Source organism: Leifsonia sp. Y878, from assembly GCF_057669685.1.
In genome coordinates this window covers 171,087-283,576 of sequence record NZ_JBYHFS010000002.1, presented here as the reverse complement: position 1 = coordinate 283,576, position 112,490 = coordinate 171,087, and the positions used below count along the sequence as shown (strand labels likewise).

Here is a 112,490-nt window from a genome sequence, read left to right as displayed (position 1 = left end):
CTTGCGATCGGCCGACGCCACGGGATCTCCCGCGTCACCTTCAGCCACTTCGCGTGCTGGTTGAACATCGAGTCGATGATGTGGATGAAGGCTTCGTAGCAGTTGAACATGCCGTGGCGCCCCGTCAGCAGGTAGCCCTCCAGCCACCCCTGGCACTGGTGCTCCGACAGCATCTCCATGACCTGGCCGACGCGAGCAAGATGCTCGTCGATGGGCCAGATCGCGCCATCGAACTGCTTGTCTGTCGTCTGGTACACGGCAGGAGCCAGACGATTGGATGCCGTTTCATCCGGCCCGAAGATGCGGAAATTATCCGGGTTCAAGCGGATGACGTCGGCCAGCCACCCGCCGAGCACCCGCGTCGCCTCGTCGGTGGTCGCGCCCGGTTTCGGCACGTCAACGGCGTAGTCGCGGAAGTCGGGCAGCCGCAGGTCACGTCGGAGCAGGCCGCCGTTGGCGATGGGATTGGCGCTCATCCGGAGGTCGCCGACCGGCGCGAGCTGCGTGATGAGATCGACCGGCGCACCATCGTCGTCGAAGAGTTCGTCTGGCCGGTAGCTCTGCAGCCAGCCCTCCAGGATGCGCGTGTGCGCTTCGGTGTCGCGCGCATTCGCGAGCGGAACCTGGTGGGCGCGCCACGTGTTCTCAACGGGCAGCCCGTCGATGACGGCAGGGCAGGTCCAGCCTTTCGGCGTGCGCAGGATGATCATGGGCCAGCGCGGATGGGTGGCGATTGGCTCACCGGCCCTGGCCTGTCGCTTGATCTCGGCGATCTCGTTGAGCACGGTGTCGAGCACGGCGGCCATCCGCTCGTGGACCAGCATCGGATCTTCGCCGTCGAACCCCCCTGAAACCAGGTGCGGCTTGTGTCCATAGCCGCGCATGAGGTCGAGAAGTTCTTCCTCTGGGATGCGCGCCAGCACGGTGGGGTTGGCGATCTTGTACCCGTTCAGGTGCAGGATCGGCAGCACGACGCCGTCCTGGAGCGGGTCGACGAACTTGTTGGAGTGCCAGCTGGTGGCCAGCGGACCGGTCTCTGCCTCGCCGTCGCCCACGACGGCCGCCACCAGGAGGTCTGGATTGTCGAAGGCTGCGCCATAGGCGTGGCTGAGCGCGTAGCCGAGCTCACCGCCCTCGTGGATGGACCCCGGTGTCTCTGGCGATGCGTGGCTCGGGATGCCGCCGGGGAAGGAGAACTGCCGGAAGAGGCGGGTGAGACCGTGCACGCTCTGGTCGATGTCGGAGTAGACCTCGCTGTACGTGCCGTCGAGGTACCCGTTGGCCACCATGCCGGGTCCACCATGGCCGGGGCCTGCGATGTAGATGGTGTTGAGGTCGCGCTCCTGGATGGCACGGTTCAGGTGCGCATAGACGAAGTTGAGGCCGGGCGTCGTTCCCCAGTGCCCGAGCAGGCGCGGCTTGATGTGGTCGCGGCTGAGCGGCTCGCGCAGCAGGGGGTTCGCGAGCAGGTAAATCTGGCCGATGGAGAGATAGTTCGCTGCGCGCCACCAGGCATCAACGCTGGCGAGCGCCTCGGGGGAAAGCCCTACGGCTTCTCGGCTCGGCCACTCGTTGCGCGGGTGACCTTCGGTGCGGGCTAGACCGCCTTTATGCGGTGCCTTCGATGTGCTGCTCGAGTTGATGCCGGACGATTCGACCATCGGTGCCTCCACGCTCAGTAGTTTGGGGCGTCAGCTTGCACCCTCACTCTACGCGGGGGCCCTCTGCGACCGGCAGGGGTGTGTGTGAACAGTATTCGGCTAGCGGGCAAGCGCCGCTTCCGCGTCGAGCCGTGCCAGCTTCTGTGGATTGACCATCGAGTAGAGCCGGGTGATCCGGCCGTTCTCGACGGTCAGGCTGACCGCGGCGACGAGTTCGCCGCCGAGCTCGAATCGGGCGCCGTGCGCGCCGTTGAGCCACACCGGCGAGCCAACGAGCGGCGTGGGCAGTTTGGCCATTCCTCCGAAGAGGAAGGTGACAAGTCGTTCTGCGCCGATGATCGGGCGCCGCGCGGCACCCACACGTCCCCCGCCGTCGGCGACCAGCACGACATCTGGCGCGAGCACCTCCATGAAGCCCTGCACATCGCCGGTGTTGATGGCAGTGATGAACCGTTCGACCACCCGTTTCTGTTCTGCCTGCTCCACCGAAACGCGCGGACGACGTGCCGCCACGTGATCTTTCGCCCTGTGGGCGATCTGGCGCACGGCCGCCGGCGTCTTGCCGACGGCCTCAGCGATCTCGTCGTATGGCACATCGAAGACCTCGCGCAACACGAACACGGCACGCTCCACTGGGCCGAGTGTTTCAAGCACGGTGAGCATGGCGATCGACACGCTCTCGGCGAGCTCCACGTCGTCGGCGACATCCGGGCTCGTGAGCAGCGGCTCAGGCAGCCACTCGCCCACATATGCCTCGCGTCGCCGTGACACGGTGCGCACATGGTTGAGCGCTTGACGCGTCACAATCCGTACCAGGTAGGGGCGCGCATCCTGCACATGTTCGTGGTCGACCGCTGCCCAGCGCAGCCAGGACTCCTGCAGTACGTCTTCGGCGTCGGCCGCTGAGCCGAGCATCTCGTAGGCGACAGTGAAGAGCAGGCTGCGGTGAGCGACAAACGGATCCTCTGTCATGCCGTGGAGCCTACGTCTGTCGAGCGGCGGGCGAGCGGCTCCAGACCGCAGGAATCCGAGAATTCCGCCGAGTGGATGCCGAGGGCGATGTTCATGCGCGCTGACAAGTTCATGGACCCGACCCTGGCGGCAAGCTCGACCATGGCCGGAGCTCCCAACTCGGCGAGCAGTGCGTCTGACAGTGCGTCGGTGACGGCCGGCGGGGTCTGGCTCATCGCCTCTGCGTACTCCATGACCCGGCGCTCAAGCGGGGTGAACAGTTCAGACTCGCGCCATGCTGGTACCTCGCGCGCCTTGGCCTCATCGAGCCCATGGCTGTGGGCCATGAAGTAGTGGAGGTCGAGGCAGAAGCTGCACCCGACGGTGGCGGCTGCTGCCATGTTGGCGAGCGACGCGAGGTTCGGGTTGAGTCGATCCCACTTCTCGGTCTTGCGACCGAAGCCCATCATGTCCTTCAACACCGCGGGGTGATGCCACAGCACCCCGAGCGAGTCTGGGACCTTGCCGAGCATCTTCTTACTCAGGATCTTCACGAGCCCTCCGTACAGGCCCGTGATCTCGGTTGCCGGAATTCTCGAGTTGTCAGTCATGATGTCTCCTCCATCGGTGTCGTATGCCTTTCACATGAAGACACCGACCGGGAGACGGATGTGACATCAGCCGCTACTGCACACCATTCACACGAGGAAGACCAGGGATGATCGCATGGTTCATCCGACGGACGGCACCCGGTGTCGCGCCGTGATGGCGCTTGAATGCACGGTTGAATGACGCCTCAGAGGTGTAGCCGACTCGACGTGAGATTGAACCGATCGAGTCGGTGGTGCGCGTCAGCTCCGAATGCGCCTGCTGTAGCCGCCACCCGGCGAGGTAGCGCATCGGAGGCTCTCCGACGAGGGTCGTGAACCGCTCTGCGAAGGCGGAGCGCGACATGTTGACCTGCCGCGCGAGTTCCACGAGGGTCCAGTCGTGGCCCGGCTTGTCGTGCATGCGACCGAGCGCGTGACCCACCTGTGGATCGCGAAGGGCAGTGAGCCATCCGCTCGCCGCCGTGTCAGTCGTGCGCAACCACCAGCGCAGCACCTGGATGACCAGTACATCTGCCAGCCTCGTCATCACGGCCTCACCGCCGGGCTGGTTGCTCTCCGCCTCTCGGGCGAGCATCCGCAACACAGCCTGGAACGTGCCAGCCTCTGTGTCATCCCAGGCGTCGACGCGAATGAGGCCAGGCAGTTCCTCGATCAGGCGAGCGGTGAGGGGAGCATCGACCTGCATCGCGGCATAGGCGATCTGGGTGCGTTCACCGCCACCGCCGAAGCGCATGTGCTCGTATTTCTCGCTGACCTGCTCGACGGGGATATCGAAGAGCGGCGTGCTCGCGGCATCCGCTGCGCTCAGGAGCCTATGAGGCACTGCCCGGGGAATGAGTGCTGCGCTCCCGGCTTCGAGCGCATGGCGCTCACCGTCGATTTCGAGGATGCAGCGGCCGGCGAGCACGACCGGAAGCATCATGTACCCATCGAGCGCGGGGAACTCAACGCCCCAGGGTGCGGAGAGTTCGGCGCGGCAGTAAAGCGCCCCCGTGAACCGCAGGAGGTGGAGTCCGTCGCCGAGCTGATCACCGGCGCCCTGGCTGCCGGGGTTGCGGGGATTGACCATGCGTCCACTGTGACATGCCGAACGGCCAGGCGTCCCAACTGCCGGACGATCAGCACAGAGATACGAACTTCCAGCGATTGTACGTCCGACAGGTCACCGCGAAGGTGGACGCATGAAGAACGAAAGGGAGTCCACCATGACCTCAACAATTGCCGTGATCGGCGCCACCGGAAAGACCGGGCGCCGCATCGCAGATCTGCTCGACGAACGAGGACACGCAGTGCGCCGTCTGTCCCGCGACACCACCCCTGCTTTCGATTGGGAGCGGCCGGAGGAGTGGGAGCAGGCGCTCAGCGCCGTCGATCGGCTCTACGTCGCGTACGTCCCAGACCTCGCAGCTCCTGGATCAGACCTCGCCATCACTCGCCTGACCCAGGTCGCTCGCGACGCCGGCGTGCAGCGCATCGTCATGCTCTCCGGCAGGGGCGAAGACGGAGCGCGTCGGTGCGAAGACATCCTGTTCGCCTCCGGTATCCCGGCGACCGTTGTGCGTGCGAGCTGGTTCATCCAGAACTTCACCGAGGGTGCACTGAGCGACGCCGCCCAGACCGGAGTGCTCGCGCTTCCTGCTGGAAACGTGCGGGAGCCGTTCATCGACGTCGACGACATCGCCGACGTGGCGGTGGAAGCGCTCACCGGAGACGGCCACGACGGCCGCCTCTATGAGGTGACAGGTCCGCAGCTGTTGACGTTCGCCGATGTGGCGGCGCTGTTGTCAGAGATCAGTGGGCGCAACGTCGACTACGTGCCCATGGGATTCGATGATTTCTATGCCGCCGTCGCCGCCGAACAGGGGCCGGAGGTCGCGACGCTGCTCACAGAGCTCTGCCGTGAGGTGTTCGACGGTCGCAACGAGAGCACCACCGATGGCGTCGCCCACGCGCTCGGCCGCGGTCCGCGCGACGCGCGCGCCGTGCTCACCGAAGCAGCCTTGACGGGGGCCTGGGCATGAGTACCGGCAGGCTTCGCCGAATCGTGCTGCTCCTCGCTGGCCTCACGCTGGTTGCCATCGGAGCTGGTGCGGCGTTCGCACCCGACGCGTTCTACAGCAGCTACGGCATCGCGCTTGCCGGCGACACCGATCTGACGAGCGAGCTGCGCGCCGCAGGGCTGGCGTTGCTTGTGCTGGGCGCGATCGTCGTAACGGGGGCGTTCGTGGCGCGGTTGTCGACAGTCGCGGCGCTCATCGGCGCTGTCGTACTGCTCGCCTATGCCGGTGGCCGGCTGCTCTCCTGGACGGTTGACGGCACTCCGTCGACGGCGCTTGCCCTGGCCGGTGCCGTCGAACTTGCGCTGGGCGCTGCATGCCTCTGGGTGCTGATGCGGAAGACCGCGCGAGGGTCAAGCCAATCGCCCAAACGCGCCGCCGAACGTGGCCTTACGGAGGCATGAGAAGTCGTGGACGAGCAATCGTTCGTCAGGCCGCTGAGAGCGGACCCCACGGGATTACACACAACGCTGGGCGCCACAGGAATGGCGCCCAGCGTTATGGGGGCGATATCAGCCCTTGACGGCACCAGCCGTTAGACCTTGCACGATGTAGCGGCTCGCGAAGGCGAACAGAAGCATGGTCGGCAGGATGGTGAGCACTGCAGCGGCAGACATCGATCCCCAGTCGATGGTGAAGCTGGAGATGAAGCCGTTCAGCGCTGTCGGGATCGTCTTGTTCTCGTCCTTGTTCATCAGCGTGACCGACAGGAACAACTCATTCCAGCAGTTGACGAAGTTGAAAATGAACGCCGCGATGATACCGGGCTTCATGACAGGCACAATGACCCGAAACAGTGCGCCGAACCGGGAGCATCCGTCGATCATCGCCGCTTCTTCGAGAGCATCGGGGATGTTCGCAAAGAACCCGCGCAGCATGATCGTGCAGAACGGAATGCTCACTGCCACATAGATGAGCATCAGGCCGAATCGGTTGTCGACAAGCTTCAGCTGCACCATCAGCATGTAGAGCGGGCCAAGTGCGATGAACGCCGGGATCATCTGAGTGACCAGGAACGCCATCAGCACCGCAGTCTTGCTGCGGAATTCGAACCGGGCCAGTACGTACGCAGAGAGCATCGATATAAATGTCGCAACCGTTGCAGCGACAGTGGCGACGATGAGGCTGTTCATCACGTAGGTGCCGAATTTCGACTTCTCGAACAACGAGAAGTAGTTGGTCAGCGAGAATTCCTCCGGCCAATACGTCAGCGGATAACTGAAGATGGCGCCGGGCGTCTTGAACGAGGTGATCAGGATCCAGTACAGCGGGAAGATCGTGATGACGAGCCACAGCCCGAGAAAGACGATTCTCACGATTCTGGCAGTGAGTGATTCTCTGGTGATCATGATTTCGCCCCCTTCTTTTCACGAATTGCCATCAGGTAGAACGCGGAGAAAAGCAGCAGAATCGCCATGACGATGAGCCCCAGAGCTGATGCCTGGCCGTAATCGCCCCTCTGGGTGATCGAGATCATCCAGGTGGTGATGATGTGGGTCTGGTTGGCCGGGCCTCCCCCTGTCATCGCCCAGATGATGTCGGGGAAGTTGAAGATCCAAATCACGCGCAACAGCACAGTGAGTGCGAGCGTCGTACTGATGTACGGGATGGTGATGCTGAACAGGGTACGAACCTTGCCCGCACCGTCGAGCGCCGCTGCCTCGTAGACGTCGTCAGGCACCGATTGCAGTGCAGCGAGGATCATGATCGCGAAGAAAGTGACGCCGTACCAGGTGTTGGCGATGATCACCGCGACCATGGCAGTCGACGGGTCGGCCAGCCAGGGGATCGGCGTGTCAATCAGACCCGCCTTGGTGAGCAGGTCATTGATCACCCCGAACTCGCTGTTGAACATCCAGCGGAACAGGATGCCGATGAGGAAGCCGGAGATCGCCCACGGGAAGAAGATGAGCGCTTGGTACAGGCCGCGGAACACGAACTGACGGCGCAGCCAGAGGGCGATGGCAAAGCCGATCACGAACTGCGGAATGATCGACGCGACAACCCACACGACCGAATTGCCGAGGACAACCCAGAATGTCGGGTCAGCGAAGATCTTCTGGAAGTTACCGAATCCGACCCAGTCGGTGTTCGTCAGATTGTTGAGGTTCCAGTTGCGGAATGCCATCTGAGAACCCGCGATCATCGGGTAGTAGGTGAACACTCCGACGAACAGTGCCGCAGGCAGCAAGAAGGCAAGGATGGCCAGCCCCCGCCGCACGCTGAACAGGCGGCGGCGAGAGCGGGGACGTGGATGCGCGCTGGGGGCGCCCGTCAGCATGGACGGGCGCCCTTTCACGTTCGTCGAACGACGAGACATTGACCTGATTCCTACTCCGTTGCCCACTTCTCGGTCCAGTAGGTGTCCCAACTGGCGAGAAGTTCCTTGCTGGTCAGCTGCCCGATGAGCACCTGCTGCAGCTCAGAATCGGCCTTGTCAGCCCATTCGGTGAACCAGGCAACGCCGCGCGGCTGCTCGGCCGTGATGTAGACATCCGGGTTCTCGTTCATGTAGAGGTAGCTCTCCCACGCACCGGTCTTGTAGAACTCGTCGTCTGCAGCACCGGTCAGGATGGGCACGAGGCTGTTCTGCTGCGTGAACTGGATGGAGGCATCGCCCGAGTTCAGGAACTGAATCAGTTGTGCCGCCTCTGCTTTGTGCTCACTGGCCTCTGCCGTTCCCCAGCCGGCCGTGGCCAGCGGCTGAATCGCCTGGCCGCCAGGCCCGACGAGCATCGGAGCGGTGCTCCACTGGTCGGCGGTGATCGCCTGCGACTGCTGCACAGCCGCGATGACCTCGGGGTCCTGCAGCAGGAAACCGGTCGAACCGTTGGTGAATCCCTCAACCATTTCCGGGTAACCCCATGCGACGGATGAGGGTGGCGAGGCCTGCTCAAACAGGGTCAGGTAGGTGTCGAGCGCGTCCTGCGCCTCCGGAGCGGAGAAGATCGAGTCGCCGCTCTTGAGCTTGTATGCGTTTGACACATCGATGTCACCGGCAACATAGGCCGAGATGGCCAGCACCGCGTTGGTGTAGCCGTTCTTGCCGCCACGGAATGCATAGCCGAACGTATTGGTCGACGGGTCCTGGATGGCCGTGGCCTGCTCGACGATATCGTCCCAGCTCACCGGCGCTCCATCGAAGCCGGCGTCCTTGACCATGTCCGTGCGGTAGAACAGGCTGATGCCGTAGAAACCGTATGGGACGAAGTACATCTTCCCTCCGGCTGTTGCAACGTTCTGGGCGTTGTCGGTCAGGTCGTCCCAGCCGTCCCAGCCCTCGAACTCGGTCGTCATGTCGCTGAGCCACCCGTTGGCCGAGAACGGCCCGACGGTGAGGTCGCGCACCTCGAGCACGTCAACGCCGGAGCCGGACTGCAGCATCTGCTGGATCTTCTGGTCCGCCTGGTCAGTGGGAGGTGAGATCAGTTCGACGCTGATGTCGGGGTTCTGCGCCTCGAACTCGTCAATGAGTCCGGCCAAGAGCTCGGTGCGTGCGGGGCTCGTCAGGCTTTCGACAACCTGCAGCGTCACCTTTCCGTCGCCAGCGGCAGGAGAGCATCCGCTCAGCGCAAGGGTCGCTACCAGGCCGAGGCCGATACCCGCAAGAAGCTTTCGTTTCGTCATTCTTCTTCCTCGATTCTTTGTGCGTGCAGTGGTCCATGGAATGTGCAGGGAATTACCGGTCAGGGGCTCAACTAGCTGCGTCGCGCCCAGTCGCAGAGCGTCGGAACCATACGCTCTACGAATTCTTCGAAATCTGCCGCCGTGTTGTACACGTGCGTTGAGAGACGGAAATATCCGACTCCCCCGAAACTGGTGAATGCGGCCTCGACGTTGAACTCGGTGACGACGCGGTTGCGCAGGGCGTCGGCTTCCGGATGCGTGCGGGCCAGGCCGTCGGGCAAGCGCACCAGGCGCAGCGCGTTGGTGGAGGCTCCGACATCGACGCGGTGGTCTTGGCCGGTTTGCTCGGCGAAAGCCGTTGCGATGATGCTCTCGGCGTAGTCGGCGAGCGCAGTCATGTAGCGACGGGCGCCATCCCAGCCCCAGGTATCCGCGATGAATCCCGTCGCGGTCGGGGCAGCGAGGTAGTTGGTCAGATCGAGGGTGCCCTGGGAATCGAAGCGTTCAGGGAATGCCAACGGGGCGCCCCAGGAATCGATCAACGGGAACAGCTCATCGCGAAGATCGGAGCCGGCGACGAGTACCGCCGTGCCGCGTGGTGCGCAGCCGAACTTGTGCAGGTTTCCGACCCAGAAGTCACAGTCGATTCCGTCCAGCGGATCGGCGTAGAGGCCCGGCACATGCGCCCCGTCAACAAGCGTGACGATCCCGCGTTCGCGAGCGGATGCCGAGATCGCGGCGACCGGCATGAACCGCGCTGTCGCCGAGGTGATGTGGTCGATCACAATGAGCCGGGTCTTGTCGGTGCAGGCATCCATGACCGCGTCGTGCGCCTGCTCCGGCGTGGCCCCCAACGGAACATGCGCGGTGCGCACGCTGCCACCCCTGCGTCGGGCCATGCGTTCGGCCCCCATCGTCACGGCTCCATAGCCGTGGTCAGTGACTACGATCTCGGCGCCCAGCGGCATCGGCAAACTCGAGTACACGACGCTGGCACCCGCACTTGCGTTTGGAACGATCGCCGCGTGCTCCGGTGCCGCGCCGAGGAAAGCTGCGAGCTCGCGGCGCACCTCACCGATCCGAGTCGGCAAGAAGGAGAACCAGGCGACCGGATCGGCATCCATCTCGGCACGGAGGGCATTCTGGTGTACTTGGGCGACGCGGGGCACCGCACCGAATGAGCCGTGGTTGATGTGCAACGCTCTCGCCGAGAGCGTCCACGCTGCAGCCGCCGGGGCGCCGTCAGGCAGGGTGAGCGCGCGCGGGCCGACGGCCAGAGCGGCAGTAGTGGGCGCGTTGGTCGAGGTCATCTCGTTATCACTTCCTTGTGTGTGCACAATCTGCGCCGGCACCCCGCCCGCGGTTCGCCAAGTTATTGGATGACTTGGCTATAACCGCGACAAATATGTCGACAAGTGGGAGCATATAGACGAATTCATCAGATAACTAGCCATATGTTGTTACGTCTGAGTTACGTCATCAGACATCTTTTGCGCCGTATGCTGATCACTGCGTGCACATCACGCCCTCGGCAGGAGGCACATAATCAGCGCTATCGACGACGCATTCCACGGGCTGCGCCACATCATTGCTTCTGGCGAACTCACTCCTGGCCAGCAGTTCCCGTCCGAGGCGCAGCTCTGCGATCGCCTGCAAGTATCGCGTGGCTCGCTGCGTGAGGCGGTCCGCATGCTTGGCGCACTTGGCGTGATCGAATCTCGCCACGGCTCAGGCACGTACGTGTCAGCGCTTGGCCCGGACAACATCATTGGGGCGCTGGCCCTGACCGTCGACCTCATGCCACTCGAGGGTCTGATCGACATGTTCGAATCACGTCGCGTGCTCGAATCTCACGCAGCTTCACAGGCCGCAGCGCAGATGACGGATGCGGTGGCGCTGGAGCTCAGCGCGATCCTCGATGAACTCGAACAGGCCACAGATCTTGAGACCGCCTCAGACCTCGACGCGCAGTTTCACGATGGCATCAGCCTGCTCGCGCAGAATGCCACGATTGCTGTGCTCTTGCGGGTGTTCCGGTCTCGGTCCCGGTCGTATCAGCTGTTCGATCTGCCCGCGGGGCCGGAAATCAAGGCACAGAGCGATGTTTCGCACCGCGAAATCTTGAACGCCCTGATCGCTCGGGACCCGGCGACCGCTGCAACGGCAGCCTCTGCTCACGTTCTTCAAACCGAGCGTTGGGCGAGGGAGCACCGACCTGCGGCTCGCCCACGGCCTCCCGCCTCGACCTGAGCGTTGGCTGCCCGCCTTTATATGGCTGGTAGCTCAAGGCTCCGCTGCCATCACGGGAGTTAACGATAAAGACTCCCCGCGCACCCGCCAGAGCCCGGTTACCCTTGCTACGTTTCCGTCCTGGGGGAGTTGGCCTGGATGGCGCCACGCGGGGAGCCATGAACCATACTAATCGAACTCTGCGCATCGCGCGATCCACGAGGTCAGCTTGCACCTTTGCTGGTGCGGGCGTTCACTGGAGTCGGAGGTATCACCCATGAGAATCGCCATTGCAGGTGGGCACGGCAAGATCGCGTTGCTCCTCGAAAAACAGTTGTCAGACGCCGGCCACCAGGCCGTTGCCCTGATTCGCAACCCTGAGCATGCCACCGACGTGTTGGTCGCTGGAGGGATACCGGTACAGATCGACCTTGAGGCGATCGATGCAGCAACTCTTGCGACCGATTTGCAGGGCGTTGAAGCGGTTGTCTTTGCAGCGGGCGCAGGTCCGGGCAGTACGGCAGAGCGAAAACTGACCGTCGACCGTGACGCCGCGATACTGCTGGCCGATGCGGCAGAGGCGGCGGGCATCCGTCGCTACGTGCTGGTCTCAGCGATGTCGGCCGATGACTTCGACCCGGACTCTGACGACGTGTTCCAGGTCTACTTGAAGGCTAAGAGCGAAGCGGATGCCAACGTGCGGGGCCGCAGCCTCGACTGGACGATCGTGCGCCCGGGGAGCCTCACCGACGATCCGGCAACCGGCACCGTGAATCTCGCCGCGTCGACCGGTCGCGGCAGCATCCCTCGAGCGGATGTCGCCGCCCTCCTCGCCGACCTCCTCGTGACCGGGGAAGCCGTGCGTACGCAGTTCGAGGCGATCAGTGGCGACGTTCCGGTGCGGGACGCCGTTGCGGCTCTCACCAGTTGACCCGCGTTCGCGATCGACGCGCATACCGGTTGAGTTGCCCGTATTTTCGGCCGCTCGCCTCGAGGTGGCACGAGCACCCTCTCCGACCGGGTAAGATTCTTTGAGGTCGTTGTCCTTCGGGGTACGACTCAGTTGGAGAATTCGCCTAGTGGCCTATGGCGCACGCTTGGAAAGCGTGTTGGGTGAAAGCCCTCGGGGGTTCGAATCCCCCATTCTCCGCCAAAGAAAGAAGAGCCAGGCCGAAGGTCGGGCTCTTCTTTCTTTTAACAGGAATTGTGATTCGAGGAGGAGTGAGGGCGGAGCCCGAACGACGGGGTCCCCCATTCTCCGCCAACAACGTAACGCCCGGCCTCAGGTCGGGCGTTACGTCGTTAACAGGATTGTGATTCGAGGCGACTCGAGGGCGCCGCCGCAGTTTTGCGTGATTTGTTGCTTAACGACTAAACGTTGTCCAAAATAGGCCACATCAGCGCTGTGACAGGCTTCCAGCGGACGGGCTAGCTCGATGAGTGCGACCCAAGAACCGCCGCAATGACACACCCCCCAAAGTGTGGCTATGACGCATGCGCAAAGTGGGGCAGACTCGGGGGGTACACCATCGTTCTGCCCCCGATTGTTGGGGCAGACTCGGGGGTGTTTGATACCGCAGCGCAGCGCTCAACGCGGTAGCTTTCACTAAATACATAAAATCCTGGCGCTGGGGAGCGTCAGGCGCCTGCAGTTGCAGGTGATTTCATCGTCAGATTTTCTAGGTCAATTGCGTTGGGGGAACATCCCCGCCTTGCCCTGAATGAATTGAGCTAAGGGGTCAGGGTGTTGTTCGAGGGGGCGCAGCGTGCGACGGAGTTACGTCCGCTTGGGCACCTCTTCAAGCAGGGCCTGACTGCCGTTCTGGCGTTCTTCGTTCCCCTGTTCGCCGTGCTCTATTGGCTCACCATTCCTCGCGGTCTCTGGCTCCCCGTCGCTATCGTGCAGGTCATTGCGGCGTCGTGCATCTTCTACGCCATCTACTCGCACCAACATCTCAAGATCGTCGTCTCGCCCATCGGGTTCACCGAGCGTGGGTTCTTCGGACGCACGACGCGATACTCGGCTGCCGCCGTCGACAGCATCATGATGGTTGAGTTGTACCAGAGCGACACCCTCGACACCCATACCAATCTCTTCGTCAGGAAGTCAGACGGCACCGTGGCCCTCCGCATGCGCGGACAGTTCTGGGCACTGGCCGACATGGAAACGGTCATCGACGTGCTGGCCGCGCCCATCATCCGTGTCGAAGAACCCGTCACCCTGCGCGACCTCAACCGCACGAGTCCTGAGCTGTTGTACTGGTTTGAGCGCCGCCCCGTCGGAACCCGCGCGGCCCGCTGAGGCCAGCCGAACGACAGTCCCCGAGAGCTGACGCTAGCGCCGGCGCCTCGTTCCGAAGATTCCTGCGACGACACCCGTGAGAATGGTCTTCGTCACCGACGATCCGAGCACCTGTTCGACAACGGATTTCTGCGGCTGCGACCGGGTACGTGCGCGCGAGGTACCTGTGGTCTCCTTCATCAGTCGGTCGTATTCGGCCTGCGCCTTCTTCTCCGCCGCGGTCTGTTGGGTTGCGCCTGAGGCACGTGCTGATTCCCTGGCCGACTCAGCTTCGTTGGCCGCCTCTAGCTTCTCGGCGAGCATCTCCCTGGCCGATTCGCGGTCGATGGGCGTGCCGTACTTCGCGAACAGGGGCGAGGCATGGGCAGTCTGCTCGATCTGCTCCGCCGCCGTCGGCACCATCGACCCCTGCGGTGCCCGCAACCGGGTCCAGGCGACCGGGCTCGGCGCGCCCTTCTCGTTCATCACCGTCACAATCGCCTCGCCGGTGCCGAGCGTTGTCAGCACCTCAGCGAGGTCATAGCCGGAGTTGGGGTACGTCGATACCGTCTGGCGCAACGCCTGCGCGTCGTCGGGGGTGAACGCCCGCAGTTGGTGCTGAACCCGCGACCCGAGCTGCGACAGCACGTCGGCCGGCACATCCTTCGGCGTCTGCGTCACGAAGAAGATGCCCACTCCCTTTGAACGGATGAGACGCACGGTCTGCGTGATCGACGCCAGGAAATCCTTCGACGCGTCCTTGAACAGCAGGTGGGCCTCATCGAAGAAGAACACCAGCTTGGGCTTGTCGAGGTCACCGACCTCCGGCAGGTCGTTGTAGAGGTCGGCGAGCAGCCACATGAGGAAGGACGAGTACAGTGCTGGCTTGTCCTGCACGCCTGGCACCTCGAGCAGGCTGACCACTCCCCTGCCGTCGGGCGTCTGGGCGAGGAATTCAGCGGTGTCGATCTCGGGTTCGCCGAAGAAGACATCCGCTCCCTGGTCGGCGAACGTGATGAGCTCGCGCAGGATCACCCCCACCGTCGCGCTGGAGAGGCCGCCGAGTTCGGTGAGCTCACCCTTGCCCTCCGGGCTGATCAGGAAGCTCAGCACAGCGCGCAGGTCGGTGAGGTCGAGCAGCGGAAGCCCAGCTTTGTCTGCGTAGTGGAAGACCAGGCCAAGGCTCGACTCCTGGGTGTCGTTCAGGCCGAGCACCTTGGAGAGGAGCAGCGGCCCGAAGCCGGCGACCGTCGCCCTGATGGGTATCCCGGTGCCGATGCCGCCGAGGGAGAAGTACTCGGTGGGCGTCGCGACGGGCTGCCAGTTCTGCCCGATCTCCTGCGTACGCGCCAGAAGCTTGTCATTCGGGGTGCCGGCTGTTGCGATGCCGGAGAGGTCGCCCTTGATGTCGGCCGCAAACACCGCGACGCCGTTGGCCGAGAGCTGCTCTGCCAGCACCTGCAGCGTCTTGGTCTTGCCCGTTCCAGTGGCTCCGGCCACCAGGCCGTGCCGGTTGGTCATGGCCAGCGGGATACGAATGGGCACGTCAGGTCTGGCCTCGCCGTTGACCAGGGCACCCATTTCAAGGGCGGGCGAATCGAAGGCGTAGCCGGCGCGGATGGCGTCGACATGGCTGTCGTCGAGCGGGCCGCCACTGGCTGAAGCGGATGCCGCACTCGGCTCAGCGGCGGTCGGCTGCGCCGCCTGCGTGGCCCGCGCCAGCGCTTCGGCATGCGTGGCAGCGGCAACGGCTGCCTCCTGCGCCCGCTTGACCGCCGCCTCCGCATCGGCCTGCGCCTGTTTGGCTGCGGCGAGGGCGGCATCCGCCTCTGCCTGTGCTGCTGCTACCGGATCCACGTCGCTGGGGCTCATGGCCAGAAGTGTAGGCCGCGTGCTCACCCGGTACTAGGCACAGGCCGATTTCGCTCGTTCGTCCTTGAGCGCACGAGCCGTCAGGAGCACGCTGGAGGTATAGACAACGTCTCCACGATTGGCCAGCGCCTACGAGGTGAAGCGAGGATACGCATGACCAGCGATACACGTGAAGAACACGCTGCCAGTACGGAAGCTCGGCGGCTCTACCGAGGCCGAAACCTCGTCTCCGGCCTGCTGCTTGGCGTGGGAGTCGCAGCGTTCATCGACGAAACTGTGTTCCACCAATTGCTTCACTGGCATCACTTCTACGACAGGTCAACGCCGGATGTCGGACTCGTCTCTGACGGGATCTTCCACGCCTTCGGGTGGTTCGCCATGGTCGGCGCCCTGTTTCTGCTCGCGGACCTGTTTCGTCGGCATGCCGTGTGGTGGACACGATGGTGGGGAGGCGTTCTTCTTGGCGCAGGGATCTTCCAGCTCTATGACGGGACGATCCAGCACAAAGTGATGGGATTGCACCAGATCAGGTACGACGTTGATCTCCTCCCCTACGACCTGACCTGGAACATCCTCGCCGGCATCATGATCGTCATCGGCCTCATCCTGGTGATTCGGACACGTCACTCGGCTGCGACGACCGTGCCAGCACCTCCCCCACCTGCACCCGCACCCGCACCCGCACCTGAGAACCTTGCCTAACCACGCTCCGGGCAATCCCGCAATCCTGGGTGTCGTACTGAGCCTGGGGATGGTGCTCGTCGCGCTCGCCTATGTCGTGCCCGCAATTCGAAATCGCAGGCGTCGACCATGGCCTTTGTACCGGTCGGCGCTGTGGATAGGCGGCGTGCTCGCTGTGTGGGTTGCCGCCGTCGGACCCATCGCCGATGCGAGCCATGAGAATTTCAGCGCCCATATGGTCGGGCATCTCCTTCTGGGAATGCTGGCGCCGCTTCTGCTGGTGCTCGCTGCCCCCATAACGCTCGCACTTCGCACCCTCGACGTTGTACCCGCACGACGACTCTCTGCGGTCCTCAGGTCACCGCTGGTTCGCTTCTTCACGCATCCGATCGTCGCAACGGTGCTGAACATGGGCGGGCTGTGGGCCCTCTATACGACGGCGCTCTACCCGGCCATGCACGACAACGCACTGCTCCTGTTCGTCGTGCACATCCACGTTTTCGTCGCCGGCTACCTGTTCACTGTGTCCATGATCAGTGTGGATCCCGCTCCGCACCGTTCTGGCTACCTCTATCGGGCCATCGTCCTGGTCATTGCCTTGGCCGGGCACGACATCCTGGCCAAGTACCTGTATGTGCATCCGCCTGCCGGGGTTCCTGCGCCCCAGGCGGAGATCGGAAGCATGATCATGTACTACGGGGGCGACGTTATCGATCTCGTCGTGATTGTCGTGTTCTGCAGCCAATGGTTCGCAGCAACCCGACCGAAGCCGCCCAGGGTTGCTCTGCCGAGCGCGAGTTCAGCCTGAAGGCGCGAGCCGGAAACCTATCGGCCGCGCAGCAGTTCGATGGGCGTTGCCAGCGCCCAGTCGCGCACGAGGCCCTGCCGCACGGTCACCCCTGTGCCCGGCCCTGTCGGCACGCGCAACTGACCCGTGTGCTCACCGTCGCCGAGCACGAAGGGCTCCTCGATGAGGTCCTCGGCGAAGTACCGGTCAGATGCAGAGGTATCGCCGGGCAGCGTGAAGCCAGGCAGCGCGGCGAGCGCCACATTCGCAGCCCTGCCGATACCGGTCTCCAGCATTCCGCCGCACCACACAGGTACCTCAAGCGCCTGGCATACGTCGTGAATGCGCACCGCTTCCTGATACCCGCCGACGCGGCCCGGCTTGATGTTGATCACCGATGTCGCCCCGCGCTCGATCGCGTCAATGGCCACGTCGACGTTCACGATCGACTCGTCGAGACAGACCGGCGTCGCGATGGCCCGCGCCAACACCGCGTGCGCTGCAATGTCTTCTTCGACGAACGGCTGCTCGATCAGGAGCAACCCGTAGGCGTCGAGCTCGCGCAGGTGGTCGATGTCTTCGACGGTGTACGCGGTGTTCGCGTCGACCTGGAGTGGGACATCCGCCCCAATGAGAACGCGCACGGCGGCGACCGGCTCGAGGTCCCAGCCCGGCTTGATCTTCAGCTTGATGCGCCGGTAGCCGGCCTCGACGTAACCAGACACCTCGTCGAGCAACGTGTCGAGGTCTGGGCTGATGCCCACAGACACTCCGCAGTCGACCCAGTCGGCTGTGGCGCCCAGATACGTGCCCATGGAGATTCCGGATGCCCGCAGCTCTGCGTCGAGGATCGCCGCCTCCAGCGACGCCTTGGCCATGCGGTGCCCCACTACGAACGTCAGCAGGCCAGCGATGCTCTCCGCTGTGATGTCATCGGCGGCCAGCAACGCTGGGGCCAGGTAGTGGCGAATGACGTGTTCGCATCCGTCGACGTACTCAGAGCTGTACAGCGGTCCCTCCCCCGCAACGCACTCTCCCCAGCCTTCGGTCTCAGCGCCGGCCGTGCGTCCGCGCACGTGAACGAGGAGCACCACCCTGGCGACCTGCCGGCCGAACGAGGTCTCGAAGGGGCGCACGAGTGGCATCGCTACGCGGTGCAGGGTGATCGATTCAAGCTTCACGCGGGGTTCCGTCCGGAGGGTCGGTGGTGAGCACAGGGTCGCTGGTGAGCACGTAGTCGTTGATGGCATTCAATTCGGGGCGCAGGCCGACTAGGAAGGCGTCGGTGAAGACGGTACGCGACTGCTGGCGCATGGCGGCGGCGGTCTCTGGCTCTGCGACGCGCAGCTGCTCGAAGTCGGGAGCAAGCTCGAAGCCTGCTGTCGGCGTCCAATTCGGCGGGGCAACACCGGTCAGGGCGTTGTTCACCCGGGGAGAGGCCAGATTCCAGCGCACTTCGAAGCGGTCGCTATGGTCGTTGCCCGTAATGGCATCGTCGAGCTGCCCATAGAAATCGGGCAGGAATCGCACAACCTCGGCGCCCAGCTTCACCAGGTTGAAATGGGCGTTGCGACGGATGAGCGGGTCGAACGTCCACCGCATGTCGGTGACACCGTGCTCGAGGCAGAGTGCCCGCTGAAACAGTTTGATGGCGTAGCCGACGCCACCGCTTCGCCGCCACGGCACCACCGCAGCCATATGGGAGTGCAGATGGACGCCGTCGTTCCAGCCGAGGAACCCAAGCGCCGCCCCGACGGGCCGGCCCTCTGCGACAGCAATGAGCACGGTGTTGCCTGCGTAGTCGAGCGCGAGAAGCAACGAGCGGTCTGGGCTGCGTCCGAGCCCCCACGTTCGTTCGAATAGTCCAACGACGGCGTTCATGTCACCCGGTTCGGCCATCCGCACGCTCACCCCTGCCGCCTCAGCAGCAGCATCTGCCTGGCGGTATGCGGCGCGCACGAGTTCGGGGTCAACGCTCATGCATTGAGTAGACCACATCGGTCGGCCACCACGCAGCACCAGAATTGTCATCGGCAGAGGTGCCGCTGTCGTTGTCGCGGTCATTGTCGTTGTCGCTCGCCATCACAGCTGAGACCTGTTCACTCGGCTGCGATGGCGAGACACCGATCAACGGACAAGTCTTCTGCCCCCCACGTATAGCTAATGCCCTCAGGCATCCATCGTCCACCCCTGAAAGGGGTGCCACCAGGCCCGAGGGCAGGGCGAGAACGCAGCCCTGGCCAACGCGCAGCCCTGGCCGAATTCAGCGAGCCGCCGGCGTTCGCTCCTCCAGGCCCCAGGCCTGGCCATATCCACCGGATGCCTCCGGCGCTTTCATCAGGTCAAGGTACGGTGTGGCATCGAAAGACTCAGGACCCCGCACGCCGGTTCCCGTCCAGATCCCCTTCGCCAGCAGTTCGAGGGCGATGACCGGGTTCAGCGCCGTCTGCCAGACCACGCACTGCGCGTCGTACTCCGCCATCGTCCACTCGTTGTCGCTCACGTGATACAGGTAGACCTCGCGGGGCTGCCCATCGATACCGGTGCCGGTCACCCACACTCCGGCGCACGTCTTGCCCGTCATCCGCGGCCCGATCTGTGCCGGGTCAGGCAGGCTGGCGGCCACCACATCGCGTGGCGCGACCTCGACGGGCCCTGCAGCGCTTCGCACGCGCACCGGCGCCACGCTGTCGAGTCCGAGCAGGTGCAGTGTCTTCAGCACGCCGATGAATTCTTCGCCCAGTCCGTACTTGAAGGTCACGCGCTTCGCGTCAAGCCAGCGCGGCATCAGCAGCACCTCTTCGTGCTCGACGTTCACGCATTCAACGGCGCCGATGCCCTCAGGAAAGACGAAGGTCTCCGGCTCACTGAACGGCGGGGTGGTGTACCAGCCGCGGTCCTTCTCGAAGATCACCGGCGGGTTCAAGCATTCCTCGATCGTGGTCCAGATGCTGAACGACGGCGCGAAGACCTCGTTTCCGGATTCGTCGCGCACCACGAGGTTGGCGCCATCGCGGGTGCCGAGTTCGTCGATCTCGCTGAACAGATGGTCGGACGCGTAGCGCGCGAACACATCGGAGAGTCCGGGTTCGACGCCCATGCCAACGAGTGCGAGCCGACCTGCGCTCTCCCAATCGCCGGCCTGGGCGAACTGGTCGTCACCGAGCTTCACGCCGGTGAGTGAGTGTGGCTCTGTGGGGTGCGGCTCTGACAGGCTCATAGCCATGTCGATGTAGTCGGCCCCTGCGGCGAGCGCCCCGGCAAAGATCGTCGGCACGAACTTCGGCTCAACGGCGTTCATGACGTGCGTGATGGCGTGCTCCCTGGCCACCCGTGTCACCGCGTCTGGGTCACTCGCATCGATCTGGGCGGCGCTGAAGCGACTGGCCGTCTCTGCGCCGAGGCGACTCTCGATCGCCGCAATCGTGCGGATCGCCCTCGCCAGATCGAAGTCGCTCACCACGATGTGTTCGTAGAACGAACGCCTCGCCGCGATCTTCGCAATCGCGTCCCCAACGCCCCCAGCCCCGACAATCAGAATTCTCATGCCATGACGCTACAGTGCGGGGTCGGCTGCTGTCGCGCTTCCGCCGCGAAACGACCAACGCCACCCCAGGCCTACTCTGATGTGCGCGGCAGCGAACGATGTCGCATCCGCAACTGCCGCTCGCCATCGAGCCGTGCCGCCAGCGGCACCCACACCAGGAGGGCGACGCCGACGCCGATGAGCAGGCCGCCGATGGTGTCCGTCAGCCAGTGCGCGCCGAGATAGGTGCGGCTCAGCATCATGACGACGGTGTAGATCGCGCCGACAACCCAGACCCACACCTTCGCGAAGATGATGCCGAGCGCCACCGCCATGGTGGCGGCATTGGCGACGTGCCCAGAGGGGAATGAGCCGAAATCGGAGTGCACAAGGATGTCTTCTGGGCGCGCCCTGCCGAAGGTGTGTTTGAGGATCTGCACCAGCCCTGAGCTGACCAGCGTCGCCGCCAGGTAGTAGACGGCTGCGGTCGGGCGTTTGAAGACAAGAAGCAACACGATGATCGCAATCGGCACCACAAAGACGCCCACGATGCCGCCGCCAATGTAGTTCATGGCCAACGACGGAATCTCCCAGATCGGCGAGCGGTGCTCGACGATCTCATCCATCCATTCCACGTCGATGCCGGTCGGATTGCCGTTCGCCCTGATCACGAGCAGGGCTCCAAGCAGGGCGGCGAGAACGAGTGCTCCGATTCCGCTGATCAGCGGCCAACGTCGACTGAACCGCCTGGTCTTCGGACCGGCAGCGGTCTCAGCTGCTCCCTCATGCTCCATCTGCCCATGGTAAGTGACACTGCTACGAGGTCGCCCAGTGCCGCCGGACGACCCCGCCGCTACTATTCGGCGGCCAGCGTGTCGATGCCAGCGGCCAGCGTGTCGATGCCGGCGATGACAATCGTGACGAGGAGCTCAAAACTGCGATCAAGGTCGTCCGGCAGCTTGAACCCCCCGCCGAGTTCCAGCACGATGAAACCGTGCAGCGCTGAGCGCATGATCCGAATCGCCTCAACGGTGAGATCGGCGGGAAGGTCGAACCCGCGCAGAACTCTCGCCAGGGCGGTGAGTGTGGCTGCGCTGGCTGCGGCAAGTTCGGCATCCGCCGGGTCGGCAGGATCCGCTGCGACCTGCGTCGCGGCGTAGCGGCCAGGGTGGGCGGTCGCGAATGCCCGCATGACGTGTGCCACCGCCCTGAGCGCTTCCGGCCCGGCGCGGCCGATCGCCGCGCTTTCGATCGTGGCGGTGAACTCGGTCACACAGAGGATGGCAACCGATCGGCGCAGGTCTGTCAGCGACGCGACATGCTTGTAGAGACTGGGCACCGCCACCCCCACCTGCGCTGCGACAGCCGCGAGTGTCAGGGTGCCAAAGCCTGCGGTTCCCCCGGCATCGATGACGTCGAGTGCGGCGTTGGTGACCGCCTGGCGACTGAGCCCTGCCCTAGGCACGCGACGCCCAGGCATCCGTCACAGCGTCATTGCGCAGGGTGCTGCTTCGAAGAGCGCCGCTTCGAAGAGTACTGAGGAACTCGACCGTCGCCGGCACGACCAGGTCGGGGCGCTGAGCATGTGGATAGTGACCGGTCTGCGGCACCAGTGTCGAGTGCGCGTGCGCTCCGAGGGAGGCGATCCAATCGCTCTCGGCGGCTGGATCACGGTAATCGGGGTCCAGGTCGCCCACGAATGCCAGGATCGGGGCCGTCACCTCACCCAGCCTGGCCTCCACGACGGTGTGGTCGAGTTGCAGGGCCAGCTCTCTGAATGACCGCAACCGACCAGGCTCGCGCAGGGTCGAGCGGATGGCAGCGACATGCTCGTCCAGCCAGGGTGCGCGCGTTCCCTTGTTGAGCGACCGATAGAACGCCGACCAGAAGGCTGCGCCCCACGGCCGGGCGAGAGCGACGTGATAGAACAGCTGCATAGCGGCGCGCACGACGGCGTTTGTTGGCGCATCCCTCAGGATCGGCCCGTACATGACGAGTCCAGCGATCGCCTCAGGTCGCTCGGCTGCGGCCCACGCTGCGGCTGCCGCACCCATGGAGTTTCCGAGCACGACGGCCGAGCCGCCGAGTTCATCGATCAGGGCGAGCAGGTCTTCGCCCGTGGCCACATCTCCATGGACCCGAAAGGTGGTGTCGCTCTGTCCGTGTCCGCGGAGGTCGGTGACGGCCACGCGGAAGCCGGCGGCGACAAGCGCGGGGACGACCTCGCGGTAGCTGGAGCGCAGATCGCCCATGCCGGGAACGGCGACGACGAGCGGACCCGAACCGTCGACTGTGTAGGAGATGCGACCGTCTGGTCGTGCGAGGTAGCGCACATTCTGGCTTTCGGAAATGTTCATAGCCCTAAAGCTAATGGCATTAGCTTTAGCTGTCAACCCCTGCTTTCCGTGCCCTTCTAGTGCGCAAGGGCAGGGACGGAGCGCGGGCGCACGACGGTCCACAGCACGACGATCGAGATAAGGGAGGTCACGATCATCACCCCACCCATTGGCGTGGCCGTTGCGACACCGAGCAGGCCGACAATGGGCGACACCAGCCCGGCGATTCCGAAGTTTGCCGCCCCGAGCAGCGAGGCCGCCGTACCGGCCTCATGGCCGTGGGCGTTCAGGGCGATGACCTGGGTGCAGGGGAAGCTGAAGCCACAGGCAGCGATGAAGAACCAGAGCGGGATGAGTGTGCCCCACAGGCCGACGCCCGCCTGGTCGAGGACGACGATGACCACAGCCATGGCCGCCATCACAGCAGTCGTGACCACCAGGATCCACTGCGGCGGAACATCAGACGAGTGCATCAGCCGAGAACTGGCCTGCACGCCGATGATGACGCCGATGGAGTTCACCGCGAACAGCAACCCGTACTGTTGCGGGTTGAACGCGTAGACCTGCTGGAACAGGAATGGCGACGCCGACAGGTAGGCGAACAGGCCGGTGAAGGTCATCGCCCCGACAATCGCGACGCCGACGAAGACCCGGTCGGTGAGCACGGACTTGTAGCGCTGGCCCAGGGTGTTGTGCCCGGCAACGTGTCGTTCCTCCTTCGGAAGGGTTTCGACGATGAACAGCATCACGGCAGCGATGACCAGTGTTCCGTAAGCGGCGAGCACCCAGAAGATCCCGCGCCAGTCCATCACGAGCAGCAGCTGGGAACCGAGCACGGGGGCCAGCACCGGCGCGAGCCCGTTGACCAGGGCCAGTCGGGACAGCATCTTCACGAGGGGCTTGCCACCGAACAGGTCGCGCACCATGGCCATGGCCACCACGCCACCCGCTGCGGCGCCGAATCCCTGCAGAACGCGGAACACGCCGAGCCACAGGATGTCGTCGGACAGGGCGGCGCCAACGCAGGCCAATACGTGGAACGCCGTCGCGAGAATGAGCGGCAACCGGCGGCCGACCTTGTCGCTCCATGGACCGACAATCAGCTGCCCGACGCCAAAACCAATCATGGTGCCGGTCAGCGTGAGTTGGATCGCCGCCGTTGAGACACCGAGGTCGCTCTCGAGCATGGGGAATGCCGGCAGGTACAGGTCAATGGTGAACGGGCCAAGCGCGGTCAACGCGCCAAGAACCAGGATGTAGACCAGTCGCTGGCGGGCGGAAAGTCGATCTCCTGGGTGAAAAACAGAACTCACGTACTGGTGTCCTCGTCGTTATAAGGGGAAAAGGGAGTGCCTGCGCGCCGCGAACGGACTCAGGAAGCGATGGGGTGGAATCCGCTCGGGTCATCGAGCACGCGCTCGAAAGCGAGCTCAGCCGCCCCGATCATGAGCAGGCTGGAGCCCAACTCGGCCGCGGCCACCCGGACACTGCCGAACGGCGCCGGAAGCGCGCGCTCAGCCACGGCATCGTTCAGCCGCTCTGGGTCGACGGCGAGCAAGGAGGCCAGGAAGCCACCGAGCACGATCAGCTGGGGATTCAGAATATTGACGGCGCCGGCCAGTGCAACGGCCAGGTAGTCGAGCTGACGGTTGACGGTGTTGCGCACCTCCGCCGAATCAGAGTCGAGGAGCGCGGTTTCCAGCTCATCGGCATCCGCCCCACTCAGGCCAAGCACGGCGAGCAGGTCGCGGCGGGTGACTTCGGCTTCGAGGGTTCCGCTAACGCCGGTGGAGTCCGTGTGGTCGCTGCTGCTCACCCTGGTGTGCCCGAACTCCCCCGCATAGCCGGCGACTCCCCCGACGGCCACGCCGCCGACGATGAGGCCGCCGCCGATTCCGCTGGCTCCGCCGTTCAGGTAAATCAAGTCAGAGATGCCCTTGCCTGCACCGAAGTAGCGCTCAGCCATTGCCCCGAGGCTTGCGTCGTTGGCCGCGACGACCGGATAGCCCGTTGCTGCTTCCAGCATGTCGGCGAGTGGCTCGTCGACCCACCCAAGATGCGGGGCATGCCGCACGAGCCCGTCGTGCGCACGGACGAGTCCAGGCACGGCAACGCCAATGCCGACAACCCTGAAGTTCGCTGCAAGGTCGTCGCGCAGGTCGTCGATGATGCCGGCGGCGATGCTGACGGCCTCGACCGCCGTCGGCGACGTCTCGACCGGAAAGCGGATGCGCTGGTGCACGACACCATCGAGGCCCACGATACCGACAGTCACCGCATCGATTTCCGGGTTGATGGCCAGCGCCACGACACGCGCGCTCACCGCAACGATCGGGCTCGGGCGACCGACCTGATTGGTGGGGTCAGGGTCGCGTTCGACGGCGAGGCCGCGTTCGACGAGTTCGGCGACGAGCGCCGCAACCGTCGACCGGTTCAGGCCGGTGAGACGGGTGAGCTGTGACCGCGACGACGCGCCGTTCCGGTGCACCAGGCGAAGGATCGTCGACAGGTTGTGTCGACGAACGTCGTCGTGGTTGTTTCCCTGCACGGCTGCCCCCTCGTTACCAGCACAGCCGGCGCGTTGAATCCTCCAAGGCTACCGGCGATCCTGGCCATCACAGCGACAGCCCCGCTATTTGTGGTGATATTGTACAAATTCGCATCTGGGCGCCAGGCACTCGTGATGCGCAGGCAATACACCCGTGGTCGTCGGGTCCACGCGTGATGTAATCACCAGTGAAAGCGACGATGCATGAACACCGATCTGTCCGTAGCCGAGCTCCTGCAATACCGGAGCGATCAGACCGATCCAACCGACTTCGACGAGTTCTGGGCCGACACGATCGCTGCGGCGCGTGAGCTGGCCGCCGACCCCGTCATCGTGCGTGTCGAAACGCCCCTGACCTCGATTGAGGTCTACGACGTGACGTTCTCCGGCAGCGATGGGCACCCCATCCGCGGCTGGCTGCGCATTCCGGCAGGTGCACGCACACCGCTGCCCGCCGTTGTCGAGTTCATCGGGTACGGCGGCGGCCGTGGCCATGCTCTCGAGAACCTGCTGTGGGCATCCGCTGGCTATGTCAGTTTTCACATGGATACGCGTGGTCAGGGCTCCGGCTGGAGCCAGGGCGATACCCCAGACCCGGTGGGCAGTGGCCCCCAGCACCCCGGCATGATGACCCGCGGAATCGAGTCGAGAGAGACCTATTACTACCGCAGGGTGTTCACCGATGCGGTGCGAGCGATCGACACCGTGCGGGCACTTGACCAGGTGGATGCCGGCCGGGTCGCCGTCTACGGCGGAAGCCAGGGCGGTGGCATCGCGCTCGCTGTGAGCGGGTTGGTCGACGGCCTTGCCGCTGTCGCTCCTCGCGTGCCGTTCCTCTGCGACTTCCCGCGCGCCACCCGCATCACCGACGAGCACCCATACCGGGAGATCGCGTCGTACCTCGCCGTGCACCGCGACAAGGTGTCGCAGGCACACGGGGTGCTGGCCTATTTTGACGGCGTCAACTTCGCCAAGCGCGCCCAGGCACCCGCGCTGTTCTCGGCGAGCCTGATGGACGCGATTTGTCCGCCGTCGACGGTGTTCGGCGCGTTCAACGCCTATGCCAGCGACAAGGACATCTCGGTCTGGGAGTACAACGGGCACGAGGGTGGCGGCATCGTCGACTACGAGCTCGCGCTCACGTTCTTCGCGAATGCGTTCGCGACGAGTGGCATGGCTGCGGCAGTCTGACCAACCGGTGGTCGAGGAGGCCGCCAGGCCGTCTCGAGACCCACAGCCCTGAGATCGGGTTGCGTGGGTTTCGAGACGCGGCCTCGTTCCGCGGGCGCTCCTCAACCACCGGGAGCGTTCAGCTCACAGGCTAGAGAGCGACGGTACCGTCAGCGGATGCGACAGGGTCGCCCCCGGCGCGGCGCGCGCGGAATGCGACGGCAGGCTGCGAACCCGCAGCCGACGCGGTCACGGTGATGGCGTCATCCGCTGCCGTCACGGTGAAACTGATTGACGAACCGTCGAGTGGATTGGCCACCTCGACCGTGCGGCTGCCGGTGAAGCCGGGGTAGACCGTGATGAGTGCGTCCTCGGTGAAGTCGTAGTCGGGGCGGTCGCTTCGCGAGCCCGTGACAATGACCGCGCCCTCGCGCACCCACAGCGGGATGCTGTCGAACGCATGCGTCTCCCTGCGCCAGCTGCCGCCGCTGACCACTTCGCCCGTGAGGTAGTTGGTCCAGGTGCCGGCCGGCAGGTAGTACCGCACGTCGCCCGATGCGCTGAAGACCGGCGCCACGAGCAGGTCTGAGCCGAGCAGGTACTGCCGATCGAGGTAGTCGGTGGCAGGATCGTCGCCGAATTCCAGCTGCATCGGACGCATGAACGGGATGCCGTGGCGATGCGCCTCGAGGCCCACCTGGTAGAGGTATGGCATCAACTCAAGCTTCAGCGTCGTGAAGCGACGGGTCACATCAACAGCGCTCTGGCCCGGTGCCTCGCTGCCGTCATCGAACAACCACGGCACCCGGTAGCTCGTCGACCCGTGCAGGCGAGAGTGGCTGGACAGCAACCCGAAGGCCAGCCAGCGCTTGAACACCGCGGCATCCGGCATGCCTTCGAACCCGCCGATGTCGTGGCTCCAGTAGCCGAAGCCGCTGAAGGCCAGCGACAGTCCGCCGCGCAGCGTCTCGGCCATCGACTCGAAGCTGGAGGAGTTGTCCCCGCCCCAGTGCACCGGCTGCATCTGTCCGCCGACCGTGGCTGAGCGAGCGAACAGCACCGCGTCGCCCTCGCCCCTGTGCTCTTCGAGCACCTCGAAGACCGCCTTGTTGTAGAGCTGGGTATAGAGGTTGTGCATGACGAGAGGTGAGCTGCCGTCGTGCCAGACGACATCCGTTGGAATGCGCTCGCCGAAGTCGGTCTTGATGGCGTCGACGCCCTGGTCGAAGAGGTGGCGCAGCTTGCCCTGGAACCAGGTGACGGCCTCGGGGTTGGTGAAGTCGACCAGGCCCATGCCGGCCTGCCAGAAGTCCCACTGCCAGACCTCGCCGTTCGGCTTCTTCACGAGGTAGCCGCCCTGCTTGGCCTCCTCGAAGATCGGGGCGCGCTGCGCGATGTATGGGTTGATCCAGGCGCTGACGTGCAGATTCTTGTCATGCAGTCGCGCCAGCATGCCCTCAGGGTCGGGGAAGACGCGCGGGTCCCATTCGAAGTCTGTCCAGTTGAACTCACGCATCCAGAAGCAGTCGAAATGGAAGACACTGAGCGGCAGGTCGCGCTCCGCCATGCCGTCGATGAAGCTCGACACCGTGGCCTCGTCGTACTGCGTGGTGAACGAGGTCGACAGCCAGAGCCCGTATGACCAGGCAGGCACCCGCGCAGGGCGACCGGTAAGGCGGGTGTAGCGCTCCAGGATCTCCTTCTGGGTCGGCCCGTAGATCACCAGGTACTCGAGCGCCTCCCCCGCGACGGAGAACTGCACCTCTTCGACCGACTCTGTGCCGACCTCGAACGAGACGTGCTCAGGGTGGTTGACGAGCACGCCATAACCGCGGTTAGTGAGGTAGAACGGGATGTTCTTGTACGACTGCTCACTCGACGTGCCGCCATCGGCATTCCAGATGTCGATGGTCTGGCCGTTCTTCACGAGCGGGCCGAACCTCTCCCCCAGCCCGTAGACAAGTTCGCCGACGCCGAGCGACAGGCGGCCGTGCACATAAGCGGATGCCGGCGCCAGGCCCGTCGTCGTCACGCCAGACACTCCGGCGGGCTCGGTGGTGATGGGGGCGTCCGGCTGCAGCTTCATGTACCCGATCGACTTGTGGCCGCTCGAGGTGAGCACCTCGCCCGCGGCCTCGAAGGTCAGGTTCCACGGGGCGCCTGGCGCAATGCGCGCGGTGAGCTCGCCGGACGTCACAGCGCCACCGGCATCGGTCACCTCAATCTCGCCGTGGCCGTTCTCTGCCCCGACGAGGTCGAAGCCCGGCCCGACCTGGCTGCCGGTGTCCTTCTCAATGCGCACCCGGATGACACCATCGAGCGGTGATGTGAGCGTCACCCCGAGCAGTGCCCGGTTGAGCACATCGCCGCGACGCTCGATGACCTTGGTGGGGGCGGAGATGCGGAGCGCATCGCCACGCTGCTCCGTGCGTTGTACCTCGATGTCGTACGCCTCCTGGGCGTAGAGCGCGTCGACGCCGGGCCTGGCGTGCCAGAATCCATCGGTGAACTTCATGGTTACTTGACTGCTCCTGCGGTGATGCCCCTGGTGAGGGTGCGTTGGAAGATGAGGAAGAAGATCAGCGTCGGCAACAGGCCGAGCAGTGCGGACGCGCTCGTGGTGGTGACGTCCATCATGCGGTCACCCTGCAGCACGCTGATCGCGACGGGCACGGTCTGCGAGGCGTTGCTCACCAGGAAGGTGAGCGGAATCAGGAACTCGTTCCACGTCCAGATGAAGAAGAAGATGAGCAGCACGCTGAGCGTCGGCCGGGTGATGGGATAGACGACCCGCCACAGGATGGTGAACCGGCTCGCGCCGTCGATCGAGGCGGCCTCGAGGATCTCGCGCGGGAAGGTGCCGAGCACCGATGCCAGCAGGTAGGTGCCGAATGCACTCTGGATCACCACGAAGATGATGATGACGGCCCACTGGTTGTCGTACAGCCCGACCAGCTTGAACATGAAGTAGAGCGGGTAGAGCAGTACTTCCTGCGGCAGCATGTTGGCCAGCAGGATGAGGAGCACGATCCAGGTGCGGCCCTTGACCCGCCCGATGCCGAGCGCGAAGGCGTTGAGAAGCGAGATGCCGACGGCGAGCACCGCGACGGTGCCGGAGATGAAGAAGCTGTTCCAGAGCTTCTCCGGGAAGTTGACGCGCTGCCAGAACGACGTCAAGCCGTCGAGATAGAGCTCCTTTGGAACGGAGAGGGGGCCAGACGTGTTGTATTCGCTCGGCGATTTGAACGAGTTGAGCAAGATCAAGAGGAACGGCACGGCGATGAGCAGGCCGATCAGGATGGCGACGACGAGGATGAGCCAGTCGCCTGGCGTCTTCCGGGTCATGCCGCCCTTGCCCTTTTTCGGCACGGGGCGTGAAACGGTGGGCTGCGGACGTGCGGCGTCTGCCGGCTTCTCCAGTGTGGTGCTGCTGGACGACATTAGCGTTCCTCTTCCTTGCGCTCGAGCCGGGTCTGGGCGATGACGAATACCACTGCGACAGCGGCGACCACAATCGTGAGTGCCGTCGCGATGGTGGCTCCGTATCCCACCTGCTGTGACTGGAAGAACTCGCTGTATGCGTAGTAGGCAGGGACGATGGTCGACGTGCCTGGGCCACCGCCGGTCAGCGTGTAGATGGGGCCGAACACCTTGAGCGCCGCGATCGTGCAGGTGAGGGTGACGACGAAGATCTCTGGGCGGATGATGCTGACTGTGATCGCACGGAAGCGCTGGAACCAGTTCGCTCCGTCGAGCTCTGCAGCCTCGTAGAGTTCGGGGTCGACGCGTTGCAGTGCGGCCATGAAGATGACGATCGGGTAGCCGAGCTGCACCCAGATCATGATGACCATGATGCTGGGAAGCGCGGTGTCAGGGCTGCCGAGCCAGTTGTGCTGCAGCGAGCCGAGGCCGATTGCGTCGAGCACCTGGTTGAGCGCGCCGTTCTGCGGCCGGAGGATCCAGCCGATCACGATCGCGGCGATCACGCCTGGGAGGATCTGCGGCAGGTAATAGGTAGCACGGAGGAAGCTGGCGAGCTTGCCGCCGAACTTCTTGCCGATGAGGTCGAAGAGCATGGCGGCGAGCACGAGGCCGAGCAGTGTTGGCACGACGACCATGGCAACCACCATGGCGATCGAGTTGCTGAACGATGCCCAGAACGTGCTGTCGCCGAGGAGCTTCTCCCAGTTGTCGAGCCCGATCCACTCCGGGGGCTTGATGCCCCTGTACTTCGTGAAGGTGAGGTAGATGTTCCAGACCAGCGGAATCAGGATGATCAGTGTGATCAGCGTGAGGCCGGGCACGAGGTACACCCAAAAGCCCTTACTGCTGCTGCCTGGGATGAGGCTGCGGTACTGCGGCTTACGACGTACCGGTTCGTCGAGTGCGAGAGAAGTCGCCATGCGAATTCCTATCCTTGCGAGGTAACCGGGGGCCGCGTGCGGCCCCCGGCTAGTGATGCGAATTTGTGCGAGTGGAGCGAATGTCGCGAGACGTTAGCCGACGATGTCGTCGACGCCCGACTGGTACTGCTCACCAAGCTGCTTCTGGACGTCCTTGACCGACTTGGTGCCGTTCAACAGTTCCTGCAGGCCGGCGTTCAGCTCGTCGTAGAACGTTGCGGTGGGCCAGTCGGGGTAGAAGGCGATGCCATCCTTCTCGGTCAGCGCGTTGAAGTTCGCGATGAGCTCCTGGCTCTTCGGGTCGGTGATGTCAGCAGTGTCCGCCGCGACAGGGATTCCACCGTTGTTACCGATGAGCGCCTGGATCTCCGGGCGCATGGTGATGTCGATGAACTGGTACGCGAGTTCCTTGTTCGAGGCGTTCTCCGGCACGGCCCACATGTTGCCGGCGGAGCCTGGGGACAACTCGGTCTCTGGGAAGAGGAAGGTGCCCCAGTCGAAGCCGGTCGCCTCAGTCGTGAAGCGGTTGTACCACCAGCTGCCGGAGAAGAAGATCGGGTACTGGCCGCTGATGAAGCTGGTTCCGGCATCCTCAGCCTTCAGCCCGGTGGCGTCGGTGCTGATGTAGCCGGCATCCGTCCAGTCCTTGATGGTCTGGGTGGCGTAGCTGATCTCCGGGCCCTGCCAGTCGACGGGGTTGGAGTACAGCTGGTAGTCGTTCACCCAGTCGCGGTCGGCCTTCGTCAGTGCCAGCTGGTACCAGAGCTGACCGAGGGGGTACTCGGTTGCGGCCTGCGCGAGCGGGGTGATTCCCTTCGCCTCGAATGCGGCGAGCACGCTTTCGAATTCGGCAAGCGTGGTCGGCACCTCGAGGCCGTTCGCGGCGAACATGTCCTTGTTGTAGTACACCTCGACGTACTCGCCGTAGTTCGGGACGCCGTACCAGGAGCCATTGCCCATGACGCCGTTCTCGTCGTACTTGGCGGTGGTCTGCAGCGACGGGGCGAGCTTGTCTGCCCAGCCGAACTCGTCGACCGCGTCATCGAGGTTGGAGAGCAGGCCCTGGCTGGCCAGCAGGCCGGCTGTGGCGTTGCCCTTGTTGTACTCGAGCACGTCAGGCGCCTCGTTCGAGTTCAACACCTGGCTTGCGGTGGAGCGGATCTGCTCGAAGCTCTTCTCTTCGAATTCGACGGTGGCGCCGGTCTCTTCTTCGAAGACCTTGATTGCCTCGTTCCAGGCGATGCCCATCGCGCTGTCTGCGCTCTCGAAGTGCCAGAGCTTCAGGGTCTTGCCGTCTTCGGCCGAGTCGCCTGACGTTGCTGAGCAACCAGAGAGAACCAGGGCACTGGCTCCCAGGAGCGCGATGCCGGCCAGAATTTTTCTGCTTTTCATGAGTAACTACTTCCTCGTAGGTGGTGCAGGGGCGAGCGGATGCTGCTGTGTTGCTGTGGTGCTGGTGGTGCTGGTGGTGCTGGTGGTGCTGGCTTTCGAAACGTTTCGATACTTGCGGTGAAAAGAATCCTTTCGATGTGCGGGGAAGGTCAGGGACGGTAGTGGGCCGTTGAACCGAGCGCGACATACGTCGGCTCGATCAGTTCAACGTGCGGGACGGTGTCGCCGTGCAGCTGCGCCATGATGAGCTGGATCGCCCTGCTGCACGACGCATCCGACGGAAGGGGAATGACGTCGAGCGGCGGATCCAGGTGGTCGGTCTCAAAGCTCGAGCACGCGGAGACGATCGACAAGTCCTGCGGCACGCGGATGCCGCGCTGGCTCAGCAGTTCGAGCACCATCGACTGCACTGGCTCGTTGCTGTTCAGCACGAGGGCCGTCATTCCCGGCAGCGCGTCCATGAGGGCGTCGACGGATGCCCGCACCCCGGCAGAGTCCTCAGCAGACGGCGTGAACGCCGCCTCGATCCCCCGACGTTTGGCGTCGGCCAGAAACGAGTCCCTGAACCGCGGCGGGAAGTTCGATCCACGCTCGTAAACGATCGGCGCCTGGCCGAGCAGCCCGATCCGGGTGTGGCCGAGGGCGGTCAGTCGCTCCAGGCTCATTTCGGCTGCGCGTTCAAAGTCGAGGTCGACGCAGGTGAGCCCCGTCGTGTCGCTGGGGATGCCGACAACCGTCGCCGGCAGGCCGAGTTCACGAATGAGGTCGGTGCGCACGTCTTCGGTGGAGACGTCGAGCAACAGGATCCCGTCAACGAGCGACGAGCGCGCCACGCGGCGCAGGCCGCTCGTCGCCTCATCCTGGGTGAGAAGCAGCACGTCGTAGTTGAATTCGCGCGCGGCCTTGACGATCGAGAGCACGAACGTCATGTGGGCGGGGGCGTAGGTGCCGGAGTGCAGCGGCGCGCTCAGCGCGAAGATGTTGGTGCGGCTGCCCTTGAGCATTTGCGCGCCGGCGTTCGGTCGGTAGTCCAGCTGCAGGACGGCAGCTTCGACTCGTCTGCGGGTGGATTCCGCAATGGATCGCTTCCCGCTCAGCGCGTAGGAAACGGTGGAGATGGACACACCAGCGACGCGAGCGACGTCGTGAATGTTGGCCATCTGAACTCCATTGTTTAAACGTTTCGAATGCGGTGTCCAGAGCCTAAGCCAGCCAGAAGTCAGAGCGCAAGACATTTGTGGTAATTCACTACAAATGTCTTTTAGCCCGATGAGCGGCATTCTTTGCTGAGAGGTAGCGCAGACGCATCGCTCGTGCTCTAATATGTTTTGAAGTCCAACAAATCATCATTGATGCTGAATCGGAGCTCGACAATGTCACTCACCCCCACCCCGGCCGATAAGTTCTCCTTCGGTCTGTGGACCGTCGGCTACAACGGAGCCGACCCCTTCGGCGGCCCCACCCGCCCCGACCTCGACGTTGTCGAAGCTGTCACCCGCCTGCACGAACTGGGCGCATACGGTCTCACCTTCCACGACGACGACCTCTTCGCCTTCGGCTCAACGGATGCCGCGCGCCAGAACCAGATCGACCGCCTCAAGCAGGCACTCGCCGACACCGGCCTCATCATTCCGATGGTGACCACCAACCTGTTCAGCGCACCGGTCTTCAAGGACGGCGGCTTCACGTCGAACGACCGCGCCGTTCGCCGCTTCGCGCTCCGCAAGGTGATGCGCAACCTCGACCTTGCCGCAGAGCTCGGTGCCAAGACGTTCGTCATGTGGGGCGGCCGCGAGGGCGCAGAGTATGACTCCGCCAAGGACATCCGCGCTGCACTCGACCGCTACCGCGAAGCCGTGAACCTGCTGGGTGACTATGTGACCGACAAGGGTTACGACATCCGCTTCGCCATTGAGCCGAAGCCGAACGAGCCCCGTGGCGACATCCTGCTGCCGACGCTCGGCCACGCCATCGCGTTCATCAATACGCTGGAGCGCCCTGAGCTCGTCGGTGTGAACCCTGAGGTCGGCCACGAGCAGATGGCCGGACTGAACTTCACCGCCGGCATCGCGCAGGCGCTTGACGCCGGCAAGCTGTACCACATCGACCTCAATGGCCAGCGTGGCATCAAGTACGACCAGGACCTCGTGTTCGGTCACGGCGACCTGCAGAATGCGTTCTCGCTCGTCGACCTGCTCGAAAACGGTGGCCCGAACGGTGGCCAGGCGTACGACGGCCCGCGTCACTTCGATTACAAGCCGTCGCGCACCGAGGACATCACCGGCGTCTGGACGTCGGCTGCGGCCAACATGCGCACCTACCTGCTGCTCAAGGAGCGCGCCGCGGCATTCCGCGCCGACCCTGAGGTGCAGGAAGCACTGGCCGCGTCACGCGTGCCTGAGCTGTCCGTCACCACGCTGAGCGAGGGCGAAAGCTACGACGACTTCCTCGCCGACCGCGCCTCGTACGAGGACTTCGACGCCAAGGCATACTTCGGTGGCAAGGGCTTCGGCTTCGTGCACCTGCAGCAGCTGGCGCTCGAGCACCTGATGGGCGCGCGCAACTAGCACGCTCCCGTCCGCGCCAGCCGACCACGCGGCGCAGCAGGGTCCATGAGTCGCCCATTTTTGCTAGTGCACGAGCACTCTGAACTAGCAGAAGTGGGCGACTCATCCGTCGTCACCCCCTTCACGTATCGCCCACACACCACCCGCACCACCACTCGCTGAGGAGCACCGCATGACCCTGGTCGCCGGAGTCGATTCATCCACCCAGAGCTGCAAGATCGTCATCACGGATGCCGACACCGGCGCCCTCGTCCGCAGCGGCAGGGCCACGCACCCCGTCGGCACAGAGGTTGATCCCGCCGCCTGGTGGGACGCCCTGCAACTCGCCATCAGCGATGCCGGCGGACTCGACGACGTCTCAGCGATCTCGATCGCCGCCCAGCAACACGGCATGGTCGTACTGGATGCCGATGGCCGCGTCATCCGCCCCGCCCTGCTCTGGAACGACACCCGCAGCGCGCCCGCCGCCGCAGACCTCATCGCAGAGGTCGGGGCCGCGGAGCTCGCGCGCCGCACCGGGGTCGTTCCCGTTGCATCATTCACCATCACGAAACTGCGCTGGCTGCAGGGCGCTGAGCCGGAGAACGCCGCCAGCGTCGCCGCCGTCGCCCTCCCCCACGACTGGCTCACCTGGCGCCTTCGCGGCTTCGGCCCTGTCGACGAGAGCAGCCTTGGACCGGTCCTCACCGAGCTGACGACCGACCGCTCCGACGCGAGTGGCACCGGATACTGGTCACCACTCACCGGCGAATACGACCGCGAACTCCTCGCGCTGGCCCTCGGCCACGACGCGATCTTGCCGCGCGTACTCAGCCCAGGCGAATCCGCCGGCACGACGGGGCCTGACGTGGCGGCATCCGCTCTCGTCATCGGCGTCGGCGCAGGCGACAACGCCGGAGCGGCCCTCGGTCTGGGGGCAGGCGCGGGCGATGTCGTGGTGTCCATCGGCACGAGCGGCACCGTGTTCGCCGTCACCGACGCACCCATAGCGGATGTCACGGGCACCGTCGCCGGGTTCGCCGACGCGACGGGGCGCTCGCTTCCCCTCGTCGCCACCCTGAATGCCGCGCGCGTGCTCGATGCCATCTCGGGCCTCCTCGCCGTCGACTTCGATGAGCTCGGGCGCCTCGCGCTTGAGGCGGAGCCCGGCGCGGCCGGACTCGTGCTGCAGCCGTACTTCGAGGGCGAGCGCACGCCCAACCTGCCGGATGCCTCGGCCTCCCTCTTCGGGATGACCCTGGCTTCGACGTCCAGGCCCAATCTGGCGCGTGCCGCGATCGAAGGATTGCTCTGTGGCTTGGCCGACGGCCTCGACGCCGTGCTCGGGCTCGGTGTGCAGGCCGACCGCATCCTGCTGATCGGCGGCGCGGCGCAGAACCCGGCCGTGCAGGCCATCGCCGCGCAGGTCTTCGCCGTGCCGGTGCAGGTGCCGACGCCCGGCGAATACGTCGCCAACGGCGCGGCAGCCCAGGCCGCCTGGGCACTGACGGGAACCCGTCCGACCTGGACACTGTCGACGACAGCAGAGCCCGCACCCGACTTCCGCCCGGTGATCCGCGAGCAGTACGCCGCGCACCGCGTGCAGTAGCGGCACCAGGGCAGCACCCCTGAACCGGGGTGCTGCCCGAATAGAACTACGCTCGCGCTGCGTGCGCCACGAGTGCCCGACCGAGCGCTCTGGCCAGGGGGGACGCATCCGCTTGTGCACGGACGCGGAACGTGGTGAGCGTGACTTCGCCATCGCTCCACGCGATGGTTGCCGTGGTCGTTGCCGCGTGCCGCAGCCATCCGGAGAAGAGCGCTGAGTGCACCTGTGCGGGGCGCATGGCCGCCGGGATTCCGTTGATGACCAACTCACCGAGAAGATCCTCGTAGGCGATGCCGAGGAGCGGTCCACCGGGAAGCGTTGCGAACGCGCCGTCTCGCCGCAACCATTCCTGGCGCGGAACCCAGTCGCCGTCGCCGTCTCGCGGCCCCAGCTTGGCGATCGGCAGGTAGTCGAACGCGTCGCAGAAGGCATCCGCTTCTTCAACGAGCACCAGTACCCTGCCCCCGCGACGGGCATGCTCCTGCGCCGCGGCATCGAAGCTGCGGACGACGAGCAGGTCGGTCGCATCAGGCGCAACTGCGTCATCCGCTGCGGCGAAGCCGAGACCCGCGAGCCAGGCACGCACCGCCGGGTCGGTCGAGCACACGGATCGGTCGAGCGCCGGCACCTCGTCCATGACCACGGCGATGATCGCGGCGTCGCGAGCCTGCAGGATGCCGTCGACCCAGAGTTCTGTCGCGATCTCCAGCTCGCCAGGGTAGTTCGGCATGGTGAGCTCGGTAGTCACCGTCGCACGCTCGTCGATCCGAACCGATCGAGACTCGACAGTCGTGCCGTCGACGCTCCACCGCAGTTCACCGATCGCACCAGCGCGAGAGCCCAGTGGCCTCGGCGGCACGACAGCGGTCGACACCGCGATGGTCCCGCCCACGCGGTCGGAGTACGATTCCGGGCGAAGTACAACGGCGATGTCACCGTTGATCAACCGGAAGTCTTCGTTGAACTGCTTGGGGTTGCGCATCATGTCGAAGAGGCCGTTGGCCTCCCACTGCACATCGCTCAACTGCGTCAAAACATATCCAGAGATGGAGCCATGGCTGCGGATCGACCCGGTCTGGTAGCGATTGGCCACCATCTGCGAGTGGTGCAGCGCAGTGACGAGGGCGTCCCACGATCCGAAGACGTCCGTCAACCCGAGGTCAGCGAATCGCGCTGCGAGCCCGGTGCCTTCGGCGGCGCCGTATGCCCAATGGGCGCCGTTCGCGAACCACCATGGCTCAGACCCGTCATCCTCGAACTGGTCGAACGCGGTGGGCAGGGCCCAGTTTCCGTATTCGGAGAGGATGAGCGGCTCATCACCACTCCGGACGGCGTCGCCATAGGGGCTGTATGTCCAGGCTGGCCTGCTCGCGAAATCGGCGATCTTCTCGTCCCACGGCACCCGGCTCTCCGGGATTCCCCGATAGACGTGAAAATCATCGAGGTCGCTCTTGATGTGGAAGTTGGGCTCGCACGCCGAGTTGTCGACGACGAGCGCGTCTGGCGCCAACGCCTTGACCCTGTCGAACGTCTCCTGCAGCCAGGCACGCTGCCCGGCATCCCGCAGGTCGATGCCCCATGACTCGTTCATGACGGTCCAGATCACAATCGACGGATGATGGCCGTCCAGCTGGATGAGATCGGCCAGCAACTGCGCGCCCTCTGCAGCCCCGCGGCTCGTCATGGTGAGCCAGCTCGGCAGTTCGGCCCACACCAGCAGGCCCATCCGGTCGGCCAGGTCGTAGTAGCGCTCGTCTGGACGCTTGATGTGGCAGCGCAGCATATTGAAGCCAAGGCGCTTCGTCTCGGTGAAGAGCGCTTCGAGCGCCTCATCGGATTCGGGAATCGTGGAGCTGCCCAGGTGGTAGTCCTGGTCGAGCACCGCACGAATCTCCAGCGGCTCACCGTTCAGCAGCACCTCACCGTTGCGAGTCGAGATCGTGCGGAATCCGGTCGTGCGCTGTTGCGTGTCGACACCGCTCGCTGTGTTCACGCTCACCGCCACCGTGTACAGCTGCGGGTCGGTGGTCGTCCAGGACTGCGGCGCCGGAATGCGCACATCGAGCGACATCCGTTCAGCGCCATCGTGCAGCTCTATAAGAGAGGAGTAGGTGTCGGCGTCGTTGCCGACGCGGGTGACGACGATGCTCGCCGTGTCACCGGCAGTTGCCGCGACAGCCAGGCTCGCTGTCGCCGTGATCACACCGGTCGTGGCATCGGCCCGAACGAACACATCGTTCAGGTGCTGGGGTGTTCGTGATTCGATCCGCACCGACTGCCAGATACCGGCGCTCGTGCCGTACCAGCTCTGCTTGCCGTGGGGAACCTCGGTGAAACTGGCCTCGTCGCCCGCCCGCATCCTCGGCGGGTAGGACACAGCGACCTCAATGTGGTTGGTGCCCACCGTCAGGGCATCGCCCAGGTCGAACTCGAACGGCGTCCATCCACCGACGTGCTCGCCGATCGGCTGGCCGTTCAGTGTGACGGATGCCGCATAGTTGACTCCCCCGAAGTGCAGGTGCGCGCTTCTGTCGCGAGCCCACCCCTCAGGCACATCGAAGCTCCGGTGGTAGCGAACCGTCTGGTGCGACATGCCATGCCCCTGAACCTGTGTGGTCCATGGCCCAGGAACGACGACGGAAACGTCGGCCTGTCCGCTGCCGAGCGACAGTGCCCATTCACCGTTCAGGTCAAGGTGTGGACGACTGGATTCGATCATGTGCCTGTGCTCCTTGAGAGGGGCCCGCGACGGCGTGCCGCGGGCCCCTGGTCTAATGCGGGGTGTGGACTACTTCGCCAATGCCTGTTCGACGCGCGACTGCGCCTCTGTCAGGGCTGCGCTGATGTCCTTGTCGTTCAGCCATGTCGACTCGATCTGCTCAAGGATCGCGTCTTCGGCGCTCTGCCAGTTCTCGATGTGCGGCACGAGCTTGGCGTTGTGCAGGGCCGTCTCCACGTAGTTCTCGCGCTGCACGGCATCCGTGTATGCCTCTGACTCCAGCACCGAAACGCGCGGCGACATGTGACCAGTGGCGATCGCCCAGGTGTCGGTGTTGTTGTAGAGGTACTTCGCGAACTCAATGGCCGCGCGGTACTGCACAACATCGCCATCCTTCTGGCGCGGAATGGCCCAGGTGTGCGAGGCAGCCCACGTTGCGGGCTCTTCGTACAGGGTGGGGAAGTCAGCGACCTGGTAGGTGAACGGTGCCGTTGTCGCGTATTCGTTGACGACCCAGGTTCCGTTCATCATCATGGCCGCGTCACCGGCGAGGAACTGGGCGTTCGACCCTGCGTAGTCGACTGTCGCATCTGCGTATCCCTCGTCAACGAGAGTGTTGATGAACTCGAGGGCGTCCTTCGCCTCAGGGGTGTCGATGCTCACCGTCTTGCCGTCTTCAGAGATCAGCGCGCCGCCCTGCTGGTTGACCAGGCTGGAGAACAGGCGGAAGCCCATCGGGTCGTTCGCGAGGGCGATCGAGATGAAGTACTTTCCGGTCTTCTCCTTGACGGTCTTGGCCGCGGCGAGGAACTCGTCGGTGCTCGTGGGGAGCTGAGGCGTGCCGTCGGCGTTGATGAGTCCGGCCTGCGTGAACAGGTCGACATTCACGTGAGCGAGGATGGCGTGCAGGTCGAACGGGACCGCGTAGGTCTCGCCTTCCCACTCGACACCGCTCCGTGCTGAGTCGCTGGCATCAGCAAGCTCGATACCGAGCTCTTCAGCGTCGAAGGCGATGATGCTGTTGCGTGCTGCGTAGTCCGGCAGCGCGTGAGCGTGCAGGTTGGCGATGTCGGCGGGCGCTCCGCCGGCCAGGCTGGCGTTGAGCGCGTCATAGTACGACGCCCATTCGCTGCCACCCAGGCGCTCGACGGTGATGCCGAACTCGTTCTCAGCGTTGAACTTGTTGGTGAGGATCTGGATGGCCTCACACTCGTTTGCTGCCTTGCTCGTGTCGGTGACGCCCGTGGTCGTCTCCTCGCAGTCGCCGAACATCCTGGCCATCTGAATCGTCGTGCCGTCGAGCTGCTCTGCTGTAACGGCTTTGATGTCGGCGGTCAGGTCTTCCGAACTGGCGGAACTCGCTCCGGTGGAACAACCCGCGAGCAATAGTGACGCCACCGCAAACGACGACGTCGTCATTGCGATCCTCTTGGTGCGCATGTGTGTATCTCCTCTTGTGTGGAAAGGTGGCCGGGTGGCCGGTAGTACAGCGGTGGAGTGGCTATTTATCGCCACTGGTCAAGGCAATGCCTCGGATGAGGTGCCGTTGGAACAGCACGAAGATGATGAGTAGTGGCAGGCTGCCCATGACGCCGCGGGCCATGAGCGACCCGAGTTCGGTGGCCTGCGCGAAGTTGCCCTGCAGCGAGGCCAACCCGGTGGTGATGGTGAACATCTCACGCTGGGTCGCCGAGACGAGCGGCCAGAGGTAGTCGTTCCAGGTCTGCACGAAGGTGAAGATTCCGAGCGCGACCATCGATGGCCTGGCCAGCGGCAGCATGATCGAGATGAACGTGCGCCACGGCCCTGCACCGTCGATGCGCGCCGCCTCTTCCACCTCGTCTGGAACCTTCGAGAAGAACTGCGTCATGAGGAACACGCCAAGCGGGGCAGCGAGTCTCGGCAGGATCAGCGCCTCGTAGCTGTTGTGCAGGTCGAGGTCGGCGAACATGGTGAAGAGAGGGATGAACATCGCCTCTTTCGGGATCATCAGCCCGGCCAGCACGCTGGCGTAGATGAAGACCTTGCCTGGAAAGTCGATCTTGGCGAACGCGTAGCCGGCCATCGCGCACAGGATGACGGTGACCACCGTGGTGATCACAGACACGATGAAGCTGTTCAGGAACCAGCGCGGCGTCAGCCCAACCTGCATGACACCGATGAAATTGTCGAAGGTGACCGCGGGTGGGATCAGGCCGGTCGTCTCAGCGGCCAGCATGCTGTTCGGCGTCAACGCGAGCGACACCATCCACAGCGCGGGTATCAGCCAGACGATGCTCGCCACGATCATGAGCACGTGATAGACAGCGGATGCCGACATCCGGCGCGAGCTCGGACGCTTGGGCCGCTTCGACGTTGAGGTCCGCGCCATGGCGCGAGTGGTGTTCGGGGCCGATGAAGTGAGGAGTGCCATGTGCGGTTACCTTTCCCGGCCGAAGACCTTGAGTTGCACGATTGAGACGACGAGCATCACCGCGAAGAGGAAGAGCGAGACAGCAGAGGCGTATCCCAGCTCGAGGTCGCGGAAGCCGGCTTCGTAGATGTGCTGGATGAGCACGCGGGTCGCGCCGCCTGGCCCACCGCCGGTCATGATGTTCACCTGGCCGAACACCTGGAACGACGAGATGATCTGGGTGATGATGACGAGGACGAGCACATGCTTCAGGCCCGGAATCGTGATGTTCCAGAACTTGGTGAGCGGTCCGGCTCCGTCGAGCGCCGCAGCTTCGTAGAGCGATTCGTCGATGTCCTGCAGGCCGGCCGCAAACAGCACGAGGTTGAATCCGACGGTCCACCAGACGGTGGTGATGATGATCCCAGCCATGGCGAAGCTGGGGTCTGACAGCCAGGCGATCGGGCCGATCCCGAAGTTCGCGAGGAATGGCGCGAGGAGGCCGCGGTCAGGCGACAGGAAGTAGCTCCAGACCAGCGTGACCACCGACACCGGGAGCACGTACGGCAGGAAGAATGCCATTTGGTAGAGGCCACGCCCGCGGCGCTTTCCCTGCAGGGCGAGTGCCATCAGCAAGCCGAGGCCGGCGATGATCGGCACAGACACCACGGTGAAGACCAGCGTGTTCTTGAAGGACACCCAGAAGTTCGGGTCGTTCCACATGCCACCATCGCCGGGGTGGAAACCAAGCACGATGGCGAGCAGCAGCAGCCCGCCGACACCGATGCCCATGCCCCACGAGATCGAGCGGCGCTGAATGGGACGGATGGCCAGGGCGATGGCCGCAGCGACGATGAGCAGGCGAGGCACGAAGAGGTGCGCAGCGGTCCAGGTCATCTCGGTGCCCCAGAACATGCGCACGTAGTTGTCGAGGCCGATCCAGTTGCGGGTGTACCCCAGCAGATCCCAGTCGTGCAGGCTCATGACCACGGCCTGCACGAGGGGGTAGCCGATGAATGCGAGATAGATGATCAGGAAGGGGGCCGTGAACATCAGCCCGTGTTTCAGCCCTGTGCGGGCCTGACGAACACTGCGAGCCATCGTGAGTCCTCCGAATTGCCACGTTGCAAATTGTGTGAATGACTGATTTAGCCATAGCAATCAGACCCGTGTCAAATCTCCGCACATCCTGGCCGTGTCGTTCTGCGCGTGCTGGCGACCGCGATTCCAAAAGTGCGCAACGATGGAGCCATGGCCGCCAACATCCACGACGTCGCCCAGCTCGCCGGCGTCTCGCCGCGCACGGTGTCGAATGTCGTGAACAATTTCGTGCACGTACGCCCGGGCACTCGCACGCGCGTTCAGGCGGCAATTGAACAGCTCGGCTATCGGCCGAACATCAGCGCGCGCCGCTTGAGACAGGGCAAAACCCGGATTCTCGCGCTGGCCGTTCCAGAGCTCTCCCAGCCCTACTTCTCAGAGCTCAGCGAGCTCATCGAGCGGGCAGCGCAGTCCCAGGGATACACGGTGATGGCCGCCCAGACCGGTGGCGCGCGTGACCGGGAGATCGGTATCCTGCGCGAGTTCGGTTCGCACGTCGTCGACGGTCTGATCCTGAGCCCCATGAGCATGCAGGCCACCGATCTGCGGGAGAACAAGCCGAGCGTTCCCATGGTGCTGATCGGGGAGCAGATCTTCAGCGAGGCGTTCGTCGACATCGCGATCGACAACGTGCGAGCCGTTCAGGATGTCACCACCCACCTCATTTCCACCGGCCGCATGCGGATCGCCGCCCTTGGCGCATACTCAGAACCCGGGTACCGCAGCGCCGATCTGCGCCTGGAGGGATACCGCACTGCACTCGAGCAGGCCGGGCTCCCCTTCCACCCCGAACTCGTGCTCTATACCGACCAGTACAGCCGCAGCGCCGGACGCGCTGCCGTGCTCGCCGCAGCCGAGGCCGGTCTCGAATTCGACGCCATCGTCTGCTTCAACGACGTGCTCGCCCTCGGCGCACTGCGCGCGCTGGCCGACCTGGGCATCTCTGTCCCCGGCCGCGTCGCGGTGACGGGCATGGACGACATCGAAGACTCCGCGTTCTGCGTCCCGTCGCTGACGACGATCTCCCCCGACAAGGAAGCCATCGCGACCAACGCGGTTACCCGCCTTCTTGAGCTGATCGACGACCCAGAGGCCGCTGCCAGCGACATCATGCCGGCACACCGACTCGTGGTGCGGGAGAGTTCAGCTCCGGCCTGAGCGCGCGGAGGCGCACTGTTACAGCTGGCGTCCGCGCACGAACCCGGCCGGGTCATCGAGCAGCGCGGCGAACGGCAGCTCAGCGGCCCCGACCATCATGAGCCGCGAGCGGAGACTGGCCCGCTCGATGGTCACGGCGTGACCCCTGCTGCTCATTGAGCGCACCCGCACGGCTTCGGCCAGACGCTCTCGACCAACCGAGAGCAGCGAGCCGAGAAACCCGCCGAGCACGACCATCTCTGGGTCGAACATGTTCACGAAATTGGAGATGGCCTCCGACAGGCAGTCGATCTGGCGGCGCACTTCACGCAACACAGCGGGGTCCCGCGACACCGCGAGCGCAATGTCGAGGTCATCCTGGTCTGCACGGGTCACGCCAAGCACAGCCAGCAGCCTGGCCAGGCTCACCTCGGTCTCCAGGCACCCGATACGCCCGCAATGGCAGCGCACCCCCGTGCTGTTCACGAGGGTGTGGCCGAGCTCTCCCGCATAACCGCGCGTGCCGCGGAGCGGTGTCCCGCTGATGATGAGGCCACCGCCGATACCGCTCGCGCTGCCGTTGAGGTACACGACGTCATCGCAGTGCTGCGCGATGCCGAACAGGCTCTCCGCGATCGCGCCGAGGCTGGCGTCGTTGCCGGCGAAAACCGGATAGCCGAGAGCTTTCGACAACGGCGCAGCGAGGGCAGCGTCGCGCCAGCCAAGGTGCGGCGCGACGAGAATCCGTCCGTCCGACGAATTCACCAGGGCAGGCACGGCCACGCCAACACCGGCGATGCGATACGTCCGCTCGATCTCGCCACGCATGCCGTCGACGATGGCCTTTACCACGTTGATGGTTTCGCCGATGCTCGGCACCCCCGCAGTGTCGAAACGGATGCGCCTGATCACCTCACCCCCCAGGCCAACCAGTCCGACGGTGATGGCATCAACGTCGGGGTTGACCGCAATCGCGGCCAGCCCGGGGTTCGGGTACACCTGCGGGCTGGGACGTCCGACCCGGCCGACGACACTCTCCGGCTCGCCCTCATATGCCATGCCGAGGTCGACCAGTTCCGAAACAAGCGCGGAGATAGTCGAGCGATTGAGGCCGGTGCGCTTCGTGAGGTCGGCGCGCGAGCATCCGCTTGCATGATGCAGCATCGTCAACGCCATCGACAGGTTGTACCGACGCAACTGGTCGTTGCTGGTCCCGCCGCGAATGCCGAGAGTCGGCGGGGCGCTATTCATCCGACTCTTCACCCTTCACTGTAACGAGCCTGAGACGAGCCTGAGTCGAGCCAGCGGTTAGCGCCCGCCCCGACGCTTGTTGAAGATGTCGAACGCAACGGCCAGCAGCAGCACCAGACCCTTGATCGCCATCTGCCAGGCCGAGTCGACGGAGAGAATCGAGAGCCCCATGTTGAGCACGCCCATGACCAGGCCACCGATCACAGCTCCGACCACGGTTCCGACACCGCCCTGCACGGCCGCACCACCAATAAAGACCGCCGCAATGGCATCGAGTTCGTAGTTTCCACCGGCGGCTGCCACGGCGCCACCCGCACGGGACGTCGACACGACACCAGCGAGCGCGGCCAGCACACCCATGTTGACGAAGATGAAGAAGTTGACCCACTTCGTCTTCACGCCGCTCATTATGGCGGCGAACATGTTGCCACCCATCGCGTACACGTGACGGCCGAACACTGTTTGGTTGAGCACGAACGTGTAGAGCAGGATCAGCACGGCCAGGATGATGAGGATGATCGGTGTTCCGCTGTAGCCGGAGAGCAGCCAGGCGAACCAGATGATGGCGAGTGCTGCGATGCCGCTCTTCACCCACATCGAGGTGATCGGCTCGCGCGGCAGGTCAAGCTTGCGCAGCGTGGCCCTGTTGCGCAGCTGCTGCACGATGAGCGCCAGCGCCGTCAGTACACCAAGGGCGAGGGTGAGCACGTCGCGGCCACCGATTTCGCCGAGGAAGCCAGGGATCCAGCCGGCACCGATCGCGGTGAATTCGGCCGGGAGGCCGCTGATCGTTCCGCCGGTGAGCAGCACCAGGGTGAGCCCGCGGAAGATGAGCATGCCGGCCAGCGTGACGATGAACGCCGGTATCCCCACGAAGGCGACCCAGAATCCCTGCCACGCCCCGATGACGGCGCCGACCAGCAGGGAGATGAGCACTGCGGCCCACCATGGCAGGTCCCACGAATTCATGCTGATCGCCGCAACCGCGCCGACCAGCGCGACGACCGATCCGACGGAGAGGTCAATGTGCCCGGCGATGATCACGATGACCATGCCGATGGCGAGGATCAGCACGTAGGCGTTCTGCTGGATCAGGTTGTTGACGTTCCCCGGCAGCAGCAGCCGCCCGTTGGTGAGCACCTGGAAGAGCACGACGATGATGGCGAGAGCGGCGAGGATGCCGTACTGCCTGAAATTGATCGAGAGTCGCGGCTTCCGCACAGAGGCGGGAGGCGGAGTGGGAGTGGGCGTAGTGGTGGGGGTGCTGGTGGTACTCATCGGGGCTCAGTCCTTTCCCGCGGTCATGTAGTGCATAAGAGTTTCTTGCGACGCGTCGGCCCTGGCCACCTCGCCGGTGAGCTTTCCTTCAGAGATCGCGTAGATGCGATCCGCCAGGCCGAGGAGTTCGGGCAGCTCGGAGGAGATCACGACGACTGCCTTGCCCTGTGCGGCGAGTTCGTTGATGATGCCGTAGATCTCGTACTTCGCACCGACATCGATGCCGCGCGTCGGCTCATCGAGGATCAGGATGTCTGGGCCGGAGAAGATCCACTTTGAAAGCACGACCTTCTGCTGGTTTCCGCCTGACAGCTTGCCGGTGACGGCTGAAACGGATGGCGCCTTGATGTTCATCTTCTGGAGGTACGACTCTGCGACCTTGTATTCGCGGTTGCGGTCGATCACGCCGTATTTGGCGAGCTTGCCGAGCGCCGCGGCCGATACGTTCACGGTGATGTCACCGATCAGATTGAGGCCGTATCGCTTACGGTCCTCCGTGGCATAGGCGAAGCCGTGCTTGATGGCTTCATCCACGGTGCGCATCTGGATCTCTTCACCGTTCTTGTACACGGAGCCTGAGATATTGGTGCCGTATGAACGGCCGAACAGGCTCATCGCCAGTTCGGTGCGGCCGGCACCCATGAGTCCGGCGAAGCCGACGATCTCGCCCGCACGCACGGTGAAGGACGCCCCGTCGACGACCTTCCGGGTGGTGTCGACCGGGTGATAGACGGTCCAGTCCTCAACCCGGAGCACTTCGTCACCGATGTTCGGATCGCGCGGCGGGAACAGGTTGTTGAGGTCACGACCAACCATGGCGCGGATAATCCGTGCCTCCGTGGCATCCGGTCCGTCCATCGCGATCGTCTCGATGCTCGTGCCGTCGCGGATCACCGTGACGGTGTCTGCGATCCGCTTAATCTCTTTGAGCTTGTGGGAGATGATGATGCAGGTGATGCCCTGGCTGCGCAGGTGGTCGATCAGGCCGAGCAGGTGGGCAGAGTCCTCATCGTTGAGCGCCGCTGTCGGCTCGTCGAGGATGAGGAGCTTGACCTGCTTGGAGAGCGCCTTGGCGATTTCGACCAGTTGCTGCTTGCCGACGCCGAGCTCGAGGATCTTGGTGGCCGGGTTCTCGTCCAGGCCGACTCTGGCCAGCAGGAGTGCGGCTTCACGGTTGGTCTTGTTCCAGTCAATGACACCGCGGCGGGCGTTCTCGTTGCCGAGGAAAATGTTCTCTGCGATCGAGAGATACGGGCTGAGCGCGAGCTCCTGGTGGATGATGACGATGCCGTCATGCTCGCTGTCGTTGATGCTGCGATAGGCAACCTGCTTGCCTTCGAACTCGATGGTGCCGTCGAAGCTGCCGACAGGATACACGCCGCTCAGCACCTTCATCAGCGTCGATTTCCCCGCGCCGTTCTCGCCGCAGATCGCGTGGACCTCGCCGCGCTTCACTTCGATAGACACTCCGTCGAGTGCCTTGACGCCACTGAAGTCCTTTTCGATGTTGTTCATCCTGAGGATGGTCGAGTGTTCCATGGCCGCCTCCTGTTCTTGCTCGCTGTGGATGCACAACCCACAGACTCCGGGAGGCCGGCCCCGCCAGATGGCGGGACCGGCCGGTTCACATCGGTCGTACTGGTGTCGCGTTGAGCGACTTACAGTCCGACGTCTGATGCCTTGACGAAGCCGGAGTCGACGAGCTTGGTCTGCACGTCATCCTTCACAACGACCTCTGGGTCGAGCAGGTACGACGGAACGACCTTCTTGCCGTTGTCGTACGTCTTGGTGTCGTTGACCTCGACCTCTTCGCCGGCGTTGATTTCCTGGATCATGGTGAAGACGCGCTCACCGAGGGTGCGGGTGTCCTTCCACACGGTCATCGCCTGCTCGCCGTCGAGGATCGCCTTGACGTTGGCCTTGTCGGCGTCCTGCCCGGTGATGAGCGGGTAGTCAGCGCCCGGCGTGTAGCCGGCCGACTTCAGCGAGGCGATGATGCCGATGGCCAGGCTGTCGTTCGGGGAGAGCACAACGTTGACCTTCTGGTCGCCGGTGTAGAACGACGACAGGCGGTTGTCCATCTCGGCCTGGGCCTTGTCTGACGCCCAGCCCTGGATGCCGATGGAGGCCCAGTCATCGTCGGATGCCGGTGCCTTGCCGCTCGGGACGACCAGCTGGCCGCTCTCGACGTAGGGAAGCAGAACATCCCAGGCGCCGGAGAAGAAGAACTTGGCGTTGTTGTCGTCCGGGCTGCCGGCGAACGGCTCCAGGTTGAACGGGCCCTTGCCATCAGCCAGGCCGAGCTGCTCTTCGATGAACTGCCCCTGCAGCTGGCCGACCTTGTAGTTGTCGAACGTCGCGTAGTAGTCGACGTCTTCGGTGCCCTTGATCAGGCGGTCGTACGCGATGACGGTGGCATCCTGCTTCTTGGCCTCTGCGAGCACCGGTGCGAGCACCTCGCCGTCGATGGCTGCGACCACGAGGATCTTGGCGCCGCCGGCGACCTGGTTCTGGATCTGGCTGATCTGCTGGTCGGTCTTGTTGTCTGCGTACTGCAGGTCAACGGTGCAGCCGGCACCCTCAAGCTGCTTCTGCAGCTGCTCGCCGTCGTTGATCCAGCGCTCAAGGCTGCGGGTCGGCATGGAGATGCCGACGTTGCAGTCACCCGCGATGGCGTCGGTGGATTCTGCCCCAGCGCCTGAGCCTGAGTCGCCTGATGCGCATGCCGCGAGCGACAGGAGAACGGCTCCGGTCGCCGCAACGGCAAGGAGTTTTTTGGTCATGGACATTGTGGTTGCTTTCCTCTCTGAGAGCTGCCAGTCACGTCAGCGGCCGGAGTTGAAACCGGCGGCCTGCTGAACGGAGGGCTGTCCATAACGGTGATCGACCTGTTCTGCACAGGCGTACGCACAAATTGTCATGGTGTTACCTCCTTGTAACGGGACATCGCTGTGATGATCCCGGTCGCAATCGCGACCTTTTGTTGACGGAGAGAACTTATCCAACAATCGTGATCCGCGTCCATTGTTTTCTTGAAGATTGCTATTTTTGTGGCCGAACCGTTGCCAAAAGCCAAGGGTTGCTCAGCTTTCGCTGCCACTGGCCTCGTGCAGCCCCGATAAGTTCGGGCCGCGCACTATCTCGTTCTGGCCAGGGCCGCACCGGCTTCGCGCAGGTAGGTGAGCGGATCATTCATCGCCGCAGCCGCGCTCCCCGCACGCACCGTGAGGGACTCAGCCGCCGCGAAGCCCACCGTTGCAGGGTCGACGTCAGGGGCGATCGATCCCGCGACGAGCAGCGTGGAGACACCGTGCTCGCGAGCCAATCCCGCCACGTAGCCTGGCACCTTTCCAGAGACCGACTGGGCATCGAACCGGCCCTCCCCCGTGATCACAACGGATGCCGCCGCCACCGCATCCGGCACACCGAGCGCCTCCCCGACGGCCGCTGAACCCGGCGCGATCCGTGCGCCCCAGGCCAGCAGTCCGAAGCCGGTGCCGCCAGCCGCACCGCTGCCCGGCGTGTTCGGGTCTACCCTGATCAACCGCACAAGCCGCCGCAGATTCGATTCGAGGCCGGCGACCTGGGCGGGATTCGCACCCTTCTGCGGACCGAAGACTGCCGCTGCACCGAATTCGCCGAGCAGCGGATTGGTGACATCGCTGAGGATTATGGCCCCGCCAGGCGGCAGGGCACGCAGCGATTCCAGCCGCACCTTCGCGAGGCTCCCGAGCCCCCGGTTGCCCAGCCGAATCGGCCGGTTGCCGGTGTCGAGCATCGATGCGCCGATGGCCGCGAGCGCGCCGGCTCCGGCATCCGTCGATGAACTGCCGCCGATGGCGAGGAGCAGTCGCTCAACACCGTGGTCCAGGGCATCGGCGATGGCCTGGCCGAAGCCGAGGGTGTGCGCGTTCAGCGGGTCAGGCGCGTCGAGCAGGGTGATGCCGCTGGTGTTTGCGAGCTCAACGACGGCAGTGCCGTTCGGCAGCAGTAACCAGTGCGCCGAGACAGGCCTGTTGTCAGGACCCTGCACGACAACCGGCATCCGCTTCGCACCAGGCACTGCGCATTCGAACGCGTCGAGGGTGCCTTCTCCGCCGTCTGCCATAGGCAGCAGCTGCAGGTTGTCCCCCGGTCGAACCGATGACCATCCGGCGGCAATCGCTCTGGCGGCGTCCGCGGCACTCGCCGATCCCTTGAATGAATCCGGCGCAATCACGACGTTCATCGACACCGCGTTCCCCCTGCCCTCGCTGGATTCGACCCTAGCGCCGAGCCGGTCACGTCCCCGAGATATTTCAGCCTGCGCCGGTAGGCTCGCCCGGATGACTTCTTTAGCCGCAGCCTCACGCCGACTGCTCATTGGTGGCCTCGCCGTCATGCTCGCAGCACTACTCGCCATCACAGGAGTGGGGGGCATGGCATTGGCCGCACCCAGCTCCGGTCGAGACACCGACCGTACTGCCGACCGAAACACCGACGAGTTCGACCCCGGCTTCATCATCAGCGACTACAACTTCTTCAATGCGGATGCCATGAGCGAGCCAGAGGTCCAGTCCTTCCTCGACGAGCGGAACTGTCGCCCGAAAGACGCATCGCCGTGCCTGTGGGAGTATCGCGAGAACACGAGCGACCAGCCGGCCGAAGCTGCCGGCCACTGCACCGCATACCTCGGCGCACCGCACGAGCGCGCCAGCCGCATCATCGCGAAGGTGGCTGAGGCCTGCCAGATCAGCCCTGAGGTACTGCTCGTGCTCGTGCAAAAAGAGCAGTCGCTCCTCACTCGTCCGAGTGAGTCCGGCTACCTGCGCGCGACGGGCTACGGCTGCCCTGACACGGCGGACTGCGACGCAGAATACTTCGGCTTCTTCAACCAGGTTTATAACGCTGCGTGGCAGTTCCGCCAGTACACGCAGGAGCCGGAGCGCACCTATGCAATCGGGTCGGTCGACATCGGCTTCAATCCGGATGCCGCCTGCGGGGCAACCACAATTGACATCCAGAACCAGGCAACGGCCAACCTGTACAACTACACGCCGTACCAGCCGAACTCCGCTGCACTGGTCGACATTGACGCGGGCGACGCGTGCTCAGCCTACGGAAACCTCAACTTCTGGCTGATGTACAACCGGTGGTTCGGCGACTCGGAGAGCGCGCCGTTCCCCGACATCTTCGACGAGTGCCTCAACCTGGTCGGTGGCCGACGCTGCCTGCCGCCCACGCTGTTGCCCAGCGCGTAGCCAGCAGCCAGCCAGCGCGCAGAGCCAGCAGCCAGCAGGCCACTGAAACGCCACAGCAGGGCAGCGCGGCACAGCTGGCTCCCAGCATCCCCATAGGCGTGACACAGCAGTATTCTTTAGCGTCAACACAGACCTGACCCTGACGAAACGGTGGTGCTTTCGATGAACGCCAACGCCCCTGGCAAACCGCAGCCCTCGAAGAAAAACCGTCGAGAAGAGGCGCGTGACACCGCCAGGCAGATGCGCGCAGAGCAGCAGAAGCGCCAGAAGCGCAACAAGCTGTTGATCCGCAGCGGCATTGGTGTCGGGGTTCTTGCCGTTGCCGTGATCGTCGCTCTTGTCATCGTGAACCAGCCGCGCGCGGCATCCGCTGGGCCCCTCAATATGGCCAGCGACGGAATCCTGCTGACCGGTGACGGCACCACCATCACCGCAACGGAGACCACCGCAGTGCCGATCGACTCGACGCCGTCGCCCACTGACCAGACCGCCCTCGACGCCACGGCCAACATCACCATGTACGTCGACTACCTGTGCCCCTATTGCGAACAGTTCGAGCAAGCGAATATGGGACAGATTGAGAGCTGGGTCGAGTCTGGCCAGGCCACGCTTGAAATCCACCCGCTGTCGATCCTCGATTCCAATTCCGCCGGCAGTAAGTACTCGACCCGCTCAGCAAACGTGGTGGCGTGCGTCGCGAACTACGACCCAGACAACGTTCTCGCGGTACACAAGGCCCTCTTCGAGCAGCAGCCGGCTGAAGGCACGACAGGGCTGAGCAACGTTGAACTGGTTGAGCTCGTGAAGAGCGCAGGCGTGACGGATGAAGACGTCGCGTCATGCATCAACGACCAGACGTACTCCAACTGGGTCGGCACTGCGACCGATCGCGCGCTGGCCGGTCCGCTCGCCAACGCTGACATCGCACAGGTCACGGGGACTCCGACGGTGATCGTGAACGGTGTGGCATACACCGGCGCACTTGACGATGCCACGGCGTTCCAGAAATTCGTGCTCGAGCAGGCCAGCGCGGCGAGCACGGGCACGCAGTAGCCGGACTCAAGGGGTCGGGGTGCGCCGCGGCAGTGTCATCACGACCCGCGCTATCGCCAGGGCAATGAAGAGCTGCCCGGTCAGCACCTCAACAATTGCCAGCGTCTGACCCAGTTGAGTTGCGGGCACCAGGTTCCCGTACCCGGTCGTGGTCATTGACGTGAACGAGAAGAAGAGCGCGGTCGCGAGACTGGTGGGGGTTCCCACCCCGAGCAAGTCGCTGTAAAGGCCGATCAGCGTGTACGCGAAGGTGAAGAACATGCCGATCAGCACGTACGCGCAAATGATGGCGAGGAGTGACTGCGCGTCGACCGCTGTGCGCTTCGACTGATGACGGACGATGGCCGCCGGAGCCAGGCCATAAAGAACCAGAGAGCCGGCGGTCATGACGGTTTCGGTGAGCGTTCCTTCGAACCCGAAGATCCAGGCCACCACAGTCGCGCCGGCGCACACCAACACCAGAATCGTGCCGACCCGGCTGACGCGCGGCGACAAGTCGGTGGCGTGGAAAATCGCCCACAGGGTGGCGAGCTGCACGAGAAGCGCGAACGGGCTTGGCTCCGGCCTCGTCTGCCACGCGCACAAGAGGTATGCGATCCCGATGAAGAGCAAAACCGTGCCGTACCCAGGGTGAAAGAATCGATCCCGGCCGAACAGGTGGCGCGGTTGCGGCGTTGAATCTGGAGTCGAATCAACCGCCATGCTTCAGCCTCCCCGGCCTGCTCCCACTCGCTGACGCACAGGCTACTCCCGGGCGGCCACGGGTGGCCACAGTTCTCTGCCGGCATGACGGCGGGCACTGCCGACTCCACCCGTGCAGGGCTAGGGTGGCTAGGTGACCGAGGCAACGCACATCCCCATAGACCAGCACTCCCACGTGGCACTCGCGGCCAAAGAACTTGACCTTCGGCTGGTAGACACCGCAGACTCCGCTGCCGTCACGGCCTGGCTCCTGGCCGATGCACGCGGCTTCCACGGCGCCGATCCGAGCACGGAGTATCTGGCCAGCAGGGCCAGGGAACTCGGCGAGGGTGATGACAGGGTCACGGGGGTCTGGGATCTCTCCCTGCCCGAGAGTGCGCTTCCGGTGGCCACCGTCTGGTCATGGCAGATGGGACTCACCGTGCCGGGTGGCAACACCCTGAGCGCCTGGGCAATCAGCTCAGTCACGGTCTCCCCCACGCATCGCCGGAAGGGCATCGCCCGCGCACTTCTCACCAGCGAGCTCCGCACGGCGCAGGCCGCGGGAAGCGCGATGGCCATGCTGACCGTCACCGAAGCCACAATCTACGGCCGCTACGGATTCGGCCCTGCTGCCTGGCAGGCCCCGTACACGATCGACACCAGCGGCCTCCGCTGGATCGGCCCTGTGCCAGAGGGACGCGTGGAATTCATCACGCCAAACGACCTGCTCAGCATCGCCCCAGCCGTCTACGAGCGCGCCAGGGTCCGCGTTCCCGGCGAGGCCGATCGCCGTAACGATACGTGGACGCGCATCCTGGGCATCGCCCACCAGTCACCGAGCGATGACAAGCGCGACCTGAGGGCCGTCATCTACCGCAACGCTGACACAGACGTTCAGGGCTTCGCCGTGTACCGTTTCGAGGGCCACGAGGAGAATTCACACCTTGAGCTCATCGACCTCATCGCAGAGTCGGACGATGCGTACTCGGCGTTGTGGCGCTACCTGATTGAGATGGACCTCATCCGGAAGATCTCGGCGCCCAGGCGCAACGTGGCGGAACCCGTCATCTGGCAGGTCAATAACCCTCGCGCCATTCGCAAGACCGACGAGCGCGACCAGCTCTGGCTGCGCATCCTCGACGTGCCGCGGGTACTGGCCGCCCGCGCCTATTCCGCTCCGGGCATATTCGTACTCACGGTGCACGACGAGCTGGGCTTTGCCGATGGCGAGTACGTGCTCGAGATCGCGCCGACCGGCCACGGCACGGTCACCCTGCTCAAGCACTCCACCGTGCACCTGCAAGCGGATGTCGCCACTGTCACCCTCTCCGTCAACGACCTGGCGTCGCTCTACCTTGGCGGCGCGAGCGCCGTTGCCCTCGCCAGATCTGGCCGCCTCGACGGCCTGAGTTCGAACGCGGCCGAAGCGCTGGATCGCTCGTTCACCTCTGCCGACAGCCCGCATCTCAGCACCTGGTTCTAGCCGAACTGCACAACCGCGCGGTCGGGAGTCATGGGCTGAAAAAATGCAGTGAGAAGGATTCACAAATTTGTGAAATCGGCGTATTCTCACCGGCATGAACACAATCATTGAGACCAGGGCGCTCACGAAGCACTTTGGCCGCGTACGCGCTCTCGATGGCCTTGACCTCTCCGTCAGCGCGGGCGACGTGCACGGATTCCTCGGACCCAACGGCGCCGGAAAATCGACAACCATCCGCATCCTGCTTGGCTTGGCCAGGCCGACCGGCGGAACGGTGACACTCTTCGGACAGGATCCGTGGAACGACGCGGTCGATCTGCATCGCCGCATCGCCTCTGTTCCCGGCGACGTCAACCTGTGGCCCAACCTGTCGGGCGGCGAGGCGATCGACCTCATCAGCCGCCTGCGCGGCGGCACCAGAGACCGCGAGCTGTACGCCAGTCGCAAGGCGCGACTCCTTGAGGTATTTCGGTTCGACCCCACGAAGAAGGGGCGCTCGTATTCGAAGGGCAATCGCCAGAAAGTGGCGCTGATTGCCGCCTTTGCGACACCCGCTGAGCTCTACATCCTCGACGAGCCGACGAGCGGCCTCGACCCGCTGATGGAGGCGGTCTTCAACCAGGAGATTCGACGCGCGGCAGACGATGGTGCGACGGTGCTGCTGTCGAGCCACATCCTGTCTGAGGTCGAGCAGCTGTGTGATCGCGTCAGCATCATTCGCGACGGCCGGTGCGTGCAAACCGGCACGCTCGCCGAGTTGCGCAGTCTCACGCGCACCGAGATCTCGTTCGCTGAGGCCGGCCTCACCCCAGAGCAGCTGCGTCCCCTCGCCGCCCAGTTCGACCTGAGCATGACCGCGGGGCGCGTGCACTTCACCGTCGAGAGCGAGCGAGTGTCAGCCGTTCTTCCGGCGCTTGCCGAGTTGGGTGTCACCGGTCTCACGATCGCGCCGCCGTCGCTGGAGGAGTTGTTCCTGCAGCAGTACGCCGTCCAGCCAGAGAGCGATCTCTCCGCAGCGGGGGCGCATCGGAAATGAGTACGTTGACAATCCTGCTTCGGCAGCGCATCCGTCGTGATCGGATCCAGCTTGCGATCTGGATCCTCGGCATCGGACTGCTCGCATTGTTTTCAGCGTCGGCCGTTGAACGGACGTACGGCGATGCGGCCGGCCGTGAGGGCATCATCCGCTTGGCTGTGGCGAACCCCGCAATCCTCATGCTGCGCGGACAACCACAGGGGGCGAGCCTTGACGCCGTGGTGTTCTTTCAGATCTTCACATTCCTGGCGCTGATGGCCGGGTTCATGAGCACCTTCCTCGCCGTGCGTCATAGCCGCGCTGAGGAGGAGAGCCTCCGTGCAGAGCTGATTGCCGCGACGCCAGCAGCCCGCACCCTGCCGACGGTGGCCACGCTCATCCATGGCGTGCTGGCGAACATCGTGCTCGGCGTCGTGGTGGCGCTGGCGTTCATCGCGGGTGGCCTTGAGCCGGGCGGATCCGTCGTGGTCGGCTGCGCCATCGCGCTGGTCGGCATCGCGTTCCTCGCGATCGGCCTGCTCTCTGCGCAGTTCATGCGCACCTCACGAGGGGCGAACGGACTCGCGGCGTCCATCGTCGGGGCGGCCTATATCCTGCGCGGCCTCGGCGATGCGCTGGGCACGCCATCGTCGGACGGGCTGCACATGGTCAGCGCCTGGCCGAGCTGGTTGTCGCCGATCGGATGGGGGCAGCAGACCGCTCCGTTCACAGCATCTACGCTGGCTCCCCTGCTGCTGTGCCTGGCCGTTGCGGTCGTCTGCACGGCAATCGTGTTCGCGCTGCAGGCTCGCAGGGACAGCGGGGCCAGCTTGCTACCGGCATCCGTTGGTCGGGCCTCTGCACGAGCCGGCCTCTCCGGCTCGTTCAGCCTGGCGTGGCGACTGCAGTGGCCGACGATCCTCGGCTGGTGCCTCGGAGCCGCGGCGACGGGTTTACTGGCGGGGTCGCTGGCCAAGCTGGTCGTCGCCGCCACAGAAGCGGATGCCACGTTGGGCACGGCCGTGCACAGCATCGTGCCTGGCGCCGGTGGCACGGCAGAGCAGGTGCTCATCTCAGCACTGTTCAGCCTGGTTGGCGTGCTGGCCGCGGCCTGCGCGACGCAGGTGATCATTCGCATGCACCAGGAGGAAAGTGCTGGCCTGGCGGCCGAAGTGTTGGCGACACCTGTGGCTCGGCTGCGCTGGTTCGGTGACTACGTGGTGCTCGGCACCGTGTCGGTGGTGATCGTGCTCGTGGTCGCTGCCGTGTTCTCCGGCGTCGGCGCACTCGCGTCTGGGGACGACGTTCAGGTGATCGGCGACTCGTTCGCCGCCGCAGCCGCTCAGTTGCCGGCGGCTCTCGTCTATCTCGGTGTCCTGTCGCTGATCTTCGTCGCGGCGCCCGGGGTCACGCTCGCCCTCGGCTGGGTATTGCTCGGCCTCGGCGGATTCCTCGGCATCTTCGGCGGGCTCGTCGGCTTGCCGGAATGGGCCCGCGATCTCTCGCCGTTCACCCACACCCCGCTCGTCGTCGGAACGGACACCGACTGGTCGGGCGGACTCTGGATGCTCGCGGTGGCAGTCATCGCCCTGGTTCTGGCAGTCGTCGGGATGCGGCGGCGCGATATCCGCTCGACGTAGTAATCCAGTGGCTGAACCTTCATCAACCCGAACTCACGAAAGGACCAACGGATGCCGCGAGATGACCGAGCACTGACCGCAAGCCTGGAGAAGTCGGCAGCGGTGCTGACCTCTGCGGGGTTTCCGCGGATGCCGGCCAGGGTGCTGATGGCGCTGATGGGGGCGGAGGCCGGAGGGTTGACCGCTGTCGACCTGGGTGACCGGCTGAGTGTGAGCGCTGCGGCTATCTCGGGGGCGGTGCGTTATTTGCAGGACATCGGTCTCATCCATCGCATCGCGCAGTCCGGGAGTCGGCGTGATCGGTACGAGCTTCCAGAGGATGCCTGGTACGCCGCACTCATGACCAAGAATCCGGTCTACGAGACCTTGGCTACCCTGGCGGATTCGGCCGTTGTCGCCCTCGACGATCGGTCATCGACGGAGGCTGCGCGGTTGGCCGACATGGCCAGGTTCTATCGGTTCCTCAGTGAGCGGATGCCACTGCTCATCGAGGAGTGGGAGACGTTGCGCAGCGAGGGGGCTGGTGTCGGGACTGTGGTGAGCTGAGGCTGCAGGTTCGTTTGTTGCAGAGGTTGCGGTTTCGTCAGAAGGCGGGGCTACGAATTTGGATTCGTTTATTGCGTGCCTGTGGCCATGTCGTCGACTCCAGCGATCTGTGCCGTCCTGTCCTCCTTTTGAAACCACAGCAGCTCCTCCACAGGCGCGTGTTGTCTCGGTCTGTCCACAGATTGCCCCAATCTAGAGGATAAACTTTCGGTACTTGGGATGATTATGGTATGCGAAATTCGATCACAATTCTTACCCTGGATGCCTTCTCGGCGACCAGGGCCGGGATCGATCCCGGTGCCCGGGCGGCCGATTCGCCGGTAGCGGTAGCAACACGGGCAGCGACTCGGGTCGCTGGTCTGTCGGCGGTGACGACATGACTCTGCTCACCGAGGATCCGCCTCCGACCGAACCCGCCGAGCTGCCTCCCCTCGTGGCAATCGCCGAGGCTCGTGAAGCGTTCGCCACAGCCCTGGCCAGGCTCTCGCACTCCCAGCTCTCCGACGAGGACGCGATCGCGGCCAGCTGCGAGATCGAAGCCGTCGGCCGCCTCAGCGATGGGGCCCGCGTCAGCTCCGCCGCCGACATCGAACACCGCTCGGAGAAATGGCTCGGCAAAGACTCCCTGGCCCGGAAGCTCGGCTGTAGCGATGGAACCGGGCTGCTCACCCTGATCACCCGGGCCTCCCGGCAAGACGTGACCCGCCGGCTCAAGCTCAGCGCCCAACTGATGCCCCGCCACGACCTGACCATGGTGCTGCCGCCGCTGTTCCCGGCTGTCGCCGACGCACTCGCCGCCGGGGACCTCGGACTGGAGGCTGCCGAGGCCATCGTGACCGGGCTGAACAGCATCCGCGCCCGCGTCGACCCGGCTGACCTGCACGGCGCAGAAGCAGCCTTGGTCGCCGCCGCTACCGGCGCAGTTACCGCAGAGACTGCTGACCTGCCGAACGCGGGATTCGCGTTCGACACGGACTGCATCAAGGGACAGGTCCAGGTGTGGATTGCCCGCCTCGATCCGGACGGCGCAGCCCCCTCCGATGACAACCACGAGGCGCGCAGCAGCTTCGGCTTCGGCCGGCTCAAGAACGGCCTCTACCCGCTCCGCGGCGGCGTCACCCCAGATCTCCGCGGTGTCATGGACGGCATCTTCAACACCTACCTCTCAGCCCATACCGACGCCCCGGGCAATGCCGGACCCGCCTACGACGCCAGGCACGGCATCACTGACGCGGGCACGGGCACTGGCGCGGGTGCGAGTAATAGCGAACCGGGAATGGGGGAGCCCGCCGGCCACGCATCTGGTCCCGCGTTCCCGTCCGCCGCCGAACAGGCCGCGGAAGCCGCGGCCGACGCGGAACGGCAGGCCCGGATCGATGCCGGCGAGGTCATCCCCGGCGCCGAACTTGGGTTTGATGACCGATCAGGGGCCGAGAAACGCGCCGACATCCTCCGCGCCGTCTTCGACCACACCGCCCGCGACCCACACACCCCGACGATGGGCGGCGCGGCCCCGACGGTAATGGTGCACGTGAACGCCGCCGACCTCGCCGCAAACCTTGCCGCAGAGCGCGGCGATGACAACAGCGATGGCCGCAGGGTCGGCGTCGGCTGGATCGACGGCATCGACGCCCCGATCTCGATGCGCACCGTGAAGCAACTCATCTGCGCCGGCGGCTCCCAAACCATCGTCCTCGGAGCCCGCAACGAAGTCCTCCACCTCGGAACCACCGAACGCTTCTTCAGTAGGGCACAACGCAGAGCCATGGCCGCCCGCGACGGCGGCTGCGCAATCCCGGGCTGCACCGTCCCACCGGCCTGGACCGAAGCCCACCACGTCATCCCCTGGTACCTCGGCGGCAAAACAGACATCGACAACGGAGTTCTCCTCTGCTGGTACCACCACCACAGCATCGACACCTCTGGCTGGCAGATCCGCATGGTCAACGGAGCCCCAGAGATCAAGGCCCCAGCCTGGCTCGACCCCGACAGACGATGGCACCCCGGCGGACAACACCGCGCAACACCGAGTCGGCGTCGCCGCAGCTGAACTCGCAGCCGCTGAACTCGCAGAAGCGACAGGGCAGCAGGGTTGGTCAGCAGGGTTGGTCAGCAGGGTTGGTCAGCAGGGTTGGTCAGCAGGGTTGAGCTGCAGCGTTGAGCTGCAGCGTTGAGCCGCAGCGTTGAGCCGCAGCGTTGGGCTGCAGGGCCGGGCAGTATCCAGCCGATTGCGATGCCTTCCAGCCAACCGCGAGAGTGCCCGGCCATGTCAACCCCCTTGAAATGCCGTTTCACCAGTGCAAACGTGAACCAGAAGAGTGAAAACTGATGATGCGAATGCCTGCCATCACTGCCTGCCATCACTGCTGAGGCGATGACGAGGCGACGACATCACCGACGACAGGGGTTGAGCACGATGTCAATATTCCTCACTATCATCATCGTCGTGGCCGTGATCCTGGCCATAACAGGCGGCCTGGTGCAATCGCTGAGCTTTCTCCTGTGGATCGGAATTGTGCTCGCCGTGATCGCCATCGTCGCCTGGTTGATTCGTGCAATCAGCGGACGCAACTCGACCTAGGTCAACGTAGATAGGAGACAGCCGATGCCCCGGAGCAAGAATCCCAGCCTCAAGGACCCAGGGCTCTACGACAAGCTCCGCGACGAGGGCGCCTCGGCTGAGAAGGCTGCCCGCATCTCCAACGCCGCTGCCAAAGAGGGCCGCTCCGAGATCGGGCGAAAAGGTGGGCAATCCGGCGACTACGACGACTGGACAGTCGAACGCCTGCGAGGCAGAGCAAAGGAGCTCGGCATCACCGGCTATTCCGGCAAACGGAAGAGTGAACTCATCGACCTGCTGCGAAACCACTAATCGCAAACCTGAAGCGGATGCGACGGGCGGGCCAGGTCGCTCAGCGTCCGGTACCGCGGATGCGGCGCGACAGCTCAGCGGCAACCTCGGCGACCTGCGCGGCGAGCTCCGGCCACCGCGCAGGCTCGATCGAGTCCCGAGGGAATGTGATCGCAATTCCCGCCGCCGGCCATCCGACATGGTCCTGCACCGACACGGCAACGGATGCGAAATTCTCCGTCACCTCGCCATCCTCCGTTGCGAAGCCGTCCTCTGTCACCTTCTGCAGCACGCGCTTGAGTTCGGCGTAGCTGTGCGGCGGTCGGCCATTGCGATCGACGAATGCGGCGGCATCCGGATAGAGCGCCCGCAGCTGCGCCGGCGGCAGCGTCGCCAGCATCGCTCTCCCGCTCGCGGTGAGGTGTCCGGGGAGTCGGATGCCGACATCCGTCACCAAGCGCGGCCGCCGTGGCGCACGTTCCTCGGCAATGTAGAGCACGTCGCGCCCGTGCAGCACGGCCAGGTGCCCCGACTCGCCGATCCGGTCAACGAGCCCGGCGAGGAGCGGCTGACCGATGCGACTGAGCGGCTCCTGATGGGAGAAGCCACTGCTGAGCTCGAACGCCGCGACACCGAGGCCATAGCGTCTGGCCTCCGGAATGTGCAGCACAAAACCGTGCTCCTGCAGCACGGCAAGCAGGTGATAGATCGTGGAGCGCGGGATGCCGAGGGCGCTCGCGATCACCGCGGCCGGCACCGGGCCGCGCTGGGTAGACAGGAAACGCAGGATGCGCAGGGTCTGGTCTGCGGCCGGCACCTTGACGGCATGGCCGGAACGCGTGGACCGCTCTAGATCCATGTCAGTCCCGCGTCCATCTGAGCCGCATCCATGTCAGTCCCTCCGGCATCCGGTCTGTGATCCCAGACACATCGTATGCGCATGCTCTGGTGCCATCCGGCAGACCCTCGGCATGCTGGGCACAGGAACACAAGCCAAGGAGTACGAATGTCAGAACCCCGCATCGTGCGCGCCGCCCGCGGCACGACACTCACCGCGAAGAGCTGGCAAACCGAAGGCCCCTTGCGCATGCTCATGAACAACCTCGACCCCGAGGTCGCCGAACACCCGGAGAGCCTCGTCGTCTACGGCGGCACAGGCAAAGCCGCCCGCAACTGGGAGGCATACGACGCCATCGTTCGCACGCTGGAAACCCTCGACAGCGACGAGACCCTGCTCGTGCAGTCCGGCAAGCCGGTTGGCGTTTTCCGCACCCACGAGTGGGCACCCCGCGTGCTGATCGCGAACTCCAACCTCGTCGGCGACTGGGCCACCTGGCCCGAATTCCGCCGACTTGAGGCGCTTGGCCTCACCATGTACGGCCAGATGACCGCCGGATCCTGGATCTACATCGGCACCCAGGGCATCCTGCAGGGCACCTATGAAACCTTCGCCGCCGTCGCAGCCAAGCTGGCGGGCAAGGGTGGCAGCGGGAGCGGCAGCACCGCCTCCCTCGCCGGAACCCTCACCCTCACGGGCGGCGCCGGCGGCATGGGCGGCGCACAACCGCTCGCCGTGACCATGAACGAGGGAGTCGTGCTCATCGTCGACGTCGACGAGACCCGCCTCACACGCCGCGTCGAGCACGGCTACCTCGACGAGATGACCCACGACATCGACGACGCCATTGCCCGCGTGTTGGCCGCCAAAGCCGAGCGCCGGCCGCTGTCGGTGGGCCTGGTCGGCAACGCGGCATCCGTTTTCACCGAGTTGCTTGAACGACAGGTCCCGATCGACATCGTGACCGACCAGACCAGCGCACACGACCCACTCTCCTACCTGCCGGAGGGCGTCAGCGTGGCCGAATGGCACGACTACGCCGCCGCCAAGCCGGAGGAATTCACCGACAGGGCCCGCACGAGCATGGCCAAGCAGGTCGCAGCCATGGTGGGGTTCCAGGATGCCGGCGCAGAGGTCTTCGACTACGGCAACTCGATCCGCGCCGAAGCCGTGCTCGGTGGCTTCGATCGGGCCTTCGAGTTCCCTGGATTCGTCCCCGCCTACATTCGCCCGCTCTTCGCCGAGGGCAAAGGGCCATTCCGCTGGGCAGCGCTCTCGGGCGACCCGGCCGATATCGCAGCGACCGACAAGGCAATCGTCGAGCTCTTCCCGCACGACGAGCACCTGCGCCGCTGGATCACCGCCGCCGGAGAGAAGGTGCACTTCGAGGGCCTGCCTGCGCGCATCTGCTGGCTCGGCTACAAGGAACGCCACCTGGCCGGCCTCAAGTTCAACGAGATGGTCGCCTCCGGCGAGCTGTCGGCGCCACTTGTCATCGGCCGCGACCACCTCGACTCCGGTTCGGTCGCCTCGCCCTATCGCGAAACGGAAGCCATGGCAGACGGCTCAGACGCCATCGCAGACTGGCCGCTCCTGAACGCACTGCTGAACACCGCTTCAGGGGCCACGTGGGTGTCGATCCACCACGGCGGCGGAGTCGGAATCGGTCGCAGCATCCACGCGGGACAGGTCATCGTGGCCGACGGCACTCCCCTGGCCGCCGAGAAGATCGAACGCGTGCTCACCAACGATCCGGGCACCGGGGTAATGCGTCACGTCGACGCCGGCTACGAACGCGCGGCAGAGGTGGCCCGCGAACGCGGCCTGCGCGTGCCGATGTGGGAATCCTGATCCGGCTGCCATGACACCTGCCATGACACCTGCCACAGCATCCGCCCTGCTCCTCACCGACATCGGCCTCCTCGTCACGAATGACCCTGCCAGCGGCTCTGGCCGGACCGGCGAGATCACGGATGCCGCACTGCTGGTCGAGAACGGCATCGTCACCTGGGTGGGCCCCGCCGCCGCCATCCGCTCCGACGCCAGCGCCGCGATCTCGCCGGAAACGCTCGCCAGCGCCGAGGTCACCAGCGCACACGGCGCGTGCGTGATCCCCGGCTTCGTGGACAGCCACACCCATCTGGTGTTCGGCGGCGATCGGGCCGCCGAGTTCGAGGCACGTATGTCCGGCCAGGCATATGAGGCGGGCGGCATCCGCTCGACTGTCGCGGCCACCCGCGCCGCCACTGATGCCGAACTGCTGACCCGCCTGCATGGCTTCGTGGACGAGCTGCTCGAGCAGGGCAGCACCACCGTGGAGATCAAGAGTGGCTACGGATTGTCCGTCGCCGATGAGGCTCGACTGGTTCGTCTGGCGTCGATGGTCACCGACGAGGCCACGTTCCTCGGCGCGCACGTCGTGCCCGCCGAGTATGCGGGGCGCCCAGATGACTACGTCGACCTGGTGGTCGGCGAGATGCTCGACGCCTGCGCACCGCACTCGAAGTGGATCGATGTCTTCTGCGAAACGGGTGCCTTCACCGTTGACCAGAGCCGGCGCGTGCTGGAGGCCGGCATCAGGGCCGGCCTCCAGCCCCGCGTGCATGCCAGCCAGCTGGGGCCGGGCGGCGGAGTGCAACTCGCTGTTGAGTGCGGGGCGGCATCCGTTGACCATTGCACGTACCTGACCGATGCCGACGTGGCAGCGCTGGCCGGCTCTGACACTGTGGCCACGCTGCTGCCCGGCGTCGAGTTTTCGACCAGGCAGCCGTACCCCGATGGCCGCCGATTGATTGATGCCGGCGTCACTGTTGCGCTGGCCAGCGACTGCAACCCGGGCTCAAGTTTCACGTCGTCGATGGCGTTCTGCATCGCGGTGGCCGTGCGCGACATGGGTATGACGCCGGCAGAAGCCATCTGGGCTGCAACGGCCGGCGGGGCCACGGCACTCCGGCGCACCGACGTTGGCCGACTCTCCCCCGGCTCTCGCGCCGACCTCGTCGAACTCACCGCGCCGAGCTACGTTCACCTCGCCTACCGGCCTGGCGTTCCGCTTGTCTCCCGGGTGTGGAAGGACGGCGAGCTGCGCTTCGAACGGCGCGGGTAGCAGGAAACGGCGGCGCTGCGGCCTGCGCAGGTCGAGCGCAGCCCACTCAGCTCTTCCCGCTCAGCTCTTCGCGTTCAGCGCAGCGCGATCCCCGCCGCCACCTCAAGCACGCACAGCGCTGTCAGTCGCACCGTTCGTCCGTCTGCGGCATCCGCTGTCGCATCGACCTCGGCCAGGTCAACGGACTCCACGCGTGCGTCGGCCCCTGCCGCCCTGGCCGCGACGCGCAGCTCGTACGCCGAGATGCCGCCGGGCACAGACGCCGGGCAGCCGGGCGCCACCGAGCGGTCGCACACGTCGACATCGAGGTCGACGTGAATCGGTCCGCCGCCTGCCCCCGCGATCTCCAGCGCTTCGGCGAACACGTCAGCCATCGGCCGCCGGTGCAGCTCATCGCGATGGACCACCGTGATGCCGTAGTCGCGCGCGCGTTCGGCGTACTCCCGCGAATTCACGAAGTCGGCGATCCCGATCTGCACGATGCGCCGCCCGTCGAGCCCCGCCTCAACCAATCGCCGCACAGGCGAGCCGTTGTTGATCCCGTCGCGTAGGTCGTAGTGGGCATCGAGCGTGATGAGCCCAGCGCTCGGCAGCCGCGCGCCCCAGGTGCCGAGTGCCGCAGAGACCGTCACCGAGTTGTCGCCGCCGATGGCGACCACCACGTCCGACCAGGCCGCAGCCTCTCCGACGGCCTTTCTGGCCCTCGCCTCCCCGGCCTCCCCATCTGGGTCGTGCACGTTCCCGAAATCCACGATGGTGAGATCGTCGATCGAACGGATGCCGCCCCGATGCCCGCGGTCAGCCATGATCGCGCCTGAATAGCGTGGCAGCACCGCGCGAACGGCATCCGGCGTTGCACCGGCATTCGTCGGAGAGAGCGAAGTGCGCCAGGCCGGCAGGCCGATCAGCGCGAGGTCGATGTGTGCGCCGGCCGGCACGTCAGACGGCGATGGCCAGTTGCCCGTTCGCGGCCAGCGCGCATCGGTTGGCAGCGCGGGGGCGGCCGGAGCGGGCGGACGGTTCGGCTGCGCTGGCGTGGTCACAGCACCGACGCTAGCCGAGCGGATGCCACAGCAACAGGCATCCGCTCACCGCGATGTCTGGCGCACCAGACGTCGCAGGTGCCTCCTCGCGTGGCAACCCTTGAACCGCCAACGGGCCGCGAGTACGTTGAGTGCACGCCAACCCGTGGGGGTGTGAGATGGCAAATCCCGATTTCTCTCTGCTGAGCCAGCGCATCGACGGAGAACTCATCCGCCCTGGCCAACCGAGATACACCGAGGCCAGACGGGTGTGGAACGGTCTGATCGACCGGCATCCGTCTGCCATCCTTCGGTGCGCATCCACCTCAGACGTGAGCCAGGGAATCGCGTTCGCGACGGCGAACAGTTTTCCCGTCGCCGTGCGCGGCGGCGCCCACAGCGTTGCCGGCTACGGCACCGTCGACGGCGGCGTGGTTATCGACCTCGCCGCCATGAACGAGGTTCACGTCGATGCCGACAATCGCACGGTGACCGTTGGCGGCGGCGCAACCTGGGGCCAGGTGGATGCCGCAACCCAGCAATTCGGTCTTGCCGTGCCAGGAGGGGTCTTTTCCCGCACGGGCGTCGGCGGACTCACCCTGGGCGGCGGCTACGGCTGGATCCGCAACAAGTACGGACTCAGCTGCGCCAGCCTGCTCGGTGCCGAGCTTGTCACCGCCGATTCCGCCGTGGTGACCACCCACCAGGCGCATCACCCCGATCTGCTCTGGGCGCTCCGCGGCGGCGGCGGGAACGTCGGTGTCGTCACCCGTTTCATCCTTCGGCTGCATCCGGTCGGGCCAGACGTCTTTTTCCTCTCCGTGATGCACGATGCCCGCGGAGATGGCGGCGTTCGCGGGCTCAAGGCGTTCCGTGAATTCTGTGCTCGAGCCCCGGATGAGATCGGCCTGGCTGCCTCCCTCGGCGTTGTCCCCGCTGACGCAGAGGGCTTCTCGGCCGAGATGACCGGCATCCCATTCATCGGCTTCGCCGGGGTTTTCGTGGGCGATCCGGTCATCGGTGAACGGCTGCTCCAGCCGCTCCGTGAGTTCGGCACCCCGCTGCGTGATGCCTCAGCGGTCATGCCGTACACCGAGGTGCAGCAGGTCTTCGACGACGACTACCCGGAGGGAGACCGCTACTACTGGAAATCCCTGCACGTGAATCGCCTCGACGACGCGGCACTCGGCCTGCTTGCCCAGGCTGGCGCGAACACCGTGTCAGACCTCAGCACGATCGATGTGATGCATCTCTCTGGGGCGGCCCGCCGACCGATCGACGGCGCACTGCCGGCAACGCCGGCATCGTTTCTGGTCAACGCCGAGGCGAACTGGACCGAATCGCGCGCTGATGCCGCAAACATCGCCTGGGCTCGCGCACTGGTCGACGCGCTCCACCCGTTCTCGACCGGCAGTGGCTATCTGAACTTCGCCGGCCTGCAGGAGGAAGGCGATGAACTCATCCGCTCATCGTTCGGGCCGAACTATGCGCGTCTGACGCGAATCAAAACCGAGTGGGACCCGCACAACGTCTTCCGGCTCAACCAGAACGTGCCGCCGAGCCCGCGGCACAGATGATCCTCCTCAACCGACGCAGAAACGGGGAGAGCGTCGGTCGAGGAGAGCTGGGTCAGCGCGCGACAGACGCCGCGAACCAGGTCGTGATGGTTGTCGGGTGCGTGATCGCGGTGCCAACGACCACAGCGAACGCTCCGGCGTCGATGCATGCGGATGCCTGGGCCGGCGTGTGCACGCGGCCCTCGGCGATCACCGGGATCGGCAGGGCGGCGGCAAGTTCCCGCAACACCTCGAGGTCTGGCCCATCGGTCTTCGGACGCTCGCCCGTATAGCCGCAGAGGGTCGTACCGACACAGTCGGCTCCGGCCTCATAGGCGGCGATTCCGTCTGCCACCGAGCCGACATCCGCCATGACAAGCGCGGTCGTCTCCGCGTGCAGGCGGGCGATGGTCTCGGCCAGGGTCAGCCCGTCAGGTCGCGGACGGCGGGTGCCGTCGATCGCGACGATCTCGGCGCCGGCGGCGACGACGGCCAGCGCGTGCTCCAGCGTCGGGGTGATGAACACGGGGTCGTCCCCGTCTTTCCACAGGCCGATCTGTGGCAGCGAGACACGCTCGTGAATCAAGCGGATGTCGTCAATCCCCTGCGCGCGGATTCCCACGGCACCGCCACGCACGGCAGCCTCCGCGATCTGCGTCATGGTCTCCGGGTGGCGCATGGGCTCATCCGGGTAGGCCTGGCACGAGACGATGAGGCCGCCTTCGAGGGCGGCGAGGTTCTGCAGAGTCATTCGGAAAGTCCATTCACGATGGTGAGGGGTGCGGCAACGACGGGGTAGACATCCGCTGCCGTGATAAGTGAAGCGGCACCGACGATCGCCGAGTCAGCGCCCAGCGCTGTCGGCACGATGCGGCAGTCGGCAAGGAGCCCCATGGCTTCGGCGCGTGCGTTGTCCACGACCACATCCCACCAGCGCGGGCCTGCGGCTGCAAGACCGCCGCCGACGATGACGACGTCGGGGTCGAGGCTGTTGATGAGGCCGCCGATCACGCGGCCCAGTGCCGTTGCCGCGATGGTGATGACATCCGCGGCCACCGCGTTGCCTGCGTCAGCCCTGGCGAAGACGTCGCGGGTGTCTGTGACGGGACCGGCAACGGTTCCGCCGCCCCGACGGATGTACGCCTCAAGGATGGCCGGGCCGGATGCGATGGCTTCGAGATGGCCGACCCCTCCGCACGAGCAGGCGATGCCGATTGCTTCCTCGGCCGGAACATGGCCGTAGTGGCCTGCCGCACCATGGCGGCCGGACTGCAACACGCCGTCCACGATGAGCGCGCCGCCGATCCCGGTGCCTGCGGCGATGACGAGCACCGTGCGCTCACCGCGCCCCGCACCCAGGATCGCCTCGCCGATGGCGTGCGCGTGCACGTCGTTGACGGTGGCGACCGGCATGCCAAGTCGGCGTTCGATCTCGTCTCCGAGCAGCGTGCCTGCCCAGCCGGGCAGCGAGTTCGTCGCTGCCCGCACAGAGCGGCTGACCGGGTCGATCACGCCGGCCGCACCAATTCCGCAGCCGGCGATTGCGGCGCCGGGTGCGGAATCGATGAGACTCGATGCGAGATCGACGATCGTCTGCAGCACGGCCTCAGCACCGGATGCCGCAGGCGTTGGAGCCGACACCCGACGGATGACGGTGCCGGCCATATCGACGAGTCCTGCCGCCGTCTTGGTCCCGCCGAGATCGACGCCGATTGTGAAGGTCATCGCACCAAGAGGCCCGCGCGGTCGACGATCGACTGGATGCGCTCGACGGTCTCGCCGGTGAGGGCGGGAACGGGAGGCGACATGCGGTTCGTCGAGATGATGCCCTGGTGAGCAAGGGCGGTCTTGAACGCGCCGAGGCCCGCTGCTTCGCCGCTGACGCCGGACGCCTGGAAGACGATCTCGAACAGCTCTGCCAGCTCATCCTGGATGCGACGCACGGCATCCCAGTCGCCAGCCTTCGACGCGGCGAAGAGGTCGACGTAGCGCTTCGGGTCGACGTTGCCGAGGCCGGGGACAACGCCGTCTGCGCCGAGGAGCAGAGCACCGTCAACGACGAGTTCGTGGCCGGTGAACACGACAAGCGGGCTGCCGGCTGCGCGGTTCGCCATGACGAGGCGGCGGAATCCGACGTCGTCGCCGCTGGAATCCTTGACACCCGCGATGACGCCCTCGGTGCCGAGGCGCACGAGCATCTCGTGACCGAGCTTGTTGTGCACGCGCACCGGAACGTCGTACGCGAAGATCGGCAGCACGGTCGAGGCCGCGATCAGGCGGAAGTGCGCCTCGATCTCCGCCTGGTTCGGCAGCGTGTAGAACGGAGCCGTCGCAACGATAGCGTCGACGCCGGCTTCTTCGGCCAGGCGGATCTGGCCGATGACGCGGGCGGGGGTCATGTCGTTGACGCCGGCCATGATCTTGACGCGGCCGGCGGCGATGCGCACGCTCTCGCGCATGATGACAACGCGGTCGGCGTCGGACAGGAATGCGACCTCGCCTGAGGAGCCCAGCACGAAGAGACCGTCAACGCCGCCGTCAATGAGGTGGTTGACGAGACGCTCGAAGGATACGAGATCGATGGCGCCGTCGGCCGTGAGTGGCGTGACTACGGGTGGGACGACTCCGCCGAAAGTGGGTGCAGACATGGAATTTAGCTCCTGAGTTCTGTTAGTTATGGACGAGAAGGCTGGGGGCCGCACCGAGAAGCGTGCGGGTGTATGGATCGGTCGGGTTCGAGAAGACCTGCTCGGCAGGGCCTTCTTCAACGACGCGACCTGACTTCATGACGACAATGCGATCAGACACATAACGCACCGTCTGGATGTCGTGGGAGATAAAGGCCATCCCGAGGTTGAGGCTCGTCTTCAGATCGCTCAACAAGTTGAGGATCTGGGCTCGAACCGACACATCAAGCGCACTTGTCGGTTCGTCGGCGACGATGATGTCGGGGTCGAGGGCGAGCGCCCTGGCGATGGCAACGCGCTGGCGCTGTCCGCCGGACACCTGGCCGGGAAAGACCTCGCTCGTCGACGCCGGCAGCCCGACGAGGTGGAGCAGCTCCCGCACGCGGGACTCCCGCTGCGCCGGCGTACCGATACCGTGCACCTTGAGCGGGTCCATCAGCACGTCGTGCACCGTCATACGGGCGTTCAAGGCGGTGGACGGATCCTGGAAGATGATCGACACCGATTTGCCGTACGCCGTGGCAGTTGCGTGGTCGCGCTTGACGATGTTGTTGCCCTTGAACGACACGGTTCCGCTTGTCGGCGCCTGGAGGCCAACCATCACGCGGGCGAGGGTCGACTTTCCGCAGCCGGACTCCCCCACAATGCCGATGGTCTCGCCGCGGTTCAGCGTGAGGCTCACACTGTTGACGGCGTGAACCTTGTCGCGCTTGAACAGGGTGCCGGTGCGTGCGGTGTGGATGACGTGGATGTCGTCGAGCCGCAGGATCTCGCTGCTGGTGGTCATCGTGCGGTCTCCAGTTCTTCATCCGGTGCCAGGAGGGCATCGTCGTGGGTGGACACAAAGTGCACCGTCCCGGGGATCGCCCGAAGTTCTGGGCGTTCGGCTCGCACGGCATCGCCAGACAGCGACCGAGGGGCGAACCGGTCGCCGGTGGCAAAGTCACGCGGCGACGGCACGGTGCCCGGAATCTGGTGCAGGCGGGTCGCGCCGTCTTCGATCGACAACACGGAGCCGAGCAGGCCACGCGTGTACTCGTGGCGCGGGCTCGTCAGCAGCTGTGTCGTCGGCGCGGATTCCACCACCTGGCCTGCGTACATCACCGTGACGCGGTGAGCGAGCTCAGCGACCAGCGCGAGGTCGTGGCTGACGAACACCATGGCGAAGCCGAGCTTCTCGCGAAGGTCGTTGAGCAGGTCGATGACCTGCGCCTGCACCGTCACGTCGAGGGCCGTTGTCGGCTCGTCGGCGACGATGAGCTTCGGGTCGCGGGTGAGCGCCATGGCGATCAGCACGCGCTGGCGCTGTCCGCCAGACAACTCGTGCGGGTAGCTCTTCAGGGTGCGCTCCGGATCGAGGCCCACGAGTTCGAGCAATTCGACAGCGCTGCGGGTGCCGCCGCGCTTGATGAGCTGGCCGAGCTGGGTACGCACCAGCATCGACGGGTTGAGCGAGCTCAGGGCATCCTGGTAGACCATGGCCATCTCGTGTCCGAGGAGTGCCTGGCGTTCCTTCTTCGGCATGGTCAGCAGGTCGCGACCCTCGAAGAGGATCTGGCCCGTGATCTCTGCCGTGTCAGGCAGCAGACCCATGATGGCCAGGCTGGTGATGCTCTTGCCGCAGCCAGACTCGCCGACCAGCGCCATCGTTTCTTGTGGGCGAACCGAGAAGCTCACGTTGTCGACGACGGCGATGTCACCGTGTCGCTTCGGGAAGCGGATGCTGAGGTTCTTCACCTCGAGCAGCGGCGCAGCATCGCCGGTGTACACGAGGCGGTCGGTGCGGCTGAGCTCGATGGCTCGCAGCTGGGCCAGGTGCACCTCGAGTGGAACGGATGCCGCGGCGAGCTGCACCGGCGACACGGTCTCGTCGGTGGCGCTGTCGGCCAGAGACACGGCGGCGACGGCCTTGGAGTTCTTCGCGGCCGGCTTCACCAGCGCGTCGGTGAGGCCCTCGGCGAGGATGTTCAGCGACAGTACCGTGAACAGGATGAGCATGCCGGGGAAGAACGTTGCCCACCAGCCACCACTCAGCAGCAGGTTGCGGCCGGAGGAGATGATGTTGCCCCATGAGGGTGCTGGGTCCTGCACGCCGGCGCCGATGAAGGAGAGGCTGGCCTCGAAGACGATCGCGTCGGCCACGAGCACGGTGACGAACACCATGATGGGGGCTGCACAGTTGCGGGCGACGTGCCAGATGAGGATGTGCGGGAGCCTGGCACCCATCACGCGCTCTGCCGAGACATAGTCTTCGCCGAACTGCGCCATGACGTTGGCCCGCACGATGCGTGCGATCTGCGGAACGTAGAGGAACGCGATCGTGCAGATGAGGATCGGCAGGTCTTTACCGAAGACGGCAACGAAGACGATCGCCAGTGCGATACCGGGGAACGACATGATGATGTCGAGGATCCGCATGATGGTTTCGCTCACCCACCGTGAGGCGGTTGCCGCGATCGAGCCGATGATCGCTCCGGCGATCAGTGCAAGCGACGTCGCGCCGAGGCCGATGGCGAGCGAGTACCTGGCTCCATACAACAAGCGGGAGAAGATGTCGCGGCCATTGCGGTCGGTTCCGAACAGGTGCTCCCACGAGGGCGGCTGGGCCGGAATCCCCGATTTGAGCGGATCGAACGGGGCGATGAGTGAGGCGAAGATCGCCACGAGGACGATGAGGCAGAAGAAGGCAAGGGCAATCTTCGAGCCGATGGGCATGGCGCCGAAGCGCTGGGCAGGGACGCTCAAGCGGTCGCTGAGTGATCGACGCATCGTTACACCGTCCGAATTCGTGGGTTGATGAGCAGGTACAGCATGTCGACGATGATGTTGACGATCACGAATGCGAGAGCAACGGTCAGGGTCACGCCCTGCACCAGGTTGATGTCGTTGTTCGTCACGCCGTTGAGGATGAGCTTGCCCATTCCAGGCAGGTCGAAGATGACCTCGATGACGACGGCGCCACCGATGAGGTAGCCGACACGCAGGCCGAGCACCGTCACGGGGGTGATGAGCGCGTTCCGCAACACGTTGCGGCTCACGACGACGCTGCGCGGCAGGCCGCTGCCGATGGCGGTTCGCACGTAGTCGCGGTCAAGCTCTTCGACCATCGAGGTGCGCACAACACGGGTGAGGGATGCTGCGACGGGGATACCGAGGGAGATGGCCGGCAGGATCATGGTGCCGAACCATCCGCTGAACGAATCCGTGATGTTCACGTAGCCGCCGGTCGGGAACCAGCCGAGGCCCAGTGCGAAGTTCTGGATGAGCAGGATCGCGAGCCAGAAGGACGGCACGGCGATTCCGGCGATGGAGACCACGCGAATGATCTGGTCTGGCCAGCGGTCGCGGTACAGCGCTGCGGTCACACCAAGCGTGAGCGAGAGGATGACGGCGATCAGCAGGCCGAGGATGGTCAGCTGCACGGTCAGCGGGAAAGCTGAGCCGATGAGGGTGGTCACCTGGCTCGCCGGTGGAACGGTGACACCCAGGTTTCCCTGGACGAGGTTGGCCAGGAAGGTGACGTAACGAACGATGAGCGGATCGTTGAGGCCCGCGTCGTCGCGATACGCCTCACGGGCGGCCTCTGATGAGCTCTCACCAAGAGCGTTGATAGCCGGATCTCCCGGCGCGAGTTGCATAACGAAAAAGACGAGGGCTGTGATGCCCAGGATCATAATCGGGAGCACGGCGATTCGTCGGGCCATGAGCCTGAGAAGGGCGGTCACAATTGTCTCCTCAAAGAAGAAAAGAGGGGGCCGGCCACACAGCCGGCCCCCGTTTGGATTACTACGCGTACGATGCCGAGCGCCGCGTCAGGGGATTACTACGCCTGCGACGCCGGGCGCGACGTCAGGGGATTACTACGCCGTGCGTGCGACGTCGAGGAAGGACAGACCGGTGAACGACACCGGCGAGAAGCCGGAGACGGCATCCTCGTTCCAGGCGGTCGGCAGCTTCCTGTGCACGAGCGGGTAGACAGGGCATTCCTCAGCGATGAGGTTGAATGCCTTGCCCCACAGCTTCTTCTGCTCATCGGCGTCAGAGGTGGCCATCGCGTCGTCGAGGTAACCGGTCAGCGTCTTGAACTCAGCTGATTCGGCCCAGCGGTAACGCTTGGACGGCCAGACCGTCGCAGCGCCGTACCACCAGCGCAGCAGCAGGTCAGCGTCGTTGCCGAACACCGACGGATCGCCGGGAGCGACCATGACGGTGTAGTTGCCCTCGTCGACGATCTTGTACTGCGCGCCAGACTGGTTGCTGTCGATCGTGGTCGCAATGCCGGCGGCGTCAAGGTCTTCCTTGATCAGCGGCAGAACGTCCTTCACCCAGCTGGTGTCGGTCGCCAGCAGGGTGATCGACAGGCCGTCGACGCCGGCAGCGGCCAGCAGCTTCTTGGCCTTGGCCGGGTCGTACGTGTAGGTCGTCTTGGCCTTCTGGTACGACGGGTGCTCCTTCTGCAGGTAGCTGGTGGCTGCGGTGGCCTGGCCGAGCATGCCCGTGTTGATGAGCTTGTCGTAGTCGATCGCGTAGCGGAATGCCTGGCGAACGCGCTTGTCGTCGAACGGGGCGACAGAGGTGTTGAACATCATGAACAGCTGACCGAACGACTGCACTGACTCAACCTTGACGTCCTTCGACAGCGAGGCGACGTCGATGTACGGCACGTCTTCGATGGCCTGCACACGACCGGACTGCACGGCGGTGACGCGAGCAGCGGCATCCGAGAGCAGGTTCCAGGTCATCGCGGCGGCCGCGGCCGGACGTGAGCCGGTGTAGTCGTCGAAGCGCTCGAACGTGATCTTGTCGTCCTTGACGGCCGACAGCATCTTGTACGGGCCTGTACCGGTCGGCAGGGAGTCGAAGGCGACCTTGTCGGCTTCGACCAGCGCCTTGGGTACGACCTTGACGACGGAGATGCGCTCGAGGGCGAGGGCGGTCTCCTGCTTGAGCGTGATCTCGACTGTGGTCTCGTCGACCTTGGAGATCGACTCGATGAACGGCAGGAAGGTCAGGTACAGCGATGCGTTTGCAGGGTCGAGCACGCGCTGGAAGGAGAAGACGACGTCGTCTGCCGTTACCGGAGTGCCATCGTGGAAGACCGCGCCGTCGCGCAACGTTGCGGTGACGGTGTTTCCCTTGACGGTCGGGAGCTCGCCGGCCAGTGCCGCGTAAACCTCACGCGTGACGGGGTCGAGTTCGACGAGGCCTTCGAGTACGTGCCAGTTGGCGGCCACGGCAACAGCGCCGGTGGTCGTCATCGGGTCAAAGCCGGTGGAGAGCGCGTAGGAGATACCCGCCTCAATGGTGCCGTTCTTGTCAATGCTGGGGCCGGCGTCGCTGGGGGAAGCAACGTTGTTTGTCGACGCTGGGCCACTGCAGGCGGCAAGAGTTGCCACCAAACCCATAGCGCCTGCGGCCTGAAGGAAGACGCGACGGCTAGTCTTCCCCTGAAGTGCTTCTTGGAGCATCGGATTGCCTCTCGTTAAGATTCGGAAAGCTAAATCGGACGTCAGACGTCCTACGTGCTAAATTGAAAGCTATACATACTCGAGTGAAAGGTCAAGCGGGGGTTGCCACTATGAACATCTCGAAAACAGGAGTTTTCACCTCCGAAACATCCCGGAAACGCAGCTCCGTGACCGACCAGATAAAAGACTTCATTCTGACCAAGGGTCTGAAGTCCGGCGACCTGATGCCGACAGAGGCAGAAATCTGCGCTGAACTGGGCGTAAGCCGATCGAGCGTCCGCGAGGCCATCCGGACTCTTGCCGCACTCGACATCGTGGAGGTGAAGCACGGCTACGGTACCTATGTCGGGCAGCTCTCACTCGCTCCCCTCGTCGAAGGACTCGTCTTTCGCGGCGTACTCCGTCCACAGGACGACTTCGCCGCCCTCCGTGAGGTCATCGAGGTGCGAGAGGCTCTCGACCTCGTCATGGCACCCCAGATCATCGCGGCACTGCACGGCAACTCCGACGAGGTCCTGAAGGACCTCGTGTCGACGATGGTGACCAAATCTGAGACTGGCACCAGCTTCGCCGAAGAAGACCTGGCCTTCCACACCCGCCTGCTCGATTACCTCGACAACACCCTGGTCGGACAGCTTGTGACGGCATTCTGGGAGATCAACACCGTGCTCTACCCAAAGCTCGGCATCGCGCCGGCGGCGGACATCGATGACACGGCACGCGCTCATGGCGCCATGCTCGACGCTGCGATTGCCGGCGACCTCGACGCCTACAAAGAGGCTGTCGTCGCTCACTACCAGCCGCTCCGCCGATCCCTGGAAAAAGTGGCGCGGCAAAGCGCCGGCAGCTAGCCCGCTGCGATTTCCCGACGCGCGACGTCGAGCACCAGCTGCAGGTCGTCGACCCCGCCGCCTTCATGGCCGTTGAAGGCCCAGACCGCAATCTCCTTCTGGCCCGCGTAGGCGTTGTAGGCGCCGAACACGGTTGAGGGTGGGCAGATCGGGTCCATCAGCGCCGCCGAGAGCGTCACGGGCGCCGTGGCGCGGGTGATGAAATTGACCCCGTCGAAGTACGACAGGGTGTCAAGCACGGCATCCGTCCTGTCCCTGTACCAGGACAGGTAGTTGGCGATCTCCTTGTACGGGTCCCTGTCGGTGATCATGATCGCGCGCGGGAAGTCGCAGAGAAATGGCACCAGCGCCGCGACCGCGCGGAGGCCTGGCACGAGCCCGCCGACAGCAAGCGCGAGTCCACCGCCCTGGCTGATACCGGTGACCATGGTGCGTGCCGCGTCGGTGAACGCCAGCTCTGCGACGGCGTCGACCAGACGCACTGCATCCACGATCAGGCGCCGGTAATAGTAGGTCTCCCGCGACTCGATTCCGCGGGTGAGGAACCCGGGAACCTGCGGCCCTGAGCCCGCCAGGTCTGGGGTGCTCCCCCGCGATCCGCTCCACGCCTGGCCGCGGGTGTCGAGCTCAACGTGGGCGTATCCAGCGGATGCCCAGAGCAGGTTCTCAATCGCGTCACCTCTGCCGCGGCCGTAGCCGTGGAATTGCACGATGGTGGGGATGGCATCCGTTGTGCCGGCCGGCACCCGCAACCATGCCTTGATCCGCTCACCCTCGTAGCCAGAGAACGTGAGGTCGTAGACGTCGAGTGTCGCAAGGCCTGCGTCAACGCGGGTCAGCTCGATGTCGAGCGGGAAGCGCCTCGACGAGGCAAGAGTCTCCGCCCAGAACGCGTCGAAGTCAGACGGATCAACCTGCGCGCTGCGGTAGTCGCGCAGCTCGGATTCCGGCAGATCTAACAGCATGGCAGTGCCCTTTCGTACGTCGGTGAGTGCGGAGCGAGCGCCTAGCGAACCGTGTTGCGCAACGTGCCGATCTCGGGGATCGTGATGGCGACCGTGTCGCCAGACGTAACGACGGCTGCCGTGTTCGGCGAGCCGGTCATGACAACGTCGCCGGGCTCCAGCGTCATCCAGCGGGTGACGTACACGAGGGTCTCGACGACCCTCGACGGCAGGTTGAAGGTGCCGGAGCTGGCGACGATCTCCCCGTTGACCTCGACGATGATCTCGACGTTCTCAGGGTCGGCGATCTCTGTCTCGATCCAGGAGCCGAGCGGGGTGTAGTTGATGCCCGACTTGCTCTCGAAGTTCTTGTTGTCGATCGCGTTGCGGTCGCCGCTCGTGACGTCGTTCACGATCGTGTAGCCGAGCACGTGCTCCAGCGCGTTGTCGACGGTGAGGCGCGACGCCGTTGTCCCGATGACGACGGCTAGTTCGCCCTCGACCACCACGGTGCCTGCATCGGGCTGCAGCACGATCTCATCACCGTCGGCCCCGACGGTGCGCACCGACTTGAGCCAGGCCTGGATGGGAAGAGTGGCATCCGGGTCAGCGTTGTGGCCGATTCCGACGACGAGGCCAGGGGTGGTGGTGCGTGCGATCTTCACGAGAATGGGCCTTTCGGAACAGGGCGGTGCCCGTCGATGACGAGGTCTAGAGCGAGGTCGACGCGAGGACGTATGACGTCATACTACGGCACGTCTGTGACCCGAGAGACGACGGATGCCTGAGACCTGGTCACCCGCGGCGCCGGCTGCTCGTCATCCAGCAAGGCGTCGCGAATGATGCGCCGCGGGTCGTACTGGGCAGGGTTCAGCTTCTTCCAGTCGACCTCGTCGAACTCAGGGCCCATCTCATCCCGCAGGCGCTCCTTGGCGCCACTGGCCATCTCCTTCGCCTTGCGGACGAAGCGTCCGAGCATGGCCGCGTAGTGCGGGATCCGCTCTGGACCGATCAGGAAGGCCGCGATGATCACGATGAGGATGACCTTCTCGAACGTCAATCCGAACATGGCAGTACCGCACCTTTCTGTGGCAGGCCGGTCTCTGTTGCAGTCACAGGATGCCGGCCAGTTCTGCGTCGATCCGCTCGGAGATCTTCCGCACGCGCCTGTCGTGGATCCATGCAATGAAGGCGGCGACGAAGTACAGGCAGATCATCGGGACAGCGAGCATGAACATCGACATCACGTCAGCGGCGGGAGTGGCGATGGCCGTGAAGATGATCACGACGAGGATCGCGATGCGCCAGGAACTGAGGATCGATTTCGCACTCAGTACCCCGGCGAAGTTCAGCAGCACCAGGAACACCGGCAACACAAAGGCGATACCAATGGCGACCACGAGCTTCAGCACGAAGTCGTAGTACCCCTTCGCGCTGATGATCGCGGCGGAGTCCGACGGTGCGAATGAGGTCAGCAGTGCGACCATATTGGGCAGTACGAACCAGCCGGCGGCACACCCAGCCAGGAACAGCGGTACCGCGGAGGCCACGAAGGCGATCGCGAACTGCTTCTCCCTGCGCTTCAGTCCTGGCACGAAGAATGCCCAGATCTGGTAGAGCCAGATGGGCGACGAGATGACGACGCCGACGGTGATCGCGATCTGCATGCGCAGGTCGAATGCTTCAGAGATCGTGGTGAAGTTCAGCTCAGAGGTGCGGCCCTGGGCCTCAGCGATCCGCCCGATCGGCACGCGGAGCGCCTCAAGCACGAACTCGGAGGCCAGCCACCCCACGACGGCGCCCAGCACTATTCCAATGGCAGCTCGTACGAGCCGCTTCCGAAACTCGATGAGATGGCTTCCGAGCGACATCTTCTTGTCGCGGTCAGCCTTCTCACGCGTCAGGGTGGCCACAGTGGGTTAGGACTGCGTGGTGGTTACGTGTGACGACACGACGGATGCCGGCGCGACGGGTGCCGGCACGACGGGCTCAGCGGCATCCGCTGCGTCGTCGTCCTTCAGCGTCTTCACTTCGCTCTTGAAGATGCGCATCGACTGGCCGACGCTGCGGGCGAGGCCAGGCAGCTTGGGTGCGCCGAACAAAAGCAGGACAATCGCCAGGATGATGACCATGTGCCATCCGGTGAGGTTTCCAAGCATGATGCGCCTCTCGTACATAGTGACTAGGGAATCGCTGTGTTCAGCTTCTGACGTTACGCGGGTGATGGTATAACGTCTGACGTCATACGCTACTCGAAATCGGCACGTATGCAAGAGGCAGGCCGGGAATGCCCTCCCCACTCCCCATTCCGCGCGTCATCTGCAATCCTCGATCAAGCGAGAATGCTGAACGGCGCCGGACGTTGACCGGTCTGGCAAGCGAGGGGACACATACACGTGAGTACGCCGGCTGTGACCGAAGGGCGCCAACCGCCGCGCTTTCCGCGCCTCAGGCGCATCCTTCCGTCGCGCACCGGCATCGCCAACAGCGAGAAGACCGCCGCGGCCCTGCTCCTGCTCTTCACCGTCATCGCCGTCGTGTGGGCGAATTCGGCCTGGGCTGAGACCTACCAGCAGTTCTGGAGCGCGCCGATCGACCTGCGCGTGGGAGACGTCAGCGTCGCACTCACCTTTCGCGGGCTCGTCAATGACGCGTTGATGGCGTTCTTCTTCTTCACCGTCGGGCTCGAGGTGAAGCATGAGTTTGTCGTCGGCGAGCTGACCGACCGGTCGCGCGCGCTTGTCCCCGTGGTTGCAGCCATCGCTGGGCTGCTCGTGCCTGCCGGCATCTTTCTGCTCATCAATCCACAGGGGGCGAATGCTCACGCCTGGGGCGTCGTCATCTCCACCGACACCGCGTTCCTCGTCGGCGCGCTGGCGATTGTCGGCCCGAAATTCCCGGCCCGGCTGCGCGTGTTCCTGCTCACGCTCGCTGTCGTCGACGACATCGGTGCCCTCAGCGCCATCGCGATCTTCTACACGGATGACCTCCGGCTCGTGCCGCTGATCGTGGCGCTCGGCCTGCTGGTGCTCATCGCGCTGGTGCGGTATCTGCCCGCTGGCGGCAGCGGACCGGCGTACACGATCCTCGCTGTCGCGCTGTGGTTCGCCCTCTACGCGGCGCACGTCCATCCAACGCTGGCCGGTGTGGCCGTCGCCCTGCTCATCCCGGTCTTCCCTCCCAGGCGCGGGGCCGTCGAACGTTCGCTGGAGCTTGCGACGGCCTTCCGGCAGTCACCGAACCCGGCTTACGCGCAGGCGGCGACGCGCAGCCTCCGCGATTCGCTTTCGATCAATGACAGGCTGCAGGCGGACTACGCGCCGTACGTCACGTTCCTGGTGCTCCCGATCTTCGCCCTCGCCAACGCCGGGGTGCGGCTCGACGGCCCAACCCTCGCCGCCGCGCTCACCTCACCGCTCTGTTGGGGCATCGTTGCCGGGCTCGTGGTCGGCAAGTTCATCGGCATCGCCGGCGCCACAGCCGGCCTCCGCGCACTCGGGCTCGGGCAGCTGGCGCCCGGCCTGAACCTCGGTCGCATCGCTGGTGGCGCTGCCCTCTCCGGCATCGGATTCACCATCGCCCTCTTCATCGTCGACATTGCGATCGACGATCCGGAGCTGCAGGATGAGGCCCGCGTTGGTGTGCTCGCGGCATCCGTCATCGCGTTCTTCCTCGGGTGGGCGCTGTTTCGCATCGTCGATCATGTCCGCCCGCCCATGGCGATCGGCGGCACCCTGGCTCGCCCCGTCGACCCGGCCAGGGATCACATTCGTGGTCCAGCGGATGCCCCGCTCACCCTCGTGGAATACGGCGACTTCGAGTGCCCGTTCTGCAGCAGGGCAACCGGAACCATCGATGAGGTGCGTGCGCACTTCGGCGCGGAGCTGCGCTACGTGTGGCGCCACCTGCCGCTTGAACGGGTGCACCCGCACGCGACGGAATCGGCCAAGGCCAGCGAGGCTGCGGCCCTGCACGGCAAGTTCTTCGAACTGGCTCCCGTGTTGTTTGCGAACCAGGACGACCTCGAGTTCGACGACCTCGTGCGCTATGCCGCAGACGTCGGACTCGACGTCGACACGTTCATCGATGACATGCGGTCGGCACGGGTGATCAATCGCGTGCAGGACGACGTGCTGGATGCCGAGGTCATGGACCTGCACTCCACCCCGACTTTCTTTATCGGCGAGACGCGTCACCACGGGCCATACGACGCTCCGGCGCTGATCAAGGCGCTCACCGAGTTGCGCGAGAATGACGGCAGCGGCGCTGGCGCCAGCACCGGCACGAGCGTCTAAGCGAACGCATTCACTCCGGTGAGTTGTGCCGCGTACTCCCAGAGCCTGGCCGCGTCATCCGTGTCAATGGCGTGGGCGTTGACGCCGGCGACCCTGGCGTCCGGACTTCCGGTCACCGTCAGCTCTGCAATGTCGCAGTCTTCGCAATAGACGCCGCCCATCCCGGCGAGCATCGGTGCGGTGGCGGCCCAGACAGAGGTCGCCGCTCCCTGCTCCGGTGATTTGAACCGTTCATTCACCGTGCCGTCTTCCGTCATCCAGCCGGCCGCGACCATCTCTTCGCGCGGCAGGTGACGCTGGAGCTCTGTCATGATCCCGCCAGGGTGCACGGCGAAGGCACGCACCCCGAACTCGGCGCCGAGCGCGTCAAGCTGCACGGCGAGCAGGCTGTCTGCGGTCTTCGCCTGGCCATAAGCGAGCCATTTGTCATAGCCCGTGGTGAACTGCGGGTCATCGAAGCGGATGCCGGACAGCTTGTGACCCGTCGACGACAGCGACACCACCCGGGCACCGGTCCCCGCGGCGAGCGCCGGCCACAGCAGGTTCGTGAGCACGTAGTGCCCAAGGAAGTTGATGGCGAACTGCGATTCCCAGCCATCCCCTACCCGCGCCTGGGGAGACGCCATAATCGCTGCATTGTTGATCAGGATGTCGAGGCTTGTGCCAGTGGCGAGGAACCGCTCCGCAAAGGCGCGCACCCCATCAAGGTCAGCGAGGTCGAGCTCATCGACGGCCACCTCGGTCAATCCGCGGGCGTCGAGGGCAGCCCTGGCCACCTCGGGGCGGCGGGCAGGCACGATGACGGTGGCGCGGGCATCCGTCAGCGCAGCGACGGTCTCGAGTCCCAAACCGGAGTAGCCGCCGGTGACGATTGCCACTTTGCCAGCGAGATCGATGCCGTCGAGCACCTCACTCGCCGTACTGTGCGCGTCAAACCCGGACTGGATACGGTGCTGCGGAGTGTTCATTGAGCGAGTGTAATCCCAGGGGATCACACATCGCCCTAATCCGGACAGCACCGTATCCGGACAGCAGTGTGCCCCGTGTGCAATAATCTGCGTATGAATGCAGATACGCAGGCTGCGGATGTTCTCATCGACAATGAATACGTCGATCTGGCCGTCGACGTGTTCGCCATGCTTGCCGATGCCACCCGGGTTCGGCTCATCCTGGCCCTCCGCGACGACGAGATGTCGGTCAACAACCTGGCAGACATCATCGGCAAGTCACCGGCTGCCGTCTCCCAGCACCTGGCGAAGATGCGGCTGGCCCGCATCGTGACCACGCGCCAGGAGGGCACCCGCGTCTTCTACCGGCTGGCCAACGAGCACGTCAGCCAGCTCGTGGCCGATGCCATCTTCCAGGCAGAGCACTCACTGGGCGGCATCCCCCGCCACCATCACCCCGCATAGTCCTCTCAAGAGACGGATGCCGACCATGAGCACTGCACCGCACACGCATGGACACGACGGCGAACACGAGCACTCGACACATCAGCACGAGCACGAGCACGAGCACGAGCACGAGCACGAGCACGAGCACGAGACACACCAGCACACTCACCCCGCCGGCATCCGCGGCTTCTTCCACGGCCTGTTCGTACCGCACAGCCACGACGCGGCAGACTCGATCGACGACGCCATGGAGTCAAGCAGTCGCGGCATCCGCGCCGTCAAGGTCAGCCTGCTCGCGCTTGGCGTCACCGCGATCCTGCAGCTGCTCATCTTCGCGGCCAGTGGCTCCGTCGCCCTCCTGGCCGACACCATCCACAATTTCTCCGACGCCCTCACCGCTATCCCCCTGTGGATCGCCTTTGTGCTCGGCAGGCGCGCGGCCTCGCGCCGCTACACCTACGGCTTCGGCCGCGCAGAAGATCTCGCCGGCCTGTTCATCGTGGCGATGATCGCCTTCTCCGCCGTGCTGGCCGGCTACGAATCCATCGTGCGCCTGTTCAACCCGCAGCCGCTCACGAATCTCGGCTGGGTGCTGGCCGCCGGAGTGATCGGGTTCGCAGGCAACGAGCTCGTCGCGATCTACCGCATCCGGGTTGGCCGCCAGATCAAGTCGGCGGCGCTGGTCGCCGATGGCATGCACGCCAGAGCGGATGGCTTCACCTCGCTGGCCGTCGTCATCGGCGTCATCGGCGTGTGGCTCGGTTTCCCGCTCGCAGACCCGATCATCGGCCTGGTGATCACCGCGGCGATCGTCGTCCTGCTGTGGGGCACAGCCCGTGACATCGGGCGACGCCTGCTCGATGGCGTCGATCCAGCCCTCGTGGATCGCGCAGAGGCGACCCTGCTCACGGTGCCGGGTGTCGCGGGAGTCAACGCTGTTCGCCTGCGCTGGAGCGGCCATCGCCTCCATCTCGCTGCCACCGTCACGACCGATAGCGCTCTCTCCGTCACCGATTTCCACGCCATCGAACATGCAGCGGCCGACGCGCTGCGTCCGACCCTGTCTGGCCTCGACTCTGTCGTGCTGAACCCCGTGCCTGTCGGGCATCCGGCCAGCGCGACGAGTTAGCAGGCCGAACTAGCCCTGCAGCCCGAGCCGAATACTCCGCGGCAGGGCGGCAACGATGATGGCGTGCGACTCTGCGATCAGCTCACGCACGTGATCGTCTGGCACAGAGCCGTCGAGCCGCACGGTCACCCAGTGCTTCTTGTTCATGTGGTAGCCAGGTTCGATCCCCTCGACGCTCAGGATGAGCCGCGGCACGTTCTCCGGCAGCGCCTTGAGGGTGATGGTGCGGCGCTCTGACCCTGGGCTGTCGATCGAGAAGACCTTGCCGGCCACTTTGAACACGCGCGCGTCTGGGCCGAACGGATACGTCTCTTCTGCACCGTTGAGGTCGAGCAGGAAGGCGGTGAGCTGGTCGGCCGTCAACATGGCGCTCCTTTCACTCCGCTCGTCGCTCCACTCAGTGGGGAGCCAGTACCCGTACCACTCATGCTATTCCGAGGCGCCGACACCGCTGCACGGCTGGTCGCGCGCGAGCCGTGGCCTGTTCGGGATAGGGTGCTTGAGGCCACCCGTGCAGCATCCGCTCTGCCGTTTGCCTGGCCGCGATCAACGGAAGCGAGTTTCATGTCGGGCATCCCCACCACCCGCGAAGCCGTTCGCGCTGTCTGGGACAACGACCGCCTCCGCTTTGACGGCGTCACCGAGAGCGCAACCGCCGGTATCGTGCTCACCCGCCTCACCCTCGCGGCTCTCAATGTGCTCAACTATCGCAAGCTCGCCTGGCGAGCGGATGCCATCCATCTCGTCTCCAACGACCACGCCGATTTCCTGCGTTACCAGACCTCAAACGACCACGCCGCCGACGTCGCGCTGCTGCTCTCCCAGACGCTGTCCGCCCATGCGGTGAACGGAATCGAACTCGAGTCGATCACGGGCGACTGCCCGCCGTGGAATTCGCTGCGCATCCTGATTCTCGCCACCGACGTCGATGCCACCATCAATCGCCTCGACCTCGACCCGGAGGGCGAGTGCAAGGTGTCGTGGCATGGCCCGTTCGACAGTGCCAGATTCAGTGAGATCGCGACAGGGTTCGCCGTACTCGTCACCCATCTCGTCGCGAACGTCTTCGACGACGATGATGGCAAGGAGACGTTCGAGGAGTCGTTCGACTGGGTCGTTTAGACACTGGGCCGTCTAGACCTCGGCCCCTACGGCGCGGTGTGGTCGATGTCGTACTGGTTGATGAGGCCTCGCACGATGGCATCCCAACTGGAGCCGAAGAGCAGCGGGTCGTCATCGTCTGGGGTATGACCGTTGTACACCGGAAGGTGGCTTTCGCCCATCGCGCTCTCCAGCCTGACGGTGCCATAGATGAGCCCGGATTCGTCGGTAATCTGCCACTCACCTCTGGCACTCTGCTCTACCGTGAACACGCGCCCTTTGTGTTCGATTCGTGTGCGATCCGGTAACCGCATTTCAGGGATGTCCGCGGTGTCATGGCGCTCCGTTGCTCCGTCATCCATCGCCATTACATTCGTCCCGTCGGACAGCACAGACGAGATGATCCCAAAAATGTTCCCGTCAGGGTCGAGCAGGTAGCCGACGCGGCCGACTCCCTGCATGTCTTCCGGCGGGAGCGCTTCACGCGCGCCGAGGCTGAGTCCGCGCGCGAACGTCGCGTCAACGTCGTCGACTCCCACGACGACGTTGCAGCCATTCACCGGAGCACCGATCTCTGGCCTTGGGCCGCTGCGCTGCGTGAGGCCGCCGTTGATGCCGGTGCCTGGCGCGTTCATTGCGATTGAGCCTTCACCGGTGTCGATCGACCAGTACGACATATCGCCGAACTGGCTGAACGTCCACGCCAGGAGTTCCGAATAGAAGTCAATGAGCACAGTCGGCTCAGATGCATGAATCTCAAAATGCACGACGAGGTTCGACATGATTCCTCCTTGCAGACGATGCGCTCAGGGTACGCCTCGACCCTTCGCTCGACCACCCGTTCCCCGCCCGCGACCACATCGGCGCGCAGTTACCTCGCGTCGACATCAATTTTACAATCGTCAAACAAGGTCGTATTGTTGACGTTTGCAAACTAAACCCATCGTGGAAGGCATCCGTGTCACGACTCACCGACCCGCGGTCACTGAGGTCGCGCGCTGCGCTCCTGGCCGTTGGCGCGCTGCTGCTCGACGAACCGCAGGCCGACCAATTGTCCGTGACTGAGGTGGCATCGCGAGCAGGGGTGAGTCGCCCGACGTTCTACCAGCATTTCAGCGACGTCCCCGCGCTCATTGCCGCGGCCGTGGTCGCCGAACTCGAATCATTCTTTGCTCGCAGCGACATCGAATTGCACGACCTGAACGGCATCGATTTCCTGGCCGGCACGAATCAGATGCTGCTCGAACGGCTGTACATACGGCGCGACGTGATCAAGCGTGCCATCCAAGGCTCTGGTAGCTATGCCGTCATCTCCGCCGCTGTGGGCTACATCTCGACGCGCATGAGAGACCACATTCTCGGCTCGCATGTTTCTGCCACGACGGATGGCAACCCAGACGATCGGATCACGGCGATCGCCGCAGGAGCGACCTGGCTCGTACTGCAATGGCTTGAATCCGACTTCACAGCCCAGAACTCCCCAGACGCATTCGCGAAGCGGTTGACCACGCTCACGCTCGCCCTGTCCGGCACTCCGCCGGCACCGGCGCCCCGCTCATCGCGCAACTGACACGGCGGCCGACGGCCGCCTCACATACTCATTCGAAAGTGACACCATGACCACATCTCGTCCGGCTGCCAGAGCGCGCCGCAGACTGCCGCTGCCGAAACCGTTCGCGGTCGTCGTCGTGATCGCGCTCTGCATCATCCCGCTGATTTACGCCGCCATCCTCATCTGGTCGAACGACGACCCCGTCGGCAACATCGACAACATCCCTGCGGCAATCGTGAACGTCGACACCGGCGCCACCGTCGAAGACAGCGCCGGCGTATCCAGCGAGATCCGCCTCGGCGACGACGTCGTCTCAGCCCTCGTCGATGAGAACGGCGAGAGCAAGAAGGGCTTCGACTGGACCGGCACAGATGCCGAAGACGCCAGCGCAGGCCTGGCGGATGGAACGTACCTGGCCGTCCTCACCATCCCCGCAGATTTCTCCGCGAATGCGACCTCGTCCGCGACCCTCGAGCCGGCAGAGGCCGATGCGGCCGCACAGGGGATGCTCTCCATCGCCACCAACGATGCGACGAACTTCATCACCGGCAACCTCGCCCAGTCCCTGGGCACAACGCTTGCCGAGACCCTCAGGGACTCGGTCGCCTCGACCTATCTCGAAAACGTCTACCTCGGCTTCACGACAGTGCACGACAGCATCGCCGACGCCGCAGACGGCGCAGCCACCCTCGCCGATGGCACGAGTGAGCTGTCATCGGGCACAGCGGACCTCGCTGATGGAGCAGGCACCCTTGCAGCGGGCGCGGGAGAGCTCAGCGCAGGTTTGGGCCAGATCGCCACAGCGACAACCGCGCTCCCCGCCGGTTTGTCGCAGCTCGGCAACGGCCTCGGCCAGGCGCGGGCAGGGGCGAACGACCTGAGCGCAGGGCTGCAGACGTTGCAGAGCGGAAGCTCAGCGCTCAGCGACGGTGCCGACAGCGCCCTGAGCGGCGCAACACAGCTCTCCAGCGGACTCGACTCCCTGGCGGCGCAGACTCCAGCGCTCGCCTCTGGAAGCACCACGGTCGCCAGCTCACTCGACCAGCTCGTAGCCGGGTATGGCGCCATGACCGACGCACAGCGTCGTGCCGCGCTTCAGCAGCTCGCAACCGCGGCCCACCAGGTTTCGGCCGGGTCCGTCGCACTCGACAGCGGCGCATCCGCTCTGGCAGACGGCGCACAGTCACTCGTCGGATCTGCGGATGCCGGAACCGGACTGGCTGCACTCGCGGCCGGAGCCGAGAGCCTGAGCGACGGAACCGCCTCGGCGAGCGCTGGGGCGACATCCCTCGCGTCCGGTCTTGGCACCCTCAACAGTGGGTTCAGCGACCTGACGGTGAAGCTGACCACCCTGATCGACTCCCTCGACACCGCCGCGACGGGCAGCGCCACCCTCGCCGACGGAGCCGACACCCTCGAGGCCGGGACTCTCTCAGCCGCGGACGGTGCCCGCCAGCTCGACGACGGCGCCCACACCCTCTCAGACGGTCTCGCCGACGGGGTGGAGAAGATCCCGACCTACACCGACACTCAGGCCGCACAGCTCGGCAGCGCTGCTTCCGCACCCGTCGCGATTGATGACGTGCGGGAGAATGCCGTGCAGAATTACGGTGCAGGGCTCACTCCGTACTTCCTCTCCCTCGGACTCTGGATCGGCAGCCTCGCGGTGTTCTTCATGCGCGCTCCGCTCAACCTGCGCCTGGTCGGCTCGCGGATGCCGATCTGGCTGGTCGCACTGCGGTCCTACCTGCCCAACGCGATCATCGCCGTCGTCCAGGCGACGCTTGCCGTGCTCGCCGTGCACGTCGCTGTGGGTATCGACATGGCGAACCTCGGCGGCGTCTTCGGGCTGGCCATCCTGGCATCCGTCACGTTCATGGCCATCAACCAGGCGCTCATCGCCCTTCTCGGCCCTCCTGGGCGATTCGTCGGCCTGCTGTTCATCGTGCTCCAGCTCAGCGCAGCGGGTGGTACCTATCCCATCGAAACGTCGGCGCCGTTCTTCCAGGCGCTCCACAGTCTCCTGCCTCTCACGGATGCCGTCCAGTCGTTCCGCACGCTGATTGCCGGCGGCGACCTCGGCGTCGGACCCTGGGCGTGGAGCCTTGTGATCTGGGCTGCCGGCGCGCTCGTCACAATCGGCATTGCCGCGTTCGTGACGCGACGGCGCACTGCTCGGAATGAGCTCGCTGCGGATGCCGCCGACGGGCTGATGCAGACTACCTAGAGGTCGCGCGCCGCTGCCGCTGCGCGGCGGCCGCGGATGACAGGGCCTCGGATGACACAACCGCAGACGCAAGCATCGCCAGCTTGTCCGCGTCGCTGGATCCAGCGTCCGGGTGGAACACGACGAGCATTAGTCCGTTGGCGCCGGCGATGCTCATCCGCTCTCTGTTGAGGGTCAGTTCTCCGACCTGCGGGTGATCGAAGTGCATGGTGCCTCCGGTCTGTCCTCGCACTTCGTGCCGGGCCCAGAGCTGACGGAATCGGGGGCTGGCCAGCGTGAGTTCTCCCGTGAGTTCGATGAAACGAGGGTCGTCGACGTCGTTGCCGACGGCCTGCCGGAGGTTGGCGATGAGGCATTCCGTGACGTTTGCCCAGTCTGGGTAGAGTGCCTGTTCGGCCGGGTCGAGGAACAGGTCCCGTAGCTGGTTGCTCCCGACAGTGAGGCGTGGGTCGATCGCTTGGGCCAGGGTATTGGAGGCTACGACATCGAAGTATTGGTTCTCGATGAACGCAGGCTGCGCAAGGGAGTCGAGCAACTTGAGCGCACCTGTCGGAGGCGTCTGTTTGCGCGGGCGACGTCTGCGCTGCCGGGGAACATCCGCGACCAGGGTGAGCAAGTGGGCAAGGTGATCGTCATCGAGGTTAAGGACGCGGGCGATTGATTGAAGTACCTGCGGGGACGGATTGCGGTCGCGGCCGCGTTCCAGCCGCAGGTAGTAGTCCGCGCTGATGCCGGCGAGCATTGCAACTTCCTCTCGGCGGAGCCCCGGCACACGCCGCGCCCCGCCGCCCGGGATGCCGGCCTGCTCCGGTGTCACCAGATCGCGCCTGGCTCGCAAGAAGGCCGCAAGAGCGTTGGTCGATTCGTCCATGCAGTAACTCTAAGCCGGGCACGTGATATCAACGGGGGCCCTGTCAGACCCCGGTCTCACGGGGGCTCTGGGCGAGAGAAACGGATGTTCGTAGAGTCTCAAACGGCCAGTTCGGCCAGACCGTTTGAGAGGAAAGACATGACCGTCGCATTGATCACCGGTGCCAACAAAGGCATCGGTTTCGAGACCGCGAAGCAGCTGCTGGCGCTGGGGCACACCGTCTACATCGGCGCACGTGACGTCGAACGTGGCGAGCTCGCCGCAGCAACCCTCGGAGCGCGAGCGCGATTCGTGCAGCTCGACGTCACCGACGACGCATCCGTGTCGAGCGCACTGGCCGCGATAAACGCGGCAGAGGGGCACCTCGACGTCCTCGTGCACAACGCCGGAGTCCTGGACACCGCGCTCGACGGTCCAGCGGCCCTGCGCTCGTTCGACACGAACGCCGTGGGCATCGTGCGCGTCACGGAGGCGGCCCTGCCGTTGCTCCGCCGCTCATCGAACCCCAACGTCGTCACCGTGTCGAGCAGTGCCGGCTCGTTCTGGGCGGTGAACAACCCCGAAAGGCCTGAATTCCAGCTGCCACTCGCGCTGTACTCATCGTCCAAGGCCGCAGCCACCATGCTGACCGTGCACTACGCGAAGGCGCAGCCGGGCATCACGTTCAACGCCATCGAGCCCGGTGCCACCGCCACCGACATGACCGCTGCCTTCGGCATCGGTCGATCGGTCGAGGAGAGCGCCAGAGTCGTTGTGCGGTGGGCGACCCTGAGCGTTGACGGTCCAACGGGAACCTTCCAGGACGAAGCAGGCGAGCTGCAGTGGTGACCACTGCAACTTCGTCGACCTCCAGGTAGACGCGCCATCCGCTGGCCGGAAATCCAGCGGATGGCGCCAACAGGCATGATCGGCACTACGGTAATGGGATGACGGACGCTGCCGAGTCGCGCGAGCGGGCGAGCTTGTTGGAGCAGCTCGAATCAGTCACGACAGCGCTCGAGACCACTGCACTTCCCGTGCTGCTCGAACCCCTCTTCTCCACTGAACTCACACTCCGGCAGATGAAGGTCCTGGCTATCCTCGTCAGCACCGAAGACGGTGCGACCGGGCGTGGGCTGTCAGCAACATTCGGCGTCTCAGAGGCCGCAGTCTCTGGAGTGCTCGATCGATTGGTCGCCCAGGGAGTCGCCGAGCGCACGACGGACCCGCATGACTCGCGCGTGCGGCGGGTCCGTGCGACTGCGCTCGGACGCATGGTCGCGCGGCGCCTCGTGACCGCTCGCCCAGAGTTCAACGCTGAGGTGCTCGCGCGCCTGCAGCTGGCAGACTTGCAGGCGCTCGTCCAGGGAATGCGCGCCGTGAGCGCCGAGATGGGCTGGCTGGGTCGGCAAGACCAGACGTAGCCGCGTCACGGGGTGGGGATTCCGAACGCGCCGCCCTCGATCAGGATGTACAGTCCGAGCCCGATCAACACCAGGGGGAAGACGACGTGTCCCCAGCGGTCGATGGTTTGTGCCACGGCCTCCCATCGGGTCAGGAACCGGCCGAGAGCGATGAGCAGCGCGAGCATCACCAGGAAAACCAGGCAGTAGACGAACATTCCGCTCACACCCGCTCGCTCAAAAATCGGAATGTAGAGACCGATGTTGTCCCCGCCAGTTGCGAGCGTCACCCCTGCGACCGCCCAGATCGTCGGACCGCCCTCGCGATCGTCCGATGCAACCGTCTCTGACTCGTCCTTCTCCAGATCCTTTCGATGCCACCATGACGTGATTGCGGTTCGAATCCCCAGCACGAGGGGCACCAGCCCGAGGTAGGGCAAAAAGCCCTCCGGGAGAAGGCCGGCAGCGAGCGCGCCGACAATTGAGGCGACGAGGATGATGCCGAAGCCCAGGTATTGCCCGCTGACGACCCGCCATTCTGCGGCGCGGCGACCGGCCGTCTGGCCGAAGAAGAGCGAGAGCACGAGCAGATTGTCAATGTTGGTACCGACAAACATCGCGGCGGCCTGCCAGATGATAGCTAGATCCATTGCACGACCAGCGTCCTTCGAAGCGGGCGTTTACCGCCGCCACCGCGACGGCGGCCCGACTCCCCCAGTGTGCGAGGCCTCCGGCGCGCTGGCAAGAGCCTGTCAGTCGCTGGGCGTCATGGCGTTGTTGCGGAGGTGCTCGTAGATGACGGATGTTCGCACGTCTGCGACCTCGGCCCTCGTCGTGAGCTTGTCAACGACGAATGAGTACAGGGCCTGATTGTCGGAGACCGCGATCTGCACGAGGAAGTCTTCCGTGCCGGAGGTCACGAAGACCCCGAGGGTATCTGGTTGCGTGAAGACCCAGTCGCGGAATGCCTCAATGTTGTCCCGCGACGGCGGACGGATCTTCACTGCGATCAGCGCCTGGACCGGACGCCCCACTGCGGCCAGGTCGATGTCGAGCAGCGCTCCGCGAATGATGCCTCGCCGCCGAAGTCCGCGCGTCCGCTCAAATGCGGTCGTCGGCGATACCCCCACGGCACGAGCGACGTCTCGGTTGCTTGTGCGTGCATCTGACTGCAATTCCGCCAGAATCGCCTTGTCAAGTTCATCCATATTCACCAATCCCCCAGATTTGCCGTACAACCTACGCCCGTAGAAATTGGGCGCCTATTTTCATTCTACGATTGCCCAACCAACTGGTCACAAAGACAAATGGATCAGCCCTGAGACGAAGGAGACACGTGTGACAATCGGATTTGCTCTTGACGAGGTGGACATCACTGCGCCGACTCGCTCCGCACGACTCAAGTGGGTCATCGTGCTCGACACGGCCCTGCCAGCGGGTCGCGCGGCCAACGCCGCCATCTGTGTGGCGGCGGCAACATCGTCAGAAGTGATCGGGCTCCTTGGACCAGATGCAGTGGATGCCGCCGGTTCTTCTCACACCGGCCTGCCCTGGGCCGGCTGCTCTGTGTTGGGCGGCACGAACGAACAGTTGCAGACCCTTCGCTCTAACGCGCACGCCTCAGACGGTGTCTTCGTCGCCGATATGCCTGCGTCGGCGCAGCACACCCGCATCTACAGCGAGTATTTGGACTCTGTGGCATCCGCTGGTGTCCTTGACTACTACGCCGTCAGCATCGTCGGCCCGAAGAACCGTGTGGACAAGCTGACCAAGGGACTCACCCTGCTGCCCTAGTGCCCTAGTGCCCTAGTGCCCTAGTGCCCTAGTGCGAGCGTGGCACGGTGTCTGCGCCTGCGACGAGGCTGGGACGGGAGGACTGCCACATTTTTGCTCAGGTGGCAACCACTTGTTGACGAGCGCGGCGCGGCTTAACGTGGCTCACAAACCGGCTGGCCCGCGCGGACAAGTGAATTCATCATGGACGTACCCGATGGGCTGTGCCGCGTAGACAGGGCAGCACACAGAGAAAGGGTACGAAATGTCGAACGTTTACCCCCCGGTACCGCCCAGCGACGATGACCCACAGGTAGTCCCACCGCGCAACGAGGGCACTTCTGGCGGCACCAATACGGCCGACACTCTCAAGCAGCAGGGCTCTCAGCTGGGAGAGCATGCGGCTGAAGAAGGCCAGAAAATAGCCGGAGTCGCCAAAGACGAGGCCGGAAAAGTCGCGTCTGAGGTGAAGACCCAGGCCAAGGACCTGTTCGCGGAGGCGAAGGAACAGCTGAACGAGCAGGCCACTTCGCAGCAGGAACGTGCCGCCTCTGGGTTGCAGTCGATGAGCGACGAGTTGCAGCACATGGCAGACAACTCTGAAGAGCGCGGCATGGCGACCGACCTCGTGCAGCGGGCGGCGTCCAGAAGCGGCAAAGTCGCGTCCTGGCTCAATGAAAGGAACCCGGAGTCCGTCCTCGACGAGGTTCGCCGCTATGCGCGGCGGAACCCTCTCGCATTCATCGGGATTTCCGCGGCCGCTGGCCTGCTGGCGGGTCGACTCACGCGCTCCCTTGCCAGCGACCATGGCGAGCACGCGCATCCCACGAGTCACGGGACCAGGCCTCAGGCCGCCGCTCCGACCACCGTCACACCACCGCGATCCACCCCTGCTGACGCCACCACGGGGATCAATCCGGCCACGCCTATCTACGACCAGACGCGCGGTGCAGAAGGCACAACCGGCCACATTCCAGAAGGCGGCGGACTCCGATGACTGACCGACCAACGCCGTCGGAAGAACAGGCCGCGAACACGTCGCTGGGTGACCTCCTTAATGAAGTGACCCGTGATATCTCCACCCTGATGCGGCAGGAACTTGAGCTTGCCAAGTCCGAACTGCGGGAGTCAGCCACTCGCACCGGTAAGGCCGCAGGGTTCTACGGCAGCGCAGCGTATGGCGCCATCATGGCTGTGTTGTTCCTGTCGATTGCAGCGTGGTGGGGTCTCGGATATCTCATTGGAAATGCCTGGTCGGCTGTTGTCATCGCAGTGATTTGGGCGATCATCGCCCTCATCATGTTCTTGTCGGCACAGCGCAAGATGAAGACCATCCAGGGAGCGCCCCAGACGGTGGAAACCCTCAAGGAAATTCCGGAAACACTGAAAAGAAATGAGGAGAACCGATGACGAACAGCGACCCGGACCAGATTCGAGCCGACATCGAGCGCACCCGGTCCGAACTCGGAAGTGACGTGGACGCTTTGGCCGACAAGGTGACCCCATCGAAGATCGCCCATCGTCAGACGGAAAAGGTAAAGGGTGTCTTCAGCTCCTGGACCGACCGCATCATGGGAACTGCCCGAGACACAACGTCCGATGTGGGCGATGCCGTCACAGGCGCCCCCCACAAAGCCGTCGAGGGTGCCAAAGGCAACCCTCTGGCCGTTGGCCTCATCGCCTTCGGCGCCGGCTGGCTCCTCGCATCACTGATCCCAGCCAGTACCAGGGAAAAGGAGATGGCTGAGTCGATCAAGGAGGCGGCCGAACCCATGCTGAAGGATGCCGCAACAGAAATGGCAGACAACCTGCGCGAACCGGCCCAGGACGCTGTCAATGCGGTGAAGGATTCTGCCACCGATGGATTCGAGGCCGTCAAGGAGGAAACGACATCCGCTTCTTCTGACCTCAAAGACCAGGTCAAGGGTGCTGCGCAGACCGCGCAGGAGAGCGCCAAGAAGGACGGTTCAACCCCATGACCCATGTGGCGCGGCCGAGGCGCCAGCGCACGCGCTAGTCGGGCGCTTCTGATTCGCTCTCGGCCGTGTCACCGCTCTCACTGTGAGCAGCGTCTGCGGGGATGTCCTCATCGCGATCCGTCGACGGAACGGTGAGAATCTCCTCCTCGGCCTTCGTGTCCGCGTTGACCGGATCGTCGTCAAAGCGTTCCGGCTTTTCTTCGTCCGGCACACCCTCCGGATACCCTCCAGTGGATGCCCCGCTGCTGTTTTCGCCCATCGAGTGGCCTTCCCGTATAGCGTTTGCCCAAGTTGTACGGCCAACGTACGGCGACTCCTCGGTTACCGCAAGGGCGCCGACGTCGAGCGGTTCGGGCTCCCTGCGTGTCGGCCTGCCTGTTGCCGGGACGGTTTCGTGAGCGGCCCCTCAGCCCTCACGAACCCTCATTATTCTCTGTCGAGGCCTTGAGTGCTTCCTCACGCAGCTGCCGCCCCCTGGCGATGTCTGCGCGTTCCTTCTCGGCGTTCTTGTCGATTTTCCGGGTGTCCCGCGGCGGAAGCTGAATCGCTTCCTCCGCGGCAATCCCGGCCTGGAGCTGCCGTGCCCGCTCCAGCTCTGCATCGAACTCGGCCCCGAACAACAGGGCGAGGTTGGCGATCCACAGCCACAGCAGGAACACCACGATGCTGGCCAACGACCCATAGGTGCGGTTGTAGTTCGAGAAGTTCGTCACATACAGGCCGAACAAGAACGAGGCGACGAGCAATGTGATCAGCGCGACCAGGGCCCCCATGCTGATCCACCGGAATTTGGGTTGCTTGGCGTTGGGTGTTGCGTAATACAGGATGGCGATAATCAGCACGGCGACTAAGGCCAGGATCGGCCACTTGACGATCGACCACACGACCTGAACTGTCTCGCCGAGCCCCAGTGCGTTGCCGACAGCGCTCGTGACAGGGCCGGACACGATCACGATCACCAGCGCAATCATGACGAGGATGATGCAGACAATCGTTACGCCCAGCTGAACGGGGCGAAGCTTCCAGAACGGACGCCCCTCTTCGATCTCGTAGATCCGGTTCATCGCCCTGGCGAACGCACCCACATAACCGGATGCCGACCAGATGGCGAGCACGATGCCGAATACGAGGGCGAACCCCGCCCCCGGCGACGAACTGAACTGTTCGAGCGGACCGCGCAGTACGTCGGAAGTGTCTCCCGGCGCGATCTCGTCGACGAGGGAGAGAATCGTATCGATCGACTTCTCACTCTGACCGAATACGCCCAGCAACGAAATCAACGCGATCAAGGCCGGGAAGAGAGACAGCACCGCGTAGTAGGTCAGTGCAGCGGCGACATCGGTGCACTGGTCGGCCGTGAACTCGCGGAATGTCTTCCGCAGTACGTACTTCCACGAGGGTTTGGTGACCTCGGTCGGCGAGTCCGGCTTGCGGGCGTCATCCGGTGCTGGCGCGTTTTCCTGCTTTTTACGATTGTCATTGCGGACCACGGGTGCCTCCTCAATAGCGCTCTATAAACCCGACGATACACGGATCGTGAACCGCGGGATGCTGCACTCCGCGCAGCTACGCTCGCTCACCAGCATCAAAAAGAATTTCGACCATGTGTCGATTTAGACTGGCGCCATTCGACCTTGGGGTGAGAAAGTCAGCAAGCGACTTTCCCCAACACAAGGAGAACGAAATGCCAAAGTACATGCTGATCATGCGGGCGACCGACGAGTCGTTTGCGAACTTCATCAACGTCGATTTTGCGGAGATCCTCGACGCAATGGGCAAATTCAATGACGAGTTGATTCGTGCCGGCGTGCTGCTGGCAGCCGAGGGCCTTGAGGACGCGAACGAGAGTGTCGTCGTCGACTTCTCCGGTGAGACACCGGTCGTCACCGACGGCCCCTACGGGGAGACGAAGGAGCTGTTCAATGGCTACTACATTCTCGATGTCGCGTCGAAAGAGGAAGCTGTCGAATGGGCCAAGCGTGCACCGCTCACCGCGGGGAGCAAGACCGAGATTCGCCGTGTGACGTCGATCGACGAGTTTCCGCAGGACAACGAGTGGATTCAGAAGGAACGCGCCTGGCGCGAGCAGACCGCCCAGCTCTGAACCGACGACGAGGAGGCCGACGAGTAGCCAATGGTGAGCAGGTCTGAGGCGCGGGGCGCCGTCGAAGCGGTGTGGCGAATGGAATCCGCCCGCATCGTCGGCGCCCTCGCCCGCTACACCGGGGATTTCTCGCTGGCCGAGGATCTCGCTCAGGAGGCGCTGGCCGAAGCTCTCGTGTCGTGGTCGATCGACGGCGTTCCGGCCCAACCGACCGGATGGCTGCTCACCACAGGTCGTCGCCGAGCGATCGACGCCTTTCGGCGTCGATCCGCGCGCGACGAACGCTATGCCATACTCGCCCGCGATCTTGACGATCTGGAACCCGGCGTTGACGCCCTGTTCGACCCTCAGGCTATCGACGACGACGTGTTGGCGCTCATGTTCATCTCCTGCCACCCGGTGCTGTCGCGGGAAGCACGGATCGCGTTGACCCTGCGGGTCGTCGGCGGCCTGACGAGCGATGAGATCGCCACGGCGTTTCTGGTTACAGTGCCGACGATCCAGGCTCGCATAACTCGGGCCAAGAAGACTCTGGCCGCCGCGCGCGTGCCGTTTGCCGTGCCAGAATCGCATGAACTGGCCGACCGTCTCGGCTCGGTGCTGCACGTCGTCTATCTCATCTTTACCGAGGGCTCCTCTGCCTCGAGCGGAGAGGAGTGGATGCGCACAGATCTGGCCGCCGAGGCACGCCGCCTGGCTCGCACACTAGTGCGACTCAGGCCCGATCCCGAGGTGTTCGGCCTGCTCGCACTGTTGGAACTCACCGCGGCCCGTTTCCCCGCACGGCTCGACGCTTCTGGGCATCCGGTGCTATTGGAAGACCAGGATCGACGGCTGTGGGACCACACGGCGATTCGACGCGGGCGCGCAGCCTTGGCACGCGCGAGCGGCGCCGGCCGCGGGCTGGGCGCCTATGGGCTCCAGGCATCCATCGCCGAGTGCCACGCAGTCGCCCGGTCCGTGGCTGACACCGATTGGCCACGGATCGTCATCCTCTACGAAGCACTCGGGCGCTTGGCCCCGTCGCCGATCATCGACCTCAACCGTGCAGTAGCCGTGGCGATGGCCTCTGGCCCGGCCGACGGCCTCGCCCTGGTCGACGTCATTGCCGCCCAAGGCGAACTTGCCAGCTCGCACCTGTTGCCGGCGGTGCGTGGCGAGATGCTCATTCGTCTCGGCCGGCGGGGCGAAGCTCGGGCCGCGCTCCTCGATGCCGTTGCCCTGTGCAAAAACACTGCCGAACGCGCGGAGCTCGAGCGGAAGATTGAAACGCTCAGCGTCGGGGTTTGACACGGCGTCAGCCCTGGAAGTCCTCGGGATCGACGTGCTCGATGAACTCCTTGAACTCGTCGAGCGTCTGCTCGCCGTCCTCCGTCTCCTCCTCGCTACGGTCAGGTTCCACCATCGCGGCGGGAAAACCAGCCTCATCCAACACGTCGTCCGCGACGAAGAGCGGTGCCTCTGTGCGCAGCGCCAGTGCGACGGAATCCGAGGGTCTGGCATCGAGCACGACTGAACCGGATGCCGTGGTCAGAGTGATCTCGGCGAAGAAGGTCCCCTCTTCGATGCGAGTCACGTCAACCCGATCAATGTGGGCACCGACGGTGTCGAGGAGTGTCTTCATCAGATCGTGCGACAGCGGCCTCGGTGCCGTATCCCCGCCGAGGGCGATGAGCGTCGAGGTCGCTTCCTGCTCGCCGACCCAGATCGGCAGCACGTTTCCCACGGCTGGCGGCTCGCCTATCGGTTTCAGCAGGACGATGTGCTGGCCCTCTGTATCGAGGGCAACCCCGAGAACGCGTACCTGAACCATGGCGACTCCCGTCGAATTATCGGGCATGACATGACACGGCAATCGTACGTCCGTCCGCGGGGTTACGGCCTGTGAGCGGCCAACTGTCTAGCTGTCACACAAAAAATGGGCGGATGCCGAAGCATCCGCCCACCGTATTTTGCAGCCTTTAGACCAGGGCTGGGATATCCAATGCACTCACGAGAGACTCAATCGAGGAGATGACCACACTTGCCGACTGGGTTGCCGCGTCATCGACCTGGCCTCGGAAATCGTCCTCGGCAGCTGGACCACACAGGTCTGAAATGCCACGGATGGACACGAACGGAACCCCGTGAACGTGGCAGGTTTGAGCGATCGCGGATGACTCCATGTCGGTGGCCAGCGCCCCAGAGAAATCACGCGTGATGAGCTCTGCTCGAGCAGGCGTCACGAAGCTGTAGCTGGACACGATCAGACCCTGGTGCACAACACCGACGCGGAGCGCGTGAGAGGCGAGGATCGCTTCTGCCACGTGTTCTGCCGCGAGGTAGTTTGTCGGCATGCCGGGAACCTGGCCGAGTTTGTAGCCGAATGCGCGAGCGTCGGCATCCACGTTGATGTAGTCGGTTCCGACGACCACGTCGCCGACGCGAACGTCGGCGCCCAATCCGCCTGCGCTGCCGGCGCTGATGATGAGCGGCAGGACGCCTCCGTCACGCTGCGCTTCGAGGATCACCGTGGTGGCCGCTCCGGCTGCGTTGACGAGGCCGATGCCGGTGCGGACGAGTACGGCGGGGTGGCCGCCGAGGAGCGCGTCGCGAAGAACCGCGTTTCCGATCTGCCGTGCGGGGCCGACGTCTTCGGCGCGGGCGAGGAAGGGCTCAAGCTCGTCGTCCATGGCGACGAGGATGGCAAGTGCGGGTGCATGTGCAGGTGTGCTCACGCGTAGACCACGTTCCAGGAGTCGCGGCCCGCGAGGAAGCGCGCGGCTGCAGCCTGAGCGTCGGCGAGCGAGTGGTTGGCGCCCCAGCCGCACTGGACCTCGTTGGCAGCAGATACAGAGTCAGCACTCAGAATGTCGTTCAGCGTCACCTCGATGAGCGCGGCAACCTCGTCGAAGTCTGGGGCGCCCTGCATGATCAGGTAGAAACCCGTCTGGCAACCCATCGGCGAGAAGTCGATGACCTTCTCGGAGTGGTTGCGCGAGTGCTCGGCGAACAGGTGTTCAAGCGAGTGCACGGCCTTCATCTCGAGGTGATCGACGTTGGGCTGGGTGAACCGCACGTCGAACTTCGTGATCACGTCACCGGCAGGGAGGTGCTTCGTGTCGGCGACCCGCACGTAGGGTGCCGCAACGAGACGGTGATCGAGATTGAAGGACTCGACATTCATGCGCTCTTGGTTCATTTTCATCATTCTGTTCGAGATCGATTGTCTACGGGGCAACAGAGCCGCACATAACACAGCGACCGAGAGAACAGACTATCTGGGGAGTTTGTTCAAGTACTGAATGTAGCTTCTGAAGACAGTCCCAACTGCTACGCCGTGTCGTCGTGCCTCGCGAGCCACGCCGCCAGATACGTCGCTGTGGCCCCCTCACCGCGCGCGATGCTTCTCGGCGTGCCTGACGCGACAACCTGGCCGCCTGCGTTGCCACCACCAGGACCCAAGTCGATAACCCAGTCGCAAGCGGTGATCGCAGCGAGGTCATGCTCCACGAGAACCACGGTGTTGCCGGCATCCACCAGTTGTTGCAGCTGGTCAAGCAGCAATTGGGTGTCTGCCGGGTGCAAGCCGGCGGTCGGCTCGTCGAGCAGGTAGAGCGCATGACCGCGCCGGGCTCGTTGCAGTTCGGTGGCCAGCTTGATTCGCTGTGCCTCTCCACCGCTGAGCTCGGTCGCCGGCTGGCCGAGACGGAGATAGCCGAGACCGACATCACGGAGCGTCGCGAGGCTTCGCGACGCAGTGACAACCTCAGCGAAAAAGGCTGCAGCAGCGTCGACAGTCATCGCGAGGACATCCGCGATCGTCTTGTCGCGATAGGTCACTTCCAGCGTCTCTGCGTTGTAACGCGCCCCGTGACATGTGTGGCAGGGCGCGTATGTGCCGGGCAGGAACATCAATTCGACCGAGACGAAGCCTTCGCCCTGACACGTCTCGCAGCGCCCACCGGCGACGTTGAACGAGAATCGGCTCGCGGTGTATTCCCTGGCCTTCGCTTCGTCGGTGGCCGCAAAGAGTTTGCGCACCACATCGAACATGCCGGTGTACGTAGCGAGGTTGGAGCGCGGGGTTCGGCCGATGGGGCGTTGGTCAACGACGACCAGCCGATCAAACGTCTCTACTCCGGACACACCCTCAACATCAACCTCGAGCACGGCTTCGTCCGGCTCGTCGGATGCCGTCCCCAGATGGCCGCGCACCACATGCGCGAGCACCTGGGTCACGAGGGTCGACTTTCCCGATCCCGAGACGCCGGTGACCGCGGTCATCACCCCGAGGGGAACCTCGACCGACGTGTCACGGAGATTGTGCCGAGTGACTCCATTCAGGCGCAACCAGCCCTGGGGTGTGCGGGGCTCGTGAGCTGTCGTCGCCGAGCGTGGAAAGAGGTAACGGCCGGTGATCGACTCCTCGACCTCCCGCAGCCCCTCGACAGGGCCGGAATAGATGACGTGCCCACCTCCTTCACCGGCACCAGGGCCGATGTCGACGACCCAGTCGGCTCGGCGCACGACATCGAGGTCGTGTTCGACGACGAACAGGGAGTTGCCCGACGCAATCAGGCGATCCAATACGTCCAGAAGTGGCTGTGCATCGGCAGGATGCAGGCCAGCGGACGGCTCGTCAAGCACGTAGACGACGCCGAAGAGCCCGGAGCGCAATTGTGTGGCGATGCGCATCCGCTGTGATTCGCCGGGCGAAAGCGTGGTCGAGCTTCGGCCGAGGCTCAGGTAGCCCAGCCCAAGGTCAAGCAACACGTCAACCCGGGCGATCACGTCGGCGGCGATTCGACTGGCAGCTTCACTGCCCTCCTCCGCAGACGCAACGGCTCCCGCCTCGACCCCGTTTCGCAATTCCGCCGCGAGGTCACCCAGCGGTACCGCGTTCATTTCGGCGATCGTGCGCCCTGCGAAAGTGACGGCCAGCGCCTCTGGACGCAAGCCACTGCCGCCGCAGTCCGGGCAGGAAATACTCTGCACAAAGCGGAGGGCCCGCTCGCGCATCCGCTCGCTCTGCGACTGTGCCAGCACATGCATGACGTGCTTGCGTGCGCTCCAAAACTTTCCGTAGTAGCCATGGTCGATGCGACCGTCTTCGGGTTCGACCAGCACGGATGGCTGTTCATCGGTGTACAGCAACCAGTCGCGATCAGCGCGGGGCAACGACCGCCACGGCTTTTCGATGTCGATCCCCAGACCGCGCACGATGCTGCGGAGGTTCGCCCCCTGCCATGCCCCCGGCCAGGCAGCGATCGCCCCGTCGCGAATACTCAGCGTGGTGTCGGGAACGAGAAGGGCTTCGGTGACGTCGTGCACAACCCCGAGGCCCTGGCAGCGGGGGCACGCTCCGGCCGCGGTATTCGGCGAGAATGCCTCGGCGGCGAGGTGCGTCGCGCCGGGCGGGTACGTGCCAGCCCGGGAGTAGAGCATCCGGAGCAGATTGGACAGCGTGGTGATCGTGCCGACGGTCGAGCGTGAACTCGGCGCCCCGCGGCGTTGCTGCAGCGCGACAGCCGGGGGCAGCCCGGTGATCTCTCCCACTTCCGGGGCACCGACCTGGTTCAGCAGGCGCCGCGCGTATGGCGCGACGGATTCGAAATAGCGCCTCTGGGCCTCGGCATACAGCGTGCCGAACGCGAGCGAGGATTTGCCCGAACCCGAGACGCCGGTAAAGGCCACCATGCAGTCTCGGGGAATGTCGATGTCGACATTCTTCAGGTTGTGTTCTCGGGCGTCGCGAACTCGAACCCAGCCATCCACGTCGTCACGTGTCATACATCCACCGTTCTCACCGCCGAAAGAGGGGATTCGATTTCGACGGCACTACTCATTAGCCGCGCTCATCGAATCGACGAGCGCCCACCATGGCCCACCGTACGCTGGCGAGTTGGGTGCCTGCCGGGCGCGATTGGAGATTCGTTTGCCCGCGCGCAGGCGCTGCTGCTGCCTCTGCTGCCGCCTCCAGCCGGGCGATGCGTTCGTCGCCGCAGGCGCAGAGATACGGCGTCAGCGTGGCGTGAGCCGGATGACAGGAATCTCGCGGTCGGTGGCCGTCTCGTACTTGGCGTACCCAGGGGCCTGGGTCGTGATCTGTCGCCAGGCCTCCTCCCGTTCCGCGCCGTGCAGTTGTGACGCGGTGACATCGGTCCGCTGTCCGGCATACTCGATGCGAACGGCGGATGGATGCGCCGCAAGGTTGAAATACCACGACGGGTTGCGTGCGGCGCCCGCTGCCGACGCCACGATGAGCCGGCTATCGCCACCGCCGGGGAACCACCCAACGGGGGTCATGCGCTCGGCTCCTGTTTTGCTCCCCACAGTCACCAGCACCAGCGTGTTGGAGCGCCCGAGGGTGCCGGTGCGACGGACGTGGCCGATCATCCGCTGGTTTGCCCAGCGCTCGATTCGGTTGTGGCCGGGCTGGCGGGCCCCTCGCGTTCCGTTCGGAGTGTCGAATGCCATGGTCTCGTCTCCTTTGCTCGCTGTCCTTCGGCAGGAATGCCGACCACGTTTCCATCGTCCTCCTGAGCGGCCGTGAGCCACAAGGAGTGCTTGGGCCACCCATCGTTGTGCACTCTCGCTCGATTCGGTACGTTCTGGCAGACTCGTGCCATGACCACGACGATCGGCACGCCGGGCGGCACACCAGAGCGGCCGGCGATCTTCTTCGCCACGCCAGAGGAGTTCCGCGCGTGGCTCGAGGCCAACCATGCCACCGCGACGGAACTCTGGATGGGCCTCAACAAGAAGCACGTGCCAGACGGCGGGCTCACCTGGGAACAGGCCGTCCCAGAAGCCTTGTGCTTCGGCTGGATCGATTCCGTCTCCCAGCGCATCGATGAAGATGCCAGGCGCCAGCGCTGGACGCCGCGCAAGCCCGCCAGCATCTGGTCGAGCGTCAACATCGCGCTGGTCGAGAAGCTCACCGCAGAGGGGCGGATGCGCGAGGCTGGCATCGCCGCGTTCGAGCGCCGACGCGAAGACAGATCGGGCGTGTACTCCCACGAGAATCCCGATCAGGAGCTGCCGCCAGAGGCCGCCGCTCGGCTGGCCGCGAACCCCGGAGCCGCCGCCTTCTGGGACGCTGCCACGCCGACCTACCGCCGCCAGGTCATCCACTGGGCACTCACCGCGAAGCAGGAGGCCACCCGCGAACGACGGCTGGCCCAGCTCATCGACGACAGCGCAGCCGGTCTGCTGGTCCCCTTCCAGCGCTACGGGGAGGTTCCCAAGTGGGCTGAGCGTGCCGCGGAGGCGGCGCGAGCGGCGGCATCCGCTTCACCGCCCGACCAGGAGAGCTGAGCGACCCAGACAGTCTGTCGGTCAGACATCCGTCTGCCCGTTGGCGGGCGACCGTGCCGCATCCAGCCGCGCGATTCTAGCCCTGGCGTTCTGCTCACTCGGCGACACCGGGCCGAGCATGCGCGCCCCGCCCACGATGAGCATCCGCGTCAGCGTCACCGCCGGCCACCACGGGCGCCGCAGCCCGAGTAGTTCGCGCTGGTGCCGGTCGAGGGAGGCCACCGCGCCGCCGAACAGGATGGGATACAGCCGCCCCGTCATCCCCGGCAGCCGGGGCTTCCGCAGAAAACGCACGGCCTCGGCAACGCGCGCGTCGGGCTTGGCTTCTGCGAGGTAGCTATCCATCTCGGCGTGCAGTTCCGCGACGGTCGTCGGCGGGTTGGCCACTCCCATCAGCGAACCGGCCTGTGCCCATTCGCGCACGTAGGCATCCGGCCCGCCGGGGATCGGCCCTCCCCAGAGTGCATGGGCACCGAGAAACGCTTCGGTGAAGGCGTCGTGTACCCAGCGCAGCAGCTCCTTGTCGTTCGCCGCATACGCGCGTTCGACGCCGCGGGCGTCGACATAGGTTCCCGTCACATGTTCGTGCAGCCGGGACACGAAAGCGGATGCCGCAGTCGCGCTCGCCCGATCGCCGAACGTCGTCGTGGCCACCCACCGCACCGTACCGTCGAGCCGTCCGAGCGGATCCTCGCGGTAGCGCGACCAATCATGCACACCGGCCATCGCTCCCGGATTCAGGGTTTGCAACAGCAACGCGCGGATGCCGGCGACCAGCGTCGGCAGCGCTCCGTTGACCGCCCACACGGCACTACCAGGCCCAAAGAATCCGGCGTCCGTCCCGTCTGCGAGCGCGAGGGTCCAGGCCGGCGGCTCGCGGCGCCCCGAGCGCCCTGGGCGCCAACGCGTGGCACCGGCGGGTGGGGAGCTGGCCGTGCGGCGATCACTCATGATTCGACGCTAGCCCGAGTCGGCCCCGTGCGGCTGCGGATCCGCTGCGAACGTCTGGCTCCGCTGGGAACCTATCAGGGCGGCGTATTTCCGTGGTGTTAGGCTGTGGGCGACAGTCGTACCGACACTACTGTCAGTAAGGTTGAAACGTGTTCGTTGCATGGCGTGATCTCGGCTTCGCCCGGGGCAGATTCGCTCTCATCGCCTCCGTGGTGCTCCTCATCACGCTCCTGGTTGGCTTTCTCGGCGGTTTGACGCAAGGTCTCGCCAACGCCAACATCTCTGCGGTCACGCCGTTCAAGGCCGACAAGGTCGTGCTCTCGGAGCCGGCCGAGGGCAAGACCCTCAGCTTCTCCGACTCCACGATCAGTGCCGAGTCCGCGGCCATCTGGTCGGCCGCCGAAGGCGTGGACGCCGTCCTGCCGCTCGGCATCCTGACCAGCAGGGTCACCGCAGCCGGCGACCGCGAGCAGACCGCCTCACTCTTCGGCGTCGACAGCTCGTTCGCCCGCATCTCACCGAACCAGATGATTCCAACGGAGGCGGGCACCGTCATCCTCTCGGAGCGTTCGCACGAAGCGCTGCTGGCCGACGTCGGGGACGAAATCTCCATCTTCGGCGACACGTTCACGGTGGCCGGGGTGTCACAGGATTCCGAGTACAGCCACACCGGCGTGATCTGGACCACCATCGACGACTGGCGCACCACCGTGGCCAAGCAGACTGCGGGAGAGGCCCCGTTCGCAACGGCGCTCATCGTGCAGGGAGCCCCGACGGATGCCGCCCTCGTCGATGCCGACGCAGCAACCGTCTCAACCTCGCTGCTCATGTCGCTGATGTCAATCGAGGTCTTCAAGAGCGAGATCGGCTCTCTGGCACTCATGCTTGGCCTGCTGCTCGGCATCTCAGCGCTGGTGATCGGCGCCTTCTTCACCGTATGGACCATCCAGCGCAGCAGGGACATCGCCGTGTTGAAGGCGCTCGGCGCCTCAACCGGCAGCCTGGTGCGGGATGCACTCGGCCAGGCATTCGTGGTGCTGCTCGTCGGGGTGGGACTTGGAATCGGGCTCACCATTGCAGCCGGCGCCGCCCTGCCCGCTGCCGTTCCATTCGTGATCAGCCCGCTCACCACGCTCGTTCCGGGCATCGCGATGGTCGGCCTCGGCCTGGTGGGTGCGGCCTTTGCACTCAGCAGCGTCGTCAAGGCCGACCCGCTTTCCGCCCTCAACGCCCAGAACAGCTAGGAGCAGACCATGATCGAACTTCGCGATGTCACCCTCACCTACCCCGACGGCGACGGCGTCATCACCGCGATCAACGCGGCCAGCCTCACCGTCATGCCCGGCGAGATCACGGCGATCACCGGCCCCAGCGGCTCGGGCAAGTCGAGCGTCCTGGCCGTGGCCTCCACGTTGATCTCCCCCCAGCAGGGCTCGGTGCTGATCAACGGCACCGCCGCTGCCGGCCTCTCTCGCAGTGAGACTGCCGCACTGCGCCGCGACCAGATCGGCATCGTCTTCCAGCAGGCGAACCTGCTGGCCTCGCTCACCGCGCTTGAGCAGCTTGAGCTGATGAGCCACCTCGGCTCGGCCGCCACCAAGCGTTCGAAGGCCGAGACACGGGCGAAGGCACTTGAGCTCCTCGCCGCCGTCGGCCTCGAGAAGAAGGCGCACAAGCGCCCGAACGCACTCTCCGGCGGTGAACGGCAGCGGGTGAACATCGCGCGCGCATTCATGAACGACCCGTCTGTCCTGGTGGTCGACGAGCCGACCAGCGCACTGGACCAGGAACGCGGCGCAGCCATCATCGCGCTCATCATCGAGCTGACCCGCACGCGCAACGTCGCCACCCTGCTGGTGACCCACGACCGCACGCACCTGCCCCTGATGGACAGCGTGCTGGTCATGGTCGACGGCAACCTGAGCGTGCACGAAGCAGCAGAGGCCGTGGCCGCCTAACGTCGAGGGCGTCGTCTAGGAGTGCAGCGACCCGGCCGGCTGCACCGCGGCATGGACCAGCGCGATGGTCGTGCGGGTGACAGCATCCGCATCTGAACCCGACTCGATGGCACCCATGGCCGATTCGAGCACCCCGCCAAGCAGGCGCGCGGTGATCATCAGCTCTGGAACGCCCAGTTGCTGCAGTGCCCCCATGAACGGCGCGATTTGCTCATGGTGCAGCTCGGCCAGCCGGGCCCGGCACGCGTCGGGCAACTGCGCCGCAGACAGTGCGGCGGCGGGTCGGTGCGCTCCCTCGGCGGCCTGGCGCAGCGTCTCGCGCACGTAGGCGTCCATCACCTCAAGCGGCTCGGAGAGCCCGTCGAGGGCGACGGCAAGCTGGGCGTTCGAGCGCGGAAACGAGTCCTCGATGATGGCCGCCAGGATGCCGGCGGCCGAGTCGAAGTACTGGTAGACGCTGGGGCGGGCAAGTCCTGCCGCAGCCCCCACGGCCGCCGGGGTGACGGCAGAAACGCCGCCCTGAACGAGCAGCTCGGTGGCGGCCGTCAGGAGCGCCTCGCGCTGGCGCCTGCGGTGTTCTGCCACGGTCGGCGCGGAAATCTTCGGCATGCCCCTGATGCTCCTCACCCTGCGATTGCTCCGCCAGTCTATCGAGCGGTCTCGGTCTGGCTGGCTAAAGTCGGCGTCGCCTCCTGGTCGCAACACGCGTGCCGGGGGAGCATCTTCCCGGACTTTCGCGTCCTCCGTTTTATGCCTCCAATCGGCGGGACGCTTGACTTCAAAGGTGGGAGCATGAGATCGATGCGACACTGCCCACCCCACAGAGACGGAAACCTCAATGATCACGATCCACCTTCGCTATGAGATCGACGCCGACAAACTCGACGATTTTCGCACTTACGGCCAAGAGTGGATCCGGCTCGTCAACAGGCTCGGCGGCACACATCACGGGTACTTTCTGCCCAGCGAAGGCGACAGCGACGAAGCATTCGCGCTCTTCACCTTCGACTCGCTCGCTGCCTACGAGCAGTACCGCACGGCTGCATCCACCGACCCGGAGTGCATCGCTGCAATCGAGTTCGCTAGGCGTACGCAGTGCATTCGCCGCTACGAACGTCGTTTTCTCTCACCAGTATTCGAATAGCAGGGATGTTGCGATGACGGATGCCGCGGCATCCGCCATCGCAACAGGCTGATTCCTCGGGGCATCGTCGCCTTCGCAGGTTCATGTCGATCGTCGATGGGCGGTAGCTCAGTCCTGGAGACAGCTACAAGAAGGGCGGATGCCGAAGCATCCGCCCTTTCAATGGTGATTCAGGAGACCTAGAAGTCCCAGTCCTCGTCTTCGGTGTTCACTGCCTTGCCGATGACATACGACGAGCCAGAACCAGAGAAGAAGTCGTGGTTCTCGTCGGAGTTCGGCGAGAGCGCCGACAGGATTGCCGGGTTCACGTCGGTGACGGTCTTCGGGAACATCGGCTCGTAGCCCAGGTTCATCAATGCCTTGTTGGCGTTGTAGTGCAGGAACTTCTTGACGTCTTCGGTCAAACCGACCTCGTCGTACAGGTCCTGCGTGTACTGCACCTCGTTCTCGTACAGCTCGAACATGAGGTTGAACGTGTAGTCCTTGATCTCATCGCGACGCTCCTGGGTCTCGTTCTCGAGACCCTTCTGGAACTTGTACCCGATGTAGTACCCGTGCACAGCCTCATCACGAATGATCAGGCGGATCATGTCTGCCGTGTTCGTGAGCTTGGCGTGGCTCGACCAGTACATCGGCAGGTAGAAGCCCGAGTAGAACAGGAACGACTCAAGCAGGGTGGATGCCACCTTGCGCTTGAGGGGGTCGTCACCCTGGTAGTACTCCATCACGATCGCAGCCTTCTTCTGAAGGTTCTGGTTCTCGGTCGACCAGCGGAACGCCTCGTCGATCTCCTTCGTGGAGCAGAGCGTCGAGAAGATCGACGAGTAGCTCTTCGCGTGCACCGACTCCATGAACGCGATGTTCGTGTAGACGGCCTCTTCGTGAGGAGTGATGGCATCCGGAATCAGTGAGACGGCACCGACGGTGCCCTGGATGGTGTCGAGCAGGGTCAGCCCGGTGAACACGCGCATGGTGAGCTGCTGCTCTGCCGGAGTCAGCGTGTTCCACGACTGGATGTCGTTCGACAGCGGGATCTTCTCGGGCAGCCAGAAGTTGTTGACGAGGCGGTTCCAGACCTCGACATCCTTCTCGTCTTCGATCTTGTTCCAGTTGATGGCGTCAACGTGGGAGACGAGCTTCAGCTTGTCAATCATGAGTGTGTTCCTTTTATCCAGAGATTCGAGTGGGCAGCAGATCTAGAGCATGCAGCTGACGCAGCCGTCAACCTCGGTGCCCTCGAGCGCGAGCTGGCGCAGACGAATGTAGTAGATCGTCTTGATGCCCTTGCGCCAGGCGTAGATCTGAGCCTTGTTGATGTCACGAGTGGTGGCGGTGTCCTTGAAGAACAAGGTCAGCGACAGGCCCTGGTCGACGTGCTGGGTAGCCGCCGCGTAGGTGTCGATGATCTTCTCTGCACCGATTTCGTAGGCATCCTGGTAGTAGTCCAGGTTCTCGTTCGTCATGAACGGCGCCGGGTAGTACACGCGGCCGAGCTTGCCTTCCTTGCGGATCTCGATCTTCGACGCGATCGGGTGAATCGACGACGTCGAGTTGTTGATGTACGAGATCGAGCCAGTCGGCGGTACAGCCTGCAGGTTCTGGTTGTAGATACCGTGCTCAATGACGGATGCCTTCAGCGCTGCCCAGTCGGCCTGCGTCGGGATGGTGACCCCAGAGGTCGCGAACAGCTCTGCGACGCGCGCCGTTGCCGGCTCCCACACCTGGTCGGTGTACTTGTCGAAGAACGCACCGGATGCGTAGGTCGAGTCTTCGAAGCCTTCGAAGGCACGGCCACGCTCGATGGCGAGCTTGTTCGAGGCACGCAGCGCGTGGAACAGCACCGTGTAGAAGTAGATGTTCGTGAAGTCGATGCCCTCGTCGCTGCCGTAGTACACGTGCTCGCGGGACAGGTATCCGTGCAGGTTCATCTGGCCGAGGCCGATGGCGTGCGACTTGTCGTTACCGTCTTCGATCGAACGAACGGATGAGATGTGGCTCTGCTCAGAGACCGAGTTGAGGCCGCGAATGGCGGTTTCAACGGTCAGACCGAAGTCGGGCGAGTCCATCGCCAGGGCGATGTTCATCGAGCCGAGGTTGCAGGAGATGTCCTTGCCGATCTCGTTGTACGAGAGGTCCTCGTTGTACGTGGTCGGCGTGTTGACCTGAAGGATCTCAGAGCACAGGTTCGACATGTTGATGCGGCCCTTGATCGGGTTCGCAGCGTTGACGGTGTCTTCGTACACGATGTACGGGTAGCCGGACTCGAACTGGATCTCCGCGAGGGTCTGGAAGAAGTCACGGGCCTTCATCTTCGACTTCTTGATGCGGGGGTTGTCGACCATTTCCTGGTACTTCTCTGAGACGGAGATGTCGCCGAACGGAACGCCGTACACCTTCTCGACGTCGTACGGGGAGAACAGGTACATGTCCTCACCCTTCTTCGCCAGTTCAAAGGTGATGTCGGGGATGACCACGCCGAGAGACAGCGTCTTGATGCGGATCTTCTCGTCGGCGTTCTCACGCTTGGTGTCGAGGAAGCGCATGATGTCGGGGTGGTGCGCGTGCAGGTACACGGCACCGGCACCCTGGCGGGCACCCAGCTGGTTGGCGTAGCTGAAGGAGTCTTCGAGCAGCTTCATCACGGGGATGATGCCACTGGACTGGTTCTCGATCTGCTTGATCGGTGCGCCGGCCTCACGAATGTTGGAGAGCAGCAGGGCGACGCCACCGCCACGCTTCGAGAGCTGCAGCGACGAGTTGATGCCGCGGGAGATCGACTCCATGTTGTCTTCGATGCGCAGCAGGAAGCAGGAGACGAGCTCGCCGCGCTGTGCCTTGCCGGAGTTCAGGAAGGTCGGGGTGGCCGGCTGGAAACGACCGGCGATGATCTCTTCGACCAGGTTGACGGCGAGCGTCTCGTCACCGGCAGCGAGGCCGAGTGCGGTCATGACGACGCGGTCTTCGAAGCGCTCGAGGTAACGCTTTCCGTCGAACGTCTTGAGCGTGTACGAGGTGTAGTACTTGAACGCACCGAGGAAGGTCTGGAAGCGGAACTTCTTCGAGTAGGCCAGGTCGTTGAGCTTCGTGATGAACTCGAACGAGTACTGGTCGAGCACTGCCTGCTCGTAGTACTCCTTCTCCACCAGGTAGTCGAGACGTTCCTTGAGGCTGTGGAAGAACACCGTGTTCTGGTTCACGTGCTGCAGGAAGTACTCGCGCGCAGCCTCGCGGTCCTTGTCGAACTGGATCTCGCCGTTCGGGCCGTAGAGGTTGAGCATCGCGTTCAGGGAGTGGTAATCCATTCCGAGACCGCTTGGTGCGTCAATCACAGTTGCTTCCAAAATGAATCCAATCCTTCGTGAACGATGCGCACATCATCCGGGGTTCCAAATACTTCGAATCGGTAGAGGCAGGGCACCTTGCACTTGGCGGCAATGATGTCCCCGGCGATGCCGTATGCCTCACCGAAATTTGTGTTTCCGGCGCCGATGACGCCGCGAATCAGTGATCGGTTGATCGGGTCGTTGAGAAACCGGATTACCTGTTTGGGCACTGCCCCTGCACCGTTGCCGCCACCGTAGGTGGGCAGGCACAGCACGTATGGCTCTTTCACGCGCAGAGGTTCTTCACGCGCGTAGAGCGGAATGCGTGTAGCGGGGCGACCGAGTTTCTCTATGAACCGGTGCGTGTTTCCCGAAACGCTCGAAAAGTAAACTAACTCGGCCATAGAACACCCCCTCGCGTGCCGATGTGATGCGAGTACTGCTTGCGCTTGTACTTGTACTGCTTGTGCTGCTGAATCGGCGCTTACGCCAGACGTTCAGCGAGCTCGTTGATCTTGTCGGGGCGGAAGCCTGACCAGTGATCCTCGTCGGTGATGACGACAGGAGCCTGCAGGTAGCCGAGAGCCTTAACGGCTTCGAGGGCACCCTCGTCGGCCGACAGGTCAAGGATGTTGTATTCGATGCCCTTGTTGTCGAGAGCCCGGTACGTCGCGGTGCACTGCACACAGGATGGCTTCGTGTAGACCGTGATTGCCATGGCGCTGGCCCTCTCTTCTTAGCTGATTTCGTAGCTGAACCAGCAGTTCAATAGTGGAGTCAAACGACCGGAATTCAAGACATTCACGACGTCGCCGACTGGACTTCTAATACTACATCTAGTGATCGCAGATAGGAACGG

At 64.6% G+C, this 112,490-nt stretch carries 109 protein-coding genes, 1 tRNA gene and 1 other RNA gene (1 of these 111 only partly in view); 44 read left to right on the top strand and 67 right to left on the bottom strand.

The genetic code is table 11. The features are described from left to right. The 4 genes from AC25Y4_RS07640 to AC25Y4_RS07625 all read right to left on the bottom strand — a co-directional run. A protein-coding gene (locus AC25Y4_RS07640) for a phosphoketolase family protein (RefSeq protein ID WP_488119797.1) crosses the window boundary here: on the bottom strand, positions 1–1,661 show its 5' portion. Its footprint begins 868 nt before the window's first position; 1,661 of the gene's 2,529 nt are visible here — the first part of the coding sequence; the start codon lies at positions 1,659–1,661; the stop codon falls past the left edge of the window. Positions 1,662–1,760: 99 nt separating this feature from the next. Then, positions 1,761–2,633, bottom strand: a complete 873-nt coding sequence (locus tag AC25Y4_RS07635) for an RNA polymerase sigma-70 factor (RefSeq protein WP_488119796.1) — start codon at positions 2,631–2,633, stop codon at positions 1,761–1,763. Then, positions 2,630–3,223, bottom strand: coding sequence for a carboxymuconolactone decarboxylase family protein (locus AC25Y4_RS07630; RefSeq protein WP_488119795.1), 594 nt, complete (start codon positions 3,221–3,223; stop codon positions 2,630–2,632). The genes AC25Y4_RS07635 and AC25Y4_RS07630 overlap by 4 nt, the downstream gene beginning before the upstream one ends. A 73-nt stretch (positions 3,224–3,296) precedes the next feature. Continuing rightward, positions 3,297–4,292, bottom strand: coding sequence for an AraC family transcriptional regulator (locus AC25Y4_RS07625; RefSeq protein WP_488119794.1), 996 nt, complete (start codon positions 4,290–4,292; stop codon positions 3,297–3,299). Positions 4,293–4,404: 112 nt separating this feature from the next. Here AC25Y4_RS07625 and AC25Y4_RS07620 point away from each other — a divergent pair, with 112 nt between their 5' ends. Next, positions 4,405–5,244, top strand: a complete 840-nt coding sequence (locus tag AC25Y4_RS07620; RefSeq protein ID WP_488119793.1) for an NmrA family NAD(P)-binding protein — start codon at positions 4,405–4,407, stop codon at positions 5,242–5,244. After that, complete coding sequence (locus AC25Y4_RS07615) at positions 5,241–5,684, top strand: DUF4345 domain-containing protein (RefSeq protein WP_488119792.1); 444 nt, start codon at positions 5,241–5,243, stop codon at positions 5,682–5,684. Before AC25Y4_RS07620 ends, AC25Y4_RS07615 begins: the two co-directional genes overlap by 4 nt. Before the next feature lie 108 nt (positions 5,685–5,792). Here AC25Y4_RS07615 and AC25Y4_RS07610 read toward each other — a convergent pair whose 3' ends face one another. The 4 genes from AC25Y4_RS07610 to AC25Y4_RS07595 form a co-directional block, all read right to left on the bottom strand. Further along, a complete protein-coding gene (locus tag AC25Y4_RS07610) occupies positions 5,793–6,629 on the bottom strand; it encodes a carbohydrate ABC transporter permease (RefSeq protein WP_488119791.1) in 837 nt (278 codons plus the stop codon). Continuing rightward, complete coding sequence (locus AC25Y4_RS07605) at positions 6,626–7,600, bottom strand: carbohydrate ABC transporter permease (RefSeq protein ID WP_488119790.1); 975 nt, start codon at positions 7,598–7,600, stop codon at positions 6,626–6,628. The genes AC25Y4_RS07610 and AC25Y4_RS07605 overlap by 4 nt, the downstream gene beginning before the upstream one ends. Positions 7,601–7,611: 11 nt before the next feature. Next, positions 7,612–8,907 (bottom strand): ABC transporter substrate-binding protein, encoded by a 1,296-nt coding sequence (locus AC25Y4_RS07600; RefSeq protein ID WP_488119789.1) that lies wholly within the window; start codon positions 8,905–8,907, stop codon positions 7,612–7,614. Between the two features lie 71 nt (positions 8,908–8,978). Next, positions 8,979–10,217 (bottom strand): aminotransferase class V-fold PLP-dependent enzyme, encoded by a 1,239-nt coding sequence (locus tag AC25Y4_RS07595; RefSeq protein WP_488119788.1) that lies wholly within the window; start codon positions 10,215–10,217, stop codon positions 8,979–8,981. Between the two features lie 232 nt (positions 10,218–10,449). Here AC25Y4_RS07595 and AC25Y4_RS07590 point away from each other — a divergent pair, with 232 nt between their 5' ends. Then, on the top strand, positions 10,450–11,157 hold the full coding sequence (locus AC25Y4_RS07590; protein WP_488120445.1) for a FadR/GntR family transcriptional regulator: 708 nt from the start codon (positions 10,450–10,452) through the stop codon (positions 11,155–11,157). Between the two features lie 64 nt (positions 11,158–11,221). Here AC25Y4_RS07590 and ffs read toward each other — a convergent pair. Beyond that, positions 11,222–11,318, bottom strand: an RNA gene (gene ffs / locus AC25Y4_RS07585) — signal recognition particle sRNA small type. 95 nt (positions 11,319–11,413) lie between these two features. Here ffs and AC25Y4_RS07580 point away from each other — a divergent pair. The 3 genes from AC25Y4_RS07580 to AC25Y4_RS07570 all read left to right on the top strand — a co-directional run bounded on the left by AC25Y4_RS07580 (position 11,414) and on the right by AC25Y4_RS07570 (position 13,438). Further along, entirely contained in the window at positions 11,414–12,067 is a 654-nt protein-coding gene (locus AC25Y4_RS07580) for an SDR family oxidoreductase (protein ID WP_488119787.1), read from the top strand. 134 nt (positions 12,068–12,201) lie between these two features. Next, positions 12,202–12,289 (top strand) — tRNA-Ser (locus AC25Y4_RS07575). Positions 12,290–12,880: 591 nt separating this feature from the next. Next, positions 12,881–13,438 carry a hypothetical protein gene (locus tag AC25Y4_RS07570; RefSeq protein ID WP_488119786.1) on the top strand — a complete coding sequence of 186 codons (558 nt, stop codon included), beginning with the start codon at positions 12,881–12,883 and terminating at the stop codon, positions 13,436–13,438. Positions 13,439–13,471: 33 nt separating this feature from the next. Here the strand turns inward: AC25Y4_RS07570 and AC25Y4_RS07565 are convergent, their stop codons facing one another. Next, a complete protein-coding gene (locus tag AC25Y4_RS07565; protein WP_488119785.1) occupies positions 13,472–15,289 on the bottom strand; it encodes a helicase HerA-like domain-containing protein in 1,818 nt (605 codons plus the stop codon). Positions 15,290–15,442: 153 nt separating this feature from the next. Between AC25Y4_RS07565 and AC25Y4_RS07560 the strand changes: the two genes are divergently transcribed. Both AC25Y4_RS07560 and AC25Y4_RS07555 read left to right on the top strand, forming a co-directional pair. Next, positions 15,443–15,991, top strand: coding sequence for a DUF2243 domain-containing protein (locus AC25Y4_RS07560; protein WP_488119784.1), 549 nt, complete (start codon positions 15,443–15,445; stop codon positions 15,989–15,991). Next, positions 15,984–16,778, top strand: coding sequence for a cytochrome c oxidase assembly protein (locus tag AC25Y4_RS07555; RefSeq protein ID WP_488119783.1), 795 nt, complete (start codon positions 15,984–15,986; stop codon positions 16,776–16,778). Before AC25Y4_RS07560 ends, AC25Y4_RS07555 begins: the two co-directional genes overlap by 8 nt. A gap of 17 nt (positions 16,779–16,795) precedes the next feature. On the opposite strand, the gene menC is transcribed toward AC25Y4_RS07555, so the two are convergent. The 9 genes from menC to AC25Y4_RS07510 form a co-directional block, all read right to left on the bottom strand. Then, a complete protein-coding gene (gene menC / locus AC25Y4_RS07550; RefSeq protein ID WP_488119782.1) occupies positions 16,796–17,938 on the bottom strand; it encodes an o-succinylbenzoate synthase in 1,143 nt (380 codons plus the stop codon). Then, positions 17,928–18,737 (bottom strand): hypothetical protein, encoded by an 810-nt coding sequence (locus AC25Y4_RS07545; RefSeq protein WP_488119781.1) that lies wholly within the window; start codon positions 18,735–18,737, stop codon positions 17,928–17,930. Before AC25Y4_RS07545 ends, menC begins: the two co-directional genes overlap by 11 nt. Then, positions 18,727–18,888 carry a hypothetical protein gene (locus tag AC25Y4_RS07540; RefSeq protein ID WP_488119780.1) on the bottom strand — a complete coding sequence of 54 codons (162 nt, stop codon included), beginning with the start codon at positions 18,886–18,888 and terminating at the stop codon, positions 18,727–18,729. The genes AC25Y4_RS07545 and AC25Y4_RS07540 overlap by 11 nt, the downstream gene beginning before the upstream one ends. A 132-nt stretch (positions 18,889–19,020) precedes the next feature. Then, positions 19,021–20,304, bottom strand: a complete 1,284-nt coding sequence (locus AC25Y4_RS07535) for a saccharopine dehydrogenase family protein (protein ID WP_488119779.1) — start codon at positions 20,302–20,304, stop codon at positions 19,021–19,023. A gap of 71 nt (positions 20,305–20,375) precedes the next feature. Further along, positions 20,376–21,077 carry a phosphatase PAP2 family protein gene (locus tag AC25Y4_RS07530; protein ID WP_488119778.1) on the bottom strand — a complete coding sequence of 234 codons (702 nt, stop codon included), beginning with the start codon at positions 21,075–21,077 and terminating at the stop codon, positions 20,376–20,378. Positions 21,078–21,139: 62 nt separating this feature from the next. Next, the gene (locus tag AC25Y4_RS07525) at positions 21,140–21,748 is read right to left on the bottom strand and encodes a TetR/AcrR family transcriptional regulator (protein ID WP_488119777.1); all 609 of its coding nucleotides are present in this window, start codon (positions 21,746–21,748) and stop codon (positions 21,140–21,142) included. Further along, complete coding sequence (locus AC25Y4_RS07520; RefSeq protein ID WP_488119776.1) at positions 21,741–22,640, bottom strand: alpha/beta fold hydrolase; 900 nt, start codon at positions 22,638–22,640, stop codon at positions 21,741–21,743. Before AC25Y4_RS07520 ends, AC25Y4_RS07525 begins: the two co-directional genes overlap by 8 nt. Before the next feature lie 56 nt (positions 22,641–22,696). Next, a complete protein-coding gene (locus tag AC25Y4_RS07515; protein ID WP_488119775.1) occupies positions 22,697–23,932 on the bottom strand; it encodes a multidrug effflux MFS transporter in 1,236 nt (411 codons plus the stop codon). Between the two features lie 59 nt (positions 23,933–23,991). Next, positions 23,992–25,167, bottom strand: a complete 1,176-nt coding sequence (locus tag AC25Y4_RS07510) for an ROK family protein (protein WP_488119774.1) — start codon at positions 25,165–25,167, stop codon at positions 23,992–23,994. Positions 25,168–25,371: 204 nt separating this feature from the next. On the opposite strand from AC25Y4_RS07510, the gene AC25Y4_RS07505 reads away from it, so the two are divergent. Continuing rightward, on the top strand, positions 25,372–26,358 hold the full coding sequence (locus AC25Y4_RS07505; protein ID WP_488119773.1) for an acetylxylan esterase: 987 nt from the start codon (positions 25,372–25,374) through the stop codon (positions 26,356–26,358). A 130-nt stretch (positions 26,359–26,488) separates the two neighbouring features. Here the strand turns inward: AC25Y4_RS07505 and yicI are convergent, their stop codons facing one another. From yicI to AC25Y4_RS07485, 4 genes are all read right to left on the bottom strand, one after another. Then, positions 26,489–28,852, bottom strand: coding sequence for an alpha-xylosidase (gene yicI / locus AC25Y4_RS07500; protein ID WP_488119772.1), 2,364 nt, complete (start codon positions 28,850–28,852; stop codon positions 26,489–26,491). Positions 28,853–28,854: 2 nt separating this feature from the next. Beyond that, the gene (locus tag AC25Y4_RS07495) at positions 28,855–29,778 is read right to left on the bottom strand and encodes a carbohydrate ABC transporter permease (protein WP_488119771.1); all 924 of its coding nucleotides are present in this window, start codon (positions 29,776–29,778) and stop codon (positions 28,855–28,857) included. Beyond that, positions 29,778–30,740, bottom strand: coding sequence for a carbohydrate ABC transporter permease (locus tag AC25Y4_RS07490; RefSeq protein WP_488119770.1), 963 nt, complete (start codon positions 30,738–30,740; stop codon positions 29,778–29,780). Before AC25Y4_RS07490 ends, AC25Y4_RS07495 begins: the two co-directional genes overlap by 1 nt. A gap of 93 nt (positions 30,741–30,833) precedes the next feature. Next, entirely contained in the window at positions 30,834–32,132 is a 1,299-nt protein-coding gene (locus tag AC25Y4_RS07485) for an ABC transporter substrate-binding protein (protein ID WP_488119769.1), read from the bottom strand. Here AC25Y4_RS07485 and AC25Y4_RS07480 point away from each other — a divergent pair. After that, on the top strand, positions 32,131–32,253 hold the full coding sequence (locus tag AC25Y4_RS07480; RefSeq protein ID WP_488119768.1) for a hypothetical protein: 123 nt from the start codon (positions 32,131–32,133) through the stop codon (positions 32,251–32,253). The two genes, AC25Y4_RS07485 and AC25Y4_RS07480, sit on opposite strands and share 2 nt — an antisense overlap. 28 nt (positions 32,254–32,281) lie before the next feature. Here AC25Y4_RS07480 and AC25Y4_RS07475 read toward each other — a convergent pair whose 3' ends face one another. Next, positions 32,282–33,292 carry a LacI family DNA-binding transcriptional regulator gene (locus AC25Y4_RS07475; protein ID WP_488119767.1) on the bottom strand — a complete coding sequence of 337 codons (1,011 nt, stop codon included), beginning with the start codon at positions 33,290–33,292 and terminating at the stop codon, positions 32,282–32,284. A gap of 213 nt (positions 33,293–33,505) precedes the next feature. Here AC25Y4_RS07475 and xylA point away from each other — a divergent pair, with 213 nt between their 5' ends. After that, positions 33,506–34,699, top strand: a complete 1,194-nt coding sequence (xylA, locus tag AC25Y4_RS07470; protein WP_488119766.1) for a xylose isomerase — start codon at positions 33,506–33,508, stop codon at positions 34,697–34,699. A 172-nt stretch (positions 34,700–34,871) separates the two neighbouring features. Continuing rightward, positions 34,872–36,287 carry a xylulokinase gene (gene xylB, locus AC25Y4_RS07465; RefSeq protein WP_488119765.1) on the top strand — a complete coding sequence of 472 codons (1,416 nt, stop codon included), beginning with the start codon at positions 34,872–34,874 and terminating at the stop codon, positions 36,285–36,287. A gap of 46 nt (positions 36,288–36,333) precedes the next feature. Here xylB and AC25Y4_RS07460 read toward each other — a convergent pair whose 3' ends face one another. From AC25Y4_RS07460 to AC25Y4_RS07445, 4 genes are all read right to left on the bottom strand, one after another. Continuing rightward, positions 36,334–39,006, bottom strand: coding sequence for a sugar-binding domain-containing protein (locus tag AC25Y4_RS07460; RefSeq protein ID WP_488119764.1), 2,673 nt, complete (start codon positions 39,004–39,006; stop codon positions 36,334–36,336). Between the two features lie 69 nt (positions 39,007–39,075). After that, positions 39,076–40,446 carry an extracellular solute-binding protein gene (locus AC25Y4_RS07455; RefSeq protein WP_488119763.1) on the bottom strand — a complete coding sequence of 457 codons (1,371 nt, stop codon included), beginning with the start codon at positions 40,444–40,446 and terminating at the stop codon, positions 39,076–39,078. Positions 40,447–40,507: 61 nt separating this feature from the next. Next, the gene (locus AC25Y4_RS07450; RefSeq protein WP_488119762.1) at positions 40,508–41,419 is read right to left on the bottom strand and encodes a carbohydrate ABC transporter permease; all 912 of its coding nucleotides are present in this window, start codon (positions 41,417–41,419) and stop codon (positions 40,508–40,510) included. 6 nt (positions 41,420–41,425) lie between these two features. After that, positions 41,426–42,499, bottom strand: a complete 1,074-nt coding sequence (locus AC25Y4_RS07445) for a carbohydrate ABC transporter permease (protein WP_488119761.1) — start codon at positions 42,497–42,499, stop codon at positions 41,426–41,428. 150 nt (positions 42,500–42,649) lie between these two features. Here AC25Y4_RS07445 and AC25Y4_RS07440 point away from each other — a divergent pair, with 150 nt between their 5' ends. Beyond that, entirely contained in the window at positions 42,650–43,657 is a 1,008-nt protein-coding gene (locus tag AC25Y4_RS07440; protein WP_488119760.1) for a LacI family DNA-binding transcriptional regulator, read from the top strand. An 18-nt stretch (positions 43,658–43,675) separates the two neighbouring features. Here AC25Y4_RS07440 and AC25Y4_RS07435 read toward each other — a convergent pair whose 3' ends face one another. The 5 genes from AC25Y4_RS07435 to AC25Y4_RS07415 form a co-directional block, all read right to left on the bottom strand. After that, complete coding sequence (locus AC25Y4_RS07435; protein ID WP_488119759.1) at positions 43,676–44,887, bottom strand: ROK family protein; 1,212 nt, start codon at positions 44,885–44,887, stop codon at positions 43,676–43,678. Positions 44,888–44,944: 57 nt separating this feature from the next. Further along, positions 44,945–46,165: a multiple monosaccharide ABC transporter permease gene (gene mmsB, locus AC25Y4_RS07430; RefSeq protein ID WP_488119758.1), complete on the bottom strand. Its 1,221-nt coding sequence runs from the start codon at positions 46,163–46,165 to the stop codon at positions 44,945–44,947. A gap of 6 nt (positions 46,166–46,171) precedes the next feature. Continuing rightward, positions 46,172–47,704: a multiple monosaccharide ABC transporter ATP-binding protein gene (gene mmsA / locus AC25Y4_RS07425; RefSeq protein ID WP_488119757.1), complete on the bottom strand. Its 1,533-nt coding sequence runs from the start codon at positions 47,702–47,704 to the stop codon at positions 46,172–46,174. A 119-nt stretch (positions 47,705–47,823) separates the two neighbouring features. Further along, complete coding sequence (gene chvE, locus AC25Y4_RS07420; protein WP_488119756.1) at positions 47,824–48,954, bottom strand: multiple monosaccharide ABC transporter substrate-binding protein; 1,131 nt, start codon at positions 48,952–48,954, stop codon at positions 47,824–47,826. Between the two features lie 347 nt (positions 48,955–49,301). Next, on the bottom strand, positions 49,302–50,393 hold the full coding sequence (locus AC25Y4_RS07415; RefSeq protein ID WP_488119755.1) for a glycerate kinase: 1,092 nt from the start codon (positions 50,391–50,393) through the stop codon (positions 49,302–49,304). Between the two features lie 97 nt (positions 50,394–50,490). Here AC25Y4_RS07415 and AC25Y4_RS07410 point away from each other — a divergent pair, with 97 nt between their 5' ends. Both AC25Y4_RS07410 and AC25Y4_RS07405 read left to right on the top strand, forming a co-directional pair. After that, positions 50,491–51,405 (top strand): hypothetical protein, encoded by a 915-nt coding sequence (locus tag AC25Y4_RS07410; RefSeq protein WP_488119754.1) that lies wholly within the window; start codon positions 50,491–50,493, stop codon positions 51,403–51,405. 162 nt (positions 51,406–51,567) lie between these two features. Then, positions 51,568–52,458, top strand: a complete 891-nt coding sequence (locus AC25Y4_RS07405) for a DsbA family protein (protein WP_488119753.1) — start codon at positions 51,568–51,570, stop codon at positions 52,456–52,458. 6 nt (positions 52,459–52,464) lie between these two features. Here the strand turns inward: AC25Y4_RS07405 and AC25Y4_RS07400 are convergent, their stop codons facing one another. After that, a complete protein-coding gene (locus AC25Y4_RS07400) occupies positions 52,465–53,160 on the bottom strand; it encodes a potassium channel family protein (RefSeq protein WP_488119752.1) in 696 nt (231 codons plus the stop codon). 133 nt (positions 53,161–53,293) lie between these two features. Between AC25Y4_RS07400 and AC25Y4_RS07395 the strand changes: the two genes are divergently transcribed. The 7 genes from AC25Y4_RS07395 to AC25Y4_RS07365 all read left to right on the top strand — a co-directional run bounded on the left by AC25Y4_RS07395 (position 53,294) and on the right by AC25Y4_RS07365 (position 60,698). Beyond that, positions 53,294–54,625 (top strand): GNAT family N-acetyltransferase, encoded by a 1,332-nt coding sequence (locus tag AC25Y4_RS07395; RefSeq protein ID WP_488119751.1) that lies wholly within the window; start codon positions 53,294–53,296, stop codon positions 54,623–54,625. 94 nt (positions 54,626–54,719) lie between these two features. Next, positions 54,720–55,661 (top strand): ABC transporter ATP-binding protein, encoded by a 942-nt coding sequence (locus AC25Y4_RS07390; RefSeq protein ID WP_488119750.1) that lies wholly within the window; start codon positions 54,720–54,722, stop codon positions 55,659–55,661. Next, positions 55,658–57,280 carry an ABC transporter permease gene (locus tag AC25Y4_RS07385; RefSeq protein ID WP_488119749.1) on the top strand — a complete coding sequence of 541 codons (1,623 nt, stop codon included), beginning with the start codon at positions 55,658–55,660 and terminating at the stop codon, positions 57,278–57,280. The genes AC25Y4_RS07390 and AC25Y4_RS07385 overlap by 4 nt, the downstream gene beginning before the upstream one ends. A gap of 51 nt (positions 57,281–57,331) precedes the next feature. Further along, the gene (locus tag AC25Y4_RS07380) at positions 57,332–57,826 is read left to right on the top strand and encodes a GbsR/MarR family transcriptional regulator (RefSeq protein WP_488119748.1); all 495 of its coding nucleotides are present in this window, start codon (positions 57,332–57,334) and stop codon (positions 57,824–57,826) included. A 376-nt stretch (positions 57,827–58,202) separates the two neighbouring features. Then, positions 58,203–59,876 (top strand): HNH endonuclease signature motif containing protein, encoded by a 1,674-nt coding sequence (locus tag AC25Y4_RS07375; protein ID WP_488119747.1) that lies wholly within the window; start codon positions 58,203–58,205, stop codon positions 59,874–59,876. A gap of 366 nt (positions 59,877–60,242) precedes the next feature. Further along, on the top strand, positions 60,243–60,407 hold the full coding sequence (locus AC25Y4_RS07370) for a hypothetical protein (RefSeq protein ID WP_488119746.1): 165 nt from the start codon (positions 60,243–60,245) through the stop codon (positions 60,405–60,407). A 24-nt stretch (positions 60,408–60,431) separates the two neighbouring features. After that, entirely contained in the window at positions 60,432–60,698 is a 267-nt protein-coding gene (locus AC25Y4_RS07365; RefSeq protein WP_488119745.1) for a DUF7218 family protein, read from the top strand. 40 nt (positions 60,699–60,738) lie between these two features. Here the strand turns inward: AC25Y4_RS07365 and AC25Y4_RS07360 are convergent, their stop codons facing one another. Then, positions 60,739–61,536, bottom strand: coding sequence for an IclR family transcriptional regulator (locus tag AC25Y4_RS07360; protein WP_488119744.1), 798 nt, complete (start codon positions 61,534–61,536; stop codon positions 60,739–60,741). A gap of 147 nt (positions 61,537–61,683) precedes the next feature. Between AC25Y4_RS07360 and hutU the strand changes: the two genes are divergently transcribed. Both hutU and hutI read left to right on the top strand, forming a co-directional pair. Continuing rightward, a complete protein-coding gene (gene hutU / locus AC25Y4_RS07355) occupies positions 61,684–63,366 on the top strand; it encodes a urocanate hydratase (RefSeq protein ID WP_488119743.1) in 1,683 nt (560 codons plus the stop codon). A gap of 22 nt (positions 63,367–63,388) precedes the next feature. Further along, positions 63,389–64,621, top strand: a complete 1,233-nt coding sequence (gene hutI, locus AC25Y4_RS07350; protein ID WP_488119742.1) for an imidazolonepropionase — start codon at positions 63,389–63,391, stop codon at positions 64,619–64,621. Positions 64,622–64,695: 74 nt separating this feature from the next. On the opposite strand, the gene AC25Y4_RS07345 is transcribed toward hutI, so the two are convergent. Then, on the bottom strand, positions 64,696–65,664 hold the full coding sequence (locus tag AC25Y4_RS07345) for an arginase family protein (protein WP_488119741.1): 969 nt from the start codon (positions 65,662–65,664) through the stop codon (positions 64,696–64,698). A gap of 158 nt (positions 65,665–65,822) precedes the next feature. On the opposite strand from AC25Y4_RS07345, the gene AC25Y4_RS07340 reads away from it, so the two are divergent. Next, on the top strand, positions 65,823–67,220 hold the full coding sequence (locus tag AC25Y4_RS07340; protein ID WP_488119740.1) for an FAD-binding oxidoreductase: 1,398 nt from the start codon (positions 65,823–65,825) through the stop codon (positions 67,218–67,220). A gap of 52 nt (positions 67,221–67,272) precedes the next feature. On the opposite strand, the gene AC25Y4_RS07335 is transcribed toward AC25Y4_RS07340, so the two are convergent. The 7 genes from AC25Y4_RS07335 to AC25Y4_RS07305 all read right to left on the bottom strand — a co-directional run bounded on the left by AC25Y4_RS07335 (position 67,273) and on the right by AC25Y4_RS07305 (position 75,291). After that, positions 67,273–67,950, bottom strand: a complete 678-nt coding sequence (locus AC25Y4_RS07335) for an N-acetylmannosamine-6-phosphate 2-epimerase (RefSeq protein WP_488119739.1) — start codon at positions 67,948–67,950, stop codon at positions 67,273–67,275. Continuing rightward, complete coding sequence (locus AC25Y4_RS07330) at positions 67,947–68,924, bottom strand: ROK family protein (RefSeq protein WP_488119738.1); 978 nt, start codon at positions 68,922–68,924, stop codon at positions 67,947–67,949. Before AC25Y4_RS07330 ends, AC25Y4_RS07335 begins: the two co-directional genes overlap by 4 nt. Beyond that, entirely contained in the window at positions 68,921–69,847 is a 927-nt protein-coding gene (locus tag AC25Y4_RS07325) for a dihydrodipicolinate synthase family protein (protein ID WP_488119737.1), read from the bottom strand. The genes AC25Y4_RS07330 and AC25Y4_RS07325 overlap by 4 nt, the downstream gene beginning before the upstream one ends. Positions 69,848–69,869: 22 nt before the next feature. Further along, positions 69,870–70,673 (bottom strand): ABC transporter ATP-binding protein, encoded by an 804-nt coding sequence (locus AC25Y4_RS07320; protein WP_488119736.1) that lies wholly within the window; start codon positions 70,671–70,673, stop codon positions 69,870–69,872. Further along, a complete protein-coding gene (locus AC25Y4_RS07315) occupies positions 70,670–72,655 on the bottom strand; it encodes a dipeptide/oligopeptide/nickel ABC transporter permease/ATP-binding protein (protein ID WP_488119735.1) in 1,986 nt (661 codons plus the stop codon). The genes AC25Y4_RS07320 and AC25Y4_RS07315 overlap by 4 nt, the downstream gene beginning before the upstream one ends. Before the next feature lie 2 nt (positions 72,656–72,657). Further along, on the bottom strand, positions 72,658–73,611 hold the full coding sequence (locus AC25Y4_RS07310) for an ABC transporter permease (RefSeq protein WP_488119734.1): 954 nt from the start codon (positions 73,609–73,611) through the stop codon (positions 72,658–72,660). A gap of 135 nt (positions 73,612–73,746) precedes the next feature. Beyond that, entirely contained in the window at positions 73,747–75,291 is a 1,545-nt protein-coding gene (locus AC25Y4_RS07305) for an ABC transporter substrate-binding protein (protein WP_488120444.1), read from the bottom strand. A 230-nt stretch (positions 75,292–75,521) separates the two neighbouring features. Here AC25Y4_RS07305 and AC25Y4_RS07300 point away from each other — a divergent pair, with 230 nt between their 5' ends. Next, positions 75,522–76,205, top strand: coding sequence for a FadR/GntR family transcriptional regulator (locus AC25Y4_RS07300; protein ID WP_488119733.1), 684 nt, complete (start codon positions 75,522–75,524; stop codon positions 76,203–76,205). Here the strand turns inward: AC25Y4_RS07300 and AC25Y4_RS07295 are convergent. From AC25Y4_RS07295 to tatA, 5 genes are all read right to left on the bottom strand, one after another. After that, a complete protein-coding gene (locus tag AC25Y4_RS07295) occupies positions 76,202–77,170 on the bottom strand; it encodes an acetylxylan esterase (protein ID WP_488119732.1) in 969 nt (322 codons plus the stop codon). The genes AC25Y4_RS07300 and AC25Y4_RS07295 overlap by 4 nt on opposite strands. 41 nt (positions 77,171–77,211) lie before the next feature. After that, positions 77,212–77,814 carry a fumarylacetoacetate hydrolase family protein gene (locus AC25Y4_RS07290; RefSeq protein WP_488119731.1) on the bottom strand — a complete coding sequence of 201 codons (603 nt, stop codon included), beginning with the start codon at positions 77,812–77,814 and terminating at the stop codon, positions 77,212–77,214. Positions 77,815–77,897: 83 nt separating this feature from the next. Continuing rightward, positions 77,898–78,218 (bottom strand): twin-arginine translocase TatA/TatE family subunit, encoded by a 321-nt coding sequence (locus AC25Y4_RS07285; RefSeq protein WP_488119730.1) that lies wholly within the window; start codon positions 78,216–78,218, stop codon positions 77,898–77,900. Between the two features lie 43 nt (positions 78,219–78,261). After that, positions 78,262–79,020: a twin-arginine translocase subunit TatC gene (gene tatC, locus AC25Y4_RS07280; RefSeq protein ID WP_488120443.1), complete on the bottom strand. Its 759-nt coding sequence runs from the start codon at positions 79,018–79,020 to the stop codon at positions 78,262–78,264. 48 nt (positions 79,021–79,068) lie between these two features. Next, positions 79,069–79,308 (bottom strand): Sec-independent protein translocase subunit TatA, encoded by a 240-nt coding sequence (gene tatA, locus AC25Y4_RS07275; RefSeq protein WP_488119729.1) that lies wholly within the window; start codon positions 79,306–79,308, stop codon positions 79,069–79,071. A gap of 237 nt (positions 79,309–79,545) precedes the next feature. Between tatA and nhaA the strand changes: the two genes are divergently transcribed. Then, positions 79,546–81,444 carry a Na+/H+ antiporter NhaA gene (gene nhaA / locus AC25Y4_RS07270; protein ID WP_488119728.1) on the top strand — a complete coding sequence of 633 codons (1,899 nt, stop codon included), beginning with the start codon at positions 79,546–79,548 and terminating at the stop codon, positions 81,442–81,444. Here the strand turns inward: nhaA and AC25Y4_RS07265 are convergent. Then, positions 81,441–82,412 (bottom strand): SDR family NAD(P)-dependent oxidoreductase, encoded by a 972-nt coding sequence (locus AC25Y4_RS07265; protein ID WP_488119727.1) that lies wholly within the window; start codon positions 82,410–82,412, stop codon positions 81,441–81,443. The genes nhaA and AC25Y4_RS07265 overlap by 4 nt on opposite strands. Positions 82,413–82,505: 93 nt before the next feature. Between AC25Y4_RS07265 and AC25Y4_RS07260 the strand changes: the two genes are divergently transcribed. Next, positions 82,506–82,856, top strand: a complete 351-nt coding sequence (locus AC25Y4_RS07260) for an ArsR/SmtB family transcription factor (protein ID WP_488119726.1) — start codon at positions 82,506–82,508, stop codon at positions 82,854–82,856. A 25-nt stretch (positions 82,857–82,881) separates the two neighbouring features. After that, positions 82,882–83,967 (top strand): cation diffusion facilitator family transporter, encoded by a 1,086-nt coding sequence (locus tag AC25Y4_RS07255; RefSeq protein ID WP_488119725.1) that lies wholly within the window; start codon positions 82,882–82,884, stop codon positions 83,965–83,967. Between the two features lie 9 nt (positions 83,968–83,976). On the opposite strand, the gene AC25Y4_RS07250 is transcribed toward AC25Y4_RS07255, so the two are convergent. Further along, on the bottom strand, positions 83,977–84,333 hold the full coding sequence (locus tag AC25Y4_RS07250; protein WP_488119724.1) for an MmcQ/YjbR family DNA-binding protein: 357 nt from the start codon (positions 84,331–84,333) through the stop codon (positions 83,977–83,979). 60 nt (positions 84,334–84,393) lie between these two features. On the opposite strand from AC25Y4_RS07250, the gene AC25Y4_RS07245 reads away from it, so the two are divergent. Continuing rightward, positions 84,394–85,089, top strand: coding sequence for a hypothetical protein (locus AC25Y4_RS07245; RefSeq protein ID WP_488119723.1), 696 nt, complete (start codon positions 84,394–84,396; stop codon positions 85,087–85,089). A gap of 26 nt (positions 85,090–85,115) precedes the next feature. On the opposite strand, the gene AC25Y4_RS07240 is transcribed toward AC25Y4_RS07245, so the two are convergent. Next, positions 85,116–85,850 (bottom strand): VOC family protein, encoded by a 735-nt coding sequence (locus AC25Y4_RS07240; protein WP_488119722.1) that lies wholly within the window; start codon positions 85,848–85,850, stop codon positions 85,116–85,118. 176 nt (positions 85,851–86,026) lie between these two features. On the opposite strand from AC25Y4_RS07240, the gene AC25Y4_RS07235 reads away from it, so the two are divergent. Beyond that, positions 86,027–86,638, top strand: a complete 612-nt coding sequence (locus AC25Y4_RS07235) for a TetR/AcrR family transcriptional regulator (RefSeq protein ID WP_488119721.1) — start codon at positions 86,027–86,029, stop codon at positions 86,636–86,638. Between the two features lie 46 nt (positions 86,639–86,684). After that, positions 86,685–88,847 carry a YhgE/Pip domain-containing protein gene (locus tag AC25Y4_RS07230; protein ID WP_488119720.1) on the top strand — a complete coding sequence of 721 codons (2,163 nt, stop codon included), beginning with the start codon at positions 86,685–86,687 and terminating at the stop codon, positions 88,845–88,847. Here the strand turns inward: AC25Y4_RS07230 and AC25Y4_RS07225 are convergent. Continuing rightward, positions 88,840–89,718, bottom strand: a complete 879-nt coding sequence (locus AC25Y4_RS07225; protein WP_488119719.1) for a helix-turn-helix domain-containing protein — start codon at positions 89,716–89,718, stop codon at positions 88,840–88,842. The two genes, AC25Y4_RS07230 and AC25Y4_RS07225, sit on opposite strands and share 8 nt — an antisense overlap. A gap of 138 nt (positions 89,719–89,856) precedes the next feature. On the opposite strand from AC25Y4_RS07225, the gene AC25Y4_RS07220 reads away from it, so the two are divergent. After that, on the top strand, positions 89,857–90,546 hold the full coding sequence (locus AC25Y4_RS07220; RefSeq protein WP_488119718.1) for an SDR family NAD(P)-dependent oxidoreductase: 690 nt from the start codon (positions 89,857–89,859) through the stop codon (positions 90,544–90,546). Between the two features lie 98 nt (positions 90,547–90,644). After that, complete coding sequence (locus tag AC25Y4_RS07215; protein WP_488119717.1) at positions 90,645–91,121, top strand: MarR family winged helix-turn-helix transcriptional regulator; 477 nt, start codon at positions 90,645–90,647, stop codon at positions 91,119–91,121. Between the two features lie 5 nt (positions 91,122–91,126). Here AC25Y4_RS07215 and AC25Y4_RS07210 read toward each other — a convergent pair whose 3' ends face one another. Together AC25Y4_RS07210 and AC25Y4_RS07205 are read right to left on the bottom strand one after the other, a co-directional pair. Further along, complete coding sequence (locus tag AC25Y4_RS07210) at positions 91,127–91,750, bottom strand: cadmium resistance transporter (RefSeq protein ID WP_488119716.1); 624 nt, start codon at positions 91,748–91,750, stop codon at positions 91,127–91,129. Between the two features lie 102 nt (positions 91,751–91,852). Beyond that, positions 91,853–92,308 carry an Lrp/AsnC family transcriptional regulator gene (locus AC25Y4_RS07205; RefSeq protein WP_488119715.1) on the bottom strand — a complete coding sequence of 152 codons (456 nt, stop codon included), beginning with the start codon at positions 92,306–92,308 and terminating at the stop codon, positions 91,853–91,855. Between the two features lie 130 nt (positions 92,309–92,438). Here AC25Y4_RS07205 and AC25Y4_RS07200 point away from each other — a divergent pair, with 130 nt between their 5' ends. The 4 genes from AC25Y4_RS07200 to AC25Y4_RS07185 all read left to right on the top strand — a co-directional run bounded on the left by AC25Y4_RS07200 (position 92,439) and on the right by AC25Y4_RS07185 (position 94,852). After that, on the top strand, positions 92,439–92,894 hold the full coding sequence (locus AC25Y4_RS07200; protein WP_488119714.1) for a DUF2000 domain-containing protein: 456 nt from the start codon (positions 92,439–92,441) through the stop codon (positions 92,892–92,894). Positions 92,895–93,138: 244 nt separating this feature from the next. Next, a complete protein-coding gene (locus AC25Y4_RS07195) occupies positions 93,139–93,870 on the top strand; it encodes a hypothetical protein (RefSeq protein ID WP_488119713.1) in 732 nt (243 codons plus the stop codon). Further along, entirely contained in the window at positions 93,867–94,283 is a 417-nt protein-coding gene (locus AC25Y4_RS07190) for a phage holin family protein (protein ID WP_488119712.1), read from the top strand. The genes AC25Y4_RS07195 and AC25Y4_RS07190 overlap by 4 nt, the downstream gene beginning before the upstream one ends. Next, the gene (locus tag AC25Y4_RS07185) at positions 94,280–94,852 is read left to right on the top strand and encodes a DUF3618 domain-containing protein (RefSeq protein WP_488119711.1); all 573 of its coding nucleotides are present in this window, start codon (positions 94,280–94,282) and stop codon (positions 94,850–94,852) included. Before AC25Y4_RS07190 ends, AC25Y4_RS07185 begins: the two co-directional genes overlap by 4 nt. Positions 94,853–94,886: 34 nt before the next feature. Here the strand turns inward: AC25Y4_RS07185 and AC25Y4_RS07180 are convergent, their stop codons facing one another. Continuing rightward, entirely contained in the window at positions 94,887–95,111 is a 225-nt protein-coding gene (locus AC25Y4_RS07180) for a hypothetical protein (RefSeq protein WP_488119710.1), read from the bottom strand. 154 nt (positions 95,112–95,265) lie between these two features. After that, positions 95,266–96,342, bottom strand: coding sequence for a YihY/virulence factor BrkB family protein (locus tag AC25Y4_RS07175; protein WP_488119709.1), 1,077 nt, complete (start codon positions 96,340–96,342; stop codon positions 95,266–95,268). A gap of 194 nt (positions 96,343–96,536) precedes the next feature. Here AC25Y4_RS07175 and AC25Y4_RS07170 point away from each other — a divergent pair, with 194 nt between their 5' ends. Next, positions 96,537–96,956, top strand: coding sequence for a YciI family protein (locus AC25Y4_RS07170; protein ID WP_488119708.1), 420 nt, complete (start codon positions 96,537–96,539; stop codon positions 96,954–96,956). 30 nt (positions 96,957–96,986) lie between these two features. Beyond that, positions 96,987–98,246: an RNA polymerase sigma factor gene (locus AC25Y4_RS07165; RefSeq protein WP_488119707.1), complete on the top strand. Its 1,260-nt coding sequence runs from the start codon at positions 96,987–96,989 to the stop codon at positions 98,244–98,246. 7 nt (positions 98,247–98,253) lie between these two features. Here the strand turns inward: AC25Y4_RS07165 and AC25Y4_RS07160 are convergent, their stop codons facing one another. The 5 genes from AC25Y4_RS07160 to AC25Y4_RS07140 all read right to left on the bottom strand — a co-directional run bounded on the left by AC25Y4_RS07160 (position 98,254) and on the right by AC25Y4_RS07140 (position 103,415). Then, positions 98,254–98,796, bottom strand: coding sequence for a bifunctional nuclease family protein (locus AC25Y4_RS07160; RefSeq protein ID WP_488119706.1), 543 nt, complete (start codon positions 98,794–98,796; stop codon positions 98,254–98,256). A gap of 121 nt (positions 98,797–98,917) precedes the next feature. Continuing rightward, positions 98,918–99,673: a 5'-methylthioadenosine/S-adenosylhomocysteine nucleosidase gene (gene mtnN / locus AC25Y4_RS07155; protein WP_488119705.1), complete on the bottom strand. Its 756-nt coding sequence runs from the start codon at positions 99,671–99,673 to the stop codon at positions 98,918–98,920. Beyond that, entirely contained in the window at positions 99,670–100,137 is a 468-nt protein-coding gene (locus tag AC25Y4_RS07150; protein ID WP_488119704.1) for an S-ribosylhomocysteine lyase, read from the bottom strand. Before AC25Y4_RS07150 ends, mtnN begins: the two co-directional genes overlap by 4 nt. Positions 100,138–100,268: 131 nt before the next feature. After that, positions 100,269–102,728 (bottom strand): excinuclease ABC subunit UvrA, encoded by a 2,460-nt coding sequence (gene uvrA / locus AC25Y4_RS07145; RefSeq protein ID WP_488119703.1) that lies wholly within the window; start codon positions 102,726–102,728, stop codon positions 100,269–100,271. A 231-nt stretch (positions 102,729–102,959) separates the two neighbouring features. Beyond that, positions 102,960–103,415 carry a nitroreductase/quinone reductase family protein gene (locus AC25Y4_RS07140; protein WP_488119702.1) on the bottom strand — a complete coding sequence of 152 codons (456 nt, stop codon included), beginning with the start codon at positions 103,413–103,415 and terminating at the stop codon, positions 102,960–102,962. Positions 103,416–103,565: 150 nt separating this feature from the next. Between AC25Y4_RS07140 and AC25Y4_RS07135 the strand changes: the two genes are divergently transcribed. After that, positions 103,566–104,255, top strand: a complete 690-nt coding sequence (locus AC25Y4_RS07135) for a YdeI/OmpD-associated family protein (protein ID WP_488119701.1) — start codon at positions 103,566–103,568, stop codon at positions 104,253–104,255. A 21-nt stretch (positions 104,256–104,276) separates the two neighbouring features. Here AC25Y4_RS07135 and AC25Y4_RS07130 read toward each other — a convergent pair whose 3' ends face one another. After that, a complete protein-coding gene (locus tag AC25Y4_RS07130) occupies positions 104,277–105,206 on the bottom strand; it encodes an oxygenase MpaB family protein (protein ID WP_488119700.1) in 930 nt (309 codons plus the stop codon). A 149-nt stretch (positions 105,207–105,355) separates the two neighbouring features. On the opposite strand from AC25Y4_RS07130, the gene AC25Y4_RS07125 reads away from it, so the two are divergent. After that, positions 105,356–106,450: an ABC transporter permease gene (locus AC25Y4_RS07125; protein WP_488119699.1), complete on the top strand. Its 1,095-nt coding sequence runs from the start codon at positions 105,356–105,358 to the stop codon at positions 106,448–106,450. 9 nt (positions 106,451–106,459) lie between these two features. After that, entirely contained in the window at positions 106,460–107,164 is a 705-nt protein-coding gene (locus AC25Y4_RS07120) for an ABC transporter ATP-binding protein (protein ID WP_488119698.1), read from the top strand. Between the two features lie 15 nt (positions 107,165–107,179). Here AC25Y4_RS07120 and AC25Y4_RS07115 read toward each other — a convergent pair whose 3' ends face one another. Continuing rightward, positions 107,180–107,773 (bottom strand): TetR/AcrR family transcriptional regulator, encoded by a 594-nt coding sequence (locus AC25Y4_RS07115; protein ID WP_488119697.1) that lies wholly within the window; start codon positions 107,771–107,773, stop codon positions 107,180–107,182. Between the two features lie 229 nt (positions 107,774–108,002). Between AC25Y4_RS07115 and AC25Y4_RS07110 the strand changes: the two genes are divergently transcribed. Beyond that, positions 108,003–108,308, top strand: coding sequence for an NIPSNAP family protein (locus AC25Y4_RS07110; RefSeq protein WP_488119696.1), 306 nt, complete (start codon positions 108,003–108,005; stop codon positions 108,306–108,308). 179 nt (positions 108,309–108,487) lie between these two features. On the opposite strand, the gene nrdF is transcribed toward AC25Y4_RS07110, so the two are convergent. The 4 genes from nrdF to nrdH all read right to left on the bottom strand — a co-directional run bounded on the left by nrdF (position 108,488) and on the right by nrdH (position 112,349). Next, positions 108,488–109,462 (bottom strand): class 1b ribonucleoside-diphosphate reductase subunit beta, encoded by a 975-nt coding sequence (gene nrdF, locus AC25Y4_RS07105; protein WP_488119695.1) that lies wholly within the window; start codon positions 109,460–109,462, stop codon positions 108,488–108,490. 42 nt (positions 109,463–109,504) lie between these two features. Next, positions 109,505–111,610: a class 1b ribonucleoside-diphosphate reductase subunit alpha gene (gene nrdE, locus AC25Y4_RS07100; RefSeq protein ID WP_488120442.1), complete on the bottom strand. Its 2,106-nt coding sequence runs from the start codon at positions 111,608–111,610 to the stop codon at positions 109,505–109,507. Between the two features lie 23 nt (positions 111,611–111,633). Beyond that, positions 111,634–112,035 (bottom strand): class Ib ribonucleoside-diphosphate reductase assembly flavoprotein NrdI, encoded by a 402-nt coding sequence (nrdI, locus tag AC25Y4_RS07095; protein WP_488119694.1) that lies wholly within the window; start codon positions 112,033–112,035, stop codon positions 111,634–111,636. 80 nt (positions 112,036–112,115) lie between these two features. Next, complete coding sequence (gene nrdH / locus AC25Y4_RS07090; protein WP_488119693.1) at positions 112,116–112,349, bottom strand: glutaredoxin-like protein NrdH; 234 nt, start codon at positions 112,347–112,349, stop codon at positions 112,116–112,118. Between the last annotated feature and the right edge of the window lie 141 nt (positions 112,350–112,490).

Coding starts and splice junctions, on each gene's coding strand:
- AC25Y4_RS07635 (WP_488119796.1), bottom strand. CDS start 2,633: ATGACAGAGGATCCGTTTGTCGCTCACCGCAGCCTGCTCTTCACTGTC.
- AC25Y4_RS07630 (WP_488119795.1), bottom strand. CDS start 3,223: ATGACTGACAACTCGAGAATTCCGGCAACCGAGATCACGGGCCTGTAC.
- AC25Y4_RS07625 (WP_488119794.1), bottom strand. CDS start 4,292: ATGGTCAATCCCCGCAACCCCGGCAGCCAGGGCGCCGGTGATCAGCTC.
- AC25Y4_RS07620 (WP_488119793.1), top strand. CDS start 4,405: ATGAAGAACGAAAGGGAGTCCACCATGACCTCAACAATTGCCGTGATC.
- AC25Y4_RS07615 (WP_488119792.1), top strand. CDS start 5,241: ATGAGTACCGGCAGGCTTCGCCGAATCGTGCTGCTCCTCGCTGGCCTC.
- AC25Y4_RS07610 (WP_488119791.1), bottom strand. CDS start 6,629: ATGATCACCAGAGAATCACTCACTGCCAGAATCGTGAGAATCGTCTTT.
- AC25Y4_RS07605 (WP_488119790.1), bottom strand. CDS start 7,600: ATGTCTCGTCGTTCGACGAACGTGAAAGGGCGCCCGTCCATGCTGACG.
- AC25Y4_RS07600 (WP_488119789.1), bottom strand. CDS start 8,907: ATGACGAAACGAAAGCTTCTTGCGGGTATCGGCCTCGGCCTGGTAGCG.
- AC25Y4_RS07595 (WP_488119788.1), bottom strand. CDS start 10,217: ATGACCTCGACCAACGCGCCCACTACTGCCGCTCTGGCCGTCGGCCCG.
- AC25Y4_RS07580 (WP_488119787.1), top strand. CDS start 11,414: ATGAGAATCGCCATTGCAGGTGGGCACGGCAAGATCGCGTTGCTCCTC.
- AC25Y4_RS07565 (WP_488119785.1), bottom strand. CDS start 15,289: ATGAGCCCCAGCGACGTGGATCCGGTAGCAGCAGCACAGGCAGAGGCG.
- AC25Y4_RS07560 (WP_488119784.1), top strand. CDS start 15,443: ATGACCAGCGATACACGTGAAGAACACGCTGCCAGTACGGAAGCTCGG.
- AC25Y4_RS07545 (WP_488119781.1), bottom strand. CDS start 18,737: ATGAGCGTTGACCCCGAACTCGTGCGCGCCGCATACCGCCAGGCAGAT.
- AC25Y4_RS07535 (WP_488119779.1), bottom strand. CDS start 20,304: ATGAGAATTCTGATTGTCGGGGCTGGGGGCGTTGGGGACGCGATTGCG.
- AC25Y4_RS07530 (WP_488119778.1), bottom strand. CDS start 21,077: ATGGAGCATGAGGGAGCAGCTGAGACCGCTGCCGGTCCGAAGACCAGG.
- AC25Y4_RS07520 (WP_488119776.1), bottom strand. CDS start 22,640: ATGAACATTTCCGAAAGCCAGAATGTGCGCTACCTCGCACGACCAGAC.
- AC25Y4_RS07505 (WP_488119773.1), top strand. CDS start 25,372: ATGAACACCGATCTGTCCGTAGCCGAGCTCCTGCAATACCGGAGCGAT.
- yicI (WP_488119772.1), bottom strand. CDS start 28,852: ATGAAGTTCACCGATGGATTCTGGCACGCCAGGCCCGGCGTCGACGCG.
- AC25Y4_RS07495 (WP_488119771.1), bottom strand. CDS start 29,778: ATGTCGTCCAGCAGCACCACACTGGAGAAGCCGGCAGACGCCGCACGT.
- AC25Y4_RS07490 (WP_488119770.1), bottom strand. CDS start 30,740: ATGGCGACTTCTCTCGCACTCGACGAACCGGTACGTCGTAAGCCGCAG.
- AC25Y4_RS07480 (WP_488119768.1), top strand. CDS start 32,131: ATGAGTAACTACTTCCTCGTAGGTGGTGCAGGGGCGAGCGGATGCTGC.
- AC25Y4_RS07485 (WP_488119769.1), bottom strand. CDS start 32,132: ATGAAAAGCAGAAAAATTCTGGCCGGCATCGCGCTCCTGGGAGCCAGT.
- AC25Y4_RS07475 (WP_488119767.1), bottom strand. CDS start 33,292: ATGGCCAACATTCACGACGTCGCTCGCGTCGCTGGTGTGTCCATCTCC.
- xylA (WP_488119766.1), top strand. CDS start 33,506: ATGTCACTCACCCCCACCCCGGCCGATAAGTTCTCCTTCGGTCTGTGG.
- xylB (WP_488119765.1), top strand. CDS start 34,872: ATGACCCTGGTCGCCGGAGTCGATTCATCCACCCAGAGCTGCAAGATC.
- AC25Y4_RS07460 (WP_488119764.1), bottom strand. CDS start 39,006: ATGATCGAATCCAGTCGTCCACACCTTGACCTGAACGGTGAATGGGCA.
- AC25Y4_RS07455 (WP_488119763.1), bottom strand. CDS start 40,446: ATGCGCACCAAGAGGATCGCAATGACGACGTCGTCGTTTGCGGTGGCG.
- AC25Y4_RS07450 (WP_488119762.1), bottom strand. CDS start 41,419: ATGGCACTCCTCACTTCATCGGCCCCGAACACCACTCGCGCCATGGCG.
- AC25Y4_RS07445 (WP_488119761.1), bottom strand. CDS start 42,499: ATGGCTCGCAGTGTTCGTCAGGCCCGCACAGGGCTGAAACACGGGCTG.
- AC25Y4_RS07440 (WP_488119760.1), top strand. CDS start 42,650: ATGGCCGCCAACATCCACGACGTCGCCCAGCTCGCCGGCGTCTCGCCG.
- AC25Y4_RS07435 (WP_488119759.1), bottom strand. CDS start 44,887: ATGAATAGCGCCCCGCCGACTCTCGGCATTCGCGGCGGGACCAGCAAC.
- mmsB (WP_488119758.1), bottom strand. CDS start 46,165: ATGAGTACCACCAGCACCCCCACCACTACGCCCACTCCCACTCCGCCT.
- mmsA (WP_488119757.1), bottom strand. CDS start 47,704: ATGGAACACTCGACCATCCTCAGGATGAACAACATCGAAAAGGACTTC.
- chvE (WP_488119756.1), bottom strand. CDS start 48,954: ATGTCCATGACCAAAAAACTCCTTGCCGTTGCGGCGACCGGAGCCGTT.
- AC25Y4_RS07415 (WP_488119755.1), bottom strand. CDS start 50,393: ATGAACGTCGTGATTGCGCCGGATTCATTCAAGGGATCGGCGAGTGCC.
- AC25Y4_RS07410 (WP_488119754.1), top strand. CDS start 50,491: ATGACTTCTTTAGCCGCAGCCTCACGCCGACTGCTCATTGGTGGCCTC.
- AC25Y4_RS07405 (WP_488119753.1), top strand. CDS start 51,568: ATGAACGCCAACGCCCCTGGCAAACCGCAGCCCTCGAAGAAAAACCGT.
- AC25Y4_RS07400 (WP_488119752.1), bottom strand. CDS start 53,160: ATGGCGGTTGATTCGACTCCAGATTCAACGCCGCAACCGCGCCACCTG.
- AC25Y4_RS07390 (WP_488119750.1), top strand. CDS start 54,720: ATGAACACAATCATTGAGACCAGGGCGCTCACGAAGCACTTTGGCCGC.
- AC25Y4_RS07385 (WP_488119749.1), top strand. CDS start 55,658: ATGAGTACGTTGACAATCCTGCTTCGGCAGCGCATCCGTCGTGATCGG.
- AC25Y4_RS07380 (WP_488119748.1), top strand. CDS start 57,332: ATGCCGCGAGATGACCGAGCACTGACCGCAAGCCTGGAGAAGTCGGCA.
- AC25Y4_RS07375 (WP_488119747.1), top strand. CDS start 58,203: ATGACTCTGCTCACCGAGGATCCGCCTCCGACCGAACCCGCCGAGCTG.
- AC25Y4_RS07370 (WP_488119746.1), top strand. CDS start 60,243: ATGTCAATATTCCTCACTATCATCATCGTCGTGGCCGTGATCCTGGCC.
- AC25Y4_RS07365 (WP_488119745.1), top strand. CDS start 60,432: ATGCCCCGGAGCAAGAATCCCAGCCTCAAGGACCCAGGGCTCTACGAC.
- AC25Y4_RS07360 (WP_488119744.1), bottom strand. CDS start 61,536: ATGGATCTAGAGCGGTCCACGCGTTCCGGCCATGCCGTCAAGGTGCCG.
- hutU (WP_488119743.1), top strand. CDS start 61,684: ATGTCAGAACCCCGCATCGTGCGCGCCGCCCGCGGCACGACACTCACC.
- hutI (WP_488119742.1), top strand. CDS start 63,389: ATGACACCTGCCACAGCATCCGCCCTGCTCCTCACCGACATCGGCCTC.
- AC25Y4_RS07340 (WP_488119740.1), top strand. CDS start 65,823: ATGGCAAATCCCGATTTCTCTCTGCTGAGCCAGCGCATCGACGGAGAA.
- AC25Y4_RS07335 (WP_488119739.1), bottom strand. CDS start 67,950: ATGACTCTGCAGAACCTCGCCGCCCTCGAAGGCGGCCTCATCGTCTCG.
- AC25Y4_RS07330 (WP_488119738.1), bottom strand. CDS start 68,924: ATGACCTTCACAATCGGCGTCGATCTCGGCGGGACCAAGACGGCGGCA.
- AC25Y4_RS07325 (WP_488119737.1), bottom strand. CDS start 69,847: ATGTCTGCACCCACTTTCGGCGGAGTCGTCCCACCCGTAGTCACGCCA.
- AC25Y4_RS07320 (WP_488119736.1), bottom strand. CDS start 70,673: ATGACCACCAGCAGCGAGATCCTGCGGCTCGACGACATCCACGTCATC.
- AC25Y4_RS07315 (WP_488119735.1), bottom strand. CDS start 72,655: ATGCGTCGATCACTCAGCGACCGCTTGAGCGTCCCTGCCCAGCGCTTC.
- AC25Y4_RS07305 (WP_488120444.1), bottom strand. CDS start 75,291: ATGGGTTTGGTGGCAACTCTTGCCGCCTGCAGTGGCCCAGCGTCGACA.
- AC25Y4_RS07295 (WP_488119732.1), bottom strand. CDS start 77,170: ATGCTGTTAGATCTGCCGGAATCCGAGCTGCGCGACTACCGCAGCGCG.
- AC25Y4_RS07285 (WP_488119730.1), bottom strand. CDS start 78,218: ATGTTCGGATTGACGTTCGAGAAGGTCATCCTCATCGTGATCATCGCG.
- tatC (WP_488120443.1), bottom strand. CDS start 79,020: ATGTCGCTCGGAAGCCATCTCATCGAGTTTCGGAAGCGGCTCGTACGA.
- tatA (WP_488119729.1), bottom strand. CDS start 79,308: ATGCTTGGAAACCTCACCGGATGGCACATGGTCATCATCCTGGCGATT.
- AC25Y4_RS07265 (WP_488119727.1), bottom strand. CDS start 82,412: ATGAACACTCCGCAGCACCGTATCCAGTCCGGGTTTGACGCGCACAGT.
- AC25Y4_RS07260 (WP_488119726.1), top strand. CDS start 82,506: ATGAATGCAGATACGCAGGCTGCGGATGTTCTCATCGACAATGAATAC.
- AC25Y4_RS07255 (WP_488119725.1), top strand. CDS start 82,882: ATGAGCACTGCACCGCACACGCATGGACACGACGGCGAACACGAGCAC.
- AC25Y4_RS07250 (WP_488119724.1), bottom strand. CDS start 84,333: ATGTTGACGGCCGACCAGCTCACCGCCTTCCTGCTCGACCTCAACGGT.
- AC25Y4_RS07245 (WP_488119723.1), top strand. CDS start 84,394: ATGCTATTCCGAGGCGCCGACACCGCTGCACGGCTGGTCGCGCGCGAG.
- AC25Y4_RS07240 (WP_488119722.1), bottom strand. CDS start 85,850: ATGTCGAACCTCGTCGTGCATTTTGAGATTCATGCATCTGAGCCGACT.
- AC25Y4_RS07230 (WP_488119720.1), top strand. CDS start 86,685: ATGACCACATCTCGTCCGGCTGCCAGAGCGCGCCGCAGACTGCCGCTG.
- AC25Y4_RS07225 (WP_488119719.1), bottom strand. CDS start 89,718: ATGGACGAATCGACCAACGCTCTTGCGGCCTTCTTGCGAGCCAGGCGC.
- AC25Y4_RS07220 (WP_488119718.1), top strand. CDS start 89,857: ATGACCGTCGCATTGATCACCGGTGCCAACAAAGGCATCGGTTTCGAG.
- AC25Y4_RS07215 (WP_488119717.1), top strand. CDS start 90,645: ATGACGGACGCTGCCGAGTCGCGCGAGCGGGCGAGCTTGTTGGAGCAG.
- AC25Y4_RS07210 (WP_488119716.1), bottom strand. CDS start 91,750: ATGGATCTAGCTATCATCTGGCAGGCCGCCGCGATGTTTGTCGGTACC.
- AC25Y4_RS07205 (WP_488119715.1), bottom strand. CDS start 92,308: ATGGATGAACTTGACAAGGCGATTCTGGCGGAATTGCAGTCAGATGCA.
- AC25Y4_RS07195 (WP_488119713.1), top strand. CDS start 93,139: ATGTCGAACGTTTACCCCCCGGTACCGCCCAGCGACGATGACCCACAG.
- AC25Y4_RS07190 (WP_488119712.1), top strand. CDS start 93,867: ATGACTGACCGACCAACGCCGTCGGAAGAACAGGCCGCGAACACGTCG.
- AC25Y4_RS07185 (WP_488119711.1), top strand. CDS start 94,280: ATGACGAACAGCGACCCGGACCAGATTCGAGCCGACATCGAGCGCACC.
- AC25Y4_RS07180 (WP_488119710.1), bottom strand. CDS start 95,111: ATGGGCGAAAACAGCAGCGGGGCATCCACTGGAGGGTATCCGGAGGGT.
- AC25Y4_RS07170 (WP_488119708.1), top strand. CDS start 96,537: ATGCCAAAGTACATGCTGATCATGCGGGCGACCGACGAGTCGTTTGCG.
- AC25Y4_RS07165 (WP_488119707.1), top strand. CDS start 96,987: ATGGTGAGCAGGTCTGAGGCGCGGGGCGCCGTCGAAGCGGTGTGGCGA.
- AC25Y4_RS07160 (WP_488119706.1), bottom strand. CDS start 98,796: ATGCCCGATAATTCGACGGGAGTCGCCATGGTTCAGGTACGCGTTCTC.
- AC25Y4_RS07150 (WP_488119704.1), bottom strand. CDS start 100,137: ATGAACCAAGAGCGCATGAATGTCGAGTCCTTCAATCTCGATCACCGT.
- uvrA (WP_488119703.1), bottom strand. CDS start 102,728: ATGACACGTGACGACGTGGATGGCTGGGTTCGAGTTCGCGACGCCCGA.
- AC25Y4_RS07140 (WP_488119702.1), bottom strand. CDS start 103,415: ATGGCATTCGACACTCCGAACGGAACGCGAGGGGCCCGCCAGCCCGGC.
- AC25Y4_RS07135 (WP_488119701.1), top strand. CDS start 103,566: ATGACCACGACGATCGGCACGCCGGGCGGCACACCAGAGCGGCCGGCG.
- AC25Y4_RS07130 (WP_488119700.1), bottom strand. CDS start 105,206: ATGAGTGATCGCCGCACGGCCAGCTCCCCACCCGCCGGTGCCACGCGT.
- AC25Y4_RS07120 (WP_488119698.1), top strand. CDS start 106,460: ATGATCGAACTTCGCGATGTCACCCTCACCTACCCCGACGGCGACGGC.
- AC25Y4_RS07115 (WP_488119697.1), bottom strand. CDS start 107,773: ATGCCGAAGATTTCCGCGCCGACCGTGGCAGAACACCGCAGGCGCCAG.
- AC25Y4_RS07110 (WP_488119696.1), top strand. CDS start 108,003: ATGATCACGATCCACCTTCGCTATGAGATCGACGCCGACAAACTCGAC.
- nrdF (WP_488119695.1), bottom strand. CDS start 109,462: ATGATTGACAAGCTGAAGCTCGTCTCCCACGTTGACGCCATCAACTGG.
- nrdE (WP_488120442.1), bottom strand. CDS start 111,610: ATGGATTACCACTCCCTGAACGCGATGCTCAACCTCTACGGCCCGAAC.
- nrdI (WP_488119694.1), bottom strand. CDS start 112,035: ATGGCCGAGTTAGTTTACTTTTCGAGCGTTTCGGGAAACACGCACCGG.
- nrdH (WP_488119693.1), bottom strand. CDS start 112,349: ATGGCAATCACGGTCTACACGAAGCCATCCTGTGTGCAGTGCACCGCG.